Below are 115,343 nucleotides of genomic sequence, written 5' to 3'. Positions count from 1 at the left end.
GTGGGGGTGGCCAATGGTACCGTTTCGTGGCGTGTTCCGGTGTGTTCGGCCACCCGGGCAAAATAAAGGACTTCAATCAGCGCGCCATTCTCCACTCTTGCCTCCGGATTTGTGCAGCAGGCGGACCTGCTCGATCACCATGCCCTTGTCAGCCGCCTTGCACATGTCGTAGACCGTGAGGGCAGCCACCGTGCAGGCCGTCAGGGCTTCCATTTCGACGCCCGTGGTGTGCTCGCTGCGGCACGTGCTGCGAATGACCAGGGTGTGGCTGGCTTCATCGGATATGAAATCCACCCCGACGAAACTGAGCGGCAGGCCGTGGCACAGCGGGATGAGGCTGTCACAGCGCTTGGCGGCCAATATCCCCGCGATGCGCGCCGTATTGAGCACCTCGCCCTTGGCGTTGGCCTGTGCCAGGAGCAGCCCCCAGGCCCGCGGGCCGATGCGTATGCGTGCCTCGGCCGTTGCGCTGCGCTGCGTATTGGGCTTGTGGCCTACATCGACCATGCGCACGCGGCCCTCGTCATCCAGGTGGCTGAGGGTCGGCTGTGGTTCTGTGGTCATCATTGTTGCATCATAAACAAAAAATCCAGCCGGCTCGAATGGGTGCGGCTGCTATCATACTGCTTGGGCGCCTCTGGTTTGCGGGCGCCGTGGTCCCTTACTGTGCTCCGCATGGCGAAAACGATAGGCGCTTTCTTCTCCCTGTACCTGGCAACGCTTATCCTGCTGCTCAGTTCGGGCCTTTTCAATACCTATCTCGGCTTGCGCCTGACGGCGGCCTCGCAGTCGGAAGTCTGGGTCGGCGCTATCATCGCAGCCTATTACGTGGGCCTGGTGCTGGGTGCGCGCGTAGGCCATTATCTCATCATCCAGGTGGGGCATATCCGTGCATATGCCGCATGTGCGGCAGTGGTCACCGCCGACATCCTGGTGATGGCGCTCTTCGATGATCTCTGGTTCTGGCTGGCGCTGCGTTTCATCGCGGGTGTGGCCATGGTCTGCCTGTTCATTGCCATCGAAAGCTGGCTGAACGAACAGACTGAAAATGCATCGCGCGGTACCGTATTCGCCTTCTACATGGTGGCGTCCAGCCTGGGCACCGTGCTGGGGCAACTGTCGCTGGGCCTGTTTGCCGATCTGGGCAATCGGCCGCTGATCTTTGTAGCCATCTGCAGTGTGCTCAGCCTGATCCCGATCGCGCTCACCCGTCGCGTGCATCCGGCGTTGCAGGTGCCGGCCCCGTTGGCTTTGCGCTATTACGTGGCGCGCGTACCACTGTCGCTGACCACGCTGCTGATCGCCGGCATGCTTGGGGGCGCATTTTATGGCCTGGCGCCCGTGTATGGCCTGGGACAGCACATGGACAACGATCAGGTGGGGGTGTTTCTGGCCGTGGCCGTGGCCGCGGGCCTGATTGTCCAGTGGCCCCTGGGCTGGCTGGCGGATCGCATGAGCCGGGTGCGCCTGATCCAGGTCGGTGCGGTGGTGCTGTTCTTTCTCGGGGTGCCCCTGTGGGGCTGGCAGCAGTTCCCCTACTGGGCGCTGGTGGGTTTTTCGGCCATCATGGGCATCGTGCAGTTCACCCTGTATCCGGTGGGTGCGGCCTTTGCCAACGACAACGTCGACCCTGAACGCCGCGTGGGCCTGAGTGCATTGCTTTACATGGTGTATGGGCTGGGGGCCTGCATTGGCCCGTTGCTGGCGGGTGTGCTGATGCGCATGTTCGGGCCGGACGTGTATTTCATGTTCGTCTCCGCATGCGCCATCCTGTTGCTGGGTCTGGTGCGCGAGAAGCGGGTCAAGGGTACGCACATCAGTGAAGACGCACCGACCCAGTTCGTGCCCATGGCCGATACCTTGCAAAGCTCGCACGTCATGGCCGTGCTCGATCCGCGGGTCGACATCCAACGCGACATCTCGCATGACCCGGTGGTCGAGGTCGATTTGCCAGACGAAGCCACTTCGGCGCCGCGGCCGTAGCGCGCCGTATGGCGGCTGTCCCGGGCAACTTGCCGTGCCCATCATGCCCGACTCTGTCACGCCTGCCATGCCGTCAACGGCTTCAGCGTGGCAGCAGCAGGAAGACCGCTGCGAGCGCCAGCACGATGCCGAGCAGATTCACGCGGCTGGGGCGTTCGCCGAACAGGCCGGCACCCACCAGTATCCCGACTGAAATCACGCCGATGTTCATGGCGGCAAAAACCAGGGTCGGGTTTTCGGGGAAAGTCTGGTGCGCACGGATATAGAAGTAGATGTTCGAGAAGTTCAGGGCACCGAGAAGCACACCGCTCAGCAGGCTGCGCATGTGCCAGACGGCCCGTCGCAGCACCAGCCAGGCGAAGATGAGCAGTGCGGCCAGCATGAAGCTGAGCAGCAGCGTGCTCGAGAACCGGGCCCCCAGACGGGCCATGAGCTTGAAGAGCACATCGATGGTGCCATAGCCGGCCCACACGCCCAGCAGAATCCACAGGCCGTGCAGCTGCGTACCGCCGGCCTGCTTGCCCAGGCTTGCGCCATGAGGGGTCATCTTGCCTGCGCTCGTGCGCCAGACCAGGCACGCGAGCGCGGCAAACGCCACCACGATGCCGGTCGCTTTGGTGCTGGACAGCTGCTCGCCGAAGATCAGGAATGAGGCCAGAATGGGGACCAGCAGAGACAGGCGTTGGGCGGTGTCGCTCAGGACGATACCTGCCTGGCGTACGGCTGCGGCCATCACCATGAAGATGCCGGGCAGTAGGAAACCGAGGAGAATCAGCACCAGCCAGCCTTCGAGCGGTTGATCGAACAGGGTGTCGAGGGGTGGCCTCAACAGCAGCAGGCATGCGGCCAGGGCGGTCAGATAGTTGACAGCCACGGCTTGCTCGACCCGGATGTCGTGGCGGTAGGCGAGTTTGAGGAATATTGATACGGCAACGCTGAAGCTGATGCTCAAAAGCAGGGTGTACATGCAGGATTCCCGGGTCGATGACAGTTGCAGATCGGCGGCGTTGGGGCAGCCGTTCCGTGGAGGGTCTGTGGAAGCAAGCTGGATCGTAGGGCGGGCTTGCCAGGTTGGCAATAGGCAAAAATCTGTTTCTTGCTGTTAAAATCCTCTAAATACCACTAAAATGTATCCGAAATGGTTCAAAATACCGTTTTGATCATTTCTGGATGCGGTCCGTAGGTCACCACCTGACATTGAAAGAGGATGTTTCTTCAATGGTTCGAGCGACAGGTGCTTCCATGGCTTTGCAGGCGTCTTGCATCTCTGGTTTCAGCATGCTATATTCTCGTTTCTTCGGAAACGGAGACTTGGTTTTTGGGGGTATAGCTCAGCTGGGAGAGCGCTTGCATGGCATGCAAGAGGTCAGCGGTTCGATCCCGCTTACCTCCACCAAAGACGCCAGATGTCCTGTCCCCTTCGTCTAGAGGCCTAGGACACCACCCTTTCACGGTGGGTACAGGGGTTCGAATCCCCTAGGGGACGCCAGCATTCTGGTTTCGGAGCGGTAGTTCAGTTGGTTAGAATACCGGCCTGTCACGCCGGGGGTCGCGGGTTCGAGCCCCGTCCGCTCCGCCAATATTCAAAAGGCCTGGTCGCCCGAGTGGTTACCAGGCTTTTTTCGGCTCTTGGCGCCACAGCCAGAACAGGGCCATCATCACCAGCAGCAAGGCTGGCAATGAGCCCAGGTTCAGCCACGCCCAGCCGCGGGTGGTGGCCACCGCCCCCGAAGTGAACGAGGTCACCGCCATGGTCACGAATACCCAGAAGTTGATGGCGGCTTGGGCGCGGTCTTTTTCTTCGGGGCGATAGGCCCCCAGTGCCAGGGTGGTGCTGCCGGTGAAAAGAAAATTCCAGCCCACACCCAGCAAGGTCAGGGCGACCATGAACTCTGTCATGCCGGTGCCCGAAAGCGCCACGAATACACACAGCGCCAGCAGCAGCGTGCCAACGCCCATGACCTGCAGCACACCAAAGCGCCGGATCAGGTGACCCGTGATGAACCCGGGCGCATACATGCCGATCACATGCCATTGCAGCACCATGGCGATGCTGCCAAAGGCAAACTGATGCTGGTCCATGACCAGTGGCGTGGCGGCCATCAGCAGGTTCATGACGCCGTAGCCGATGGCCGCACTCAGCGTGGCCACGAAAAAGACGGGCTGGCGCATGATCTGCCCCATGGGCCGGCCCTGGCCCGTCTCGATATGGTGTGTGGGTTCAGCTGGGAATCGGATCAGGGCCATGAGGCCCATGGCCACCAGCGCCACCACTGCCAGGGCGATGTAGGCGCCCACAAAAGGGATGGGCAGGATGGCGCGTGTCCAGTTGGCCAGATTCGGGCCGATCACGGCGCCCAGAAGGCCCCCTGCCAGAACCAGTGACACGGCCTTCTCGTGCCAGGCAGGATGGGTCAGTTCCGCCGCCGCAAAACGATACAGCTGGCCGTTGGCATTGTAGTAACCGGCAATGACGGTTGCCAGAAGCAGCAGCCAGAACATCTGGTGCTGCGCAGCAACTGCCGCGAGCAGGGCGGAACCCAGCGCCACGATCAGGCCGATCTGAAATGAGCCCCGCCGACCGTGGCGCTCCTGGGTGCGTGCGACCAGGGGGGCAGCCAGTGCGCCGCCCACCACGTAACCCATGATGGGCAGGGTGGCCATCCAGGGGAAAGGAGCGAGTTCGAGACCCACCAGGCCATTGATCGCGATGAATGTGACATTGTTCACCAGGAACAAACCCTGGCAGACGGCCAGCAGGAAAAGGTTTCGATTCATCCGCTACATACCGCGAGCCCGCGGCCGCTCCGATTGTTGGCCAATCTGAATTTTACATGGGCGCATCGTGATCCTGTGGCCTGCAAACATTTTTGGTACCATTTCACAATGTGCAAAAACACAGGAACCCACGCCATGCCGCTCTTGCTTGAACGATCTCTTCGCCTTGGTGCCCTGCTGGCGGCCCTGGCGCCGGTGCCTGCGCTGGCGGCCGGAACGGCGGTGGTGACCGACCATTCATCGGGCGCGGGCGACACCATGACGCTGGCCTGGCTGGATGATGGCAGCTTGCGGATCAATGCCGATGCCGACAACCCGGACAACTACATGCTGATCCAGGGTGACAAGGTCTATGCCGTGAGCTTCGAAGCCGGGGCGCCGCTGGTAATGGAGGTCGGTGGCATGCTCAAGGCTCTTGGGGGCCTGGCCCAGGACGGCCAGGGCGTCGATCAGCCCCTGCCAGCCCGCATTGCATCGGTCGAACCGACCGGCAAGACAGAAACGGTGGCCGGCATCGAAGGGCGCGTATACCAGATCACGGCCGCGGATCAGGATGGCGCCCAGAAAACAGTAGAGGCTGTTCTCACCAACGATGCCCGCGCGGCTGAAATGACCCGCGTGTTCGTGACCGGGCTGTTGTCTGTTTTCGAGCAGGGTCGGGCCGATGATATCCTGACGGCCCTGCCTGCCGACGGCAAGGGCATGCTGCGCTATGGCAATGACTATGCATTGGCATCGATTTCAGACCGGGCGCCGGCCGCCGATCAATTCAAACTGCCGGCGCCGCCCATGGATCTGGCCAGCATGCTCAAGGGCATGCAGTAGGGCCATTCCGGGCAGCAGACGGGCCAATGCCCGGCGCATTGCATGAAGTTGCTGTTGCTGGGCAAGGATGGGCAGCTGGGTCTTGCGTTGCGGCAAACGCTGCCCGCACTGGGGGCCGTACGGGCGCTGGGGCGTACAGAACTGGATCTGGCCGCCGGCCCGAAGTCTGCCGTCGGGCATGCCAGGCACGACACACAAGGCGGCCTGCACCAGCTTGAGCGGTTCCTGCAGCAGGTCCGGCCGCAAATCATCGTCAATGCGGCGGCCTGTACCGCGGTCGATGATGCACAACATGATATCGAGCGGGCCTGGCAGGTGAACGTACAGGCGCCGTCCTGCATGGCGGCCTGGGCGCGGCGCTCGGACGCATTGCTGGTGCACTATTCGAGCGACTATGTGTTCGATGGCTGCAAGCGCAGCCCCTATCTGGAGTCCGACCGGGCCGCCCCCCTGAATGTCTATGGCCAGACCAAGCTCGCGGCCGATCAGGCCATCCTGGACAGCGGTTGTTCCTGCCTCATCTTCAGAACCAGCTGGGTATTTTCTGCGCAACCGGGCAACTTCGTACACACGGTGGTCATGCGTGCCCTCGGGTGTGACGCACTATCGGTCGTTGATGATCAAGTCGGTGCACCGACCCCGGCACGCCTGCTCGCGCAGGTGACCGTCCGGGCAATCGAGGCCTGGCAAAGGGGCGGGTTGACAGCTGGCCTGTATCACCTCACGGCTGCCGGTGCGACCAGCCGCCACGAGCTGGCCTGCCACATCGTCCGGCACATGCAGGCCCGTGGCGTTCGCACGCGGCTGCAGCCGCATTGCATTCGGGCCGTGGCCACGGCCGATGATCCCGGCCGGGCCGTCAGGCCAATGAATTCGCGCCTGGATGGTGCAGCCTTGCAGCAAGCCCTTGGGAGCGTGTGGCCGCATTGGTCCGGCCTGGTTGACGAGGTGGTGGACGAAATTCTGCAAAATCTGGGAATTGTCTGAATATCGTACCTGAATCAGATGAAACTCCCTTCATTTTCATCCAGAAAAAGATAATTGACGCCTATAGCACTTTTACAATGATCAGCGACGGTGGCCATGGCTGACCACTGCCCCGAGCGAAAGCCCAGCCTGTTCGGGCCGGGCACCGTATCCAAGGAGTCGCCGATGACGAAGTCTGCTGAAGAATTGCTGGAGATCGATCGCAAGTATTTCATGCACCCCTCCACCCACGCCCACGACCATGAGACGGGTGCCCTGCCAGGTCGTCTGGTGACTTCGGCGCGGGGCATACGCATACGGGATCATCGAGGCGAGACGTTCATCGATGGGTTTGCGGGTTTGTATTGCGTGAACATCGGATATGGCCGCACCGAAGTGGCCGAGGCCATGTACGAGCAGGCCAGACGCCTGGCGTATTACCACACCTATGTCGGCCATACCACGGATGTAGTGGCCGAACTGTCCAGGCGCATCATGGAATGGGCCCCCGAGGGTATGAAGAAGGTCTATTTTGGGCTTTCAGGTTCGGATGCCAATGAGACTCAGATCAAGATTGTCTGGTATTACAACAACATTCTCGGGCGCAGGAACAAGAAGAAAATCATATCCAGAGAGGGGGGCTATCATGGCTCGAGTATCGCAGCCGGCAGCCTGACTGGTTTGGCTTCGTTTCATCGGCACTTCGATCTGCCGCTCGAGCGCATGAAACATACCGTGCGGCCACACTGGTACCGCAATGCCCCGGAGGGCCTGGATGAGGCCGCCTTCAGCCGCTATTGTGCCGAACAGCTCGAAGCGCTGATCCTCTCCGAGGGGCCCGACACCGTGGCGGCCTTCATCGGCGAGCCGGTGCTTGGCACGGGTGGGATCGTACCGCCACCGAAAGGCTATTGGTCGGCGATCCAGGCAGTGCTGGACAAGTACGATATCCTGCTGATCGCCGACGAAGTGGTCTGTGGTTTCGGGCGTCTGGGCAGCCCCATGGGTTCACAGAAGTACGGCATTCGTCCCGATCTGATCACCATTGCCAAGGGGCTTACCAGCGCCTATGCGCCCCTGTCGGGGGTCATCGTTGGTGACAAGGTGTGGGATGTCATTGTCAGCGGCTCGCGTACGGAGGGCGCGATGGGTCATGGCTGGACCTACTCGGGTCACCCGGTCAGTGCGGCTGCGGCGCTGGCCAATCTGGACATCCTTGAATCCGAAAATATTCCGGCGCAGGCGGCCAGTGTCGGGGCGTATCTGCAGGCGTCGCTGCAGGCGGCATTTGCCGCTCATCCGCTCGTGGGCGAGGTGCGTGGCGCGGGCATGCTGGCTGCCCTTGAATTCATGGCCGATCCGGTACGGCGGGTGCCGTTCGACAAGGATGTGAAAGTTGGCTCCAGGGTTGCAGCCGCCTGCATGCAGCGCCATCTGATCGCCCGTGCCATGCCCGACCACGACGTGCTTGGCTTCGCTCCGCCGCTGGTGACGACACGCGAGGATGTGGATGAAATCGTGCGCATCACCAGAGAGGCAGTGGATGCCGTAGCCACTGAAATCACATGAATTTCTTGCGGGCGGGCTGGTTGGCTAGCCCGCAAGGCATGCAGGGTTATCTCCGGATAACCCTGCCGGAGTCCTGTGTTACCCTTTTTTATCCGCGTTTCCCGTGACTCTGCAAACCTTGGGGCATGTCTTCAAGTGGCATCAAGACCGCTGGTCCCGCAACGAAACAGGAGAAATCATGAAGTATTCCGTCAAAACCCGGCTATTGGGCTCTGCAGCCCTGTGCACCCTGGGCCTGGGGGCTGCTGCCACTCAGGCTGCCGATCTGGCCACCATACAGAAGAACGGCACGCTGCGGGTGGCCGTGGCCAACGAAATTCCTTATGGATACATGGACATCGATGGTCAGGCCAAAGGTGCGGGCCCTGATGTGGCCAAACATATTGCCAATGCCCTTGGCATCGCGAACATCGACTGGACCGTGACCAATTTCGGTTCGCTCATTCCGGGCCTGCAAGCTGATCGCTACGATATGGTGGCAGCCGAAATGGCCATTCTTCCGCAGCGCTGCAAGCAGATCATCTATTCCGAACCCAACAGTTCATATGGTGAAGGCCTGCTGGTCGCGAAGGGCAATCCCAAAGACATCCACAGCTTCGAAAGCTTTGCCACATCGGGTAACAAGATTGCAATCATGGCCGGGGCTGACCAGCTCGAAATGCTGCAGTTCATGAAGGTGCCCGATGAAAGCATGGTCACCATTTCCAGCAACTCCGATGCGATTTCCACTGTGGCCACCGGGCGGGCCGATGCCTATGCCGCCACCAGCCTGACGGTAGGTGAACTCGTGAGCAAGGCACAGGACAAGGTCGAGGCGGCCGCCAATTTCCAGGATCCGGTGGTTGATGGTGAAGTCGTGCGCAGTTGGGGGGGCTTTGCATTTGCCCCGGACTCCACCGATCTGCGTGATGCGGTCAATCAGGAACTGGCCAAATTCAAGAAGACAGATGCCTGGAAACAGATCCTGACCGGCTACGGGTTTTCCGACGAAGACGCATCACAATCCTTCGAACGCACGACAGCTCAATTGTGCGCTGACTGAACCAGCCCGTCATGGACTGGTCCATCTATCTCAAGCCTTTGTGGCTGGGGGTCGGGGTCACCATCGAGCTGACCCTGTACTCCACGCTGCTGGGGGCGCTGTTCGCGTTTCTGTTCGGCATTGGCCGGCTTTCGCATCAGCGCTCCGTGCGCTGGGCTTCGATCAGCATGATAGAGATCTTTCGAGGCACATCATTGCTGGTGCAGCTGTTCTGGCTGTTCTTTGCACTGCCTGTGCTGGGCAAGGCCCTGGGGGTGGATCTGCGCCTGCCGCCGGTGGTGGCCGGCACGCTGGCCCTGAGCCTGAACATTGGCGCGTACGGGGCCGAAGTGGTGCGTGGGGCCATACAGGCCGTACCCGCGAGCCAGTATGAAGCCGCCAAGGCGCTGGATTTCACGCCGTGCCAGGCGCTGTGGCGCATCGCCCTGCCACAGGCCATACCCGAGATGATGCCCAGCTTCAGCAATCTGGCTGTCCAGAATCTCAAGGATACGGCGCTGGTGTCACTGATCGGCCTGGGAGATATGGCCTTTCAGGCAGAGCGCATTCGCAATCTCACGCAAGAGAGCGTGCCCATCTACACGCTGCTCCTGTTCATGTATTTCGGCATGGCGCTGGTCATCACGATACTGATGCGCCTGCTCGAACTCTACGTCAGCCGCTGGCGTATGCGAAGGGGTTGAACATGCTGTTCGGCATTGAATGGGATACCGCCAATGACTGGGTGTTTGCATGGTCGATATTGCCCATTCTCATGCGCGGTCTGGTCGTCACGGTGCAGGCCACCTTGCTGGGCTTTGTGGTCGGGGCGATCCTGGGCCTGGTACTGGCGGCCCTCAAGGGCGCCCGCTTGCGGGTGATTTCATGGCCTGCGGCCGTGCTGACCGAATTCCTGCGGGACACCCCGCTGCTGGTGCAACTGTTCTTCCTGTATTACGTGCTGCCTGAGTACGGGCTGGTGTTGCCGGCATTCCTGACAGGCGCCCTGGCATTGGGAGTCCAGTACAGTGCCTACATGTCCGAAGTCTACCGGGCAGGCCTGGAATCCATCAGCCATGGGCAGACCGAGGCCGCGCGTGCGCTCGATATGGCACCATTGCGCACCTTTGCCGTCATCATTCTGCCGCAGGCCATCCCGCGCATCATTCCGGCGCTGGGCAATTACCTTGTGTCCATCATGAAGGATGTGCCCGTGCTCTCGGTGGTTTCCATCCTCGAACTGCTGAACGTTGCGCGCATCATTGGCGATCGCACCTTCAATTACATGGTTCCGCTGACCATGGTGGGCATCATCTATCTGATTCTGACCCTGATCGCATCTGCCGGCATCCGGTATCTGGATGATCGATTGCCCAGGCATGGCATTCCCCTGCGTTGAAGGTTCACCCTGCCGAGGATCCCCACGACGGAAATCAAACCATGCAAGAGATGAACAATCCCTCCGATCCAGCCACGCAGGCATCGAACCCCATGATCCTGATGGAGAAGGTGGTCAAGCGCTTTGGCGATGTCACCGTGCTCGATGCGCTTGATTTCGAAGTGGCGCGTGGCGAGAAAGTGACCATCATCGGCTCTTCAGGCTCGGGCAAGTCCACGGTATTGCGCATCCTGATGACGCTCGAGACGATCAACGAGGGTGTGATCTACATCGATGGCAAACCACTGTGGCACGAATATCGCGATGGTCGACTGATCCCGGCCAGTGAAGCCCATCTGCGCACCATGCGCAAAGAGATGGGCATGGTGTTTCAGCAGTTCAATCTGTTTCCGCACATGACGGTGCTGCGCAACGTGACCGAATCACCCATGCACGTACTGGGCCTAAGCAGGCAGAAGGCAATCAGACGGGCCCACAAGTATCTGGATCTCGTGGGCATGATGGATCATCTGGACAAGTTTCCCAGCCAACTCTCGGGGGGGCAGCAGCAGCGCGTTGCCATTGCGCGGGCGCTGGCCATGCATCCGAACATCATGTTGTTTGACGAGCCGACCTCCGCGCTGGATCCCGAACTGGTCGGAGAAGTCCTGACGGTCATCCGCCGCTTGTCCGAAGAGCACGACTTGACGATGCTGCTGGTGACGCACGAAATGGAATTTGCGCGCCAATTTTCCGATCGTGTGTGCTTTTTCGACAAGGGCGTGATTGTGGAGCAGGGGACACCGGAAGAACTGTTCACGGCACCGCAGAAGGAACGGACGCAGCAGTTCTTGAAAAGCGTCATGTAAAAAATGCGAGGCAATCTTGGCGAGCCATCTCTTTGCGAGTGACAATGCGTCCGGCGTAGCGCCGGAGGTCCTGCACTGGCTGACACGAGCCAGTCGCGACCATGTGTCCGGCTATGGCAGCGATCGCTGGACCCGACAGGCCGAGCAGGCGTTTGCCGAACATTTTGGAACCGAGGCCCGGGTGTTCATGGTCACCACCGGCACGGCGTGCAATGTCCTGGCCCTGCAGTCGGGCCTGTGCTCCACCGATGCCCTGTTCTGTTCCGATGTGGCGCATGTGCATGTGGATGAATGCGGCGCGCCCGAGCGCATGATCGGGTGCAAGTTGGTGTCCGTGGCCAGCGTCCAGGGCAAGCTTGATCTGCCGCAACTGCAGGCTGCCCTGATCTTTCAGAATGATCTGCCACATCGCAACCGTCCGGCCATGGTGTCGCTGTCCCAGGCGACCGAGTATGGCACGCTGTATTCGATCGATGAATTGCGCAGCCTGGTGCGCTGGGCCCATCGGCATGGTTTGAAGGTACATCTTGATGGTGCGCGGCTGGCCAATGCCGCGGTCGCCTTGAACGTGAGTCTGGCCGCGCTCTCGCGCGATGTCGGTGTCGATGTGCTGTCATTCGGTGGCACCAAGAATGGCCTGATGATGGCCGAGGCGGTCATATGTTTTGATGATGGACTGGCCACTTGTTTTGAGGGGATCCGTAAACAGGGCATGCAACTGGTGTCCAAGCACCGCTTTCTCGCTGCCCAGTTTCTCGCCTACTTCGAGAACGATCTGTGGCAGACTCATGCGCGACAAGCGAACGCCATGGCCCGGTTGCTGCGCGCACATCTGGCGCAATGCCCCCAGGTCCGGCTGACGGCACCGACTCAGGTGAACATGGTTTTTGTCGAGGTACCGGAAACCTGGGTTCAGCCGCTGCAGGCGTACTGCGCCTGCAATCGCTGGCTGCCCGGATCTTCCGAATTGCGGTTCGTCACCTCATTCGATACGACCGAAGCCGATATTGCTGCGCTGATCCAGCACATGCAGCGTTTGGCCAGTTGACGGGGGCACCCGCTGGCCTGCGGGTCAAGGGCATGGCTGCATGTCCGGCATGCCCTTGCCGGTGACGGACCTCGATTGCGCCTTCAGGGCAGGTCATGAACCTCGGCCGGCACGGCAGGCCGGGTCTTGATCGTCTTGGTCACGATATAGGTGACATAGCGATCGATCCCGATTTGCGCCTCGAGCAACTGGTCGATCAGGCATTGGTAATGGTCGATGTCGCGTGCCCGTACATGCAGGATGTAGTCCACGCCCCCGCCGGTGGCATGGCACTGCACGATGCCTGGCACTTCGGTCACGTGTTGTTCGAAGCGTTGCATGTCGTGGGCCGTATGACGGTCGAGGCTGACTTCCACGATCACGGTGCATCCTCCGAAGATTCTGTCCCAGGCGACATCGGCCTGGTAGCCGCGGATCAAGCCCTGATCTTCGAGGCGCTTGAGCCGTTCCCAGGTGGGCGACGCTGACAGGCAGACTTGCCTGGCGAGTTCGGATTTGGTCATGCGGCCCTGTTCGGACAGGATCTTGAGGATGCTCAAGTCATAGCGGTCCAGTTTGATCATGGGGCAAGTGGCTTCAGAGAGTCGGATTCTTGTGGCTGCTGGGGGTTGTCCGCCATGCTGGCGATCACTGCCAGGGTGTCGCCGGACTTGATCAGGCCCGGAAAATGCCGGGCCGCCAATATGCCATCACGCCCTGCATGGTAGCGTTTTTCCGGAACACCAGTGCGCGAGATATCGTAGACCCTGGCGATGAGTTCACCTTGTTGCACGATGTCGCCCAGATTCCTGACCATCTCGAGCAGGCCATCGTGCTCGCACAAGGTGTAGCAGGCACCATCGGGCATATCCAGCAGGGTCGTTTGTGGTGGCACCGTCTTGCGGCCACGGCACACCCCGGCATGTATCAGAAAGCGTCGTATGCCGGCATCGGCAATCGCGATGCTGTCCCGGGTGGCTGTGCCACCACCGCCCAGTTCGGTGGAGACGAATACTTTGCCCATGTGCTCTGCAGCCGTGTCCAGCATGCCGACGCTGTCGAGTTCGAGGATCTTCATGGAATAGGGGGCCCCGAAAGCCCGCATGGCGGCCTCGCAGGCGGCCTGCTGGACCTTGTCGTCGAGTAGATGAATGGCCGCGAAGGGCAGGAAGTCAAGGGTTTTGCCGCCCGAATGAAGATCGAGTACGTAATCGGCCATGGGCAGCAGATGGCGTTGGACGTAATCTGCGATTTTCTCGGTGACCGTGCCTTCCGGGTTGCCCGGAAACAGGCGGTTCAGATTGCCGGAATCGATCGGTGAAGTGCGCCGCGCTGCAACAAAAGCTGGATAATTGAGAAAAGGGATGATGATGACGCACCCGCGCACCTGATCCATCTTCAGGTTGCGGGCGAGTTTGACCAAGGCAACAGGCCCTTCGTATTCGTCGCCATGATTGCCGCCCGTAAGCAGGGCGGTTGGGCCCGGGCCATGGCGAACCACGGTGATCGGGATCATGATGGCACCCCAGGCCGAGTCATCGCGTGAATGTGGCAGCCGGAGAAAACCGTGCTGCACGCCGTCGAGTGAGAAGTCCACGGTCGGGTGGATGGGGGAATTCTGCATGCGCTCAATCTTTGACAAATAACTGGCGGGGCGTCTGGCACAGTGGTTCGGCACCGTCCGGCGTGATGAGAATGGCTTCCGTGATTTCCAGCCCCCATTGCGCTTCCCACAGGGCGGGCATGAAATGGAAGGTCATGCCCGGTTCCAGCACGGACCGGTCGCCGGCGCGCAGGCTCATGGTTCGCTCACCCCAGTCAGGCGGGTAGCTTGCACCGATCGAGTAGCCGCAGCGGCTGGATTTCTGGAATCCGCCGCCATGCAGCACCTTGAAGAAGGCCTCTGCGACGTCTTCACAGGTATTGCCTGGACGGGCCTTGTCCAGACTCGCGGCAATACCCTCGATCACGACCTGCTCGGCACGCAGAAGGTCGGCAGGAGGAGAACCCAGGTATACCGTACGCGACTGAGGGCAGTGGTAGCGCCGATAGCAGCCTGCGATTTCGAAGAACGTGACCGACTGTTCCGGGATGGGCGCATCGGTCCAGGTGAGATGGGGGGCTGTCGCGTCTCTGCCGGTGGGCACCATGGGCACGATGGCGGGGTAATCGCCACCATGTCCCTCGATGCCCAGCAGCCCTGCCTGGTATATATGGGCCACCAGCTCGTTCTTGCGCATGCCGGGTTCCACGACCTCGATGATGCGCCGGTGCATGGCCTCGACGATCTGTGCGGCGATACGCATGTATTCGATTTCGCGCGGCGATTTGATGGCTCGCCGCCAATTGACCAGACCCGTGGCATCGGCCCAATGGGCATCGGGCAGATGTTTTTGCAGGGCGGCAAAGGCGGCTGCACTGAAATAGTAGTTGTCCATTTCGACCCCGATCCGGGCCCGGGCCCAGTTGCGCGGGATCAGGATTTCGCGGCTCAGCCAGTCCATGGGGTGGCGATCGGTCGACTGCACATAGGTGTCCGGGTAGCCGAACAAATGGTCATCAGCCATCACGACGGTTCGCCGGGCACCGTTGCGGTCCATCTCGCGTCCGAACCAGAGGGGGGCGTCGTCGTGGCTCACGAGCACACACTGATGGACATAGAATGACCACCCGTCGTAGCCTGTGAGCCAGTGCATGTTGGTGGGGTCGCTGATGATCAGTACGTCCAGCCCTTGTTGGCGCATGGCCTCGCGTGTACGTTGCAGGCGGCGGCTGTACTCTGCGCGCTCGAACGGCAGTGTCGCAACCAGGCCTTGGTGGTCATCGGCGAGGTTCGTCATGGTCAGACTCCGGATGGCTGGCCAAAGGGGGGGCCAAGGCATCCTAGCACTTTTCATGGCGGTATCGTCAGTCGGGATGATCCCGGAGATCGACATCGTGCCCGAATCATGGTGCCGTGGCATCGTCATGTCACTGGGGGGCTGGCTGCGGATCAAGCCCGTACCCCGTCCTCGAGGAACTTGGGTAATATGGGCGCATTCCGTCATTGTGTCCTGTGCCTGCCATGTATGAGTCACGTAATGCGCCCTTGCTGCATCCACATCAATTCCGACGCCGCCTGCTGCTGCACGGCCTGTATGCACTGTTGCTGATTGTTGCGACCCTGCTGCTCGGGGTGCTGGGCCTGTGGCTGTTCAATGACTTCACCTGGCACGATGCCCTGATGAATGCCCTGTTCATCATCGGCGGGATCGGCACCTTCATCATGCCCACAACCACACTGGGCCGGCTGTTCTTTGCTGCCTACGGGTTTTTCGTCACGCTGGTCGTCATGGCCACCCTTGGGGTCATATTGGCACCGATCGCCCATCGCATCATGCACAAGTTTCATCTGGATGATGTCGATATGGGTGAAGATCCATCGTGATCGATCCGGCCCTGACGCTCGATCAGTTCGATTACGACCTGCCCGCCGAGCTGATTGCCCAGCATCCGGCTTCGCAGCGCAGTGCCAGCCGCCTGCTGCACCTGGATGCAGCAGGTGGCCTGCATGATCGCCGGTTCACCGATCTGCCCGATCTGCTGCGCGCGGGCGACCTGCTGGTCTTCAACAATACGCGCGTGATCAAGGCGCGTCTGCGTGGCCACAAGGCCAGTGGGGGCAAAGTCGAGGTGCTGATCGAACGCATTCTCGAGTCGCACCGGGCATTGGCGCACGTGCGGGCCAGCAAGGCGCCCGGGCCTGGCACCCATCTGCTGCTGGGCGACGGATCCATCGACGTGCAGGTACTGGGGCGCCAGGGCGAATGCTTCGAACTCCTGTTTCCCGCGCCGGTGCTGGACGTGCTGGATGTACACGGACAGGTGCCGCTGCCGCCGTACATCACCCACACCGCCGATGCGCACGATGAGGCCCGCTATCAGACAGTCTACGCCCGTCAGCCCGGCGCCGTGGCGGCGCCCACGGCCGGCCTGCATTTCGATCAGGCCATGCTGGATCGCCTTCAGGGCCTGGGCATCGAACAGGCCTTCGTCACCCTGCACGTGGGCGCCGGCACATTCCAGCCGGTGCGCGTGGCACAGCTGGGTGAGCATGTCATGCACGCCGAACGCTATGTCGTGCCGGTTGAAACGCTGCAGAAGATCCGCGCCACGCGCGCCCGTGGCAGGCGGGTCGTGGCGGTGGGCACGACCAGTGTGCGTGCCCTCGAGGCCGCCGCCTCGGGTGGCGATGGCGAGTCAGCCTGCGAAGGCGATACGCGCCTGTTCATCACCCCGGGCTATCGCTTCAGGCATGTGGATGCGCTGATCACCAATTTTCACCTGCCGCGATCCACCCTCATGATGCTGGTCTCGGCCATGGCCGGGCTGCCATCCATCCAGCGGGCCTATGCGCACGCCGTACAATCGCGCTACCGTTTCTTCAGCTACGGGGATGCCATGTTCATCGAGACGGCTGGTACGTCATGAGTCGACTGCAGTTCGAATGCCTGCACGTGCAGGGTCAGGCCCGGCGCGGGCGTCTGCGCCTGAACCATGGCATCGTCGAGACACCCATGTTCATGCCGGTGGGTACGTACGGCAGCGTCAAGGCCATGCTGCCCCATGAACTCGATGACCTCGGCGCGCGTATCGTGCTGGGCAACACCTTTCATCTCTGGCTGCGCCCCGGTACCGACATCATCGAGCGGCATGGCGGGCTGCACGGCTTCATGCAGTGGCACGGGCCCATACTGACCGACTCGGGCGGCTTTCAGGTGTTCAGCCTCGATGGCATGCGCAGGATCACCGAAGACGGCGTTCATTTTGCATCGCCCATCGACGGCGCCAGGCGGTTTCTGTCGCCCGAAGAATCCATGCGCATCCAGCACAGCCTCAATTCCGACATCGTCATGGTGCTCGATGAATGCACGCCGTACCGCATCGGTGAGCGCCCTGCGACCCACGCCGAAGCGGCCGCCTCGATGCGCATGTCGCTGCGCTGGGCACGCCGTTCGCGTGAGGCATTCGATGCGCTCGCCAATCCCAATGCCCTGTTCGGCATCGTGCAGGGCGGCATGTATGAAGATTTGCGCGATGAGTCGCTGGCCGGGCTGGTCGACATCGGCTTCGAAGGCTATGCCGTCGGTGGCCTGTCGGTGGGCGAGCCCAAGCCCGATATGCTGCGGGTGCTGGCGCATGTGGCGCCACGCATGCCGGCCGACGCACCCCGATACCTGATGGGTGTGGGCACCCCCGAGGACCTGGTCGAGGGGGTACGCTGCGGCGTGGATCTGTTCGATTGCGTCATGCCCACGCGCAATGCGCGCAACGGCTGGCTGTTCACGCGCCATGGTGATGTGAAAATCCGCAATGCCCGCTATCGCGACGATACCGGGCCGCTTGACCCAACGTGCACCTGTCACACCTGCCGGCATTTCTCGCGCGCCTATCTGCACCACCTGCAGCGTTGTGGTGAAATCACCGGAGCACGCCTGAACACACTGCACAACCTGCACTTCTATCTGCAGATCATGGCCGAGATGCGTGCTGCGATCGAAGCGGATCGGTTCGAAGTCTGGCGTGCGGGTTTTCTGCGTGATCGGGCGCAGGGGCCCCAATAGCAGTGTATTTGGTGATCGGGCGCCATATACCGCTACAATCAAGAGTTATTTTCTGCAACCTACAGGGGGCATGGCCCCCATTTCAGGAGCTTTCATGTCTTTCGTCGACACCCTGACCCTGATCCCGGCCCAGGCCGCCGGCGAGCCGAATGCGCTGATGAGCATGCTGCCCATCATCCTGATGTTCGTGATCCTGTACTTCCTCATGATCCGGCCGCAGATGAAACGCCAGAAGGATCACAAGAAAATGGTCCAGGCCCTGGCCAAGGGTGACGAGGTCATTCTGTCGGGCGGCCTGCTGGGCAAGATCGTGAAGGTCAGCGACAGCTACCTGACGCTCGAGATCTCCCAACTGGCCGACAAACCCGTCGAGACCATCGTTCAGCGCAGTGCCGTTACGGCCATCCTGCCCAAGGGCACCATCAAGTCGCTCTGAAACCTTCAGGTTGCTCGACCATGAACCGATACCCTCTCTGGAAATACCTCATCGTACTGGCCGCTCTGGTCATCGGCGTGCTGTACAGCGTGCCGAATCTTTATGGTGAATCGCCGGCCGTACAGATCGCGGGGGCAAAGACATCGGTCAAGGTCGATCACGAGACCCTGCTGCGTGCCGAGCAGGTGCTCGAGCAGAACAGCATCCAGCCCACGGCCGGCACGTTCGAAATGAATGGCCCGGTGGGCGCGGTGCGCCTGCGCTTCGACAGCACCGACACCCAGCTTGCCGCCAAGGATCTGCTCGAAAAGGCGCTCAATCCGGATCCGGCCAACCCGGACTACACCGTGGCACTGAACCTGATGTCAGCCACGCCGGCGTGGCTCACGGCGCTGGGGGCGAACCCCATGTACCTGGGGCTGGATCTGCGCGGCGGCGTGCATTTCCTGTTGCAGGTGGACATGCAGGGGGCGCTTGTCAGCCGCTACGATTCGGTGGCCAGCGAAACGCGCAGCACCCTGCGTGATTCAAAGATCAAGTTCGACGATGTCGAGCGGGCCGGGCAGTCGGTCCGTGCCAGTTTCGTGGCCGAGGCCGAACGTGATGCGGCGGTCGATCTCCTGCGCCGGTCGATGCCCGAAATGCAGTTCGTTACGGCACACTCGGGCGATCAGTGGCAGCTGACGGGCACGCTTACGCCATCGGCCATCACGCAGGTGCAGGACAACGCCCTCAAGCAGAATATCCAGACCCTGCACAACCGGATCAACGAACTGGGGGTGGCCGAGCCCATCATCCAGCAGCAGGGTGCAGACCGGATCGTGGTTCAGTTGCCAGGCGTGCAGGACGTCGCCAAGGCCAAGGAAATCCTCGGCCGCACGGCCACCCTTGAAATCCACATGGTCGATGAGTCGCCGGCCGCCCAGGCGGCCCTGTCGTCGGGCCGGGTGCCGTTCGGGCTGGTGCGCTACAACGACCGTGATGGCCGGCCCCTGCTGTTGCGCCGCCAGGTCATCCTGACGGGCGAGAACCTGCAGGACGCCCAGCCCGGTCGGGATCAGCAGACCCAGCAGCCCACTGTCAACCTGACGCTCGATGCCAAGGGGTCGCGGATCTTTCGCGACGTCACCCGTGACAACATCGGCCGGCGCATGGCCATCGTGCTGTTCGAGAACAACCAGGGCGAGGTGGTCACCGCGCCGGTGATCCGCTCCGAAATCCCGGGCGGGCACGTGCAGATCTCGGGCAGCATGACCGCCCAGGAGGCGGCGGACGTCTCGCTGCTGCTGCGTGCCGGGTCCCTTGCCGCACCCATGCAGATCATCGAAGAGCGAACCATAGGGCCCAGCCTCGGGGCCGCCAACATCAAGCAGGGTTTTGACTCCACCCTGTGGGGTTTTACGGCCATTGCCATCTTCATCATCGCGTATTACCACCTGTTCGGGGTGTTCTCCACGCTGGGCCTGAGCTTCAACGTGCTCTTGCTGCTCGCGGTACTGTCCATGCTGCAGGCCACGCTCACCCTGCCGGGCATCGCCGCCATTGCGCTCACCCTGGGCATGGCCATCGATGCCAACGTGCTGATCAACGAACGCATCCGTGAAGAATTGCGTGCCGGGCTGCCGCCCCAGCAGGCCATTCATCTGGGCTTTGACCGCGCCTGGGCGACCATTTTCGACTCCAACCTCACCAGCCTCATTGTGGGGATTGCGCTGCTGGCCTTCGGCACGGGCCCGGTGCGCGGTTTTGCGGTCGTCCACTGCATCGGCATTCTCACCTCGATGTTCTCATCGGTGGTCGGGGTGCGGGCGCTGGCCAATCTCTGGTATGGGCGCAAGCGCAAGCTCAAGACCATATCGATTGGCCAGGTCTGGAAACCCAGGCAAGACTGAAGGCGAGGCACACCATGGAATTCTTCCGTATCCACCGCACCATCCCGTTCATGCGGCATGCGCTGCTGCTGAACATCATCAGCCTGGTCACGTTCCTGCTGGCGGTCCTGTTCATCGTCACGCGGGGCTTCCATCTGTCCATCGAGTTCACCGGTGGTACCGTGATGGAGGTGCACTACAGCCAGTCGGCCCCGGTGGGCGATATCCGTCAGGCCATCGATGCACTGGGTTACACCGATTTTCAGGTGCAGAACTTCGGTACCTCCCAGGATGTCATGATCCGCCTGCCCGTCAGGCCCGGTGAAGACACCGCCTCCCAGAGCCGTACCGTACTGTCTGCCCTGCAGGCCCAGAGCCCCGACGTGCAGTTGCGCCGGGTCGAGTTCGTGGGGCCGCAGGTGGGCCAGGAACTGCTGCACAACGGTTTGATGGCGCTGCTGTTCGTGGTCGTGGGCATCATGATCTATCTGGCCATCCGTTTCGAATGGAAGCTGGCGGCCTCGTGTGCCATCGCCAATCTGCATGACGTGGTCATCATCCTGGGCTTTTTTGCGTTCTTCCAGTGGGAATTCTCGTTGTCGGTACTGGCGGGCGTGCTGGCGGTGCTCGGCTATTCAGTCAACGAGTCCGTCGTGGTCATGGACCGGATCCGCGAGAACTTCCGCAAGCAGCGCAAGGCCTCCGTACGCGAGATCATCAATGCCTCGATCACGCAGAACATCTCGCGTACCATCATCACGCATGGGTCCACGCAGATGATGGTGCTCTCCATGTTCTTCTTCGGCGGGCCCACCTTGCACAATTTTTCCCTGGCGCTCACCATAGGGATCTGGTTCGGGATCTATTCCTCGGTGTTCGTGGCCGCCGCCCTGGCCATGTGGATGGGCATCAAGCGTGAAGATCTGGTGCGACCCGTCAAGAAGGACGGTCCCGAAGTCGAATTGGGCTAGTACATGCAAGAATCCTCGATACGCCGCCCCGGCGTGGTGCCCCGCAAGACAGGCAACGGCCCTGCGGGGCCCCGGGGTACCGATCACGATGCCATTCACGCGCTGGTCGGGCAGTTGCCCCCGCCCGAGCCCGGCGCCCGGGTCCGCAAGCTGTACATTCGTACGTTCGGCTGCCAGATGAACGAGTACGACTCTGAGAAAATGGCTGATGTGCTGCGCGCCACACGGGGGGTCGAACTCACGCAAGTCCCGGAAGAAGCGGACATCATCCTCTTCAATACCTGTTCGGTGCGTGAAAAGGCCCAGGAAAAGGTGTTTTCCGATCTGGGCCGGGTGCAGCCACTCAAGCTGAAGAATCCCGATCTGATCATCGGGGTGGGGGGCTGCGTGGCCAGCCAGGAAGGGGCTGCCATTGTTGAGCGCGCACCGTATGTCGATCTGGTATTCGGCCCGCAGACCCTGCATCGTCTGCCGCAGATGATCGATCAGCGCCGGGCCTCGGGGCATGCGCAGGTCGATATCTCGTTTCCCCTGATCGAAAAATTCGATGCGCTGCCGCCGGCCCGGGTCGAGGGCCCCAGCGCCTTCGTCTCGATCATGGAAGGCTGCAGCAAATACTGCAGCTTCTGCGTCGTGCCCTATACGCGCGGGCCCGAGGTGTCGCGCCCGTTCGACGATGTGCTGGTCGAGATCGCCGGGCTGGCCGATCAGGGTGTGCGCGAAGTCACCTTGCTGGGCCAGAACGTGAATGCCTACCGGGGGCCCATGGGCGGGTCCGGCGAGATCGCCGATTTCGCCATGCTGCTCGATTACGTGCACGACATTCCCGGCATCGAACGGATCCGCTATGTCACGTCCCATCCCAAGGAAATGACGGCCCGCCTGATCCAGGCCCATGGCACCTTGCCCAGGCTGGTGCCGTTCCTGCACCTTCCGGTGCAGGCCGGCAGCGATCGGGTGCTGGCCGCCATGAAGCGTGGCTATTCCGTACTTGAATACCGGGCCATCATCCGCCGGCTGCGCAGGGTGCGCCCCGACATGACGCTGTCCTCGGATTTCATCGTCGGCTTTCCTGGCGAGACCGAAGAAGATTTTCAACATACGCTCGATCTGGTGCGCGACATCGGCTTTGATCAGTCATTCTCGTTCATCTACTCGAAGCGGCCCGGTACACCGGCGGCCGACCTGGCCGACGACACGCCGCACGAACAGAAACTCGAGCGGCTGCATCGGCTGCAGGCGCTGATCAACGAGCAGGCGCAGGCGTATGCGCAGGCCATGGTAGGTACGGTACAGCGTCTGCTGGTCGAAGGCCATTCGCGCAAGGATGCGGCCGATCTCAAAGGCCGCACCGAAAACAATCGCATCGTCAATTTCCCAGGACAAGCGCGCCTCATTGGCCAGATGGTCGATGTGCGCATCACGCAGAGTCTGGCCAACACCTTGCGGGGCGAAATCGTGACGTCTGATGCCTATCGGGTGGGTGCATGAGCGAACGTTCACTGACTGTCGAACTGGACGGCGACAACGCGCGTCTGGCTCAATTGTGCGGGCCGCTCGACGGTCATCTGCAGCAGATCGCCCAGGCCTACGGGGTCGAGATCCGGCGGCGTGGCAGCCGCTTCACCGTGCGGGGTGCCCTGGCAGAGCAGGCGGCAAAGGCCTTGCGCTGGTTTCATGAGCGTACGGCAGAGGGCGGCCTGACGCTCGAGGCCCTGCAACTGGGGCTGGTCGAGCTCGGGGCGCGGTTGGATGCGGCCGCGGGCGATGGCCCGTCCGAAATCCCGCCCGTGGACGACGCCAGCCTGAACCTGCGCACGCGCAAGTCCGACCTGCGTCCGCGCACGCCGCGTCAGCGTGATTATCTGAATGCCATCCTCAAGCATGATGTCACATTTGGCGTGGGTCCTGCCGGTACCGGCAAGACATGGCTCGCGGTGGCCTGCGCCATCGATGCGCTCGAGCGCGAGTCGGTGGCCCGCCTGGTGCTCACACGCCCGGCCGTAGAGGCCGGCGAGCGCCTGGGTTTTCTGCCGGGTGATCTGGTGCAGAAGGTCGACCCCTATCTTCGGCCGCTGTATGACGCGCTCTATGACCTGCTGGGGTTCGAGCGCACGCAGAAATTGTTCGAGAAACAGACCATCGAGATCGCGCCCCTGGCCTATATGCGCGGGCGCACGTTGAATCATGCATTCGTGATTCTCGATGAAGCCCAGAACACGACGCCGGAACAGATGAAGATGTTCCTGACCCGCATCGGCTTCGGCAGCAAGGCGGTCATCAACGGGGATCCGACCCAGGTCGATCTGCCCAGGGGGCAGCGCAGCGGCCTGCTGCACGCGCTCGAGGTCCTCGAGGCCGTGCCGGGCATTGCCTATACCCGCTTCACCAGCCACGATGTGGTGCGCCATCCGCTCGTAGCCCGCATCGTGGATGCCTACGAACGGGCGGGAGACCATGTATCCTGAACTCAGCCTCAGCGTGCAGTACGCCGTGCAGGCCCCCGACCTGCCACGCTGGCGGCTGCGGCGCTGGGTCGGGCGGGCGCTGCGGATGGCCCTGTGCCCGGCGGCCGATGCGCCCCCGCAGCCCGTGGCCCTGACGCTGCGCATCGTCGACGAGCCTGAAGGGCGCAGCCTGAACGCAGCCTGGCGGGGGCGGGATGCCGCCACCAACGTGCTGACCTTCGAATACGGCCGCGACCCCACAGGCTGCCTGCGCGCCGATATCGTGCTCTGTCTGCCGGTCATGGCGCGCGAGGCCGCCGGGCAGCACAAGCCGTTCCAGCACCATGCGGCGCATCTGGTCACCCATGGCGTGCTGCATGCCCTGGGCCATGATCATGTGCAGGATGACGAGGCGCGCGCGATGGAAGCGCTCGAAGTCCGTATTCTGGTCGCCCAGGGGATACCCGATCCGTATCGCGTACAGGATGATGCCTGAAATCGGCGCTTTATCGGTTATCCTACAGTCTTCATTACTCGTCCTTCGGACAATGCCAGACCCTTCCTCACCCGACCCCGAGCCCCGACCTGCGCGTGTCGCCACCGGATCCTTCCTTTCCCGTCTCCGGGCGCTGCTGCGGCCCGCGCCCCCCACCGACAGGAACGACATCCGGGCCGTGCTCGAAGCCGCTCACGACCATTCGGTATTGGATAGCGAATCGTACGCCATGATCTCGGGCGCGCTCGAAGTGGCCGACATGACCGTGGCCGACATCATGGTGTCGCGTTCGCGCATGGATCTGCTCGACATCCGCAGCCCCCTGTCCGAACTGCTGCCCATGATCACGGAAACCGGGCACTCCCGCTTTCCGGTCTACGAGGGCGATCGTGACAACATCATCGGGGTGTTGCTGGCCAAGGATCTGCTGCTCACCTGGTCTGATCAGACGCTCGACCTGCGCGCGCTGGTGCGCCCGCCGGTATTCATTCCCGAGACCAAGCGCCTGAATGAACTGCTGCAGGAATTCCGCGCCAGCCGCAATCATCTGGCCATTGTCATCGATGAGCATGGCGGCATCTCGGGCCTGGTCACCATGGAAGACGTGCTCGAGCAGATCGTGGGCGAAATCGAGGATGAATTCGACGAAGCCGCCGAAAAGACCATTTTTCGCACGGGCGAGAACAGTTGGCGCGCCATGGGCACGACCGAAATCGACGATTTCAACCATGCATTCGGCGTGCAACTGCCGGATGACGAGTGCGATACGCTGAATGGCTGGCTGGCCGCCGAACTGGGGCATATCCCGCGGCGTGGCGAGCGCTTCGAGTCACAGGGTCTGGCATTCACGGTGGTCGGGGCGGATGGCAAGCGCGCCCATTGGCTGCACGTGCAGCGGGCGCAACCCGAACCCACCCCGGAACATGCAGCCTGACGGTACGTCATCCCCGGTCGGCGCGCCATCCTTGGTCGGTACCTCATCACCGGTCGGTACTTCATCATTGGTCGACAGGCCATCCCCGGCTGATGGGCCATCCGCAGTCGAGCGGGGCACCAGCGGCGCCGCCGAAACCGCCCATGAACGGCCGCCGCTGCGTGCAGGCTCGGGCCTGCGGGGCACGCTGACGCTGTTGCTGGCCGGTGCGCTCCAGGCGCTCAGTTTTGCACCGGGGCCTTTGCCGGGCTGGATCCTGCCATTTGTACAGATTGCTTCGCTGGCCGTGCTGGTCTCTGCCACGCTGCGCGCGGCAGGCCCTCGTCAGGCCGCCGGGCGGGCATGGCTGTTTGGCGTCGCGCAGTTTGCCGTGGGCGTCTATTGGCTGGTCATCAGCATGCATCGCTATGGGGGCCTGTCCCTGGCCCTGTCCATGGGTGCCCTGCTCATATTCGCAGCCGCCATGGCCTTGTACGGGGCGCTGGCCTGCGCACTGGCCACGTCCCTGCTCACGGGGCGCATGCGGCCGCAACAGCATGCGCTGGCCCAGTGCCTGATTGCGGCCACATGGGCCTCGGCCTGGACGCTTTTTGAGTGGTTGCGCGGCACCCTGTTCACCGGCTTCACCTGGTTGCAGGGCGGCTATGCCCACGCCGAAGGGATGTTTGCGGCCTGGGTGCCCCTGTTGGGGGTATATGGGGCCGGCTGGCTGGCGGCCTTTGCTGCTGTCGCCGCCGTGCTCATGCTGCGTGCACGGAACCTGCCGCCCTGGGATCGCAGTGCGGCGGCCGTGTTGGGTGTGGCACTCGTCACCGGGCTGGCCGGCATTGCCCTGGGTTCCATCCAGTGGGGTGCGCCACACGGCGCGCCGGTGCTGCTCAGGCTCGTCCAGCCGGCTACGCCCCAGTCCGAAAAATTCGATCCGGCGCGCTTCTTTGACGAACAGGAGCGTCTGCAAGGCCTCGCGGCACGAGCACCGAAGTCGGATGATGACCGTCCGGCGCTGGTCCTGCTGCCGGAAACGTCGATCCCCATTTTTCAGGATCGGGTGCCACCCAGGGTGTGGGCAGGCTGGGAAAATACGGCCATGCGCCTGCGGGCGCCGATCGTCCTGGGGGTGCCACTGCATCGCCGGGATCGCGCCGGTGTACATGCTGCGCAATCCGCTGAGCAGACATCACGGCATACGAATTCCGCCTTCGCACTGACGGCCGAGGGCGGGGTCCTGGAGCAGGATGGTCGCGTCTGGCACTACGACAAGCGCCATCTGGTGCCCTTCGGTGAATTCATTCCGGCCGGGTTTCACTGGTTCGTGCGCGCCATGCACATCCCGCTGGGCGACTTCGATCGAGGGCATGCCGATCAGCCGGTGCTGCGTGTGGCAGGCCAGACGCTGGCATTCAATATTTGCTATGAAGATACGTTTGGCGAAGAGATCGCAGCCAGTGTGACCTCATCCGCAGAGAATCCGGAAGGGGCCAGCATCCTGGTCAACCTGGGCAATCTGGCCTGGTTCGGTGACAGCTGGGCCCTGCGCCAGCACTTGCAGATGGCCCGCCTGCGCACCCTGGAGACCGCCCGGCCCATGGTGCGTGCCACCAACACGGGGCTGACTGCGGCGATTGGCCCGCGGGGCCAGGTGTATGGCCGGCTGGACACCGGGCATCCGGGTGTACTCGATGTGGAAGTCCAGGGGTGGCAGGGCCTGACCCCCTATGTCCGTACGCGCAACCTGCCGATACTGGCATGGTCCATGGGCATTCTTTTGCTCGCGTTTGTGATAAAAAGGCGCGGCAGGCGCAGGGCACCCTGAAGGCGGTGCATGCCTCGAAGGCAGCACATGCCTCGAAGGCAGCGCGTGTCCCGAAGGCAGCCCGTCGTCCTGCAGGTTGTCTCAGATCGTTCCGTGGAGGCTTGGATGAAATTCTTGTGGCGCTGCGCCGGGATCTGGCTGTTTGCCGCCCTGATGTCAGCCAGTATGGCGCAGGGCCTGCCGGCCGAACTTCAAAAGGCCTGGAAGGCCACCCGGCTGCCTGACGCGGCCTTGTCGCTCGAGATTCGCGAGGCCGGCGGGCCGGTCATTGCGAGCCTGCACAATCAGGTGCCCCGCAATCCGGCGTCGGTCATGAAACTGGTCACCACCTGGGCCGCCCTGTCATCGTTGGGGCCCGACTACGTCTGGCGCACGCGCTTCCTGTCGGATGCGAAGGCGCGTCTGGATGCACAGGGCAGCTTGTCCGGGCCGCTGTACATACAGGCGGCGGGTGACCCCTGGCTCACGCTCGAAGATCTCTGGCATACCCTGCGCGAATTGCGCGTGCGGGGCGTCAAGAACCTGTCCGAGGTCGTGGTCGATCGCAGCCTGTTCGGCGAGGTGGCCATCGAGCCCGGTGATTTCGATGCCCAGCCCGATCGCGCCTATAACGCCAGCCCGGATGCCCTGCTGATCGATTTCGGGGCCACCCGCGTGGTGTTTCATCCTGACCTGGCGTCCCGGCAGTGGATCCCCATTGTGGATCCGCCCGTGCGCGGGGTGAATGTCCAGGGGCAGGTCGAATGGCTGGCGGGGGCCTGCAAGGCGCAGCCGGCTGTCGTCGCCCGGGTAACGCCACAGGCCGCGCAAACGGTGATTCAGGTATCGGGCAAGGCGAGTGGGGCCTGTGGCGAATTCAGCGTCTACCGGTTGATCAGCGCGCCCGTGGCACAATTCGAGGCGTTGTTCCGCTTGCTGTGGAAGGAACTGGGCGGCACGCTGGCGCGCGACATTCGTGCAGGGGCGGTGCCGCCGGATGCGCGTGAACTCGTGGCCCATGATTCTCCCACGCTGGCCAGCACGATCGGCCAGATCAACAAATACAGCAATAATGTCATGGCCAGGATGATCCTGCTCACGCTGGGCGCCGAGCTCGCAGGCGCGGGCGCCACGCCAGCCAGCAGTGCCCGTGCCATGGATCAGGTGCTGGTGGCGCAGGGGGTGGATACCAGTGGCTGGGTGCTGGACAATGGCTCGGGCCTGTCACGCGAGGCCCGTGTGACCGCGCGCGGCCTGGCGCAGATGCTGGATGTCGCCTGGCGCTCGCCTCTGATGCCCGAGTATGTGGCTTCGCTGGCCATCGCGGGGGTGGATGGCACCGTGCGCCGGCGTCTGAAAGACGCCCGTACCCGGGGGCAGGCCCATCTCAAGACCGGCACCCTGCGCGACGCCCGTGCGCTGGCGGGCTACGTGCGGGGCGCCAGTGGCAAATATTACATTCTGGTGAGCATGGTCAATGATGCGGGTGCCGCACAGGGTCGGGCCTTTGACGACGCGGTCGTGCGCTGGCTGGCCGAACGCTGATGGGCTGCATGCCGGCAGGCAGGGATGCGGCTGTGGGCAGCACCCCATGTTCTCGGGCTGTGAGCGGTTCTCGCCGACATGTCTCCGGCTCGGGTAAAATCGGGCATCACCCCGTGCCTCCTGCCGGCCTTGGTCGGCTGCGCCCTTGCCAGTCTGCCGCCATGCCCATACACGAAATCAAGCACCCCCTGATCCGACACAAGCTTGGCCTCATGCGGCGCGCTGACCTGAGCACCAAGAATTTCCGTGAAATGGCCCAGGAAATCGGCGCCTTGCTCACCTACGAAGCCACCAAGGACCTGCCGCTCGAGCCGGTGCGCATCCAGGGGTGGGCGGGCGAGCTCGATGTCGAAAAGCTGGCGGGCAAGAAGGTGACGGTGGTGCCTATCCTGCGCGCCGGTATCGGCATGCTCGACGGGGTGCTCATGCTGATCCCGGGCGCCAAGGTCAGCGCGGTGGGCATTGCCCGCAACGAAGAAACCCTGCAGGCACAAACCTATCTTGAAAAACTGGTGGGGCAGCTTGATCAGCGGCTCGCACTCATCGTCGACCCCATGCTGGCCACTGGCGGCTCGATGGTCGCCACCATCGACATGCTCAAGCAGGCGGGCAGTCGCAATATCCGCGCATTGGTTCTGGTGGCCGCCCCAGAAGGGATTGCCGCGGTGCAGCAGTCACACCCTGATGTGCATATCTACACGGCATCGATCGACAGTCATCTCAACGAGCATGGGTACATCATTCCCGGTCTGGGCGATGCGGGCGACCGCATTTTCGGCACGGGCCAGAAAACCGACTGAAACGGTCGGTTTCGCAAGACGCAGCGTCTGGATTGGGGTAGGATGAGCCATGCCATTCACAGGAGAGCCTCATGGCCAAACGTAAAAGCCTCGCCACCCAGTCCACCCCGGACGCCCTGATCGAAGATCTCAAGGCCAGCCTCGATCATGCCGAAGAGCTGCTGCGCCAGGCGGCAGATGCCACAGGCGAGAAAGCGGCTGATCTTCGTGTCCGGGCACTCGAAGCCCTGGATCAGGGGCGCGAAAAACTGCGTGAAACCCAGGCGGATCTCATCGAACAGGGCCGCAAGGTGGTGCACGAGACCGACCAATACGTGCAGGACAATCCCTGGAAAGCCGTGGGCATTGCCGGCGTCACCGGGCTGCTGCTGGGTGCCCTGCTCTCGCGGCGCTGAATACCGTGGTTGCCGTCGCGCGCGCTTTTGTCGATGTCGCCAGCCATCTGGCCGCATTGCTGGGCACGAGACTCGAACTCTTCGGCCTCGAAGCGCTCGAGGCGCGCGATCGCCTGTTGCTGCGGCTGGCCCTGCTGCTGGCCGCTGCGCTGTGCCTGTTTCTGGCATTGCTGGTCATCACTTTCACCCTGGCGCTGCTGTTCTGGCCCACGCCGTGGCGGTACTGGGCGCTGGGCCTGATGGCGCTGGCGTATGCCCTGGCGGGCCTGGCGCTTGCCCTGTGGCTGGTGCACAAGGTACGTCACGATGCGCCGCCTTTTGCCGTCACGGCTGCGGTCCTCGGCCAGGATACCCAGGCGTTGGCCGGGCTGCGCCGTCATCGTTCCGAGCCGGATCGGTCGGCTGGTGATCCCGGGGGTTCTTCCACATGAGCCCAGTCGTTCCACCCGCCCTCTCGGCTGCCGACAGAAAGATCCGCATCCAGGTGTTGCGCTTGCAGGCCGATTATGACCGCATCGCGCTGCAGCACAGCCTGGGCAGCCTGGCAGAGGGGCTGCAGCCCGGTGCGCTCGTGGCGACGGTGCGTGATCATCTCGGGGGGGCATCTTCAGGCTGGCTGGGCGCAGGCTGGCGCCTGGTGCGGCGCTACCCGGTGTCGCTGTCGATCCTCACCTCGCTGCTTTCCACACCGACGCGGCGCAGCCTGGCGTTGAAGTCTGCACTCATCGCAGGCCTGGTCTGGCTGGCCCGGCGCGATCATGCCGCGCGGGCACATGCGGTTTCCGGGGCCGCTCCTGACACAGCGTCCGGGATCGCGCCGCAGCCAGACCCTGATTGAACCGCTTCTTCGTGCGCCCGATCGGGCTTTCGGGCCTGGCCAAAAGCCCGGCTAAAGGCCGAGCTCAGCCCACATGGCATCGACCCGCTGCGTGACCTCGGTGGTCATGTGTATGGTGCGCCCCCATTCGCGCTGGGTTTCTCCGGGCCATTTGTGGGTTGCATCCAGGCCCATCTTCCCGCCCAGGCCGGATACCGGCGAGGCAAAATCCAGGTAGTCGATCGGGGTGTGGTCCACCAGTACCGTATCCCGGACGGGATCCATGCGGGTCGTCATGGCCCAGACCACTTCAGGCCACTGGCGGATGTCGATATCGTCGTCTACCACGATGATGAACTTGGTATACATGAATTGGCGCAGCACGCTCCAGAGCCCGAACAGGATGCGTTTTGCATGCCCCGGATACTGTTTGCGCACGGATACGACCGCCAGGCGATAGCTGCAGCCTTCCGGGGGCAAGTAAAAATCGGTTATTTCGGGAAATTGCCGCTGCAGCAGGGGCACGAAGACCTCGTTCAGCGCCACCCCCAGAATGGCCGGCTCATCGGGTGGCTTCCCGGTGTAGGTGCTGTGATAAACGGGATTCTGGCGATGGGTGATGCGATCCACAGTGAATACGGGAAACCAGTCCTGCTCGTTGTAATAGCCCGTGTGATCACCGAATGGCCCTTCGAGGGCCATCTCGTAGCCGGTCGCCGGGGGGGGCGTGGCCCCGGCAGGCACATCCGCAGATTGGGCCCGCGGGTCATCGGCCGCCAGGATATGGCCTTCGAGTATGATCTCGGCGTGCGCGGGCACCGACAGGCTGCCGTCGATCAGGGCGGGCGTCAGTTCGCTGCGTGAGCCCCGCAGCAAGCCTGCAAACTGGTATTCCGACAGGCTGTCGGGTATGGGCGTGACCGCGGCGAGCAGCGTGGCCGGATCCGCGCCCAGCGCCACGGCCAGCGGGAACGGTTTCCCCGGGTGAGCCAGTGCATGGTCGCGGAAGTCCAGCGCCCCGCCCCGATGTGACAGCCAGCGCATGATCAGCTTGTTGCGCCCCAGCAGTTGCTGGCGGTAGATGCCCAGGTTCTGGCGGCGCGCGCGTGGCCCGCGGGTGACGACCAGGCCCCAGGTGAGCAGGGGGGCCACGTCGCCCGGCCAGCAGTGCTGCAGGGGCCATCGATGTAGATCGACATCCGGCCCTTCGAGCACCACGTCTCGGCAGGGGGGGGTGCGAAGGGTGCGCGGGTTCATGTCCCAGAGTGCGGCCTTGAGCAGCCCGACCTTGCCCAGGGCCTCGCGCATGCCGTGGGGAGGGGCCGGTTCGCGCAGCTCAGCCAGCAGTTCTCCGGTGGCACGCAGGGCATTCACCGATTCGGCGCCCATGGCCCAGGCGACCCGTTGGGCGGTACCGAACAGATTGGTCAGTACCGGTGTGGCACAGGCCTGGCCGCCGTGCTGTACATTTTCAAACAGCAGGGCCGGCCCACCGCTGCGCAGCACCCGGTCAGAGATCTCGGTCATCTCCAGGTGGGTGGATACGCCCGCCTGGATGCGCTTGAGCTCGCCGCGCTGCTCGAGCAGGGTGATGTAATCACGCAGGTCTCGGTATTTCACAGAAAGGGCCAATCAGGTTACAGTGTCAGGTCTGCAAGATTACCATTCCCTTTGTCCAGACGGAGCCATTTCACCATGCCGGCGGCCGCAGCCCGACGATTGCGACGCGGGGCAGGTCAGGCCGTGTTGGTCCTGGGCGAGTTCATCCACGTCAGTGCCATCTATCTTGGGCTGGCGGTGCTCACTACCCTGGGTCTGAGCCTGGTATTGCCCTCCATGCGCGAACAATCCCAGCAGTTCCATGAAGCGGTGCTGGCCATGTTCCAGAACCCGCCCGCCAGTGATGTGCTGGAGCAGGCCGATGTGCCCGAATGGGCGCAATTCACCCGCCCCGATTTCGATGATGTCGCCAGCAGCCTGGCCGATGCCTTCGTCCAGCACAAGGGCGCCGATGATGATGGCGCCGCCGTGGCCGGCGGGTCTGCGTCGCTGGATGGTCTGGCCTCGGAGGGTCAGACCCGGTTTGCCCAGGCGTTGGCTGAAAGCCTGTCCGATGAACCGGTGCCCGGTATCAGCGCAGCCCAGCGCCATGGCCTGGGCAGTTATCTGGCGCGCAAATATCAGATTTCCCGCAGTGTGGCCGACGCGCTGTTGCGTACTGCGTTCATGCTGGGCGATGAGATGGGTCTGGATCCCCAGCTGATTCTGGCGGTGGCGGCGATCGAGTCGCGGTACAACCCGTTTGCCGAGAGCCCGGTGGGGGCGCAGGGGCTGATGCAGGTGATGACGCGGGTTCATCGCGACAAACTGCAGGCCGAGGGCGGGGTTGGCAGCGTCTTCGATCCAGGGGTCAACATGCGTGTGGGTGGGCGCATCCTGGCAGACTGCATGCGGCGCAGGGGGTCGGTGGCCGGCGGCCTGGCCTGTTACGTGGGCGCCACGGGCCCCAGTGATGGCGGCTATGGCGCCAAGGTGCTCGCCGAGCGGCGCCGCATGGCACTGGCCTCGGGGCTGGCGCCTGTTGACCGCATCCCGGGCCGTGATGTGGCCGGCAACGTAGGCTGAGGGTGCTGCATGGGGGGCTCAGTTCTGGGGTGCATCCGCAAGCCACGCCAGGAAGGGGGCCATCCGTTCGATCGCCTGCTGCAGGCGGCCCAGCCCGATGGCATACGAAAAACGTACGGTGTGCGCCGCGTGAGCCTGACCGAAATCCAGGCCGGGCACTGCTGCCACGCCGGCTTCATGCAGCAGTTGCTGGCAGAATGCAGTGCTGTCCAGGCCGAGGCGGCGGATATCGGCAAAAATGTAGAAGGCGCCATCGGGGCGTGCGGGTATGTCCAGGCCCAGGCCCGCAAAGGCGGGCAAGAGGAAGTCACGCCGTTGCTGGAAGGCTTGCCGACGCTGTTCGTAGATCTTCAGGGTATCGGGCTCGAAACAGGCCAGGGCGGCGTGCTGCGCCAGGGACGGCGCGCAGATGGCCAGGCTTGCGCCCAGGCGCTCGAGCGCAGGCAGCAGGGTGGGCGGCGCGATCAGCCACCCCAGGCGCCACCCGGTCATGTGGAAGTATTTTGAGAAGCTGTTGATGACCACGATGTCGTCGTCCAGCGTCAGCGCGCTGCCGGGCGCGTGATCGTAGGCCAGCCCCAGATAGATCTCGTCCATGATGATCCAGCCGCCACGTGCGCGAACGGCCGCGATCAGTGCCTGCAAGGCGCTGCGGCTCATGGATGTGCCGGTCGGATTGCCGGGTGAGGCAATCAGCACACCTCGGGTCTGCGGCCCCCAGTGCGTATGGATGTCATCCGCACAGAGCTGGAAATTCTGTGCGGCTTCGGTGGGGATCAGCCGTGTCTGGCCGCCTGCGGCCAGAATGAAGTTGCGGTTGGCCGGATAGCAGGGGTCTGGCATCAGGACTTCGTCGCCAGGGTTGATCAGGGCCATGGCGGCCAGCAACAAGGCGCCCGAGGCGCCCGAGGTGACCATCACGCGGGAGGCATCCAGTGTGGTGCCGAAATGCTGGTTGTAATAATGTGCCAGCGCCTCGCGCAGTGCAGGGATGCCCAACGCCTCGACATACCCGCCCAGGCCGGCATCCGTGGCCCGTGCAAGCGCATCGAGTACGGCGGGTGGCGCCCGAAAATCGGGTTCGCCCACCCCCAGGCTGATGATGTCCCGGCCTTGTGCCGCCAGCGCCTGGGCCTGTTTCAGGATTTCCATCGCATAAAATGGCACCGTGTGCCGGGTCCTGTCTGCTGGCCTGGGCATTGCCGCATCCTGCTGAATCATCGAATGCCGTATTGTAGCGGCTGACCTGGGAGACTTCTGTCATGCAGCCCACATCGCGACGCGCGTTCCTCACTGGCCAGCGGTCACAGCGCACACCCTGGGAGCACTTTCTGTCGCGCCTCAGGCGGGTCGTGGAAGGGTCGGTGTTCGATTTCGGTACCGCGGCGGGCGGTGCGCGCATGGTGCCGGCCGGCATGCAGGACGTCTTTCAGGTGCGCGCCCTGTGCCATGAATTCGGCATCACGCTGGCGCTCGATGGCATACCGTCCGGGGCCCGGCTCGATGGCGAGCCCGTGCTGTGGGTCGAACCCGGCGCGGCAATCGCCCGCTGCGAACGCCTGGGTGAATCCGACCCACGCTGGTTCGTGCAGCCAGGCTGCCTGCTGGGGGATCTGGAAGCGGTGGGCCTGCGCCAGTTCCGCGACCAGCCGGCCCATCTGACGGTGGCCGCGTGGCTGGCCGATCGCCGCTCGTGCGACTGGGATGCAGGGCACACCATCGACAGTGGCCTGGTGCATGCCCAGGTGCTTCTCGGCGACGGCACGCGCGCCAACCTGGGCGCGTTCGGTGTCGACAACCAGAAGCCGCTCGACAATGTCAGGGTGCAGTCCATGGTGCCGCGCCTGTTCGAACTGGCGGCGTCCATCGTCCAGGCGCCAGCGAGCGGCGCTGTCTGGGAGGGCGCCTATCGTCTCGACGCACTGTGCCCGGCGGATGGCCACAGCGTCAATCTGGCCCAGCTGCTGCTCGGTCATGGGGGTGAATTGGGCTGGGTCGAATGGCTGGTATTCGACGAGCGCCTGGGGCAGCCCGTGCGGCGCCCGTGGGGCGAGCGCTATGGCCAGCGCGTGGTGGCGCGTTCACAGTCTGCCGAGCGCGATGGGGCCATCAAACAGCTGTTCGACCCCGATGGCCTGTTTCCAGGGCAGGCCCAGTCCTTCGAAGTGCCGTCCTGAACGCAGGCCGGGGGATCATCTGCGGAAACAGTGGTCGCGCGGGCGTAGTCGTCGGGCTCGCGAGCGGCTAGAATGAAACATCTTCCACTGCCATGCTCGGGCCCTGCCCGGGCATGCTCACTTTGATAAGGCATGCCTTCATGGACGAATCCCTGCGTGCTGCGGCGCTCGAATATCACGAGCACGGCCGTCCTGGAAAGATCTCGGTCACCCCCACCAAACAGCTCTCCAATCAGCGCGATCTGGCGCTGGCGTACTCCCCCGGGGTCGCCGCGGCCTGCGACGAGATCGTCGCCGATCCCCACAATGCGTTCCGCTATACCGGTCGTGGCAACCTGGTGGGGGTGATCACCAACGGTACGGCCGTGCTGGGTCTGGGCAATATCGGTGCACTGGCCGCCAAGCCGGTCATGGAAGGCAAGGCGGTGCTGTTCAAGCGTTTTTCCGGTCTGGACGTCTTCGACATCGAAATCGGCGAACAGGATCCCGACCGCCTGGTGGACATCATTGCCGGGCTGGAACCCACGTTCGGGGGCATCAACCTCGAAGACATCAAGGCACCCGAGTGCTTCTACATCGAGAAGAAATTGCGTGAACGCATGAATATCCCGGTGTTCCACGACGACCAGCACGGCACTGCCATTTGCGTTACGGCTGCCTTCGTCAATGGTCTGCAGGTGGTGGGCAAGGACATCGCCCAGGTCAAGGTGGTGGTCTCGGGTGCCGGGGCCGCTGCCCTGGCCTGTTTGGATCTGATGATGGACATGGGGCTGCCGCTCGAGCATATCTGGGTTTCCGATATCGAGGGGGTGGTCTACGCGGGCCGCCGCGAACTGATGGACGAAAAGAAGGCCCGCTTCGCCCGGCAGACCGACGCGCGTACGCTCGATGACATCATTGGCGGGGCCGATGTTTTTCTGGGCCTGTCGGCAGGCGGGGTACTCAAGCAGGCCATGGTCGAGAAAATGGCTGAACGGCCGCTGATACTGGCGCTGGCCAACCCGAATCCGGAGATTCTGCCCGCCGACGCCCTGGCCGTGCGTCCAGACGCCGTGCTGGCCACCGGGCGCTCCGATTTCCCCAACCAGGTCAACAACGTGCTGTGCTTTCCGTACATCTTTCGTGGCGCGCTCGATGTCGGTGCCACCACGATCACGCGCGGCATGGAAATGGCCGCCGTGCAGGCCATCTGTGGCCTGGCGCGCGAAGAGCAGAACGAAGAGGTGGCGGCGGCCTACGGCCTCAGCGACGTCTCTTTCGGGCCGGACTACTTCATTCCCAAGCCGTTTGATTCACGCCTGATCACCCGCATTTCGCCGGCCGTCGCCAGGGCCGCCATGGACGAGGGGGTGGCGACCCGCCCCATTCTGGATTTCGAAAACTATACCGGCCAGCTCGAGCAGTTTGTCTACCACTCGGGCGCGTTCATGAAACCGCTGTTCTCGGCGGCGCGGTCGATGGTTCGAGAAGGGGGGCGCGCACGCATCGTCTTTGCCGAGGGCGAGGACGAGCGGGTGCTGCGCGCCATACAGATCGTGGTCGACGAACGGCTGGCCCGGCCCATACTGATCGGGCGCCCCTCGGTGCTGGCCACCCGCATTGAACGCCTGGGTCTGCGCATCCGCCTGGGGGTGGATGTCGAAGTCACCAATCCCGAGCATGATGAGCGTTTCCATCGGTATTGGACCACCTACTGGGAACTCATGTGCCGGCGGGGCATCACCCGTGAAATGGCGCGCGTCGAGATGCGCCGCCGGCTGACGCTGATCGGTGCGATGATGGTGCGTCTGGGCGACGCGGACGGCATGATCTGCGGCACCGTCGGTTCCTATGGCAATCACCTGCGATTCATCGATGAAGTCCTTGGCCTGCAGCCGGGGGCGTGCACCTACGGTGCCATGAACATCCTGCTGCTCGAAGAGCGTACGCTCGCGCTGGCCGACACCCACGTCAACGACAATCCGGACGCCGAGCAGGTGGCCGAGATCACGCTGATGGCGGCCGAGGAACTGCGCCGTCTCAACATGGAGCCCAAGGTGGCGTTGCTGTCACGCTCGAATTTCGGCACCGGCAGCTCATCTTCGGGCGAAAAAATGAAGGCGGCACTGGCGCTGATCCGGGCGCGGGATCCCGAACTTGAAGTCGATGGCGAAATGCACGGCGACTGTGCGCTCGACCCCGAACTGCGCAGCCGCATTCTCCCAGGCACGACGCTCAAGGGCGAGGCGAACCTGCTCATCTGCCCCAGCGTCGATGCCGGCAACATCGCCTACAACCTGCTCAAGACGGCGGCGGGCGGCAACGTGGCGGTGGGGCCGTTTCTGCTGGGTGCCAATGCGCCGGTGCATATCCTCACATCCAGCTCCACTGTGCGGCGCATCGTCAACATGACCGCACTGACCGTGGTCGATGCCAACAAACCGAGAACTCCCTGATCTGGCCGGACGGGGGCCCGGTGGCGGCGCCATTGGCCTCGTGCTCACCGGAGGGGGGGCTCGCGCAGCCTATCAGGCGGGGGTCCTGTCCGGGGTCATGCAATTGCTCGATCCCGGGCGCAGGCCCGGGATCGCCAACCCGTTCGACATCATCTGCGGCACATCGGCGGGTGCCATCAATGCAGCCGCGCTGGCCTGCCGGGCGCATCAGCCGCATCAGGCCATCGATCATCTGGTTACCCTGTGGCAATCGCTGCATACCGACAACATCTATTACGCCGATATTCCGCGTCTGGCGCATACGGGCCTGCAGTGGCTGGGCATGTTCGCACTGGGGTGGATCCGGCCCCAGCTGTCCCACCGGGCGCCGCATTCCCTGCTGAACAACCAGCCGCTTGCAGACCTGCTGGCGCGTACCCTGAATTTCCCGCTCCTGGAACGCAATTTGGCCAGCAGGCGTCTGGCGGCGCTGGCGGTGACGGCCACCGACTACACCTCGGGCGAGCATCTGACCTTCTACCAGGCGCGGCGGGCCATCGAGCCGTGGACGCGCACGTTGCGGCGCGCCGTGGCCTGCCCCATCGGGGTGGATCATCTCCTGGCATCCAGTGCCATTCCCTTCGTGTTTCCGGCCCGGGCCCTGCTCACACAGGGGCGTACCCTGTGGTGCGGTGACGGCTCCATGCGGCAATTGGCGCCCATCAGCCCGGCCATCCATCTGGGGGCGCAGCGGGTTTTCGTCATCGGCACCAACGATCAGGGCGGCATGGGGCCCGACAACCATGATCTCAGCCCGCCGTATCCCAGCATTGCGCAGATTGCCGGCCATACGCTGTCGAATATCTTCCTCGATGGCGTGGCGCTCGACATGGAGCGCATGCAGCGAATCAACGGCCTGCTTGCGCGAATCCCTGCAAATGGATTAAAAAGCGAGACACTGCGTCCCATCCATACCCTGATGATCGCACCCAGTCGCTCTCTGGACGAGATCGCACTGGAGCACCTCGACGAGCTGCCGCGGGCCGTGCGTACTTTGTTCCGGGTGCTGGGTGTTTCGCCGCGCAGGCTGGAGTCAGGGGGTGGGGCCTTGGTATCCTACCTGTTGTTCGAACCTGGCTACACCCGCAGCCTGATCGAACTGGGCAGGTCCGACAGCATGAATCACGCTGAAGAAGTGATCGCTTTTTTCAAGGAGTGGTCCGCATGAGTTCGGCCCAGACAAAAAATGCACCCATGCAAGGCAGGGTCGATGCTGAATCCGTCAGCGAGAGTGCTGCGCTGGCCGCGGCAGCCGAATCCGGCCTGACGGCGCTGGTCGTGGATTGCGACCGGGCGCGCAACCGTTCGGCCGTGCTGCGCGCAGTGGTCAAGGCGATCGATTATCCGGAGTTCTTCGGGGGCGATTTCGACGCCTTGTACGATGGCTTGTGCGATACCCTGCTCGACCAGAAGGAAGGCCTGTTTCTCTGGTTTCGGCACCTGCATTCCGGGGATCCGGCCCTGGCTGAAGACACGTTGGCCATACAGGCCGTATGCGATGATGTGGTCGAATTCGCGGCCAACAACGAGCGCCGCTTTGCGTACGCCATCCAGCACGCTGGTGCACACCCGGCGCCCGAACCCGGGGTCGACCCGACCCCGTATTCGGGGCGCGGCGACTGAATCCGTACGCGGGGCACGTCGGCTGAACAGCCCGTACCTGCGGCAATCCGGGTCGGGTGTACCCCGGCCTACCAGCCCAGCAGGGTCGTGCACGCCACGGCCAGTGCCATCCCGGCGGTTTCTGTGCGCAGGACACGGGGTCCGAAGCGTATGGGCAGCAGGCCGTGCTGTCGTGCAAGAGCGTGTTCCTGGTCGGACCAGCCGCCTTCGGGGCCGATCAGCAGGCCAAGGCGTGCCGGCGCGTCGGCAAGGGCCTGTGACAGGGCCTGCCCCCCTTCGGGGTCGCAGAACAATACCGTGCCGCGTGCCTGGGCCAGCGCGTCAGCCAGGCTGACAGGGGCGTGTACCCGCATCAGCCGATTGCGCCCGCATTGCGCGCTGGCAGACTGCACGATGGCCTGCCAGCGTGCCATGCGCTTGCCCAGCCGCTCGCCTGCCAGGCGCAGTACGCTGCGCTGGGCGGTGATGGGCTGCAGTTCGCTCACCCCGAGTTCCACCGCCTTTTCGACGATCCAGTCCATCTTGTCGCCGCTGGCCAGCCCCTGCAGCAGGACCAGTTGCCCGGTGAGCTCGCGCTCAACAGGATCATGCCCAGCCAGCTGGACATACAGCCCGGTGCCCGAGCTGTGCAGTACGCCAGGGTATTCGCCGCCGTGGCCATCAAACAGGACCACGTGCTGGCCTGGCCCGAGCCGCAGCACGTGCTGCGCATGGTGCGCCATGGGTTCCGGCAGCCCGGGCTGCGTCTGGCCGACCAGCGGCGCGGGGTAGAAGAATCGGGGCGTGCTCATGAAGGATCTCTGGTTCAGGGCATGAATAATAAATCACTTGCACCAAGCTGTTAAAATGAGGGGATTTGCCACTTGAAAACTGTCTGGCCGGGCCCCGTGGCCCTGGCTGGCCACCGAGCCCCCATGAGTGTTCTGTCTGCCCCCGACCCTTCCATGGCCCACGCCATTCGTATTCTGGCCATGGATGCCGTACAGCATGCCAATTCGGGACACCCGGGGGCACCCATGGGCATGGCCGACATCGCTCATGTGCTGTTCACCCGGCACCTGAATCACAACCCGTCGGATCCCGCCTGGGTGAACCGCGATCGTTTCGTGCTCTCGAATGGGCATGGTTCGATGCTCCTCTATGCCTTGCTGCATCTGACAGGATACAACCTGTCCATGTCCGAGCTGCGCAATTTCCGCCAGCTGGATTCACGCACGCCGGGGCACCCTGAAGTCGGGGTCACGCCGGGGGTCGAAACGACCACTGGGCCGCTCGGTCAGGGGCTTGCAAACGCGGTCGGCATGGCGCTTGCCGAGGCCCTGCTGGCGGCAGAATTCAACCGTCCGGGGCACGCCATCATCGACCACCTGACATGGGCGTTCGTGGGTGATGGCTGCCTGATGGAAGGGATCTCCCATGAGGCCTGCTCGCTTGCCGGCACCTTGGGGCTGTCGCGCCTGATCGTCTTCTACGATGACAACGGCATCTCCATCGATGGGCAGGTGCAGTCCTGGTTTGCCGACAAGACCCCGGATCGTTTCGAAGCCTATGGCTGGAATGTGCTGCGCAATGTCGACGGCCATGACATGGCCGCCATCGAAGCCGCCATCGGCCAGGCGCGCGCGCATGCCGAGGCCGATCACGGGCCCACCCTGATCTGCTGCCGTACCATCATTGGCAAGGGGGCGCCCAACAAGGCCGGTTCCGAGAAAATCCATGGTTCTCCTCTGGGGGCCGACGAAATCGCGGCCGCCCGCAAGGCGCTGGGCTGGACCCTGCCGCCATTCGAGATCCCCCGTGAAGTCTACGATTATTGGGATGCCCGACGCCGGGGTGCCGAACTGCAATCCGAGTGGCAGACGCGCTTTGATCAGTATGCGGCAGAACACCCCCGCCTGGCGGCCGAACTCTGCCGGCGCATGGCGGGCGAGCTGCCGGTCGATTTCGAGCGCCGCGCCGCCGACTGGGTCCGTGCCACGCAGGACCGGGCCGAGTCCATCGCCAGCCGCAAGGCATCGCAACAGTCGATTGCAGCCTTTGCAGGCATCCTGCCCGAGCTCCTCGGGGGCTCGGCCGACCTGACCGGGTCCAACTTCACTGACTGGCCCGGGGTGGTGCCGTTGCGACGCACGGATTCCGGCCTGCAACCAGGGCGCCACATCAATTATGGCGTACGCGAATTCGGCATGGCGGCCATCATGAACGGCATTGCCCTGCATGGCGGCTTTCTGCCTTTCGGGGGCACCTTTCTCACTTTTTCCGATTATTCCCGCAACGCCCTGCGCATGGCGGCGCTCATGAAGCAGCGGGTGGTGCATGTATTCACCCATGATTCGATCGGCGTGGGTGAAGATGGTCCGACCCACCAGCCGGTCGAGCAGGCAGCCAGTCTGCGCCTGATTCCCAACCTGCATGTCTGGCGGCCCTGCGACACCACCGAGACGGCCGTAGCCTGGCGCTGCGCGCTGGCTCGCCCGGCCAGCCTGGGCATGGCCGTGCACGATGGCGGGCCCACGGCCTTGCTGCTTTCGCGCCAGAACCTGCCTTTCGTGGCACGCGATGCGGACACCACGCAGGCCATTGCGCGCGGCGGCTATATCCTGCGCGACATGGCCGGGGCGCGTGCCGTGCTCATTGCGACGGGGTCCGAGGTCGAGCTGGCGCTGCAGGCGCAGGATCTCCTGGCCGAGCGGGGTACGGCCACGCGCGTGGTGTCCATGCCATGCACCCAGGCGTTCGATGTGCAGCCGGCGTCCTGGCGCACTGCCGTGCTGCCTGCCCATTTGCCCCGAGTTGCGATAGAAGCCGGTGTGACGGCAGGCTGGTACCGGTATGTGGGCACCAATGGGGCCGTCGTGGGTCTGGACACATTCGGCGAATCCGCACCTGCAGGGCAATTGTTCAAACATTTCGGGCTGACGGCCGAACACGTGGCGGCCACCACCGAGCAGCTTTTACAAGGAGATTTCTCATGACGATCCGCGTTGCCATCAATGGCTATGGCCGCATAGGCCGCAACATCCTGCGAGCACACTACGAAGACGGCAAGCAGCACGATATCCAGATCGTCGCCATCAATGACCTGGGCAATCCCGAAACCAATGCGCACCTGACACGCCACGATACGGCCCATGGCCGTTTCCCGGGCACGGTCGAGGTCGATGGCGACTGCATGGTCGTCAATGGTGATCGAATCCGTGTGCTGGCAGAGCGCAATCCGGCCCAGCTGCCCTGGGGGGAACTCGAGGTCGACGTGGTGCTCGAATGCACGGGGCTTTTCACTTCCAAGGAAAAAGCGTCAGCCCATCTGCAGGGTGGGGCCAAGAAAGTGATCATCTCGGCGCCTGGAGGCAAGGACGTCGATGCCACCATCGTCTACGGTGTGAACCATCAGGTGCTCAAGGCCTCCGATACGGTGATCTCGAACGCCTCCTGCACCACCAACTGCCTGGCACCGCTGGTGTATCCGCTGCATCAGAAACTGGGTGTGGTCACCGGCCTGATGACCACCGTGCACGCCTATACCAATGATCAGGTGCTCACCGATGTCTACCATTCGGATCTGCGCCGTGCGCGCTCGGCCACGCACAGCATGATTCCCACCAAGACGGGGGCGGCCTCGGCGGTGGGCCTGGTCCTGCCTGAGCTCAATGGCAAACTCGATGGCTACGCCATCCGTGTACCCACCATCAATGTATCCATTGTCGACCTGACCTTCGTGGCCAGTCGCGATACGTCGGTGGACGAGGTCAATGGTATTCTTGCTGACGCCGCCCGGGGGCCGCTCAAGGGCATTCTTGCCTACACCACCGAACCCCTGGTGTCGATCGACTTCAATCATGACCCCGCCTCCAGCACGGTGGACGCTGCCCTGACCAAGGTCTCCGGATCCCTGGTCAAGGTGTCCTCCTGGTACGACAACGAGTGGGGTTTTTCGAACCGCATGCTGGATACCACAGTGGCGCTCATGGCAGCCCGTTGAGCGATATCCCCGCGTCAGCGCGGCGCTGGCGCGTGTCTGTCGGGGCGGGGCGCAACCCGCCCCATTTTTCGTGCCACCAGGGGGCCCTTCCATGACGATTGCCTTGTTATCCGATCTGGCGCGCGGCACTGCCTTGCAGGGCAAGCGTGTCTTCATCCGCTCCGACCTCAATGTACCGCTGGATCAGGGGCGGATCCGTGACGACACGCGCATCCGGGCTTCGGTGCCAGCGATACGCCTGGCCCTGCAGGCGGGCGCGGCCGTCATGGTCACCTCGCACCTGGGGCGTCCCCAGGAAGGGCTGGTGCGCCCTGAAGACAGCCTGCAGCCGGTCGCGCAGCGCCTCGCCGAACTGCTGGGCCAGCCCGTGCCCCTCATGGTGGATTGGCTGGATGGGGTGCAGGTGGCCCCAGGCGAAGTCGTACTGCTCGAGAACTGCCGCTGCAACCGCGGCGAAAAGCGCAATGCCCCGGAACTCGTGCGTCGCATGGCCGCCCTGTGCGATGTCTATGTGAATGATGCATTTGGTGCGGCGCATCGGTCGGAAGCCACGACCGACGGCCTGGCACGCGCCGTGCCGCTGGCGTGTGCCGGGCCTCTGATGGCGGCCGAACTCGATGCCCTGGGCCGTGCCCTGGACAATCCCCGTCGGCCTCTGGTGGCCATTGTGGGCGGTTCGAAGGTATCCACCAAGCTGTCCATCCTGCAATCGCTTGCGGCCCGTGTCGACGAGCTCATCGTCGGTGGGGGGATTGCCAATACATTCATGCTCGCCGCGGGCCTGCCCATCGGCCGCTCGCTGGCCGAACCCGATCAGGTCGATCAGGCGCGCACCATCATGCAGGCCATGCAGGCGCGCGGGGTGCAGGTGCCGATTCCGGAAGACGTCGTGGTGGCACCCGAATTCGCAGCGCACGCGCCCGCGACGGTCAAGCCGGTGGCCGAGGTGGCTGCCGCTGACATGATCCTCGATATCGGCCCTCGCACGGCGGCGCGCCTGGCGGGTCAGCTGCGCTCGGCGGGCACCATCGTCTGGAATGGCCCGGTGGGGGTATTCGAATTCGAGGCCTTTTCCAGGGGTACCCAGGTGCTGGCCCACGCCATTGCGGAGTCCGCTGCGTTTTCGATTGCCGGTGGCGGCGATACGCTGGCTGCCATCGCGCATTTCGGCATCACAGATCGCATGAGCTATATTTCCACTGGTGGCGGGGCTTTTCTCGAGTTCCTCGAGGGGCGCACGCTGCCGGCCGTGGCTGCGCTCGAACGCTGATGCCGACGACGGGCTCCGTGCGTCGTACAGCCTGGCTGCACCAGACTCATCACAGGACAAGGACCAAATGGCACTCGATGTTGCAAGAATAAAAACCGTTGTAATGGACTCCTATTCCACCTTGCTGGATGTGGACAGCGCTGCAGAGCCGTTGCGCAGGAAGATCGGCAATGCCGATGAAGTCGCCCGCCTGTGGCGCGCCGAGTCGCTCATGTACGGCATGCTGTGCAATTTTTACAGGGTCTACGAAGACTTCTACGAATTGAACCGCAAGGCCTTGAAGTATGCGCTCAAGGTCCATGCAATCGAGCTGCCGGACAGCGAAGTCGATGACATTCTGGGTGTCTACCACGAGCTGAAGGTGTTCGATGATGTACGCACCGGGGTGCAGGCATTGCGGGGGCTCGGGTATCCCGTATACGTGCTCTCGAATGGCAGCCCGGACATGCTCAGGTCATTGGTCCGGATTGCGCGCATCGATGATCTGATCACTGATTTCATCAGTGTGGAAGAAGTGCATCAGTACAAGCCGGCCAGAGAACTGTACCTGCATGGTGCGCGACGCGCGAACACGGCGGCGGAACACATGGTGCACATCAGCGCGGGCTGGTTCGATGTGGCCGGTGCGCAGCAAGTCGGCATGCAGGGCATCTGGATGAACCGCAAGAACGAAGTGCCCAGATCATTTGGCCCGGCACCCGACCTGGTCGTTCAGGGGTTTGCCGAAGTGGTCGAATGTCTGGGCGGAAAATGAATTCCAGCAAGTGAATTCGTTGGGCTGCGCAGCAGGCGCAGCCCGTTGCCCACGACCAGCAGGCTGGCCCCCACATCCGCAAAGACCGCCATCCACATGGTCCCCAGGCCCATCATGGTCAGGACCAGAAAGACCAGCTTGATGCCCAGGGCCAGGGCAATGTTCTGCACCAGTATCGCGTGCGTGCGCCTGGACAGGCGCACGAACCACGGAATCTTGCGCAGGTCATCGTCCATCAGGGCCACATCTGCGGTCTCGAGCGCCGCGTCGGTGCCCATGCTGCCCATTGCAAAACCAATGTCGGCGCGCGCCAGGGCAGGCGCATCGTTGATGCCGTCGCCGGCCATGCCCACGACGGCTTTGGTGGCCGACAGGCGCGTCATGGCCTGCAGCTTGTCTTCGGGCAACTGATCGCCATGCGCCTCGGTGATGCCAGCCTGCCTGGCGATCGCGGCCACGGTATGGGGGTTGTCGCCCGACAGCATGAGGGTGCGCACGCCCAGTGCATGCAGCTGCCCGATGGCGGCCCGGCTGTCGGGCTTGATGGTATCCGCCACGGCATACAGTGCCAGCACCTGGGTGCCACTGGCCAGCATCACAACGGTCTTGCCCTGTTGCTCGAGTGCTTCGAGGCGTGCCTCGAGCGCCGGTGAGCACAGGCCCTGTTCGTGGATCAGCCGGTGATTGCCAAGCCACCAGGTCCGGCCCGCGATGTCGGCGCGCGAGCCTCGCCCCGGCAATGCCTGGAAGCTGCTCAAGGTGGGCGCTGCAGGGCCGGCGGCTGCTTCAGGCCGGCTGCGCAGGCCTGCGGCAATGGCTCGTGATACGGGGTGATCCGAGGCCTGCGCCATGGCCAGGGCGAATGCATGGGGATGCGGCACGGCAGCGTCGCCCAGGATGTCCAGATCGGTCAGTTCAGGGTGGCCATGCGTGATGGTCCCGGTCTTGTCGAGCGCGAGCCAGCGAAGATGGCGACCCTGTTCGAGATATCTGCCGCCCTTGATCAGCACGCCGTGGCGCGCCGCCGTCGCCAGGCCACTGACGATGGTCACCGGCGTTGAAATGACCAGCGCGCAGGGGCAGGCGATCACCAGCAGCACCAGGGCCTTGTAGATCCAGTCGTACCATCCCCCCAGGCCCAGTACCGGTGGCACGATGGCCACCCCGAACGCAAACAGCACGACCAGCGGCGTATAGACGCGCGCAAAACGGTCCACGAAGCGCTGGGTCGGGGCGCGGGCGGACTGTGCGCTTTCGATTGCCCGGATGATGCGTGCCAGTGTAGAGTCTTCGGCCAGACTGGTGGCGCGGTATTCGAGCGTGCCGCTGCCGTTGATCGTGCCCGCGTAGACGGGGTCTCCCGTGGCCTTCTCGACGGGCAGGCTCTCGCCGGTGATGGGGGATTGATCGATGGCCGATTGCCCCGCAATGACCTCACCATCGACGGCAATGCGTTCACCCGGCCGCACCCGGATCCGGTCGCCTGGCTGGACATCGGTGGCTGCGATCGCCAGCCACTGGCCGTCGGCCTGCTGAACGGCGGCATGATCGGGGCTGAGCTGCATCAGGCCCTGCACCGCCCGCCGGGCCCGGTCGAGCGACAGGGCTTCGATCCGTTCGGCCACCTCGTAGAGCACCATGACCATGGCGGCTTCGGCCCACTGCCCGAGGATCAGCGCGCCGGTGACCGCGATGCTCATCAGCGCATTGATGTTCATCTGGCCATGCCGCAGTGCAGTCCAGCCCTTGCGATAGGTGCCCACACCGCTGCCGGCCACGGCCAGTACCGCCAGCATGGCGGGCAGCCACCAGGGCGCCGCCAGCCAATGGGCGGCTTCTGCAGCCAGTGCCGCCACCCCGCTGGCGATGAGCGGCCACCATGGCCGGGGCCGTTCAGGTGCCAGGTGATCGCCCGATTGTTCTGGCGTGAAGCCCAGCGCCCGGATCGCCGCCAGGATATCGTCCAGTGCCTCGGGGCGATGACTTACGGTCAGTACGCGCGCCATCAGGTTGAACTCGAGCATCTGGACATCGCTGCGCGGTTCAAGGGCCTGGCGGATCAGGGCGGCCTCGGTCGGGCAGTCCATCTGGCGGATGCGCAACTGGGTGCGCAGCAGGGCGCCTTCCATTCGGGGGGCATCGAGCCTGATGGCTGGCGCGCCCGTCTCCGGGTTGCCGCAGCAGACGGTGTCAGTTGCCGCCTGAAGGGAGGCATGGCCATGCCCGGCATGATCATGCCGGTCTGTGTGTCCGTGGAGGTCTGTGTGGGGGCCGTGGGGGCCTGTGCAGGCAGGGGGCACGTCGTGCCCACACCCGGCCGTGCGCCTGGTGGCGTGCGCGTTCGCAGGCAACGGGTGGTGTGCGCGCTCGTGGATCATGATCACACCGGATCGAAGTGGGTCATGACGTCCAGCACGGGCAGATCGGCCATGACCCGCCGGCGGGCCTCGACGGCAATGGCGTGGCCGGCTTCTATGGTGAGCTGGCCATCCATTTCGATATCGACTTCGACCCAGATCATGTCGCCCATCTTGCGCGTACGCAGATCATGCACGCCCCGGACCCCTGGCGTGCCCAGGATGCATTCGCGAATGGCGTGCTGGGTATCTTCGTCGACCGCCCGGTCAACCAGGTCGTTGAAGGCCTGCCAGGCGAATTTCCAGCCCATGCGCAGAATCATCAGGCCAACGATCAGTGCGGCGAGCGGGTCGGCCAGTGGCAGGCCGGCCAGGTTGGCGCCGATGCCCAGTGCCACCACCAGGGATGACGCTGCATCGGAGCGGGCGTGCCAGGCATTGGCCACCAGCATGGTGGAACGCACGCGCCGGGCGACGTGCAACAGGTAGCGAAACAGCAGTTCCTTGGCCATCAGCGCCATGAGCGCGACATACAGCGCCACCTGATGCACGGTGGGGATGAGCTCGGGTGCCTGCAGCCGTTCGGCACTGCGCCACAGCATGCCGATGCCGACGACCGCCAGCAGCAGGCCCACGGCCAGCGTGGCTGCATTCTCGAAGCGCAGGTGACCGTAGGGATGATCGTCATCAGGGCCTTTGCCACTGTGCCGGTTGGCGATCAGCACGACCCCGTCGGATATGAGATCGGACAGCGAGTGGATGGCATCGGCAATCAGGGCCTGGGACTGGGCGAACACACCCACGACCATCTGGAACACCGTGAGCACGATGTTCACCCATACGCTGATCCAGGTGCTGCGGTGCGCTGCCCTCTGGCGCTCTTCGGGTTCGGGAAAAGGATATGGCGGACTGGACATGGAGACAGTATATAGGCCTCGTTGGCAGAATACTTACGTTACACTGGCTGGATTCTTGACTTTGATCCAGCCCGCCTGCACATGCGTACTGCCTTGATCAAAACCCGGGTATCCCATTGGCTGAAGGATTTCCCCTGGCATTGGCTGCTGGCCATTCTGGTGGCGCTGGCCGGGCATCTTTTCCTGCGGCCTTCCTGGGGCACGCTGCGCGGCCATGATCTGCTGGATGCCTTTGTGGCCAGCGATGGCGCGGCGGTCGCCCGGTACCTCCAGTCGGGCGGGGTCACCCACGTGACACGCGTGATGCTGGGTCTGGTGATCCAGCTGATGGCCATCGGTCTTCTGGCACGGGCGCGGATTGCGTGGGCGATGAGCGTCCTGCTGCTGCTGGCCATGGCCGCATTTTTGGTCAAGGTCGACACGGGGCCTGCCAGCCTGATCATCTTCACGATTCTCGTGGCCGGCATGCTGGTGGCCAAGTGGCATCATTTCGACCGCGCCAGCCTCGCCGCCGGCAGCCTGTTTGCCATTCTGGCCCTCAGCTGCCTGCTGGTGTATTCAGTGTTTGGCAGCCTGTATCTGGGGAACGAGTTTTCGCCGGCCATCGTTGATCCTGTCACTGCGTTCTATTTTTCCCTCGTATCCATGTCCACCGTCGGCTATGGCGACATCGTGCCCAAGGGTGAGGCTGCACGCATGTTCACGTTGTCGGTGGTGATGCTGGGGATCACGCTTTTTGCCACTTCGCTCAGCGTGGTTGTCGGGCCCCTGGTGGGGGGCAACATACGGCGATTATTGTATGGGCGCATTTCACATGTCATGAGAAAAGACCACACCGTATTGGCGGGCACGGGCCCGCTGGCGCTGAGCCTGTACCATGCCCTGATCCAGCGCGGGCACGAAGTCACCGTGATCCAGGCCCCGGGCGATCCGGGCGTTTTTCCGGCGCAGGCCGATATCCTGCAAGGGGACGCCAGCGACACCGAGCTGCTGCGCCGTGCCGGCGCCCATGAGGCCCGTTACGTGCTGGCGCTGCGCGCCGAAGATGCTGAAAATGCGTTCATCATCCTGGCTGCCCGTGAGGTCATCGGGCCCGATACCCGGCTGGTCGCGCTGGTGAACGCGCCGGCACACCTCGACAAGGTGCGGCACGTCAATCCCGACATCGTGATTTCCCTGCAGGCATTGGGGGCCGAAATATTGGCGCGCACGCTCAGTGGCGAACCGATCGACGATGCGCTCATCAAGCGTTTGCTGTTCGGCGAGAAAACCCCGGCCTGAGGCCATCCTCGGGGGCCATGGGCAGTGCCTAGCGCACCCGCAGCCCAGGTTCGGCGCCGGGCCAGGGTTCGAGCACGTACAGCCCCGGGTAGACGTTCTCGTCGGCATGGCTGGCGGCCAGCACCATGCCCTCGGATTCGCCGAAACGCATCTTGCGCGGTGCCAGGTTGGCCACCACGACCGTCATCCTGCCCACCAGATCCGCGGGTTCATACGCCGACCGTATGCCTGAAAAGACCTGCCGCAGGCGCCCCTCGCCCACATCCAGCATTAGGCGCAGCAGCTTGTCGGAGCCTTCCACATGACTGCATTCGACGATGCGGGCGAGGCGCAGGTCCACCCGTGCGAAATCCTGGATCGTGATGGTGTCGGCAATGGGTTCGCCGCCTGGCGCCACGAGTGGTTCGGCCGGGGGTTCGAAGAGGGCGTCGAGTTGGGCGGGATCGACGCGCTGCATCAGGTGCCTGAAAGGGTGGATGTAGCTCGGCAACTGGCCGGCATCGGCCCAGACAAAGTCGCGCTCGAGGCCGAAGAGTTCACGGGCCACACGGGCACTGAGGGCCGGCAGGACGGGGCTCAGCATCACGGTCAGTGTGTGGAAGCCCGCCAGGGCCCGTGAACAGATGTCCTGCAAAGCCTGTTTCCGGGTGTCATCGGCCTGGCTCAGGCCCTTGGCCAGGACCCAGGGCCGGGCGCTGTCGAATGCCTGGTTGATCTGATCGGCCTGGGCCATGATGCGGCGGATCGCACGACCATAATCCCGCTTGTCGAAATCAGCCTGTACCTGCCGCGCGCAGGCCCGCAGTTCGGCCTGGCAGGGCGCGACATCGCCCACGAAGCCCAGCTGCCCGTCGAAGTGGCGGCTGATGAATGACGCGGCCCGGCTGGCAATGTTGACGTATTTTCCGACCAGATCGCTGTTCACCCGGGCAATGAAATCATCCGGGTTGAAATCCAGATCTTCGACGTGCGCGTTGAGTTTGGCCGCGATGTAATAGCGCAGCCATTCGGCATCCATGCCGATATCCAGATAGCGCAGCGGTGAGATCCCTGTGCCACGGCTCTTGGACATTTTTTCGCCGCTCACCGTGATGAAGCCGTGCACGTGCAGCAGATCGGGTACTTTTCGCCCGGAAAAATGCAGCATGGCAGGCCAGAACAGGGCATGAAAGTAGACGATGTCCTTGCCGATGAAATGGACTTGCTCGATGGGGCTGTCGGGTGCGGTCAGCGCATCGAAATCCAGCCCCAGTTGCTGGCAGTGCGCCATGAGTGAGGCCAGATAGCCGATGGGGGCATCGAGCCAGACATAGAAGTATTTGCCGGGCGCGTCTGGAATGGGGATGCCGAAATAGGGTTCGTCGCGGGAAATATCCCAGTCGGCCAGACTGGCCTGCCCGTCACCGCCTTCGGTGCCCAGCCATTCGCGCGTCTTGGCGAGAACTTCGGGCTGCAGATGTGGGCTGCCGTCGCTGCGCTGCCCGGTGGTCCAACCCTGCAGAAAGGCCACGCAGCGCGGATCGGACAGGCGAAAGAAGAAATGCTCGGAGCGCCGCAATTCGGGCCTTGCATGGGTGAGCGTCGAATACGGTTCGATGAGTTCGGTCGGCTGGTACACCGCACCGCAGACCTCGCAGGAATCGCCATACTGATCCTTGGCGTGGCAGCGCGGGCACTCGCCCTTGATATAGCGATCGGGCAGGAACATGCCCTGAACCGGGTCGTAGAACTGCTCGATGTCACGGCTGTCGATCAGGTCCGCCTGACGAAGCGCCTTGTAGATGCCCTGCGACAGGGCCACGTTTTCGGGGGAGTCGGTGCTGTGCCAGTGGTCGAAGCGGATGTGGAAGCCGTCGAGATATCTGGGGCGTTCGGCCGCGTACCGGGCCACCAGGGCCTGGGGCGTGATGCCCTCGGCTTGCGCCTTGAGCATGATGGGGGCCCCATGGGCATCATCGGCACATACGAAATGGACGGTATGGCCCGCCATGCGCTGTGATCGCACCCAGATGTCGGCCTGGATGTACTCCATGATATGGCCGATATGGAACGAGCCATTGGCATAGGGCAGGGCGGCGGTGACGAAAAAAGTGCGTGACATGGAGTGCTTGCTCGGGGCAAAAGCACCATTTTAGGGGATTTCACGCATCTCGATGTCGACCACATCCGGCTTCTGGCCGGCCGGCTTGCGGGCTGCCCAGGGCGCGCTGCCCGACGACATGGGCGCACGCCTGCGCTCGGCCCAGTACGCCTTGACCCCGAAAGGGCGGCCCTGGAGACGGGCCACGATATACAGCACGCCGACCGCCAGCAGGGTGGAGATCATGAAGATCGCTGCCATGATCAGCCCAAAGAAGGCGAGGATCACGAACAGAATGGCGCGCAGGGTTTGTCGGATGAAGTTCATGCGGAAAGTCTCCGGCCTGGAAGAGTGTACGATGCTGTGTCAATATTGGGGGCAATCGCCGGATTGCCAGAGGAATCCGTTAAGCTTTCGGTTTCAGGAATTTTCAAGCGAGCCTCCATGAGCACCACGATACAGGATATTCGCCAGCTGTTGTCACGGGTGGCCAACCCCGATACCCACAAGACCCTTGCGGTCACCGAAGAGGCGCTGGAGATCCGGCCGCGGGGTGATGCATTTGATCTCACTGTAACCCTGGGCTATCCCGTATACAATGGCGAGGCCGCTTTGGCCCGGACATTGCGCGAGGCCCTCGAGGGGGCCGGCATCACTGTGGGTACGCTGGCGTTCCGCTCCCGGGTGGCCACGCACGCCGTTCAAAGGGGCCTGCGGCCGCTCGAAACCGTACGCAACATCATCGCCGTGGCCTCCGGCAAGGGTGGGGTGGGCAAGAGCACCACGGCCGTCAATCTCGCCCTGGCGCTGCACGCACAGGGGGCACGCACCGGCCTGCTCGATGCGGATATCTACGGCCCCAGCGTACCCATCATGCTGGGCCTGTCGGGCAAGCCCAAGAGTGTAGATGGCAAGAGCATGGAGCCCATGGTGGGTCATGGCCTGCAGTCCAATTCCATTGGCTTTCTCATGGAAGACGACGGGCCGGCCATCTGGCGCGGGCCCATGGTCACCCAGGCCCTGACGCAATTGCTGTCGCTTACAAAATGGAACGATCTGGATTACCTGATCGTGGACATGCCGCCAGGAACAGGCGATATTGCCCTGACCATGGCGCAGAAGGTTCCGTTGGCCGGTGCCATCATCGTCACCACGCCGCAGGACCTCGCCCTGGCCGATGCCCGCAAGGGCCTGGTCATGTTTCAGAAGGTGGATGTCCCCGTACTGGGTATCGTGGAAAATATGTCGATGCACGTGTGTTCGCAATGTGGTCACGTCGAGCCGATTTTTGGCCAGGATGGCGGCCGGCAACTGGCAGCGCGCTATCACCTGCCCTGGCTGGGCGCCCTGCCGCTGCAGCTCGATATCCGTGAACAGACCGATTCGGGGCGGCCCAGTGTCGTGGCGGCGCCCGATGGCGAGGCGGCCGCACTGTACCACGGCATAGCCCGGCAACTGGCCATTATCGTGGCCGGCCAGCCGCTCGATGACTCCGGCACCCGGCCCCGCGTGGTGGCCCGCAAGACTTGAAGCGGCCGGCAGCGTGGTGCAGCCTGCTGGGTCTGGGCTGTCTGTATGCGGGCTGGGCGCTGGGCGCGCAGCCGGTGGTCATCGTGGATCCCGGTGGCGCACCGCCCGAGGTGTTGCAATCCATTACCGAGTCGCTGGATGCGATCACGCGGCTCGCCGAAGACCAGGACGTCCGCGAGGTCGCGCGCCTGCGTCGGCGCGCCTGGGATGCCACGCAGGCGGCATTGCGCACGCAAGGCTATTTCGATGCCACGGTAGACCTCGAAGCCACCGAGGCGCAGGATGATCAGCCCGAGTACTGGGATATCACCATAGAGACCGGCGAGCGCACCCAGGTCCGTCAGGTGGGTCTGTCATTCAGTGGCGCGATCATGGCCGACCCGTGGTCGGCGCGGCGCGCCGATCTGCGTGCCGGCTGGGCGCTGCAACCCGGCATGCCGTTCATCAACGACGACTGGAGCAGCGCGAAGCTGAATCTGCTCGACCAGGTGGCGCATCAGGATTTCTACTATGCACGCTATGGTCAGACCCAGGCGCAGATTCACCCGGATGAGGCCCAGGCAGACCTGCTCCTCGAAGTCGACAGCGGGCCGCCGGTGCGCCTGGGCGAGTTGCAGGTGCTGGGCCTGAAGCGGGTCCCGGAAACCCTGGTACGCCGCTACGTGCGCTACGAGCCGGGTCAGGCCTACGATCAGGCCCTGCTCACCGAGTGGCAGCAGGCCTTGCAGGATACGCAGTTTTTCAGGGGGGCGTTCGTCACGCTCGATGATGGTACCCAGCCCGCCGGCGGCTCACCCGATGCGCCGTCGGACAATGGCAACGGCCTGCGCGTGCGGGTGGATGTACCGCGCCCCGAAGGCGATGCGCCCGTGACCTTGCCCGTGCGGGTCCAGGTCACCGAAGGGCTGGCACGCTGGTTCAAGGGGTCGCTGGGGGTGGACAGCGACCACGGTGCGCGTGCCGAGGCGCTGTACCACCAGAACGTGGTCTGGGGTTGGCCCGTCTGGATCGAGACGGGTGCCGGCGTCGACGCCGACCGGCAGAAGGCCTTCTTCGACCTGCATCTGCCACCGGGTGCCGATGGCGCCCGGGACAGCCTGGGCCTGCTCTATGATCATTCCGATGTCGAAGGCGTGGAGACGCATCTGGCGGGTCTGGGCTGGAAACGCAAGCAGCTGCGCAAGGCCGCGGGCAGCAGCCGCGTCGAGTACGAGGTCCTCTGGGGCGGCCAGTTGCTGCACGAAGAGAACCGCATATCGGGTTCCGATCGCTACGCCGTCTCGGCGGGCACCTTGAACTGGCAATGGCAGCGGCGCGACCTGAATTCCAAGTATGATCCGCGCGAAGGCAACCTGATCGAACTGGGGCTGGGCGTGGGGGCCACCCTGGATGGCGCCGAACCCTTCTATCGTGCACGGGTGCGCGCCCAGCAATGGTGGTCGGTGGGTGCGCGCGACGTACTCACCGTACGCGCTGAAGTGGGCAAGGTCTGGAGCCGGAGTGACAACGTGCCGCAGAGCTTCATGTGGCGCACCGGGGGTTCGCGCTCCATTCGTGGATACCGCTACGACAGCATCGGGGTGCGCCGCGGTGATGCAACGGCCGGCGCACCCGTGCTCGGGGTGCTGGGCGTCGAGTACACGCACTACTTTACCGACATGTGGGGCGCCAACGTATTCGTGGATGCGGGTGATGCCGCCGCATCATTCCAGGACTTCAAATGGCATCTGGGCTATGGCGCGGGGGCCGTGGCCAATACACCGGCGGGTCCGTTCAACGTGGCCCTGGCCTGGGCGCAGAACGATCGCCGCCTGCGGCTGGTGTTCGCGATGGGGATTGCCTTTTGATGCAGGTCCTGCGTCGTCTCGCCTTGTGGGTTCTGCCCCCCCTGGTTCTGGCCGTTGCCGCTGTCATGGGTTTTGCATGGTGGACCGTGTTCTCATCGGTGGGCACACGCTGGACGCTGCGCACGGCCGTCACCCTGCTCGATGGCCATGTGGAAGGCATCACCGGATCGATCTGGCGCGGTGTGTCGGTGCAAGACCTGTCGCTGGCCTTGCCCGACCTCCAGGTGTCGGTGCAGGGCTTCCGTCTCGAGGTGGCCTGGCGTGAACTGCTGCAGTACCGCCTGCATGTGCGCGATCTGTCGGCGCAGTCGGTGGCCGTGAACCTGCAGTCCGCACAGGATGCCGCCGGTGAGGCCGATCACGTTGACACGCCCTTTGAAATACCGGCCTTGCCGGTGGCTGTACAGATTGACCGGCTCGCCCTGGGGGGCTTGCATCTGGCCGAAGATGGCGTGGCCTGGCCGATCGATCTGCAGGCCCTCAGTGTGGGCCTCTCGCTCGAAGATCAGGTCGCCCGAGTGGATCTGCGGGCGCTCGATCTGAGCCACCAGGGCGTACAGGTGGGCATTTCGGGTCAGGCGCAGGCGCCCAGGCTCGAGGCACCCTGGCCTTTTTCGACGCAGCTGCTGATTCAGGCCCATGAATCGCCCTCCGGGCAGGCGGGTGGCGATGCAGATCCCGACGCGGCTGCGCTCTTGTGCCTGCGCGACTGGCTGCCCAGTGTCCCTTCCGAACTGCACGATACCGCGTGCGCCTGGCGGTTGGAACTGGCGGCCGAGGGCTCGCTGGAGGCCTTGCAGGGTCGCCTGCATGCCGTAGGTGAGGGCATGCGGCTGAATGCAGACGTTGCGCTGCGCCCGCTGCAGACCTTTCCGCTGGAAACCGCGCAGATCAGCCTGCGTTTGCCGGATGATGCCGGCCTGGACCTCAATCTGCACACGCAGGCAGACACGGATGGCTCACAGGCGGTCAATGCCCAGTGGCAGATCCATGCGCTGCCGTTGAACCCCTGGCTGCCCCGTGACGTGGGTGCCAGCCGTCTGGACATGCAGGGCGGCTTGCAGATCGGGCTGACGGCTGGGCAGGCCGTGCAGGACCTCGGCATGCAGATGCGCTTCGATGCGGGCAGCCAGTGGAATGGTCAGGCCCTGCAGGGCCACCTGAATCTGGACCGGCTGTCCCGGCACGGCGCGCCCCTGTACGATGGCCAAATGCCGGTGGGGGAGAACTGGACGCAATATCGTCTTGCCGGCCTCGATGCCGACCTGCGGCTGGGGCCCGATCATCTGCAATTGCGCGGTACCGTCTCGGCCGACCAGCTCGATGTGGATCTGCAGGCCAAACTGCCGCAACTGGCGGCCTTGTGGCCGGGGCTCACAGATGGCGCGCAACTGGCGCTTGAAACCCGGGGCACCCTCGCACAGCACCAGATCCGCCTGCAGGCGAGCCATGACCCCGACGGGGCCGAACGGCCGGCGCCCGGCCACGCCCCGTCCCACATACAGGCTGATCTGCAGGGGCGGTGGGCCGCCGAGGGCTGGCAGGCAGATTTCACTCGTCTGCAGGCCGACCATGCGGGCCTGAGCGTACGCAATCAGGGGGCTTTCCCGGTCGCTGTCGATGCGCAGGGCGCGTGGCGGGTCGGCGAGGCCCGTCTTGGCGTGTCGCTGAACGACGAATCGCTCATCGAGATCCAGAATCAGGCGTCTTCAGGGCAGGGCACCCAGTGGCAGACGCGTGGCAGGGTGGCTTCGCTGGTGGTGACGCCGGCACGCATCGAGCGCCTGCAGCGCTGGCTCGAACCACAAGCGCAGGCTGGCCAGGCGGGCGGTGTCCATACGGTGGATGCTGCCCTGGCCCAGGACAGCCGGCTCGATCTGTCCCTGGCGTGGGATCTGGCGTTCGATCAGTCCCTTGCGGGCGACGTGCAGCTTCGTCGTTTGGGGGGTGATCTGATCGTACCGGGCGATGTGCCGATCGCTCTGGGCCTGCAGGAAACGAGTCTGGACGTCAATCTGCGTGCGATGAAGCCGGGGCTGAGCCGGGTTCAGGCGGATCTGCAGGTCGACACCGAAAAAATGGGCCGCTTGCGGCTGCAGGCTGAAACGCCGCTGCATGCGTCCCCGGAGGGTGGCCTGGCGGTGCATCCGCAAGACGAGAAACGCATCCACCTGGTTGCCGATTCCGAGGACCTGGCCTGGGTGAATCTGTTGCTCGATGGGTCGGTTGAAGTCGGTGGCACGGTGCATGCGGATGTGCGTGGGTATAGCCGGCCCGACGAACGCTGGGTTTTCGAAGGTCCGTTCCGGGGTGAAGATCTGCGGGTGCTGCTGCCCGATCAGGGTGTGCGGCTGCTGGAAGGTACGCTGCAGGGGCATTTCGAGGGCGAGCGGGTGGTTCTCGAGCAGCTGCGCTTCCCGGCCTTGCGCCGGGTGGTTCCCAAAGAGTGGCGTACGGCCACCTGGATTGCCGAAGAGCCCGACGCCCAGAACGGCGACTTGAAGATCAGCGGCCAGTGGCACCTGGCCGATGAAACGGGTGAGGTGCAGATCGACTTTCATCGCTATCCGATCCTGCAGCGGGCCGACCGCTACGCCATGATCAGCGGCGCGCTGGGCATCCGGGTGCATCTGCCCGAGGTCGTGCTGCAGGGTACCTTGACGGCGGACGCCGGCTGGTTCGATCTCGACATGCTGAACAATGTGCCGTCACTCGATGGCGATGTCGTGATCCTGAAGCCTGGTGAACGTGTGGCGCCCCCAGCGGCCTCGCCGCCTGTCGACATCACCGCGGATCTGCACGTCGATCTGGGGCCACGCTTCTACATCACCGGGTATGGCGTCAATGCCGGCCTGATCGGGCAACTGGATCTGAGCCTGCACGATGATCAGCTCACGGCCATGGGGGCGCTGCGCACCCGGGGCGGCTCCATCGATGCGTACGGGCAGCATCTGCAGTTGCGCCGTGGCATCATCACGTTCCAGGGTGATCTCACCAATCCGGTATTGAATATCGAGGCCCTGCGCACCAACCAGATGGTGCAGGCCGGGGTGCGCGTGGTCGGTACGGCCCGCCAGCCACGGATCGACCTGGTATCCTATCCCGACGTGAGCGAGGCCGAGAAGCTTTCCTGGCTGCTCCTGGGGCGGGGGCCGGACGAGGCCGGAGGGGCGGACATGTCGCTGCTGCTTGCCGTAGGCAGTTCATTTCTCGCCGATGGCGAACCCTTCTATCGGCGCTTTGGCCTGGACGAACTGGGCTTGCGGCGTGGGCAACTGGGCAGCACGGGCAGCCTGCTGCCGCCACAGACCGTAGTCAGCAGCGGGTCGGCTGCCGGCGTGAGCGCGCTGGAGCAGCAGTTCGTTCTGGCTGGCAAGAATCTGGCTGCTGATGTCAAACTGAGCCTCGAGCAGGCGTTGTCGGATACCGGCACTGTAGCCCGTCTGGGATATCGCCTGGTGCGCGGCCTGCAGGCCGAGGTGACCGTGGGTACCGTCAATGGGCTGGCCCTGGTCTACACCTGGTTTTCGCGCGACTAGACCTGGCCTAAAATACAAGGTTGCGCCCATCTTTCGGGCGTCTCTTCGAGGGTGACATGAGCATCAAGAATGATCGCTGGATCCGCCAGGCCGCGCAGGCGGGCATGATAGAACCGTTCGAGCCCGGCCAGGTGCGCAGCATCGGGGGCCAGCGCATCGTCAGCTATGGCACCAGCAGCTATGGCTATGACGTGCGCTGTGCCGACGAATTCAAGATCTTTACCAACATCAACTCGAGCATCGTCGATCCCAAGGCCTTCGATGAGCGTTCATTCGTGGATTTCCAGGGGGACGTCTGCATCATTCCGCCCAATTCGTTTGCCCTGGCCCGCACGGTCGAATACTTTCGCATCCCGCGCAGCATTCTCACCATCTGTCTGGGCAAAAGCACCTACGCGCGCTGCGGCATCATCGTCAATGTCACGCCGCTGGAACCCGAATGGGAAGGCCACGTGACACTCGAATTTTCCAATACCACCCCCTTGCCGGCCAGGATCTATGCCGGCGAAGGGTGTGCCCAGATGCTGTTCCTGGAAAGCGACGAGGTCTGTGAGATCTCGTATGCCGACCGTGGGGGCAAGTATCAGGGCCAGAAAGGCGTGACCCTGCCGCGTACCTGACATGATGAAATTCCGCTTTCCCATCGTCATCATCGACGAAGACTATCGCGCCGAAAACACCTCGGGTTTCGGCATCCGCGCACTGGCCGAAGCCATCGAGGCCGAGGGCGTCGAGGTGCTGGGCGTCACCAGCTACGGCGACCTGAGCTCATTTGCCCAGCAACAGAGCCGTGCCAGCGCGTTCATTCTGTCCATAGACGACGAAGAGTTCGATGAAGATTCGCCCGAAGACGTCGCCAATGCGATCAAGAATCTGCGCACCTTCATCGGCGAATTGCGTTTTCGCAACGAAGACATCCCCATCTATCTGTACGGGGAGACCCGCACCTCGCAGCACATTCCCAACGACATTCTGCGCGAGCTGCATGGTTTCATCCACATGTTCGAGGACACGCCCGAGTTCGTGGCGCGCCATATCATCCGCGAAGCACGGGCCTATCTCGAGGGCCTGGCGCCGCCCTTCTTTCGCGAATTGCTCAAGTATGCGTCCGACGGCTCCTATTCCTGGCATTGCCCGGGGCATTCGGGGGGGGTGGCGTTTCTCAAGAGCCCGGTGGGGCAGATGTTCCATCAGTTCTTTGGCGAGAACATGCTGCGCGCGGACGTCTGCAACGCGGTCGATGAACTGGGCCAGCTGCTGGACCATACCGGTCCGGTCGCCGAATCCGAGCGCAATGCCGCGCGCATCTTCCATGCGGATCACTGCTTTTTCGTCACCAACGGGACCTCGACCTCGAACAAGATCGTGTGGCATGCCAACGTGGCCGCTGGCGATGTCGTGGTGGTCGACCGTAACTGCCACAAATCGATCCTGCACGCAATCACCATGACGGGGGCCATTCCGGTCTTTCTCAGGCCCACGCGCAACCACCTGGGCATCATCGGGCCGATTCCGCTCGAAGAGTTCGATCCCGAGAACATCCGCCGCAAGATCGCCGCCAATCCGTTCGCCCGGGCCGCCGCCAATCCGCGTCCGCGGATCCTGACGCTGACACAGAGCACGTACGATGGGGTCATCTACAACGTCGAGATGATCAAGGACAAGCTCGGCTCCGAGATCGACACCTTGCATTTCGACGAAGCCTGGCTGCCGCACGCCCCGTTCCATGGCTTCTACGAAGACATGCATGCCATAGGGCCCAACCGCCCGCGCAGCCCGGACACGATGATCTACGCCACGCATTCCACCCACAAGCTGCTGGCCGGGTTGTCGCAGGCTTCACAGATCGTGGTGCAGGACTCGGAATCCAGGCCGCTCGATCGCAACATCTTCAACGAAGCGTTCTTGATGCATACGTCGACCTCGCCGCAATACGCCATCATTGCGTCGTGTGACGTGGCCGCGGCGATGATGGAGCCGCCAGGGGGGACGGCGCTGGTCGAGGAATCCATACGCGAGGCCCTGGACTTTCGCCGGGCGATGCGCAAGGTCGAATCCGAATACGGCCGCAATGACTGGTGGTTCAAGGTCTGGGGGCCCAACCGGCTGGTGCCCGAAGGCATTGGCAACCGCGAAGACTGGCTGCTCAATTCGGGCGATGAATGGCATGGGTTTGGTGATCTGGCCGAGGGCTTCAACATGCTCGACCCGATCAAGGCCACCGTGATCACACCAGGGCTGGATATCTCGGGCACGTTTGCCGAATCGGGCATTCCCGCCGCACTGGTTTCGCGCTATCTGGCCGAACATGGGGTGGTCGTCGAAAAGACCGGCCTGTACTCGTTCTTCATCCTGTTCACCATCGGCATCACCAAGGGGCGCTGGAATACGCTGCTGACCGCCCTGCAGCAATTCAAGGATGACCATGATCGCAACCAGCCCCTGTGGCGGGTGCTGCCCGAGTTCGCACGCCAGCAGAAACGCTATGAACGCATGGGGCTGCGAGACCTGTGCCAGCAGATTCATGCCGCCTATCGCCAGTACGACTTCGCCCGCCTGACCACGCGGGTCTATCTGAGCGACATGGTCCCGGCCATGCGTCCGGCCGATGCCTATGCGCACATGGCGCACCGCGAAGTCGAGCGGGTGCCCGTCAAGGATCTCGAGGGGCGCGTCACCGGGGTCCTGCTCACGCCCTATCCACCCGGTATCCCGCTGCTCGTTCCGGGCGAGCGCTTCAATGCCGATATCGTCAATTATCTGATCTTCACACAAGAGTTCAATCAGCAGTTTCCGGGTTTCGAGACCGATGTCCACGGTCTGGGCCACGAAGTCGACCAAGCCGGCCGGCGGATGTACTACGTCGATTGCATCCGCGAATCGGCCATTGTTTCATCGCAGGACCTTGCCTGAGGCCGACATGCGTACAGATCCATCCCGCCCGACGGCGATCGAGCCGTCGGCACCCGCCACAGCCGGCGCGCCGCTGCCACTGGCAGGCGTGCGCGTACTCGAACTGGGCCAGTTGATTGCCGGCCCGTTTGCCACCCGGATGCTGGGTGAGTTCGGCGCCGAAGTGCTCAAGGTCGAACCGCCCGGGCAGGGGGACCCCTTGCGCAACTGGCGCCTGCTGCATCAGGGGACCTCGGTCTGGTGGCAGGTTCAGTCGCGCAACAAGAAGTCGCTCAGCCTGGATTTGCGCGAACCCGAAATCCAGGCGCTGGTGCGGCGCCTGGCAGGCGAGTGTGATGTCGTGGTCGAGAACTTCAAGCCTGGCACACTCGAAGCGTGGGGGCTGGGCTGGGACGATCTGCATGCGCTCTATCCGCGGCTCATCATGCTGCGTGTCTCGGGCTACGGCCAGACGGGGCCCTATCGTGACCGGCCGGGTTTCGGGGTGGTGGCCGAAGCGATGGGCGGCTTGCGCCACCTCAGTGGCGAGCCGGGGCGCCCGCCGGTACGGGTGGGCATCTCCATCGGTGATTCGCTGTCCGCCCTGCATGGCGTCATCGGCGTGCTGTTGGCCCTGCGGGCTCGCGAGCAACAGGGCGTGGGGCAGATGATCGACGTGGCCCTGTATGAATCCGTGTTCAACATGATGGAGAGCCTGCTGCCCGAATATGCCGTGTTCGGCGAGGTGCGCCAGCCCGCGGGCAGCAGCCTGCCGGGTATCGCACCCAGCAATGCCTATGCCTGCCGGGACGGCTACGTCCTGGTGGCTGGCAATGGCGACAGCATCTTCAGGCGGCTGATGGACCTCATCGAGCGCCCCGATCTGGGCGAAGACCCTGCTTTGGCTCACAATACGGGCCGGGTGGCCCGGGTCGACGAAATCGATGCCGCCATTGGCGCCTGGGCGGCGGCGCGCACCCAGGATGAGGCCCTCGAGGCTCTGAACCGTGCCCGCGTGCCGGCGGGGCGGATCTACGACATCGCCGATATCGCCGCGGATCCCCACTACCACGCCCGGCAGATGCTTCTCGAGGACACCCTGCCGGATGGGACGCCCTGTCAGGTGCCAGGCATCGTGCCCAAGCTGTCGGCCACCCCCGGCAGTATCCGCGCGGCCGCACCGGCGCTTGGGCAGCATACCGACGAGATCCTCACGGCGCTGGGCGTGGATGCCGCAACCCGTGAGCAATGGCGCAGCCAGGGCCTGATCTGAGTGCCCCCCATCCGCGTGCCTCCAATTCCCGGGCAGGATCGTGCCCCGAGCTTTTTTTGGGCAAGATCATGCCCGCGGCCTGCTTCTTCTGGGCAAGATCATGCCCGCAGGCCGCTTCTTCCGGGCAAGATTGTTCCCGCAGCCTGTTTCGGGGTATGCTGTGCCCTTGCTGTCACCCGATGCGGGTGGGAGAGAGTCGCTGGCTGTTCAGCAGTGGCCGCCGAAGGCGCAATTCGCCCGAAATCGCTCAGGCAATCCATACCATTCGCATGATGCCCCGTGCATCGCAGCATTCTGGAGAGACTTGCCCGGTCAGCCGGTGCAGGCGCCGAAGGGGCACCCTCCTCGTGGGGCAACTCTCAGGCAAAAGGACAGAAGGGCGGTGCCGGCATTCGTGCCCATTCCCTGATTTCCGGAGCCTTTGATGTCCGATTCTCTTCGCAAGACCCCTTTGCATGACACGCACGTGGCGCTGGGCGCCCGCATGGTCGATTTCGGCGGCTGGAGCATGCCGCTGGCCTATGGCTCGCAGATCGAGGAGCACCATGCCGTGCGCCGCAAGGCGGGCATGTTCGATGTCTCGCACATGCTCAATGTTGATATCGCGGGTGGGCGTGCGCCTGATTTCCTGCTGCACCTGCTGGCCAATGATGTCGGTCGCATCGCCGGTCAGCCCGGCCGCGCGCTGTATTCCTGCATGCTGCGGCCCGATGGCGGGGTGATCGATGACCTGATCGTGTATTTCTTCCGTTCGGATTGCTGGCGGGCGGTGGTCAATGCCGGCACGGCCGACAAGGACCTGGCGTGGATGAACGCGCAGGCCGCGGCGTTCGGGGTGACCATCACAGCGCGCCGCGACCTGGCCATGCTGGCAGTTCAGGGCCCCGAGGCGCGCGCGCTGGTCTGGGCCGTGCGGCCTGCCTGGAAAGCCGGCACCGAGGCCCTCAAGCCGTTCTGGGGCGTACATGTGGCCGATGAGATTCTGGTTGCGCGCACCGGATACACGGGCGAGGACGGCTTCGAAATCGTCCTGCCGGCCGATCAGGTGGCCGCACTGTGGGCCGATCTTGCCGCCGCCGGCGTGCAGGCCTGTGGCCTGGGTGCGCGCGACACACTGCGCCTCGAGGCCGGGCTCAACCTGTATGGCCAGGATATGGACGAGTCGGTGCATCCGCTCGAGTCCGGCCTGGGCTGGACCGTCTCCTTCAAGGACGCCGCACGTGATTTCATCGGCCGCGCTGCGCTCGAGCAGGCGGATCGCAGCCGTCAGCTGGTCGGTCTCAAATTGCTCGAGCGTGGTGTCATGCGAGCCCACATGAAGGTGCGCACAGCCCAGGGTGAAGGTGAACTCACCAGCGGCAGCATGGCACCCACGCTGGGTTTCTCGGTCGGCCTGGCCCGTGTGCCGGCCGGCAGCCAGCCAGGTGAGTCGGCAGAGGTCGAGATCCGCGGCAAATGGGTTCCAGCGCAAATCGTGCAAGCGCCTTTCGTACGTCAGGGCAAGGCCCTGGTCTGACACTTTTCTCTTTCACCTGAACATCCTTACGGGGTACCATCATGTCCATTCCCAACGACCGCAAATACACGGCCTCACACGAGTGGGTCAAGGCCGACGGCGATTCTTTCCTGGTCGGCATCACCGACGACGCCCAGGATCAGCTCGGTGATCTGGTGTTCGTGGGCGACGTCACCATCGGTGCCCGCCTGGCCGCAGGGGACACCGCTGCCGTGGTCGAATCCGTCAAGGCGGCGTCGGATATCTATGCCCCCATCGCGGGCGAGATCCTGGCCTTCAACGAGGCTCTGTCGGATGATCCCGCACTGATCAACGCCGCGGCCTGGGATCACTGGATCTTCCGTATTAAGGCGGATGATCCGGCGGCGGTGCAGGGCCTGCTCGATGCGGCGGGTTATCAGGCGCTGTCCTGACCAATCGCTTGCTGGAGACCTTGATGCAGCACGATGCCGCCATGCAGTCCGAATTCATTGCCCGACACATCGGGCCGTCCATTGATGACCAGCGCGCCATGCTGGCTGCGGTCGGGGTCGAGAGCCTCGATGCCCTGATCCATGAGGTGGCACCTGGAAACATCCTGTCCGGGCCGCCTTTCCTGGATCTGTCCGAACCGCGCTCGGAAGTGGCCGCCCTGGCCGAAATCCGCGCCATGGCCCGTCGCAACCAGGTGCTGCGCAGCTATATCGGCCAAGGCTATTACGGTACGCACGTGCCCCACGTGATCCTGCGCAACATTCTCGAGAATCCTGCCTGGTATACCGCCTATACGCCGTATCAGCCAGAGATTTCGCAGGGGCGCCTCGAAGCGCTGCTGATCTTTCAGACCATGGTCTGCGATCTCACGGGTCTCGATATCGCCAATGCGTCATTGCTCGACGAAGGCACTGCGGCGGCCGAGGCCATGACGCTGGCGCGCCGCGTGTCGCGCGCGAAAACCGAGGTCTTCTTCATCTCGCAGCACGTGCATCCGCAGACGATCGAAGTGATGCGCACGCGGGCTGCCGGGCTGGGCATCGTCCTGCAGGTGGGTGACGAGGCCGAAGGCCTGCCCGAATGCTTCGGGGTGCTGCTGCAATATCCGCACAGCCTGGGCGGGCTGGCCGACTATCGAAGCCTGGCGCAGCAGGCCCACGAGGCGGGTGCCATTGTGGCCGTAGCCACCGACCTGCTGGCCCTGGCGCTGCTCAGCCCGCCGGGCGAGTGGGGGGCCGACATTGCCGTGGGGTCGGCCCAGCGTTTCGGGGTCCCCATGGGCTACGGTGGGCCGCACGCCGGCTTCATGGCCTGCAAGGATGCCTGGAAGCGCAATCTGCCAGGGCGCCTGGTCGGCGTCTCCCAGGATGCCCGCGGCGAGCCCGCCCTGCGCCTGGCATTGCAGACGCGTGAGCAGCACATCCGCCGCGAGAAGGCCACTTCGAACATCTGTACGGCACAGGTTCTGCTGGCCGTGATGGCGGCCATGTACGCCGTCTGGCACGGGCCCCAGGGCATCACCCGCATTGCGCAGCGCGTGGCAACGCATACGGCGCGTCTGGCTGGCGCCCTGCGGGCGATGGGGCTCGAGCCGTGCAACGACAGCTATTTCGACACCCTGTGCGTGCGCACTGGGCAGGCCACCCGGGCGGTGTTGGCGGCGGCCGTGGATGCCGGCATCAACCTGCGCCGGGTGGATGAATCCTGCGTGGCCCTGTCGCTGGATGAGACCGTGCGCCCCGATGACCTCGAGATCCTGCTCGGCCTGTTCGCTAAAGCGACCGGCAGGGCAGCGCATGCCCCTGATTTCGCTGCGCAGGGCAATGGCGTGCCAGAGGCCCTGCGTCGGCAGGGCCCCATATTGGCGCATCCAGCCTTTTCGCGCGTGCGCTCCGAGACCGACATGCTGCGCTATCTGCGCCAGTTGTCCGACAAGGACCTGGCTCTGGACCGCACCATGATTCCGCTGGGGTCCTGCACCATGAAGCTCAATGCCACGGCCGAGATGATGCCCGTCACCTGGCCCGAATTCGGCGACATGCATCCCTTTGTGCCTGCTGAACAGGCGCAAGGCTACCATGACCTCATCAGCCGGCTGTCCGATGCGCTGTGTGAAATCACGGGCTATGACCGCATCAGCCTGCAGCCCAATTCGGGTGCCCAGGGCGAGTATGCCGGGCTCCTGGCCATACGCGGCTATCATCGGGCCAACGGTCAGCATCAGCGCAACGTGTGTCTGATTCCGGCCTCGGCGCATGGCACGAACCCGGCCTCCGCGCATTTGGCGGGCATGGATGTGGTCGTGGTGGCCTCCGATGCCCAGGGCAACATCGATATGGGCGATCTGCGCACCCGCATCGACCAGGTGGGTGATCGTCTCGCGGCATTGATGATCACCTACCCCTCCACGCATGGCGTATTCGAGACCACGGTCCGCGAGATCTGCGCCATGGTGCATGATGCAGGTGGGCAGGTCTATCTGGATGGTGCCAACATGAACGCCATGGTGGGTGTGGCCCGCCCCGGGCATTTTGGTTCGGATGTCTCGCACCTGAACCTGCACAAGACCTTCTGCATCCCCCATGGCGGCGGTGGCCCGGGGGTGGGCCCGGTAGCCGTGCGGGCCCATCTGGCTCCGTTCCTGCCGGGTCTGGTGGGTGAAGATGGCCGGCTGCCGGCCGGCCAGAGCGGGCCGGTGTCCGCCGCGCCCTACGGGTCGGCCAGCATTCTGCCCATCTCATTGATGTATATCCTGATGATGGGGGCCAGCGGGCTGCGCCAGGCAACCCAGGTGGCCATACTCAATGCCAATTACCTGGCAGCGCGTCTGGCGCCCCATTACCCGTTGCTCTACGCGGGGCCCAATGGCCGGGTGGCCCACGAGTGCATTCTCGATATCCGCCCCATCAAGGACAGCAGCGGGATCGGTGCCGAAGACATCGCCAAGCGACTCATGGATTATGGTTTTCATGCGCCCACCATGAGTTTCCCGGTGGCTGGCACGCTGATGGTCGAGCCGACCGAGTCCGAAGGCCTGGCCGAACTGGACCGCTTCGTGGACGCGATGATTGCCATCCGGGCAGAAATTGCAGCCGTCGAGCGCGGTGAGCAGCCGCTGGATGACAATGTGCTGGTCAATGCGCCGCATCCGGCCATCACCTTGCTGGCCGAAGACTGGCCGCATCCCTATACGCGCGCGCAGGCCGCGTATCCGCTGCCGGGGCTGGTACAGAACAAGTATTGGCCGCCCGTGGCGCGGGTCGACAACGCCTGGGGCGACCGGAACCTCACCTGTGCCTGCCCGCCCGTAGCGTCTTACGCCTGAAGGCAGCGCCGGGCCATGCCCTGTGGCATGGCCCGGCCCGTCGCCAGGTTTTCCGTCATCTCGATACGGAGTCCATCATGCCCTACGTCAATATCCGGGTCACGCGCGATGGCGTGACCGCCGAACAGAAAGCCCGCCTGATCGAAGGCACGACCCAGTTGCTGGTGGATGTGCTGGGCAAGAACCCGCAGACGACGTTCGTGGTCATCGACGAGGTCGATACCGACAACTGGGGGATTGGCGGGCAGACCGTCACGGCGCTGCGGGCCGCGGTGCGCTGATCACGGCCCGGTTTCGCAGGCCGGGGCCGGGATGCGGGCGTTGCCGCGCCCCGGCCCCGGCCTGCGAAGCCTGCAAGGCGGGCCTCATGTACTGCATGTTCCAGGCCCTACTGTATGTTCCGGGCCCGAAAGCGGGCCCGAGCGCCTTGACTGGCGTTGCTGGCACTGCGCTCAGGCGATGTCATCCAGCACATCAGCCACGGTGCCGAACAGCTCGTCGATCTGGGCCTCTTCGATGATCAGCGGGGGCGAGAACGCCAGGGTGTCGCCGGTATAGCGGACCAGTACCCCGCGGTCGAAGCAGCGCTCGAACACCTCGGTGGCCCGTGCCCCGGGGGCGTCGGTACGGGGCGCCAGCTCGATGCCGGCCACCAGGCCCAGATTGCGCACGTCGATCACGTGAGGCTTGCCGCGCAGGCTGTGGGCGGCCTCTTCGAAACGGGGCGCCAGTGCGGCAGCACGGGCAAACAGGCCATCCTTCTCGTAGACGTCCAGTGCCGCCACCATGGCCGCCGTGGCCATGGGATGGGCCGAATAAGTGTAGCCGTGGAAGAACTCGATCCCCGTGTCGCTGGCCCCCATGATGGCATCGTGGATGCCCCGCTGCACCGCCACGGCACCCGCCGGAATGGCGGCATTGCTGATGCCCTTGGCCATGGTGATCAGATCGGGCGTGACGCCCAGCAGGCCACTGGCCGTGGCGGCGCCCAGGCGCCCGAATGCGGTGATCACCTCGTCGAAAATCAGCACAATGCCGTGCCGGGCCGTGATTTCACGCAGCCGCTCGAGGTAGCCCACCGGCGGGACGAGCACGCCCGTGGAGCCCGCCAGGGGCTCGACGATGACTGCGGCGATGGTCGAGGCGTCATGCAGGGCAATGATGTTTTCCAGCGCATCGGCCAGATGGGCGCCCCATGCCGGCTGCCCACGGGACCAGGCGTTGTGCTCGGGCGCATGGGTGTGCGGGAGGTGATCCACGCCCGGCATCAGCACCCCCGAAAATGTCTTGCGGTTGGGTGAAATGCCGCCCACGGAGATGCCGCCAAACCCCACCCCGTGGTAACCGCGCTCGCGGCCGATGAAGCGGGTGCGTTGGCCTTCGCCACGCGCCCGGTGGTAGGCCAGGGCGATCTTCAGGGCGGTATCGACCGATTCGGAGCCCGAGTTGGTGAAGAAGATGCGGTCCAGGCCATCGGGCATCAGGGCGGCCACCCGGGTGGCGGCACGGAAGGAGTCTTCGTGGCCGATCTGGAAACTGGGTGCATAATCGAGGCGCCCCGCCTGGCGGGACAGGGCCTCGATGATCTCCGGCCGGGCATGGCCGGCATTGACGCACCACAGGCCGGCGGTGCCATCGAGCACGCGGTGGCCGTCGCGGGCCGTGTAATACATGCCCTGGGCACCCGCCAGAAGGCGCGGGTGCGACTTGAATTGCCGATTGGCCGTGAACGGCATCCACAGGTTGGACAGGTCGGGCAGGGCGTGGGGATCGCTGGGCATTGCAGTCTCATTGGAAAATGTATAAGGGTTGGGCAGTATTTTGCGTCAGTCTGTGTGGAATCTCAATCGGGTTCGGTGATTACGGGGTTCTGGGCCTAGCGGCGGGCTTTGCAAGCAGGGTCAGTACGCCCCCGCTGACAATCAGGACCGCACTGCTCGTGAAGGCTGGTGGCAGGCTTTCCTGGAACATGAGGGTGCTCAGACCGATACCCACGAATGGGGTTGCCATGAGGCATTGGCCCGCGATGGCTGCAGGAACCATATACAGGATCCGACTCCAGGCGACGATGGCGATAGCAGTCGGAACCACCCAGTTCCACAGCAGAATGGACACCAGCTGGATTGTCACATCGGCGTCGAGCGGGTATTCGAGGAGTAGGGCGCCAATACACAGCACCGCGCCGGACACGAGCAGCTGCCAGAGCGTCTGGCTGAGCAGTGACGCCGTCAGGAGGCGTCCGCGGTAGAGCACTGCGCCCAGACCCCACAATATGGCTGCTGCCATGACGAGCAGTGTGCCCAGTACTGCTCCGGGAGCACCCCAGTCGATGACAGACGGCTGAAGGAAGAGAATGATGCCGGCAAGGCTTACAAGGATGCCGATGTACTGAGTATGCCTGAGTCGGGTTTTCATGATCATGGCGTCCAGTAGCGCCGCCCAGAGAGGCATGGTGTAGATCGCGGTGACGGTTCGACCGGCCGGCAGGAACTGCAGCGCGACACTGGAGAACCCGACGACGCTGACGAACTGCATGATGCTGATGAGAGCCAATCGGATTCTTTCCGTTCTGGGAGGAAGAAGCTTGGGGGCTCGAGATGCCCATAGGAGAACCGCCACGAAGGTCGCACCACCGAGCAGGCGCAGTGCCGAGAAGGTGATCGGGCCGATGTCGTCGAGGGCCAGCTTGGTGAGTGGGTAGTTGACGCCCCAGGACACGATCACGATGCTGAAATACAGCACCAGCAGGGCTCGGTGCCTGAAGCTGATGGGGGCGGATTGGTGCGACATGTGGGCGTGCCGTAGGTGCGGATGTGAACTCGTCGGTGTGCAGGGACACGGCTGGCGAGGGCTCACATGGTTTCGTTGTTAGTGTGATCTCATGGCAATGAATCTAATACTAGGGAATTTCCTAATATTGAAAAAAAATCGCTGAAATTATAATTTCATTGAAAAATTTCCATGAATATTCATTTAAAGCCTATTTCAGCGATGTGTTCCATGGTTCCTCGGAGGATCTAGAAAATGGTCACCTACAAGTTTTGGGGCGCTCTGGCCCTGTCTGCAGCAACCCTGTGCGTGGGGCAGTCTGCGGTGGCTGCAACGGAATTGAATGCCAGTATCTGGTTTCCGGAAACGCAGCCACTGACCAAATATGGCTACATAGAGTGGGCCAAGAAGGTCGATGCTGCTTCAGGTGGTGATCTGAAAATAAAGGTCTTCACGGATACTACGTTGCTGCCGGTCATTGCTCATCTGAGTGGCCTGCGTGATGGGATAGCAGACATTACCTATCATGCAGGTACCTATACGCCAGCGGATCTGCCCGAGGACAATGTGTTGGCCATTCTGGCGATCGGGCTTGGTGATCCTGTGCTGACGACCTTCGCTGTGGCTGACTTCTACATGAACGATCCGGATATGCTGGCTCTCTGGGAACGGCAGAAGATCGTCTTTCTCGGCGCGTATGCCAGCGTGCCCTACAGTCTCATCTGCCGCAAGGACGTGGCTGATGTGGCTGATCTGAAAGGCATCAAGTTGCGCACGCCCGGACCTGTGTATGCAGAGTGGGCGAAATCCGTGGGTGCCGCGCCGGTCAACGTGCCGTCGAGCGAGATGTTCACGGGGCTGGACAAGGGCCAGATCGATTGTGCTGCAATGGGGCCTAACGAGTTGAAGACGCGCTCCTTGTGGGATGTGGCCAAATACGTCAACCTGGTCAATCTGGGGCCTTATTTCTCGGGTTGGGAATGGGCAATGAATGTCAATAGCTGGAAAGGTCTGACGCCTGAACAGCGGCGCATCTTGCTGGATACGATTGCCGAGTCGACAGTCGAAACTGAAGTGGCCTACGTTGCTTCCGGTGAAGAGGCCATTACCGAGTCGGCCGAACATGGGGTTACCGTGCATCAGCCAACGGCGGCCATGACTGAGTCGGCAACGAAATTCATGGCACGCGCACGCGAAATGGCCGTCGCCGAAGGAAAGGAGCGGTTCAATCTCAAGGATCCTGAAGCCTTGATCGAGCGCTTCGAGAATACCTTGAGGAAATGGGAAGGTCTGTTGAAGGACGTCGATCGGAAGGATGTGGAGGGTCTGAAGGCAGTGCTCAAGGACAATCTGTACAACAAGGTCGATGCAAACAGCTACGGGCTGTGATTGGTGGAATACGGGGTTTCAGTCATGCGCATAGGTGTGGAAGTCGGTGGGACGTTCACCGATCTCGTGGCAATAGACGACACGGGAAAAGTCAAGGTATTGAAGGTTCTGAGTACTCCTGTCAGACCCGATGAAGGGGCTCTCTCCGGTCTGGCAGCAAGTGGGGTTGATCTGGCGGCGGTCCGGGATCTGGCTCATGGTTCAACTGTAGCGACCAATGCGGTGCTGGAACGGAAAGGGTTTCTCACTGCATTTCTGACAACGGCTGGGTTCAGGGATATCCTGCTTCTGCAACGACATGGCAGAAGCAGGATCTATGACCTTGAATATGTGAAGCCGGACCCTGTCGTGTTGCGTTCTGATACCTATGAGGTCGCCGAACGCGTTCTGGCCGATGGCTCCGTGCTCAAGCCCCTCGATTGCGAGAAGATTCGAGCGCACCTCATTCCTGAGCTGAAGAGCAAGGACTACCAGGCGGTGGCCATCTGCCTCCTGAATGCGTACATCAATCCGGCGCATGAGCAAATGTTGCGAGAAATGATTGCGCAAGAATTGCCGGCGGTGCATGTCACGATTTCATCGGATATCACACGGGAATTTCGCGAATTTGAACGCGCTTCGACTACCTCGTTGTCGGCCTATGTTCAACCAGTCATGGATGACTATATCTCACGTTTCGTGACAAAGCTGGCTGATATGGGTTTCAAGGGGCAGTTCAGCGTAATGCAGTCCAACGGTGGCAAGCTGCCGGCGGAAGCTATGCGCGCGAATGCCGTCACGGCCCTGCTTTCAGGGCCAGCCGCAGGCGTCATGGGCGCTGCTCGACAGGCCGCACGGTCTGGGTTTGTAGATCTGGTAACCTTGGACATGGGTGGGACGTCCTCTGATGTCTGCATGGTCACTGAGGGCAAACCACGCCTGACGACTGAGTTCACGATTGATCGCCTGCCAGTGCGCATTCCCATACTGGACATCAATACCGTAGGCGCTGGGGGCGGCAGTATCATCTGGGTCGATGATGGCGGCATGCTGAGAGTAGGTCCCCGGTCTGCAGGTGCGGATCCCGGACCAGCCTGTTATGGGCGGGGCGGTACGGTTCCGACGATCACTGATGCTCATATCGTCAGAGGTACGATCCTGCCCGACTCGTTTCTTGGCGGACGCATGGAGATTTATCCAGAACGTTCTCGCGAGGTGCTCAGGCCGATTGCCGATCGTTTCGGAATGACGTTGGAAGAAGCAGCTGACAGTGCCATCCAGATTTCGAACGCGAACATTGTGCGCTCGATTCAGGTGATTTCCACGGAAAGGGGCCTTGATCCGCGCGATAGCGTCCTGGTGCCATTTGGTGGCGCAGGCCCTCTCCATGCAGCCCAGGTGGCCAAGGATCTGGGTATCACAACTATACTGGTGCCGCCCAATTCAGGCGTCATTTCGGCCTACGGGCTTCTCGCCAGTGATTTCGTGCAGTTTGACAGTCTCACCCGCCGGGGCCTCCTTGATGACGATGCTGTTGGCATCATTCAGCAGACTTACGCCGAGATGATGATCCGTGCGCACGGCAAGGCCATTGATATGGGCCTTGAAGGCGATCTGACGCCCAATCTGGTGGTCGATATGCGTTTTGTCGGGCAGGCCTTCGAAGTGCCAGTGGAGATTCCAGTCGATCAGATCGACACCTTGGACAGCGGCGTGCTGCGACGCTTGTTCGGAGTCATGCACCAGAAACAGTTCTTCTTTGGCGCAGATGATGACAAGCCTGTAGAGTTCGTGTCCTTTAGGCTCAGTTTGACCGCACAACCGGATTCGATACCTCTCCTGCAGGAACCTGCCGGTGCAGATCCTGACCGAAAGAGAATTTCTGTGTTTGACGATTCGCAGTGGCACGAGGCGACGTTGCTCAGCAGGGGTAGCATCGGGCCCGATGAGGTGCTGTCTGGTCCCTTGTTGATGGAAGATTCCACATCCACGTTGTTTGTGCCCGCAGGCTGGACCGTACGTCGTGATGCGAACGACAACATGATCCTGACGGCCAATGGAGAGAAGAATGTCTGAAAAATCAGCAGCCAGTGGATCGCAATCTATAGAGCTCAACCCCGTAGACTACGCTGTGATCTCGCAGGGTTTGATCGCTGGGGCACGTGAGATGGGGGTGAAGCTCATCCGTTCTGCCTATTCCACGATCATCCGTGAGGCATCGGATGCATCGGCAGCTCTATTCGACCGCGAAGGCAATGTAGTGGCCCAGGCCGAACTGATCCCCATCCAGCTTGGGCCCATGTCCGAGATTTTCAAATCATGCGCGGCAGTCGTGCCAATCAAGGACCTCAAGGATGGTGACTTCTATATCACCAACGATCCGTATTCAGGAGGGCAGCACCTGCAGGACGTTTTTATTTATTCGCCGATCTTCTATGAAGGTGAACTGATTGCGTTCGCGGGCACGGTGGCGCATCACCTGGATCTGGGGGGCGGCAATCCGGGCCTGACTACCGAGGCCGTGGACGTGCATGCAGAGGGGTTCATCTTCCCGCCATCCCGGTACAGCCGTGCTCATGATTGGGACGGGCGCGGGAACCTGAAGCGGCTTCTCGCTGCGAACATCCGGGTGCCGGGGCAGACAATCGGTGACTTTGATGCGCAATTCGCTGCCAATGCAGTTGGTGCAGAGCGGATCAGGCAGTTGTGCCAGAAATATGGTGTACAGAAGCTGCAGAGCGCCATGAATGGGTTGATTTCGTACTCCGAGACGCGTTTCAGAGCGGCTTTGGCCGAGTTGAAGAACGGCGTCTATCATGGTGAAGATGCCGTGGATGATGATGGCATTACAGATGAGCCCCTGGTTGTCAAGGCGACAGTCACGGTTCATGATGACGGGATCGACATTGATTTCACCGGCACTTGCGCGCAGGTTACCAGAAATCTGAACTCGCCTTTCTCGGCGTCTCTCTCTGCGACCTTGACGGCGATCAAGGCAGCCCTGACGAGCCCTGATATCCCGTTCAATGAAGGCTTGAAGCGACCTATCCGGGTTACGGCGCCGGAAGGTACCTTGGTGAATCCAAAATATCCGGCACCGGTACGGGCCCGAATGGAAGCCAGTTATCGCTGCTTCAATGCTGTCATGAAGGCACTCGCCCAGGCGGCGCCCCTGAAGGTGATTTCTGGTGGCAATGACTCGACTCTCGTGACATCCCTTTCAGATCAGTCCGATGGTAGATACAAGGTTTATCTGGAGGTATATGGTGGTGGATTCGGTGCCTCGGCGCGCAAGGATGGTTGCGATGCGGTGGATTCGCCCCTCTCCAATTGCACCAATACACCGATCGAGGCCACCGATATGGACTTTGATCATTTCCGGATCGTCGGCTATGGCCTCATTCAGGACTCAGGAGGGGCAGGACGGCACCGCGGTGGGTTGGGTTTCTACCGCAGCTTCGAGATCCTGAAGGACAACATCAATTTCGCGATGTATGCCGATCGCTTCCGTCTGGCACCATATGGTTTGTTTGGTGGTGAGGACGGGCGTTCTGGGTCTGGCGAATTATTGCGTGATGGCCAGGTCATCCCGCTCAAGAGCAAGGAAGGACGCATTCTGCAAAAGGGCGATATCGTTACGATCTACACCGCGGGGGGAGGTGGTTACGGTCCGGTGGCCGAACGAGACCCAGAAGCTGTGAAGGCTGATGTCGTGGAAGGTTACATCAGCGAAGAAGCTGCTCGCACGGGCTATAACCTCCAATGACACCATCCTCTGTACTCGGAAAGTTGATCCACCACTTGTCGTTCGTACTGATGCTCGTGGCGGGCATCAGCTTGTTGCTGATGATGATTCAGACTTGCGCCGATGTCATCCTGGATAATCTGTTCGGTGCGCCTATCGAAGGGAATTTGGAAGTCATCTCTGCCTATCACATGGTCTTGGTGGTATTCCTTCCGCTGGCCTATGTTGAGCTGAGGCACGAGCACATCAACGCTGATCTTCTCGTGCGCCTCATGCCGCACAGGGCTCAGAGAACCATCTATGTACTCGGTTGCCTGGTGTCCTGTTTCTTCTTTGGCATTCTGACCTGGCAGACCATGCTCGATGCCGTTGATTCCTACCGCATCAACGAAGTCATCATGGGATCGGTCTACGTGACCATCTGGCCCGCCAAACTGTCGTTGCCGCTGGGTTTTGCCGCAATCTTTCTGGCCATTCTCTACAACATGTGGCGCGCAGTTTCGGAAGTGGATTTCGACCCCTCCCCAGAAACACCGGACGTTGATATCGTCTGACGACCTGGGCAAAGACTGAAGCAGGAATATGGGCAACGTGACAATTGGCTTCATTGGGCTTGCTGTTGGACTGGCACTGGTTGGCTTGCGCATTCCCATTGGTGTTGCCTTGGGGGCGGTCTCGTTCGTGGGGATCGCCAAGATATTGAATCTGAATGCTGCCTGGGGGATGGTTACCGCCGTACCATTCAATTTTGTTGGAGACTGGAACCTCACGGCGATTCCGATGTTCCTGTTGATGGGATACGTGGCTGGTTCATCGAAACTCTCTGCAGGTCTGTTTCGGGCAGCTCGGATTTTCCTGTCGTGGTTGCCGGGTGGGTTGGCTGTGGCCAGCGTCGGTGCATGCGGCTTATTGTCAGCCGCCTCTGGTTCCAGCGTGGCGGTATCGGCCGCGTTTGCTCGGATTGCCACCCCAGAGATGCTGCGCTACAAATATGACCCGGGTTTGGCCAGTGGCGTGATCGCATCTGCCGGTACCCTGGGCTCGCTGATTCCACCCAGTATTCTGATGATTCTTTATGGCTATGTGGCAGAAATCTCGGTAGCCAAGGTCTTCATGGCCGGGTTTCTTCCAGGAGTCCTGTCTGCCGTGATGTTTGCAGCCATGATCATCATTCGGGTGAGGCTCAAGCCAGCCCTCGCACCGCCTGTTCAGGAAGCCTATTCGCGCCACGAGAAGTTGGAATCCCTGAAGCAGGTCTGGCCTCTGCCGGTTCTGATCATTGCGGTATTGCTCGGAATTTTTGTTGGGGTCTTTACGCCTACTCAGGCGGGCGCAGTCGGTGCGATGCTCACCATTGTCCTGGCTCTACTGCGCCGGTCGATGTCCTGGAAGATCCTGCTCGATTCGGTGATCCTGACATTGTCGGGAACCGCCAGCATTTTCATGGTCGTCATCGGCACGGTACTGCTTGGCAAGTTCATGGCACTCAGCGGTGTGCCGACCTATATTACCCAGTGGTTCATGGCGTTTGGCGGTAGCCAGATTTCGGTGATCCTGGCCATTATGGTTCTCTATCTCATTCTGGGCTGTTTTCTCGACTCGATTGGCCTTTTGCTCCTGACCATGCCCATCATTCTTCCTCTGGCGCGCAATACCGGTATGGACCTCATCTGGTTCGGGATCATTCTGGTCAAACTGCTTGAGCTTGGCTTGGTTACTCCGCCGGTGGGGCTCAATGTCTATGTGACCAAGAGTGCTCTCGGAAACCTGGTGAGCCTGACCACAATCTTCAGGGGCGTGGGCTGGTTCGTAGTGACTGATCTGATCACCCTGGCGATTCTCGTGGCATTTCCATCCATTTCCTTGATCATACCCATGATGATGAAATAATGATCAATATGTTTGTTTCTGATGATTCATGAGGCAGTTTGTGAGTACTGACGCAACTGAATTGGACATTCCCGAGCAGGCTGCCCAACCGTCGCAGCAGATGATCGCAACCGGCATCGGTAAGGTTCTCCGACGCCGAAGAAAAGTCAAACGTATGTCATTGCGCGAAGTCGCGACTCGCGCAGAAATTTCGATCGGGCTCCTGAGCCAGATCGAGCGCGGGATTTCATCGCCTTCGCTGAAGTCCTTGCTCCTCATCAGCGAAGCCCTTGAGATGCCTGTGTCCTGGTTGTTCAGTGGGAACCACAATGGTACTGACGTGCTGCCGCATGAACCCTATGTGGTGCGTGCTGCACAGCGACGACGCATGGATCTCGGAATCGGTGGCATGACCAAGGAAATCCTCTCACCTGACGAAATTCACCAGATCCAGTTCATGCGTTTTGTCATTCATCCTGGCGGGAAGTCGGGCGACAGCCCTGCACGGCACCCCACTGGAGCCAAATGCGGGCTTGTCATGTCCGGCTGCCTCGGGCTTGAAATCGATGGCCAGGAGCATGTAGTGAACAGAGGGGATTCGTTCGCCTTCCGGGCGAGTTCCCAGTACCGATTCTGGGCAATAGGTGAGTCCGACTGCGAAGTCTACTGGGTAACGACGCCAGCACTCTATTGACCTCGTTCAAGCCATTTCAGGATATGTCCATGGGCGCGCAGACCACCTCATCTTATACGGAAAAACCATGGCCACCTTCCTTGTGGAGGGCGACCACGAAGGAGCGGGCTGATTTTCCTGCTTTGGATCAGTCTTGCGAAACTCGCGTGATCATCGTGGGAGGTGGTTATACGGGCCTGTCGACTGCCCTGCACCTTGCAGAGCTAGGGGTGGATGTTGTTGTGCTCGAATCTGAACAACCCGGCTGGGGTGCCTCGGGGCGTAATGGTGGTCAGGTGATCCCCGGCCTGAAATATGATCCTGCCGAATTGCGTCGACGATATGGTCAAATGGGGGAAATGCTTGCTGAACAAGCGGGCAACGCCGCGGATATAGTCTTTGATCTGATTGAGAAATATCGGATTCAGTGTGATCCGGTGCGCAAGGGGTGGATGCAGACTGCTCACTCCGACAGGGCTTTACAGATCATTCGCAAGCGTCATGACGACTGGTCGAGGCGAGGGGCAGCTGTGGCTTTGCTCGATTCTGCCGACGTTGCTCGGCGTATCGGCTATGGAACATTTGCCGGTGGCTGGATCGACTATCGCGCGGGAAGCGTGCAACCTCTGGGCTACGCGCTTGGGCTGGCCCGTGCGGCCCGGTCCGTGGGTGCTCGGATTTTCAGCAATGCTCACGTCGTTTGCTTGCAGCGACATGGCCACGTGTGGCATGCCACGACACAAACTGGGCATGTGATTCAGGGTGCCAGGGTACTGATTGCCACTAATGCCTATTCCGATGATCTGTGGCCTGGCTTACGCAAAACGATACTGAATGCACAGAGCTTTGTGGTGGCAACACCACCCTTGCAGGGGGAAGCCACTCGGATTCTTGCTGGTGGAGAGGTCACCTCCGACTCCCGCCGGTTATTGATCTATTTAAAACGGGATGCTGATGGCCGGCTCGTACTTGGGGGGCGGGGTCACACGCATACGCCTGCCAGTACCTCTGAGTGGCGACACGTGGAACGTGCACTGGAACTCATGTTCCCGATTCTGAAAGGCATACGATACGAATATCGATGGCATGGCAGAATCGCAATTACGCCGGACTTTCTGCCACATGTCCACATCCCGGAGCCAGGATTGGCAATTGCCATAGGTTACAACGGCCGAGGTGTCGCAATGGCTACCCTCATGGGGAGACTCATGGCGACTTGGCTGGCTGCTGCCGATGAGGCTCGGATCGACTTTCCGGTCAGTTCCATGCGCACGATTCCGCTGCACGAATTGCAGCGTTTCTATATGGCTGCTGGTGTGACATGGTACAAACTGCTGGACAAATTGTCCGGGTAGTGTCAACCGCGGTGGTAGATTACAAAATCGTAGTGAACCCCGCTTTCGGGTCGTTGGGATTGGCGCCCGGTCTCCTTCCAGATGCCGTCGGGCAGCCGGGGAAACCAGGTGTCTGCCGGGTAGCTGGCGTGGATTTCGGTGGCGATGATTTCATCGGCAATCGGCAAGGCCAGTTCGAAGACACCCTGGCCGCCTATGATGGCCACTTGCGTGTCGTTCGCGCACTGTGCCAGTGCCTCATCCAGTGAGGCACAACATTGGGCGCCTGGCGCGCAGAAATCGGGATCCCGGCTCAGCACGAGGTTGCGCCGCCCCGGCAGCGGACGGCCCAGGCTCAGCCATGTCTTGCGGCCCATGATGATGGGGTGTCCGAGAGTGACGCGCTTGAAATGGGCCAGGTCGCCGGGCAGGTGCCAGGGCATGCCGCCCTTGAAGCCGATGGCACGATTCTGATCGTAGGCCACAACGAGGCGGATATGGGGATGTTGGCGCACATTCATGAAGGGTCCAGATTGTCGCGGGCCTGTTCCGGGCCGTTCTTCGGCGCGCCGTGGGCGCTGTGGCGGGGATTCGTGCGCCAGCGGCATTGCAGCCAGCGGGCGGATGCCCTGATCCGTGCATTGTGCCAGCAATGCAGCCAGCGAGCCCTGCGGCAGCATCAGATCCGGTGCCAGGTCCTGCAGCGGCTGCAGCACGAATGCGCGCTGGTGCATGCGTGGATGGGGCACGATCAGGTCAGGCGTGCAGATGCGGCGCCCGTCGTACCAGAGCAGATCCAGATCCAGGGTGCGTGGCGCGTTGCGCCACGGCCGCGTGCGGCCGTGCTGCTGCTCGATCCGTTGCAATTCGGCCAGCAGGGCGTGGGGTGCCAGTGTCGTCTCGATGTGCAGTACGGCATTGACATACTCGGGGCCCGAACTGTCCACGGGTGCCGTGACGTACAGGGGCGACAGGCGTGCGTGCCGCACCTGCGCATGCTGCCGCAAGGTGGCGGCTGCATCTGTCACGGCCTGGGCGGCAGCCCCCAGGTTGGCCCCCAGGCCGATGTAGGCACGTGCTGGCCGTGGCCTGTGCCTGGCGTGACCGGCGTTTGATGCAGCCATGTTTCAGTGCGGTGAACCATCCCGGGCGCCGGATGCATGCGCGGGCGAGGCGTCTTCTGCGGCTTGCGCCGCAGTGCCGGCCTTGCGCCGGCTGGGTCGCCGACGGCGGCGCGCACTGGTGCCGCTGCCGGCCTTGCGGCCGCCCGCATGCCCGGCTTGCCATGCTTCGATCATCTGGGTGCGCTGCTCATGGCTGCTGTTGGCCAAGTCCATCCACCACTGGGCCAATACGCTGTCGACCTCGCGTGCCTCGGCACGCAACTGCAGGAAATCGACGGCAGCACGGAATCTGGGCTGTTCGACCATGCGCCAGATGGTGCGCAGGGTGGCGCGCTCGAAGCGGGCCTGCATGAGCCAGATATCCCGCATGTCGGCCTGGTGGCGCCGCTGTATGGCCAGGGCCTGCAACTGCTCTTCCATGACGGCATCGGCGGCATTGATGAGCGCCTCGTTGCGTTGCACACCGTGGGCTACCTGTTCCTGCCAGCGCCTGTGTACGGGCCGCCACAGCAAGGCGGCGAACAGAAACCCCGGGCTGACTGCCTTGCCCGCGCGCACCCGTGCATCCGTGCGCGACAAGGCCATCTCGACAAAGGCGGCATCCCGGTCTTCGGCGAGCACCTGCTCGATGATCGGGATCAGGTTGCGGGTTAGGCCAGCCCGCTGCAACTCGCGCAGGCAGTCCATCGCATGCCCGCAACTGAGCAGTTTGAGGGTTTCGTCGAACAGGCGCGAGGCCGGTACGTGCGCTATGAGCGGCGCCAGACGGGTGATGGGCGCCTCGGTGGCGGGGTCGATGCGCGCGCCCAGCTTGGCCTTGAAGCGCATGGCCCGCAGCATGCGCACGGGATCTTCGCGATAGCGGGTTTCAGGGTCGCCAATGATGCGCACCACCCGGTTCTTGAGATCCGCCACGCCATGATGGAAGTCGATCACTTCTTCCTTGAGAGGATCGTAATACAGCGCATTGATGGTGAAATCGCGTCGTGCCGCGTCTTCTTCGTGGGTGCCGAATTCATTGTCGCGCAGGATCCGACCGTGTTCGTCCGTGGGCTGGCCCGTGGCTGAAGGCGCCCTGAATGTGGATGTTTCAATGATTTCCTGGCCGAAGACCACATGCACCAGCTGAAAGCGCCGCCCTATGATGCGTGCGCGCCGGAAGAGCGGCCGGATCTGCGCGGGCGTGGCATTGGTGGCGACGTCGAAATCCTTGGGCGCGAGCCCTATGATGAGATCCCGTACCGCGCCGCCCACTACGTAGGCGTCATAGCCCTGCTGTTGCAGGACTTCGCACACCTTGATGGCATGCCGCGAGACCAGGCGCCGGTCGATACCGTGCTGACTGTGTGACAGGCGCAGTGGCCCGGAGGGCTGACCGGCAAACAGGCGGGTCACGAGATGGCGTATGGTCTGCTGGAGCATGGCGCGTATTTTACCAGCCTGCACCATCAGTCCGCAGGGAAAGCCCGCTTCATTGGCTACGGGCGCCTGCTGCTGCGTTCCGGCTCACGATTTGTGGTCCTGCAGCTCGGAAAACAGGTCGAGTTCGCGCCAGCCGCGGGTCCGGGCGATTTCGCGCAGTGCGGGGCTGGGATTGGTGGCCACCGGGTGGCTGACGGCTTCCAGCAGGGGCAGGTCATTGATGGAATCACTGTAGAACCAGGTCTCGTCGAAATCGCTCAGCTGCCGATCGAGTTCGAGCAGCCACTGACGGACCCGGATGACCTTGCCTGCGCTGAAGCTGGGCGTACCATGGATGCGTCCGGTGTACCGGCCTTGCGCATCCTGTTGCGGAATGGTGCCGATCAGGTGCCGGATACCCAGGGCCTGCGCGATCGGGCTGGTGACAAACGTATTGGTGGCGGTGACGATGGCGCACAGGTCGCCGCGGGCCAGGTGTTCATCCACCAGCGCCCGCGCCTGCGGCAGCAGGCGCGGCTGCACCACCGTGTCCATGTATTCACGATGCCACGCGGCCAGTTCTTCGGCGCTGCCCAGGCGCAGCAGGCCCAGCATGAAATCGGCGGCCTCTTCGGCGCTCAGCGCGCCTTCGTTGTAGCGCCGCATCAGGTCGTCGTTGCGTGCCCGCGCGAGCGCTGGATCGCCAGCGCGTCCGGTACGGGCCAGAAATTCGGCCCATTGATAATCGCTGTCGAAGGGCAGCAGCGTGTGATCGAGATCGAAGAGCGCGAGATGATGGGTCATGGGTCTGATGCGGAATGCGCCAGCAACTCTTTGAGCAGTGGCAGGGTGATGGGTCTGTGGCGGGCCAGGGAATATCGGTCCAGGGCGTCCATGAGGGCCATCAGGCGCCCCATGTCCCTGTCATGGTGGGTCAGGATCCAGTGCAGCAGTTCGGGCGCAAGCGGTATGCCACGAGTGCGGGCCTGGTCCAGCAGTGCCTGGCCACGTTCATGGTCCGACAATTGCTCGAGGCGCATCACGTGCCCCCAGGCCAGCCGGGTGCGCAGGTCTTCGCGCAGGGCCAGCATGCGCGGCGCACAGTTGCCTGCACACAGTATGCTGAAGGCCGCGGGCGTGTCGATGGTGCTGCGCCAGCGGTTGATGAGGCCGAACAACGCACCCTGTGCGCTGGCTTCGAACTGCTGTACGTCATCGATGGCGATCAGCGGGGCAGGAATGGGCGTGTCCTCGTCAGCCAGGGATGGCAGCCGTTCACCGGCCTGCGTGGCTGGAACATACAGGCCGGCCGGCTGGCCGGATTGCGGGTCTGGCTGATGTGCCGCGGCCCGCAGCAGGTGGCTGCGCCCACTGCCGCGACCGCCCCACAGGTACAGGAGTGTCCCCGGCTGCAGTTCGCGCACGGCCTGCAGTATCGGGATGTTCGGCCCGGCAACAAACCCGGCCAGCGTAGGGTCGGGGGCCGGCAGGATGTCCAGGATCTGCTGTTGCAACATGAGGTCTGGCGCAGGCGGCGTGGATCCGCAGTCGGGTAAAATTGTGGGTGCTGTCGCCCATCGTGGGCGACATCGCTCGAATGCGGCATTCTGGCATATCCGGCCGTTTTCGTCAGATCGTATGCCGTTTTCCTGACCTCTGGTGCCTTTCATCATGACACAGCCCTCGAAACCTTCCTTCACCTACCGGGATGCGGGCGTCGATATCGACGCCGGTGACGCTCTGGTGGATCGCATCAAGCCCCTGGCCGCACGCACCATGCGCCCCGGCGTCATGGCCGGCATTGGTGGCTTCGGGGCCCTGTTTGCAGTGCCGCCCCATATGTGCGAGCCGGTGCTGGTGTCCGGCACGGATGGTGTAGGCACGAAACTGATGCTCGCGTTCGAGTGGCAGCGCCATGCAACCGTCGGCATCGACCTGGTCGCCATGAGCGTCAACGACATTCTCGTGCAGGGGGCCGAGCCACTGTATTTTCTTGACTATTTCGCCTGTGGCCGGTTGTCCCTCGACGTGGCCACCCAGGTGGTGGGGGGGGTTGCGCGCGGCTGCGAACTCGCAGGCTGCGCCCTCATCGGTGGCGAGACCGCCGAGATGCCCGGCATGTATCCGGATGGCGAGTACGATCTGGCGGGTTTTGCGGTCGGGGTGGTAGAGAAATCCGACCTGATCGATGGTCGCAGCATCGGGCCGGGTGATGTGGTCCTGGGCCTGGCCTCCAGCGGTGCCCACTCGAATGGGTATTCGCTGATCCGCAAGATTCTTCATCATGCAGGCGCACACCCGGGGCAGGATCTCGCAGGGCGCCCGCTGGCCGACGTCATCATGGCGCCTACGCGCATCTACGTACGGGCCGTTCTGGCCGCGCTGGCCGCCCATGGACGGGCCATCAAGGGCCTGGCGCACATCACTGGCGGGGGCCTGCTCGAGAACATCCCGCGCATCCTGCAGCCGGGGTTGCGCGCGCAGCTGCATGCCGATGCCTGGGCACGCCCCGCGCTGTTCCAGTGGCTGCAGGCTCAGGGGGGCGTGTCCGACCACGAGATGGCGCGTGTCTTCAACTGCGGCATCGGCATGGTGCTGGTGGTCGAGGCCGCATCAGCAGGCGCGGTGGCCGGCACTTTGCGCGCGCAGGGCGAAACGGTACACGTGCTGGGCGAAATCGTGGCGGCAGAACCAGGTACGGCACAGACCGTCATCCTTTGACCAGGCGCGGGGCAAACCACGCTCTTCAGCCTGTGGGGGGGTTCACACAGGGGTGGATGTCCAGACAGGTTCCGGCCCCGGGGCCTTGAGTGCCTGTGCCACCGCATCGACCACCTGGCGGGTTGCATCGGCGGCCAGGCCGTCGATCCGCTGCCGTTCGGACTGGGCGCGCAACCAGGTCAGCTGGCGCCTGGCCAGTTGGCGGGTGGCGGCGATCGCCTGCTCGCGGGCTTCGGGCAGGGGCATGCGGCCCTGCAGGTGCTCCCACAACTGCCGGTAGCCCACGCAGCGGATGGCGGGCAGCCCGGGGTGCAGATCGGGGCGGGCCATCAGTGATTCGACTTCTTCGAGCAGGCCTGCCTGCAGCATCGCATCGAAGCGCTGCGCAATACGCGCGTGCAGGGCATCACGTCGGCCCGGTTCGAGGCTGAGGGTGACGAACGACCTGCCCGGCAGCAACGGCCGGGCAGGCTGTGCCAGCCAGTGGCTCATGGGGCGGCCACTGGTATGGAAGATTTCCAGTGCGCGTTGCAGCCGCTGGCTGTCATGGGGAGCCAGGCGGGCTGCGGTGGCGGGATCCACGCGCGCCAGGTCCGCGTGCAGGGCAGGCCAGCCGTGGCGCCGTGCGCGTGCATCCAGTTCGGCCCGCAATTGTGGATCCGCCCCGGGCAGATCATGCAGGCCTTCACGCAGGGCTTTCCAGTAGAGCAGGGTGCCCCCGCACAGCAGAGGCCTATGGCCCCGGGCCTCGATTTCGGCGATCAAACGGGTGGCGTCTGTGGCGAATCGGGCTGCTGAGTAGTGCTGGGCCGGGTCCAGGATGTCGATCAGATGATGGCGCACCCGAGCCTGTTCAGCCCGATCCGGCTTGGCGGTGCCGATATCCATGCCGCGATACAGAGTGGCGGAGTCCATGACGATAATTTCGATGGGCCAGCGCTGCGCCAGGGCCAGCGCGGCAGCCGACTTGCCCGCGGCCGTGGGGCCCGTGAGGCAGAGGATGGGCGTGGCTGTGCGCTGGGTCATGCCTTACTGGCCCCGCATGAAGAGCTTGTCGAGATCACCCAGTGTCCAGTGAAACCAGGTGGGGCGGCCATGGTTGCACTGGTCAGCCCGTTCAGTGCGTTCCATCTGGCGCAGCAAGGCGTTCATTTCTTCCAGGGTGAGGCGCCTGTGGGCACGAACCGCACCGTGGCAGGCCATGGTGGCGAGCAGTTCATTGCGTTGTTCGGTCAGGCGGGCCGATTGACCGTAGCGTGCCAGATCGGCGAGCACTCCACGGGCCAGCGACTCGATATCGCCATCGGCCAGCAGGGCCGGTACGGCCCGCACAGCCAGGGATGCGGGCCCGGTGGCCGCCAGATGCAGGCCCAGATCCTCCAGGGTGCGGCGGTGTTCCTCAGCCAGTGCCACGGCGATTTCGTTCACGGCAATGACCACCGGAACGAGCAGTTCCTGTGCGGCCAGGGGCGCTTCATCGAGCTTGTGCTTCAAGGATTCATACACGATGCGTTCGTGCGCTGCATGCATGTCCACCACGATGAGGCCGTTGCGGTTCTGGGCGAGGATATAGATCCCATGCAGCTGCCCCAGCGCCATGCCCAGCGGCAGGTCGTCGGGCAGCCCGGTGGGCAGGCTGGAGGACGAGCTGGAAGATGGGCCTGTCGCGGGATCCTGACGCTCTTCGAGTGGCCGATAGAGGGCCTGCCAGCCCGCACCGGCCGGGGGCTCTTGCAGACCGATGGGTTGCTGGGCCGGCATGCGGCCCCAGGGGCCGGACGCCGTGCGGCTTGCGGATACTGCATGAGTCGAAGACGCAGGCACCCTGGAGACCGTTGCCGGGCGCCCCGGATCTGGGGCCCAGGCCTGGGCTCGGGACGGTGCCCCGGGATCCCCGGCTTCGCTGGCTGTTGCCGAGAAGGCGCCAGCCGGGTCGTCCATGGCCGGCCCCGACAGCGTGCCCAGGTCGTGCGCAGTGTGGCCGGCCTCTCCGGCTTCCCCGCCCGGGGTGGCCAGCGCGGTGCCCAGGCTCTGGGCCACGAAGCGATGCAGGGCGCCGCTTTCGCGAAAGCGCACTTCCTGTTTGGCCGGGTGCACGTTGACGTCGACCGCATTCGGATCCAGCGTGAGGAACAGCACCCAGGCGGGCTGCCGGTCGCCATGGAGCACGTCTGCGTACGCCTGGCGCACGGCGTGTGACACGGTTCGATCGCGCACGTGGCGGCCATTCACGTACAGATATTGGCGATCGGCGCGGTTGCGTGCAAACGTGGGGCGCGTGATGACGCCATCCAGCGCGACCAGGCCGTGTTCCGCCGTGATCGGTATCCCCTGCTGCATGAAATCCGCACCCAGTACATCGTGCAGGCGCCCTGGAAGATCCGTGGCGGGCCAGTGCCGCTGTGCCCGGTCATTGTGAAACACACGGATGGCCACTGCGGGGTGTGCCAGCGCCATGCGCTCGAGTACGTCCAGGCAGTGCGCGTATTCGGTGCCCTCGGCGCGCAGGAACTTGCGCCGCGCCGGGATCTGGTCGAACAGTTGCCGGACTTCGACGCGCGTGCCGATGGCGCCGGCAGCGGGCTCGGGCGCTGTCTGGCCGGGTGCCAACTGCCACGCATGGGGCGCCGTGGCCGTGCGTGAGGTGAGGGTCAACTGCGCCACCGAGGCGATCGAGGCGAGCGCTTCGCCACGAAACCCGAGGGTGGCGACCGATTCGAGCTCGTCCAGTGAGCTGATCTTGCTGGTCGCATGCTGCTGCAGGGCCAGGCTGAGCTGTTCGTGCGCAATGCCGCTGCCGTCATCGGTCACCATGATGCGCCGTATGCCGCCGCCGTCGAGCCGTACTTCGATGGCCTGCGCGCCGGCATCGAGCGCGTTGTCGAGCAGTTCACGCAGAACCGAGGCCGGCCGCTCGATGACTTCGCCAGCGGCGATCTGGTTGATCAGGGTATCGGGCAGGGGCGCAATGGGTCGTGACATGTCAGGCAAGGCATTCATTCCAGATAACGATTATAGTGAGCGGCGCAATTCATCCATCGACACAGGGCAGTTTGCTTCCATGGCCGAGTTCTTCCAGCTGATCTTGCACATCGACCAATCCCTGGGGGTCTGGGTGGTCGAGTACGGGGCCTGGATCTACCTGATCCTCGCGGGGATCATCTTTGGTGAAACGGGCCTGGTGGTCCTGCCCTTCCTGCCCGGCGACTCGCTGCTGTTCATTGCCGGGGCCTTCGGGGCTTCGGGGCTGCTCGATCCCGTGCTGCTGGGCGGTATCCTGATCGTGGCCGCCGTCCTGGGCAATACCGTGAATTATCATGTGGGCCACTATATCGGGCCCAAGGTGTTTGCGCGCGACTATCGCTTTCTCGATCGCAAGGCCTTGATCCGTACGCACACCTTTTATGAGCAGCACGGCGGCAAGACAATCGTGCTGTCACGTTTTCTGCCATTGTTCCGGACGTTTGCGCCGTTTGTGGCCGGTGTGGCCGGCATGCGCTGGTGGGTGTTCCAATTCTACAACGTCCTGGGGGCGGTGCTCTGGATTGCAGGTCTGATCACCCTGGGCTATTTCTTCGGCAACGTGCCCGTCATCAAGGATCACCTGAACACCATCGTGCTCGTGGGCGTGGCGGCGGCGGCAGTGCCGGCTGCGCTGGGGGTGCTCTGGAAGTTGCTGCGTACGCGTCACTTGTGACGCGCCAGCGGCATGGCCGGAGGGATTTTCAGGAGCGCGCCAGCGCGGCCGTGGAAGCGAAATAATCCTGCACGCCGCTGAGTACGGCGCTGGCGATGCGCTGTTGATGCGCCGGGCTGCGCAGCAGCTTTTCCTCGGCCGGGTTGCTGATGAAGGCCGTTTCGATCAGGATGGACGGAATGTCGGGCGCCTTGAGCACGGCAAACCCGGCGCGCTCGATGCGGTTCTTGTGCAGCGTGTTGATCTTGCCGATTTCATTGAGAACCTGGGTGCCGACGCGGATCGAATCATTGATCTGGGCCCCTGTGGACAGATCGAGCAGCACCTTGGCCACCTGGGCATTGTGCGCACCCAGATTCACGCCGCCGATCAGGTCGGCGTCATTTTCCTTTTGTGCCAGCCAGCGCGCCGAGGCACTGGTGGCCCCGTTCTGTGACAGGGCCCAGACCGAAGAGCCACGGGCCGTGGGTTTGATCCAGGCATCGGCATGGATCGAAATGAACAGGTCCGCCTTCACACGGCGAGCCTTCTGGACGCGCACATTGAGAGGCACGAAGTAATCCCGGTCGCGTGTCAGGTAGGCGCGCATATTGGGTTGTGCATCGATCAGTTTCTTGAGGCGCTGGGCGATCTGCAGGACGACGTCTTTTTCGCGGGTGCCGTGGCGGCCGATGGCGCCTGGATCTTCACCACCATGGCCTGGGTCCAGGGCGATGAGCAGCGGACGCGAGCGGGCGGCCACGCTGGGCGGCGCCAGGCGCGAGGGCGGGGGAGGGGGCTCGGCCCTGTGGCTCGCTGGCGGTGCGGGCAGGTCCTGGCCGTCAGCCAGCGGAATCGAGCCCTTGCCCGAACCCCGCTGCTGGGCAAGATCCTCGAGGATGCCGGCGAGCGGATCGTTCTCGGCGTCCTTGAGCAGGGCCATGAGCGGATCCTGGGCGACCTTTGGGTAGAGATCCAGCACCAGACGATACTGGTATTCACCGATGGGCTTGAGCGTGAACACCTGAGGCGCCACGTCCTGCTTGAGGTCGAACACCAGACGAACCACATCGGGGCGGTTCTGCCCCACGCGAACACTGGCGATATAGGGGTCGTTGGGCTTGATGCGCTTGACCAGATCGTTGATGGCGGCCTTGAGCTGCAGGCCATCGATATCCACCACCAGGCGATGCGGGTTGGTGAGCGTGAAGTGTTCGGCCTTGAGCTCGGTGTCCATTTCCAGGGTGACCCGGGTGTATTCGTCTGCTGGCCACGTACGCACAGCCACGATGGTGGCTGCATGCGCCATGCGTGGCAGCACGGGCAGCATCAGCAGGGTGCCCGCGCCGGCGATCAGCCTGCGCCGCAGCGGGGCGGCAGGCGGGATCATGCCTGTGGTGCGTTCAGATGCGTCAGCCATCCTTGTCCTTTGCTGCTGTGGGCACTGAGTGTGGCGTGGCGTCCGGGGTCTGCATATCGCAGGTGGATGTCCAGATCCGGGGGCGGTAGACGGGTGCCGGCCTGTTCGGGCCATTCGATCAGAATGATGGCCTGCTCGTCGAAGAGTTCGTCGAAGCCCGCGTCACGCCATTCGTGCGCATCGCTAAACCGATAAAAATCAAAGTGATGGAAGTATAAGTTAGAAACATTATAACTTTCAAGAAGGGCGTAGCTGGGGCTTTTGATGCGCCCTTGCACGCCCGCTGCACGCAGCAGCGCCCGTACCAGGGTGGTCTTGCCGGTGCCCAGATCACCGTGCAGGTGGATGCGACCGCCTGTCTGCGGGGCTTTCGGGTGTTGGCCGCACAGCAGCCCGGCCAGCTGGCGCGCCAGTTCTTCTGTGGCCGGTTCGTCGGGCAGGGGCCAGAGCAGGATGTTGTTCATTGGAGACATTGCGGCCGGTTTGGCCTGGGTGGATGCGTTGCATTTTATGCGATCTGGCGTTATAGGTCGTGTCTCTGGCCAGGTGCCGCGCCGCCGCGGGCAGGGGGCTGATCGGCGTGTTTCAGTCAGCCATGGCACAATTCTTGCGGTTGTACATCTGCAGTCCTGGTTCGCGCGGCTGTTGTCCGCAGCATGCACGCCACATTTTTCATCAGAGGATTTTTCATGAACCGTCAGGCTTTTATTTGTGATGCCATCCGAACGCCGTTCGGGCGCTACGGGGGCGCACTGTCCAGCGTGCGTACCGATGATCTGGCAGCGATCCCCGTGCGCGCACTCGTCGAGCGCAATCCGGGTGTCGACTGGGAGTGCGTGGATGACGTACTCATGGGGTGTGCCAATCAATCGGGTGAAGACAATCGCAATGTGGCGCGCATGGCCACTTTGCTTGCGGGGCTGCCCATCGCGGTGCCGGCCATGACCATCAACCGGCTGTGCGGCTCGGGGCTGGATGCCGTCGGCAGCGCGGCGCGCGCAATCCGCCTGGGCGAGACCGGGTTGGCCATCGCTGGCGGGGTCGAGAGCATGAGCCGGGCACCTTTCGTCATGCCCAAGGCTGAATCCGCCTATGCGCGCGCCAATGCCGTGTACGACACCACCATAGGCTGGCGTTTCGTCAACCCGTTGCTCAAGCAGCAATATGGGGTCGATTCAATGCCCGAAACGGCTGAAATCGTGGCCCGCGAATATGGCATCAGCCGCCACGACCAGGATCTCATGGCCCAGACCAGCCAGGAGCGGGCCCATGCGGCGCAGGCGGCCGGCCATCTGGCACGGGAAATCGTGGCGGTGCACGTACCGCGCAGAAAAGGCGATCCGCTGGTGGTGGATACGGACGAGCATCCACGATTGACCAGTCTGGAGGTCCTGGGGCGCCTGCGGGGTGTGGTGCACCCCGAGGGTACGGTGACCGCGGGCAACGCAAGCGGGGTCAATGACGGTGCATGTGCCCTGCTGCTGGCAGGCGAGGCCCAGGCCGCCCGCTTCGGCCTGCAGCCGCGTGCTCGCGTGGTCGGCATGGCGGTGGCGGGTGTGGCGCCACGGGTGATGGGCATCGGCCCTGTGCCTGCGTCCCGCAAAGTGCTGGCACAGACGGGTCTGTCACTCGAGCAGATGGATGTCATCGAACTGAATGAAGCCTTTGCGGCACAGGGGCTGGCGGTACTGCGCCAGCTGGGCATCGCCGACGACGATGCCCGGGTGAATGCCTGGGGTGGTGCCATTGCCCTGGGTCACCCACTGGGTGCCAGTGGCGCGCGTCTGGCCACCACGGCCATCAATCGCCTGCATCATGTCCAGGGGCGGTACGCGCTGGTGACCATGTGCATCGGGGTGGGCCAGGGGATTGCCGTGGTGCTCGAGCGCGTCTGACCGATTGGCTCAGGCCCGCTCATCGGGCTGGCTGGCCCGGTATGGCTGGCCAGCCAGCCTGACGGCTGCTCTCGGGCTGGTGCGTGACCGCAATGGCACGGGGCTTCACAGGGTGCCGGTCGGTCACATGGTGTCGGTCAGGGCGTGAGGCTGCCCAGCTCCGGGGCTTGCGGCGCCACTGTGGTGCTGCGCAAGGCGGGCGCGATGATCGAAGGCAGGGCAGGGATGGTCTTGCCACCCAGCTGCAGCGATCGGCTGAACGTATTGCGGGCGGCCCAATGTGGATCCTGCAGTGCTTCCTGCAGCGTCAGCACGATCGAGCAGCAGACGTCCATGCCCTCGAACGCCTGCATCCACTCGGCGGCATTCTTGCGCGCAATCACTTCTGCAACCGCTGCGCGTGTGGCCGCGGGGTCGCGATGGTCGTCCGCGAGTTCCGGTGGCAGCCCGAGCACGGCGACGAAATTGGCCCAGAAACGATCTTCCAGAGGGGCCGCGGCCAGGTGGCGGTTGTCGAGCGTGCGATAGATCTGATAGCGTGGCGTGCCCCCCGTCACCGTTTCACCACCCGCAACCGGCCAGCGATCCAGGGCGTTGGCATTGCCCAGGGCCCAGTACAGGAAAGGGAAAAGGTTTTCGCCCATGGCGACTTCGATCAGGCAGCCTTCGCCGGTCTGGTCGCGGCGCCGCAGAGCCAGCAGGATGTTGATCAGCGCTGGGTACGCGCCACCCGCGATGTCCGCTGCGAGAATCGGCGGCAGGATCGGTGCGCCCGTGCTGTCCACGCTCAACCCCAGTACGCCGGTCTCGGCCATGTAGTTGAGATCGTGTCCGGCCAGCGTGGCCTTGGGGCCGGTACTGCCCCAGCCATTGATGGAGCAGTAGATGATGTCGGGATTCAGGGCCCGGACATCGTCATGGGCGAGCCCAAGCCGGGCCATCACGCCGGGGCGGAACTGTTCGATGATGACGTCTGCCTGTTCCAGCAGCGGCCGCAGCCGGGCCATGGCATCGGCGTCCTTGATGTTCAGGCTCAGGCTTTCCTTGCCGCGGTTCAGCATGCCGAAATTGATTCCTTCGTTCTGCACGGACGGCTGGTACAGGCGCATTTCATCGCCGGTGGGTGGGCGCTCGATCTTGATCACCCGCGCGCCGGCATCGGCGAGGAACAGGGTGGCCATGGGGCCGGGCAGCAGGGTGCTGAAATCAAGGACGAGAATATCGTTCAGTGGCGACATATGGTGATCCGGTTGAGTGGTGGGTTGTTGTGTGCCAGGGCAGGCGCTTGCGTCTGCGGCGCTGGGTCGACGAAGGTATGTTCAGCTGGGTCCGGTATTTGGCCACGGTGCGGCGTGCGATCTGGATCCCTTCGCCTTGCAGCAGATCGACGATCGCGTCATCGGACAGCACCGATTCATGGCTTTCACCGGACACCAGGTCGCGGATGCGATGCCGGATGGCGCTTGCCGCGATGTCCTGTTCACCATTTGCAGCCTGCAGGCTGTCGGAGAAGAAGTGCCTGAAGGGCACCAGGCCTTGGGGGCACTGCATGTATTTATTGGCGATGCCACGGCTTATGGTGGATTCATGCAGCCCCAGCACGCGTGCGATGTCCTTCTGCAGCAGTGGCCTGAGATGGCCGTCGCCGTGCAATAGATAGTCCACCTGGTTGCGCACGATTTCGGTGGCGATGCGCAGGGTGGTCTGTATCCGTTGGTCGAGATGATGGATCAGGCTGTTGGCCTGGCGCAGGCACGTCTGCAGGAAATCCCGGTCGCAATCGGCCCGCAGGCTGGCGTCGAGCTCGGTGAAATACGTGCGGTCGATCAGCAGTCTCGGCATGAGCGCCGGATTGTACTCTACGGACACCCGGCCTCCGGGGCCCGTGCAGACCAGAATGTCCGGCAGGGCGGGCTGGATGGGTTCGAAATTGAAACGATTGCCGGGCCGGGGATCCAGGGTACGCAGGATCGCGATCAGATCGCTCAATTGCGCGACGGTCACCTCGCAGCGCCGCGCGAGCCGCTCGACATCGCCACGTTCGATGAGTTCGAGGTTGGCCAGCAGGGTTTGCAAGGCGGGTGACAACCGGCCCTGGTCCAGCAATTGCAAGGTCATGCATTCTGCCAGGCAGCGTGCCCCGACGCCCGCTGGATCGAGGGCCTGCACCAGGTGCAGGGCTCGATCGAAGCTTCCGGCAGGTAGATCCAGGAGGGCGGCCAGATCGTCCGGCGCACAGCGCAAATAGCCGTCGGGCTCGAGCGAGTCGATCAGATACCGCGCCAGCACGCATTGATCGTCCGGGATCCTGAGCAAGGCGAGCTGCAGGTGCAGATGGTCCCGCAAGGTGGTCCGGGCGCTGACGAACTCGGCCACGGATTGCAGATCGGCCGTGGCACCGCCCTGTCCTGGCAATCGATCGGCGTATGGGCGTGCCGGAGGCCGTGCGGGCAGTACATGCGCGCTCGTGCCTGTGGGTTCCGTCGAGTCCTGTTGCAGCAGAGGGTTGCCATCCAGCTGCTCCTGGAGGAACGCATCGAGTTCTTCCTGCCCGTATCCAAGGATTTCTATGGCCTGGATGGACTGCTGGGTGATGGCCAGTGATGGCCGGATCTGCTGGGCTGCCCCCAGTTCGATTTTCATGTTCGGTTGCCCTCCGTGGATGACACCTGGCTGCCGGACAACGATCAGGCCGCTTTGCCTGTATGGCTGCGGCCCGTTTACAGGACGGTTCGTCCGGCAGACCTGATTCTCCAATCATAGGCTGTACGCAATTTCCGTGCCAAACAGCATGGTTAGGTCCTTTTTGTATCGATTGCGTACGGTATTCGTTCATTTTGGTGGCTGAATTGACATGGTGTCCGCAAAAAAGACAAAATGCATCCATTGCGGGGGGCCTCCCGGCGGGCGACACGGGTACTTGCAGTTGACACGGGCGCTGCAGCTGGCATGTGAACGCTGCAGCTGGCATGTGGATGCTGCGGGGCCACTCCCAACAGGAGCAAAGCATGAGCATGGATTCATCTGCAGAAATGCAGCACGATGGCATCCTGGGGATTGCCGTCATCGATCCCGATGGCAGGCTTCAGAGCCATGCGGGTGTCGCATCGCAGGCGCGCCTGCGGGCATTGCTGCTCGATGCGGCATGGCTGCAAGAGGCCGTCCAGAGGCGCCTGCAGATCGTCACTTTCACCGACATACGCTATACGGCCATCGTGACCCGCTTCGCGCAGGGTGTGCTGGTGGTGTTTTTCGGGGATCAGGGCGAGACGGTCCTGCGCTTCCTGCTGGGGGTCCCGTTTGCTTTCGACATCATCGAGCACCTGCTGCTGGATCCGTTCGATGGCATGGCCATCATCGATGCCCATGAGCGCCTGGTGTTCGTATCCCCCATTCACGAAAAATTCTTCGGCTTGAAAGAAGGTGAAGGTGTAGGGAAAAAGGTCACCGATGTAATCGAAAACACGCGCCTGAACCACGTTGTGCGCACCGGGGTCGCCGAAGTGGGGCAGATTCAGCGCATGCGTGGCGGCGAGCGCGTCGTGTCGCGCCATCCCATCCGGCATCAAGGCAGGGTGGTCGGGGCGATCGGGCGGGTGATGTTCAAGGGTCCGCAACAGGTCGAGGCCCTGGCGCGGCGCATCAATGTGCTCGAAGAAGAGATCGAGACCTACCGCACCGAGGCACGCAAGAATCGCCAGAAAGAATCGTGCCTCGATGCGATCATCGGACACAGCCCAGCCATCATGCGGTTGCGCGACCAGATCCGCAAGATTGCGCCGCTGGACATCCCGGTGCTGATCCAGGGTGAAAGCGGGACAGGCAAGGAACTGGTCGCCCAGGCCCTGCACATGCTCAGTTCGCGCAGTCCAGAGCGCCTGGTCACGGTCAATGCCGCCGCCCTGCCGGCCCAGCTGGTCGAAAGTGAACTGTTCGGCTATGCCCCGGGTTCATTCACCGGGGCCGATCAAAAGGGCCGCGCCGGGAAATTCGAGCAGGCAGATCGGGGCACGTTGTTTCTCGATGAAATCGGCGATATGCCTCTCGAGGTTCAGGCCAAGCTGCTGCGCGTTCTGCAAGACCGCATCGTCGAACGCGTGGGCAGTGCCAGCCCGAGAAAGATCGATTTCCGGCTCTGCTCGGCGACCAACCGTGATCTTGAAGAGTTCGTCGAGCTTGGGCGCTTCCGCCTCGATCTGTTCTATCGCATCAGCCCGGTGATCATTCATGTCCCGGCGCTGTCTGAACGTCTCGAAGACATTCCGCAGTTGCTGAACCATTTTCTGTCTGAATTTGCGACACAATATGGTCGTGACATGCCCATCGTGGACACCGATGCGCTGGACCATCTCATGGGGCGTGCCTGGCCAGGCAATGTGCGCCAGTTGCGTCATGTGGTCGAACGCGCGTTTGTGTTCTGCGAGGATGGGCGCCTGGGCATCCGGAACTTCGAGGCCACGGCTTCGCAAGCCGATGGTCACGCAGGGCGTACGGCTGGCCTGGCCAGCCTGGGCGACATAGAGGAAGGTGGATTGCGAGACGCCCTGGATCGCTACGAGCGCGAGATCATGGACGAAGCCATGCTGCGATTCAAAGGCAACAAGAAAAGGGTGGCCGAATATCTCGGCATCTCGCGCACCTATCTGTACAAGAAAATGCAGGGCTGAGGCCTGCGGTTTTCAGCGGTTGTCATACGGCGCGTCTCATTCTGGCATGGATCTTGCGGGTACAAGGCTTGTGTCTGTCGGAGGAAGCAAGATGAATGACGCCAATGCCGCAAAGGCGCTGGAACCGGCCCGCCTGCCATGGCAGGACTTGCCGGTGCGGCCCGTGGGCGCGGGGTTTCAGATGTTGTCCGGGTTTGTCGTCCTGGACCTCACGACATCGATTGCCGGCCCGTACGCGACCATGCTGCTGTCGGATTTTGGAGCCGAAGTCATCAAGGTCGAGCGACCCAACGGCGATGACGCCCGCCATTGGGGGCCTCCATTCCTCGAAGGCCATTCCCTGTGGTTCACTGCGGTCAATCGCAACAAGAAGAGCGTGGTTCTGGATCTGGGCTGTGCCGAGGGGCAGGCGCAGTTCCGTGCCCTGTTGCAGCGGGCCGATGTGCTCGTGTGCAACCAGCCGCTGGATGTGCAGCGCAAACTGGGCATCGACCATGAAACGCTCAGGGCGTTGAAAAGCGATCTGGTCTTTGTGTCCATTACGGGGTTCGGCCTTGACGGCGAGCGGGCCGACCTGACCTGCTACGATCTGATCGCAGAAGGGTATTCCGGCATCATGGACATCACTGGCGAAGCCGATGGGCGCCCCCAGAAGATCGGCGCCCCGGCGGCCGACATGCTGGCGGGCCAGGACGCGGCCATGGCGGCCGTGGTGGCCTTGCTCGCGCGTGAGCGCACGGGCGAAGGCGCCAAGATCGACATCAGCCTGGCCGAAAGCATGACGCGGTTTCTGGCCTGCCGGATTTCCAGCTACCTGGGCTCGGGTGAAATTCCTGCGCGTTCGGGGGGTACGGACAGTGTCATTGCCATTTATCAGAGTTTCGAAACCGCCGATGGTCTGCTGTTGAATCTGGGGCTGGGTTCGGATGCCATCTGGAAACGCTTCTGGGCGGCGGTAGGCGACCCGCAGTATGCCGCCCGGCCTGAATTTTCCACGAATGCGAGGCGGCGTGCGCATCGCAGTGAAATCGTGGCCGACATCCAGGCGATCCTGCGCACCCGAACCCGTGCGCAGTGGCTCGAGATCTTCGCGAACAGTCGGGTTCCGGCCGGGCCGATCAACCGGGTCGATGAAACCGCACATGATCTCGCCTTTCAGCAGCGCGGCCTGTTTTTCACGCTGCAGGACGGCACGCAACAGGTGCCCCAGGTGGGCCTGGGGATCCGCATCGATGGCCAGTCGGCGACCCCGCGTGCAGCACCGCCGAGGCTGGGGGAACACACCGCGTCCATACTGGCCACGCTGGCGAAACGCAAGACCGCACAGGGTGAACCCTCATGACCATCCGCAGGCATTCGCACCGTACACGATCACCGATATTCATTGTCACCCGAGAGTCATCATGCGTCCTTTCCTGACCCTGCATGATCCGGCCACCAGCAGGGAATACTATGCGCGGGGCCTTTGGCAGCCTGATACGTTCTACATGCTGATGCGCAGGCATGCGGCGCGAGCGCCGTCGGCGCAAGCCTTGCGCGATGGCAGCAATCAGTTCGACTGGATCAGCCTGAAGGCCCGCGTGGATGCGCTGGCGGATGATTTTCTGGAACGCGGCCTGGTGGCGGGGGATCGCGTGTCGCTCTGGATGTCGAACCGGGTCGAGGCCGTCATTGCCTTTCTGGCCTGTTCGCGCATTGGCGCAGCGTGCAACCCGTCGTTGCATCGCAGCTACACTTGCGCCGAGATTGTCAGCCTGTTGACAGAACTCCAGTCCTCGGTGCTGATCACTGAAGATGGCTGGGGGGCCGATCGGGCCAGCCAGGACTTCGATGCCATGCTGGCGCGCCTGCCCTTCCTGAAAAAAGTGTATCGGCCACAGGTTTTTCCACTGCACATCACCGGTGTGCATGATCACATGCACGACAACCCGGATTCCGTGGCCTATCTGGCCTTCACTTCGGGCACCACGGGCAAGCCCAAATGTGTCATGCATTCCTCGAACACATTGCTGGCCAATGCACGTGGCCTGGCGCATGACTGGTCACTGTCCGAACACGATGTGATCCTGACGCTCAGCCCCCTTTCGCACCACATCGCCTGGGTCGCTGCGGGGCAGTGGCTGGTCAGTGGGGCCGCGCTGGTACTGGATGATCCGCCCCATGGCATGAGCCGCCTCGACTGGATCATCGAAACCGGAGCCACCTATGTGCTCGGGGTGCCCACCCATGCGATGGATATCCTGGCCGAACAAAAGACGCGCGGCCTGTCGGCCATGGGCGCCGTTCGCGTGTTCTACATGGCCGGCGCGCCCATCCCGGAGATCGTCGCCAGGGCATTTGCCGATCAGGGCATCACGCCGCAGAACATCTACGGGATGACAGAAAACTCCTCGCACCAGTATACGCATCCGGACGATCCCAGGGACGTCTGGATCTCCACCTGTGGGCGCGGGGGGCCGGCCTACGAGGTGCGGATCTGGGACCCGGACCATCCCGAGCACGAACTGCCGGTCGGCCAGACCGGTGAAATAGGGGGGCGGGGTGCGGCACTCATGCTGGGATATTTCGGCAACCAGGAGGCCACCGACCGGGCCTTCAACCGGCGAGGGTTCCTGATGTCGGGCGATCTGGGCTCGCTGGATGCGCAAGGCAATCTGCGCATCGAAGGGCGTGCCAAGGACCTGATCATTCGTGGCGGCCACAATATTTACCCATCGCGAATCGAATCGCTGGCGCTTGCCCATGGCGCGGTCGCCAAGGCGGCGGCCTTCCCGGTGCCCGATGAGCGTCTGGGCGAAAGGGTCTGCCTGGCCGTCATCGGGCAGGTGAGTGCCGAAGACATGCTGGCCCATCTGGCCCGCGAAGGCCTGTCGAAATTCGACATGCCCGAATGGTTCATCGCGCTCGAGTCCCTGCCACTCACGGCCAGCGGAAAAATCCTCAAGCGTACGCTCACCGAGCAGGTCAGGGCCGGGCGCCTTCGTCCCGAGCCTGTACGTTATGTTGTAGACAAAGGATGAACACCCATGGTGAATCTGAACATCATCGAAGAATTTGCCTGCCTGACGCTCGATCGCCCACAGGCCTTGAATGCGCTGTCATTTGCCATTCTGGGCGAGATCCGGGATGCGCTGGATGAGGTTGCCCGCATGTCGGATGTCCGGGCGCTGCTGATTACCGGCGCGGGCAGCAAGGCATTTTGTGCGGGTGCCGACATCAAAGAGCTGCGCCACCGTGATCTGGTGTCGCAGCGCCGGGGTGCCGAACTGGGTCAGGCGATCTTTGCCCGGCTCGATCGCCTGCCGGTGGCCTCGGTGGCCTTGGTGAATGGCTACGCGTTTGGTGGCGGTCTCGAACTGGCGCTGGCGTGCACTTTCCGCCTGTGCACGCCCAATGCGGTGTTCGGCCTGCCGGAAGTCAAGTTGGGCCTGATCCCCGGATATGGCGGTACCCAGCGCCTGCCGCGGCTGGTGGGTGAAGGCCGGGCGCTCGAAATGATCATGACGGGCCGCTCGGTGAAGGCCGATGAGGCCGAACGCATCGGCCTGGTGCAGCGCGTGGTCGATGCCGACGGTCTGCTGGCGGCCGGCATGGCCTACGCGCGCCACTTCACCTGTTACAGCCTGCCAGTACTCGAATTTGCCCGGCGGGCCGTGCAGCGCGGCATGGACCTGCCGATCGAACAAGGGCTGCAGCTCGAAGCCGAGCTGTCGACGCTGGCTTATCGTACCGAAGATGCCGAAGAAGGCATGCGGGCTTTTGAAGAAAAACGCTCACCGGAGTTCAAGGATGGCTGAAGGTTTGTTTATTGTGACGGGCGGGTCCAAGGGGATTGGCCAGGCGATTGCCGCCGAACTGGTCCAGCGGGGCCGGGACGTGGTCTGCCTCTCGCGCTCGGGTGCCGGGCCGGTTGGCCGGCATCTGACGTGCGACATGACCGATGAGGCGGCGGTGCGCGATGCCATTGCAGAAATTGCGGCACAGGGTCCGATTGCAGGCCTGGTCAACAATGCCGGGGTGCACGTGGGGGGTTCGGCGGACACGCTCACGGTTGCCGACTTCAACCGTGCGATGGCGCTGAATGCCACGGCGGTCATGGTGGCCGCCAGGGAAACTTTTCCGTTTCTGCGCGAACATGGCGGTACCATCGTCAATATCGGTTCATTCTTTGACCGCATGGGGGCGCCCGACAATCTGGCCTATTGCGCCTCGAAGGCAGCCGTCGCCGCGATGACCCGCGTCATGGCCGTCGAGTGGGCATGTCACGGCATTGCGGTGGTGAATGTGGCGCCGGGCTACATCGAAACCGACCTGAACCGGGATTTTCTTGCCCGGGAAAAGGTCCGGGCGTGGCTCAAGTCCAGGGTGCCGACCGGGGGGGCGGGCAAGCCCGAAGATGTGGCCCGCCTGGTGGCCGCCATCCTGACCGCAGCCATCCCGTTCCTGACGGGTGAAACCATTTATATCGATGGTGCACAGGGGATCAATCACTGATGAAGCTATTCGAACAACTGGCACGCAGCCGCCGCTGGGATCCCGAAGAGCGGCAAATTCTCGAGCAGGTGCAGCGTGTGGCCGATGAGGTGATCGCGCCAAATGCCGCAGACATCGATCGCACGGGCGAATTTCCCTGGGAAAACGTGCAGGCCCTCAACGAACTGGGCCTGAACATGCTCTTCGTGCCCGAGGCGTACGGGGGGCTGGGCATGTCCTATGCCCTGTACATAGAGGTCGTGTCCATCATTTCAGAAGCCTGCGCATCCACAGGCATCATCTATGCCACGACCTTCCATGGCATGAAGCCCCTGATCCAGTATGGCAGCGACGCGCAGCGTGCCCGGCTGCTGCCGCGCATCGCCGGGGGTGGCCTGGGCGCACTGGCGATCACCGAGCCGTCGGCCGGTTCGGATGCGACGGGCATGAAGACGCGCTTCACGCCCGACGGCGATGACATCATTGTCGATGGTTCGAAGATCTTCATCTCCAATGGCGATGTCGCCGATCTTTATCTGCTGTTCGGAAAATGGTCGACCATCGACGATCCCAGGCGGGCGATTTCGGTGCTGATCTTCGAGCAGGGCACGCCTGGCTTCGAGGTGGTGTCCAAAGAACGCAAGATGGGGCATAACGGTTCATCCACCTGCGGCCTGTCCTTCTCGGGCTGCCGGGTCCCGCGGGCCAATCTGCTCGGTGAGCCGGGTGATGGCCTGGCGATCCTGCTTGCGTCGCTGAACAAGTCCAGGCCGTCGGTGGCTGCCCATGCCCGCGGCATCGCGCGGGCAGCCTTCAAGGATATGGTGGCCTATGGCAACGAGCGCGTGCAAAGCGGCCGGTCCATACTGGGCTTCCAGGGCAATCAGTTCACCCTGGCCGATCTGGCCAGCGAGCTGCTGATGCTCGAGCGCTGGATCGATTACGTGGCCCAGCTGGTCGATGACGGGGTGGACGACATGGGGCTCGAGGCCTCCATCGCCAAGCTGCGGGCTTCCGATCTGGCCATGGCCATGGCATCCGAGTGCGTGCAGTTCCACGGCGGCTATGGCTATTGTCAGGACTATCGCGCCGAGCGCCTGATGCGCGATGCAAAGATCACCCAGATCTGGGAGGGCACCAACCAGATCCACCGGCAACTCATCGGACGGAGCTTTCTGAACAAATGACTGCAATCAAAAAAGTGGCTGTCTGCGGCGCAGGCGGCACCATGGGGGCAGGCATTGCGCTGGTCGCGGCGCGTGCCGGATATGAAACAATCTGTCATGACCAGTCGGCCGAAGGGCTGGCGCGGGCTCGGGTGGCGGCTGGCAAATTCTTCGACAAGGCGGTGCAGCGCGGCCGCCTGTCGTCCGAGGAGGCCGCAGCTGCCCTGGCACGCATGCACGACGAAACCCGGCTCGAGGCGCTGGCTGACTGCGACCTGGTCATCGAGGCCATCTTCGAGGATCTCGAGATCAAGAAACAGCTTCTCGCACAGCTGGATGCGCTGTGCAAGCCAGAGACCCTGTTCGCATCCAACACCTCGACGTTGTCGATTTCCGAAATCGCCGCTGGCTGTGCGCGCCAGGATCGGGTCGTGGGCATGCATTTCTGCCTGCCCGCCCAGGTCATGAAGCTGGTCGAGATGTCGCGTGGGATCCAGACTTCCGATGCGAGCTTCGAGGCTGCCTGGGCCTGGGTCGAGGCCGCCGGGCAGAACCCGGTGCAGACGCAGGACAAACCCGGCTTCATCCTGAACGCGCTGCTCGTGCCCTTCAATAACGATGTGCTGCGCCTGATCGATGAAGGCACGGCCACCCCGGCAGACATCGATACGGCCATCTGCTCGGGGCTGGGCTACAAGATGGGGCCCTGTACGCTGCTCGATCTGGTCGGCATGGATACGCAGCAGCGCCTGGGCGAGGCCTTCTATCCCATCACGCTGGACCCGCGTGCCGCAGTGCCGCCCCTGGTGCGGCGCATGGTGGCGGCCGGCAGGCTGGGCCAGAAATCGGGCCAGGGGCTGCTGGCAGGCACTACCACCGTGCGCGAGCCGGCGCGCGAAAGCCCCGGCTTTCGGGTGGTTCGGCAGGCCGACAGCCGTTCGTTTCCCGAGGGGGACGCCTTCCTCGACCGGGCCGCGTCCGGGCCTGCCGAGGTCACCCTGTGCCTGGGCGGGGCGTACGAGCCCGACCCCACCAGAACGGCGGTGCTGGTCGAGCTCACCACGGAATGCCTGGGCCATCATACTGGCGAGGATTCAGGGCGCGAGGGGTCCAATGTGCTGGGGTTCGCGCGCTACCGCAATGGCAGCGATGCGCCGTCCAGGCTGGTGGAAATCGTGCGCCAGCCGCATACGGATGGCCGGGCGCTCGAAGCGGCGCGCGCGCTGTTCGAAGCGGCCGGGCTGGACACTGTGGTGTGCGCCGATCGGCCGGGCCGGATCATCGACCGGCTGGTACGGCCCAAGTACAATGATGCCCTGCGCTTCCTGGACGAGGGCCTGGCCCTGGCCGAAGACATGGACAAGACCTGCCGCCTGGGGCTGGGCTACCCTGATGGGCCCATCGAGCGGGTCACCCGTGGGGGGCTGGCCTGGCACCACGACGTCAGCATCGCAATCTGGCGCATGACGGGCCAGGCGGCCTACAGGCCCGCACGCAGGGCTGTAGTGGCGCACGATCGCGCGTCGAAACAATCTTGACAGGAGAAAGACCTATGCGCAGCTATCGGGTTCACGCATTTGGCGAGCCCTCATCCATGGTGATCGACGAGCTCGATGATCTGGCACCGGGCAATGACGAGGTCCTGGTGGACGTCGAGGCGATCGGCCTGAATTTTCCCGACGTGCTGGTGGTGCGGGGCCAGTACCAGTTCCTGAAGCCGCTGCCCTTCACCCCGGGCAAGGATCTGGCAGGCGTGGTACGTGCGGTGGGCTCGGCCGTGCAGGGGATCCGGCCTGGCGATCGGGTGTTGAGTCATGTCGAATCAGGGGCGTATGCCGAACAGGCTCTCGCCCTGTCCGGGCAGACGTATGTCCTGCCGGATGACATGTCTTTTTCAGAAGCGGCGGCCATGGGGCTGGTCTATCAGACCGCGTACTTCGCCCTGGTCGAACGGGCCCGGCTGGCATCGGGGGAAACCGTGCTGGTGGGTGGTGCCGCGGGCGGGATCGGGCTGGCCGCGGTCCAGGTGGCCAAAGGCCTGGGGGCCACGGTGGTTGCAGGGGTGCGCGGCGACGAAGAGGCCGCCCTGGCGCGCGAATCGGGTGCCGACTACACGATTGATCTGTCGGGTGGCAACCTGCGCGACGGCATTCGTGACCAGATCCGCGCCCTGCCGCTCGAAAAGGGTGGGGTCGACATCGTGATCGATCCCCTCGGGGCTGATTTCTTTGCGGGCGCCATTCGTGCCCTGGCCTGGTGCGGCCGCCTGGTGGTGATTGGTTTTGCCGCCGGCGAGATCCCCACCATCAAGGTCAATTACCTGCTCGTCAAGAACATCGCTGTGCTCGGCATCCAATGGAGCGACTATCGCGACTACACGCCCGAGCGGGTCCACGAGGCCCAGCAAGCCCTGTTCGAATTGTGGCGTCAGGGCAAGGTGCGGCCGCACATCGCGCGCAGCGTGGGCTTCGAAGCCCTGCCCGAGGCACTATCGCTGGTCGGGCAGGGCAAGGTCCGTGGCAAGGCGGTGGTCACCGTGCGCCAGGCGTCCGCATGAGCGCGGCCGTGCAGGCGCTGGCCCGCGATGTGATCGTCGCAGTCGTGGGGGCCGGTACCATGGGGGCCGGCATTGCGCAGGTGGCCGCGGCCGCGGGCCACAGGGTGCGCCTTGCGGACGCCAGCCACGAGGCGGCGCAGGCCGCACACGCGCGCATTCGAGCGGCACTCGAATCCCGTGTGGCCCGTGGCAGGATGGACTCCAGCGCCTGCGTGGCGCTGCTCGAGCGTATCGAAGTCGCGCCTGGCATCGACCAGCTGGGCCGCGCCGGGCTGGTGATCGAGGCCATTTTCGAGGATCTGCAGGCCAAGCAGGCGCTGTTTCGCCAGCTCGAAGCGACCATGGCGCCAGAGGCCATTTTCGCGACCAATACCTCGTCGGTGTCGGTCACGGCCATCGCGTCCGTGCTCGAGCACCCGGAACGGCTGGTGGGCATGCATTTCTTCAACCCGGCCCCCGTGATGAAGCTGGTCGAGGTGATCAGCGGGTTGCAGACCGCGCCGTCGGTGGCCGACACCATCCATGCCACGGCGCTGTCCTGGCAAAAAAAGCCGGTGCACGCACGCTCCACGCCGGGTTTCATCGTCAATCGCGTGGCCCGGCCGTTTTATGCCGAAGCCCTGCGGGTGGTCGAAGAAGGGGCGGCGCGCCCCGAGCAGGTCGATGTCCTGCTGACCGCTGGTGCCGGTTTCAGAATGGGTCCGTTTCGCCTCATGGACCTGATTGGCAATGATGTCAATCTGGCCGTGACGCGTTCGACGTTCCAGGCCTATTTCAACGACCCGCGCTATCGGCCTTCGCTGCTGCAGGCTGAACTGGTGGCTGCGGGGCGCCTGGGCCGCAAGACCGGGCGCGGTTTCTATGACGACGCGCAGCCAGTGGCCAGCCCGCCGCCACTCGCACCGGCGCCTCTTCGTCAGCCGGTGCAGGTGTCGGGCAGGCTGGCGCCCATTGCCGGCCTGCTGGGGCGGATGACATCGCTGGGGATCGAATGCCACGTGAGCGAATCAGACGCGCCGGCCATTATCCGGTATGGCCGCGCGGCGCTTCAAATGACCCATGGCCTGCCAGCCAGCCTGCTGGATCGGGGCGCCGATCATGGCTGGGTCGTTTTCGATCTGGCCGATGACTACGGCACTGTCACGGATCTTGGCATTGCCATCCAGGATGGCGCGCCAGCCGCCGTCGCTGCAGATGCCCAGGCACTGCTGGCGGGCCTGGGCATCCGTGCGCACGTGCTGGATGATACGCCGGGCCTGGTGGTGGCGCGGACGCTGGCAATGCTGGCCAATGAGGCCGCCGAAGCCTGGCTGGCGGGGATCGCCACCGCGCAGGGCATCGACGATGCCATGCGGTTTGGCGTCAATTACCCGCGTGGCCCCTTCGAGTGGGCCGAGCGCATGGGGGCCCGTTACTTTGTCGACGTGCTCGATGGCTTGTGCGCCAGCTACGGCGATGCACGCTACCGGGTATCGGTCAAACTGCGGCGCATGGCCGCGTCTCGCGTCTAGGCACAGGGGGCGCCCATGAAACATCCCGACCTGCCGGTGCATGAGGTCCATGCCATCCGGTATGCGCGTCATGAGCGTACTGCTCGCGACAACTTCGTGGGTGGCGACCCGCATGAAAACCACGCCATGCCCATGGATTATTTCGTCTGGGTGGTGCGTGGCCCCGAGCGGGTCCTTGTGGTGGATACGGGCTTCAATGCCCGGGTGGCTGCAGCCCGCGGCCGCGAATTCCTGCGCTGCCCCGTGGCCTCGCTGGCGCTGCTGGGCATCGAGCCACAGACGGTCGAAGATGTGGTGATCACGCACTTGCATTATGACCACGTGGGCAATTTCGATCGCTTCCCCAGCGCGCGCTTTCACGTACAGGATCGCGAAGTCAGCTTTGCAACCGGGCGGCACATGCGTCATGCCAGCTTGCGGGCGGCATACGAGGCGCATGACGTAGCAGAATTCGTGTTGCGCGTCTTCGAGGAGCGCGTGGTCTTTCACGATGGCGACGAGACCCTGTACCCCGGTATTTCGCTGCACTGGGTCGGCGGCCACACGGCCGGCCTGCAGGTGGTGCGGGTGCATACCCGCAAGGGCTGGCTGGTGCTGGCTTCGGATGCCTCGCACTATTACGCCAACATGGAAGGCCGGCGCCCGTTTCCCATTGTCTACAACGTAGGCGAGATGCTCGAGGGCCACGAAAAGGTGTATCGCCTGGCTGATTCTGCCGATCTGGTGATTCCGGGGCATGACCCCGCCGTGATGGCACGGTTTCCCGCGGCATCTGCTGAACTGGCCGGCATCATCGCCCGGCTCGATTGATCGTCATTGCCACTTCATTACTCAAAGGAGCCAGTCGTATGGGCAAAGATGCAGAAAACGAACTCGAAAGCCTCTTTCAAAAGGGCCTGGACATGCGCCGTGAAGTTCTCGGCCCGGACTATGTCGACGGCTCGCTGCAAAAAGCCAATGATTTCATGATGAGTTTCCAGCACATCACCACCGAGTGGTGCTGGGGCTACGCCTGGAATCGTCCGGGGCTGGAGCGCAGGATCCGCAGCATGCTCAATCTGGCCATGCTCACGGCCCTGAACCGCCCCAATGAACTGCGCCTGCACGTCAAGGGGGCGTTGCGCAATGGCGTGACGGTCGATGAGATCCGTGAAGTGCTGCTGCAGGCAACCGTTTACTGCGGCATCCCGGCAGGGCTCGATGCGTTCAAGTCGGCCAACCAGGTCCTCGAAGAGGAAGGCGCGTTTGAAGCAGGGCAGGGCTGAGATCATGGTCCAGAAGACCTACGAGACCATCGGCTTCATCGGTACCGGGCACATGGGGGCGCCCATGGCCAGTTGCCTGCATCGGGCAGGCCATGCCCTGGTCCTGCTCGATGCCGATCGCCAGGCGGCGCAGCGGCTGGCTTGCGAACTGGGTGGGTCTGTCCGGGTGGCCACGACCGGTGCCGAACTGGCTGCCGATTGCGATCTGGTCATCACCATGCTGCCGACCAGCGCCATCGTGCGCGCCGTGCTGTCCGGAGACGAGGGCGTGCTGTCCGGCCTGCGCCCCGGCACGCCCGTGCTGGACATGACCTCTGGCATACCGCACGAAACCCAGCGCCTCTCGGGCGAGGTCGAACGTGCCGGGGGCATCCTGCTGGATGCGCCGGTATCGGGCGGCGTGGCGCGTGCCCGGGCCGGTGAACTCACCATCATGGTGGGCGGGGCTGCCGCCTGGGTCGAGGCGGTCCATCCCGTATTGGCGGCCATGGGTACGCAGGTCCTGCATGTCGGAGCCACAGGCTCGGGGCATGCCATGAAGGCCTTGAACAACCTGGTATCGGCGGGCGGCTTTCTGATCGGGATCGAGGCGCTCATGATAGGCCAGCGCTTCGGCCTGGATCCGGGTGCGATGGTGGATGTCCTCAATGCGTCCACCGGCATGAACAACTCGACGCAGAAGAAATTCAGGCAGTATGTGCTGTCCAGATCGTTTGCGTCCGGGTTTGGCCTGGACCTGATGGTCAAGGATCTCACCATTGCCCTGTCGATTGCGACGGCAGAAGGCACCCCGGCGCCATTCTCGGCCTTGTGCCGCGAGTTGTGGGCGAGTGGGGCCGGCATGTTGGGCCCCGGGCAGGATCACACGGCCATCGCCCGGCTGGTCGAGGCGCTGGCGCATACCGAACTCGGGGTGGCCAGCCAGGTCGACACATGAGCCCGCTGTAGCCCGGCGCATCGACACATGGGCCCGCCGTGGCCCGGCTGCCCGGGCTCAGGCGATGGAGCCCAGGGCCGATGCCTTGCCGCCGGATATTCTGTGGGCGATCATCTGCAGGGGCCGTTCGAGCGCCTGCACATGGGGTGATCTGCCCAGGCTCAGGCGCAGTGCATGCGGGACGGCGCCCTCGCCGATCAGGAAGTGCGATGCCGGCGAGACCTGGATGCCTTCGCGGTAGAGTTCGGCACTCAGGTCATCGGGCCGGATCTGGCCGGTATCGACCCATATGTGGTAGCTTGAGGTCTCGTCTGCCGTATGCAATGACGCGCCCAGGATGCGTCGTGCCAGGGCCATGCGCCGGCGAGCTTCATCCCGGTGCCGAACCACGCACTGCTGGGCCCGCCCGGACTCCACCAGCCGGGTGGCGAAACCCATCTGCAATGTGGGTGCGGTCCAGCCCAGATTGAACAGAGCATCACGCAGCCGTGGCATCCAGTGGCTACCAGCGGCCAGGTACCCAACGCGTAAGCCGGCCGCAATGGTCTTTGACAGGCTTGTGACCAGTATGGTCTGGTCAGGTGACTGCGTCATCAGCGGGGGTGGCGCGTCATCACCACCCAGCAACCCGTAGATGTCATCTTCGATGATCGGGAGATTGGCAGACTTCGCGACTCGGCAGAGCATGGCTCGATTGGCGGTGGAATAGGTGGCCGTCGTGGGGTTGTGCATGATGGGCGTACACACGATGGCCTTTGGCGCATGTGCCCGCAGCGCCTTGCGCAGATCGTCGAGGCACAGCCCTTCGCTGTCGAGACGGATCCCGATCAGGCGGATGCGCAGCATTTGGCTGATACGCCGCAGGCCGGTGTAATTCAATTGCTCGCACAGCACGGTGTCGCCTGGTTGGGTAAGTGCCGACAGGCATGCCAGCAGCGCCTCGTGGGCGCCCTGGGTGACCAGGATGTTGCCGGGCGCCACGGCCAGGCGGCGCAGTGCCAGCCACTGGCGGGCCGCCTGCCGATGGCGCTGGTCGCCAGGGATGGGATCGTAATCGAAGCAGTTCGCGTACCGGCCGTCTCGCGCCAGCTCATGGAGATTGTCGCGCAGGATGTCGTGCACCAGCGATGCAGGGGGGGCATTCAGGGATAGATCACGCGCAGAGTCGGCCAGTACGCCCGCGGCGCCTGGGCCGCCCTCTGCCGGCATGGCGGCTGGTATGTGGGCGATGAATGTGCCGCTGCCACGCTTGGTGTGGATCAGCCGCTGATGCGTAGCCCGTTCAATCGCCCTGGTGAGCGTGGCGATGGTGACCCCCAGGTAGCGCGCAATGTCGCGCTGTGGCGGCAGACGCAGGCCAGGAGGCAGGTCGCCCCCTGCCATCCCGTCACGGATGGCCTGGGTGATGGCGATATATTTTGGCGTGCCGTCCAATGCAAGGCGGGGTGCCCAAGTGCCAATGAGCGGTGGCCGTGGCGCATCGGGCGCGGCGGGTGATGATGCAGGGTACGTGCTCTGGTGCCTGGAATCGTTGCCTGTTGACGGCATGGTTGATCGCTTCAAATACTGGTTGATCATCTTGATAATACTATATAGCATCATTAATCAGACCAGTATGCTTTTAGGAGAATGAAATGGTGCAGCCCAGCCTGCAGGCTTTGATCGATGGAGAACTTTACGTGCCCGGGCTGTCAGCCGAGCATGTGGCGCAAGCCTACGGCATTCCAGTCGCCCAGATCGCCAAGCTGGGCTCGGCGGAAAACCCTCATGGGGCCTCGCCCATGGCACAGGCCGCGGTCAAGGCCGCACTGGGGCGCCTGTCCCTGTATCCCGACTGGACGGCACAAGACCTGCGTTTGGCCATCGCCCGAAAGTTCGGCTTCGACCCGGAGGGTGTCGTCTGTGGTTCGGGCGAAACTGAAGTGATTTCCATGGTCATACGGGCCTTTGCCGGCCCTGACGAGGCCGTGCTCATGCATGAACTGTGCTTTCCCCTGTACCGGATTTACACGGCCTGCGAGGGCCGGCGCCCGATTTATGCACCCATGGGCAAGGATTTCACCTTCGAGATGGACGCCTACGTCGCCCTGCTGCAGCGCGAGCGTCCACGGATCGCCTTCCTGACCACTCCCCACAATCCCTCGGGGCGCCTGTTGCCGGATACCGACATCCGGCGCGTGTGTGAATCAGCAGATCCCCGCACACTGGTCGTGCTGGACGAAGCCTACATCCACTACAGCGAAACACCGGGCAGCCTGCACCTGCTGCGCGACTACCCGAACCTGATCGTGCTGCGCACGTTCTCCAAGGCCTACGGTCTGGCCGGTCTGCGGATCGGTTTCGGGATTGCACACAACCCGGCACTGATCGAGCCGCTCAGGCGCATCAAGCCCACCTGGAACATGGGGCAACTACAGATTGCCGGTGGCGTGGCCGGTATCGAGGACAATGCGCACGTCGACCGTGCCGTACAGACCATTTCCACAAGCCGGTCGCACGTGCAGGCCCAGATGGCCTCGATGGACCGCTTCCGCATGGTGCCCGGCTCGCGTTCGAATTTCTTTCTCACCGAGATTCTCGATCCCGACCTGGGGGCCAGCGACGTATTCAACCAATTGCTCGAACATGGCGTCATTGTCAAGGATGGCAATGATATCCAGGGGCTGGGGGATCGATATCTGCGCGTGGATCTGAACCTGCAGGAGCACATGGATCACTTCCTTGGGGCACTGTCGCAAGTGCAGGCACCCAGCCGCGTCTGATGCCGGAGCGTGCGATGGAAAAGCAGGCCATGCTGATCGGCATCGACGTGGGCGGTACATTCACCGACGTGATTGCCTTGGTACCCGCCAACGGGCAGATCGTGGCAAGCTTCAAGGTGCCTTCCACGCCCGATGATCCGGCAGCGGCCGTGATCGACGCCCTGCAGCGCCTGGCGGGCATCCGTTCGTTGCAGGGCGCCACCGTATGCCACGGGACGACCGTGGGCACCAATACGCTGATCCAGCGAAAGGGCGCACGGGTTGGCCTGCTGACTACGGCCGGCTTTACCGACATCATTGAACTGCGGCGCCAGGACCGGCCAACCCTGTACCACCTGGCCGTTCGGGTGTCCGAGCCGCTGGTACCCCATGAGCGGCGTTTCGGGGCAGACGAACGGCTGGATGCGTGCGGCAGGGTCGTCCAGCCGCTGATGGGCGTCGACGCCTTGCTGGACCAGATCCGGTCCTCAGGGGCGGATGCGTTTGCCATCTCGTGCCTGCATGCCTATGCCAATCCCACGCATGAGGTCCGCCTTGCCGAGGCCCTGAAGCAGGCCTTCCCGGGTCGTTTCATTTCAGTGTCGCATGACGTCTGCCCCGAATTTCGCGAATACGAACGCACCAGCACCACGGTCGTCAACGCATACATCGGGCCCGCTGTGCAACGCTATGTGCGCCGATTGGATGAGGAAGCGCACCGAATGGGCATACGCAGCCTGATGGTCGTCAAGTCCAACGGCGGCCTGACCTCGCCGGACAATGCCCAGCGCTATCCAGTGCATCTCATCGAATCCGGTCCTGCAGCCGGCATGATCGCTACACAAGCCTATGCCCGTGCGACCAGGCGGCCCAATCTCATCGCATTCGACATGGGGGGGACGACGGCCAAGGCGGGGGTGATCCATGATTTTCAACCCCGGATCACGGATGAGTTTCGGGCCGATCGTCTCGAAGGCGGTCGCGATGTAGGCGGCTATCCCATTCGCAGCGCCGTGCTCGATATCGTCGAGGTGGGTGCCGGGGGCGGCAGTGTTGCCTGGATCGATCCGGGTGGGGTGCCCAAGGTCGGCCCGGACAGTGCGGGTGCAGATCCAGGGCCAGCCTGCTATGGCAGGGGCGGGGATCTGCCGACCGTGACGGATGCGCACGCGGTGATCGGCACGCTGACCAGCGAAACCTTCGCGGGCACCGGGATCCATTTTTCACGGGATGCGGCAGTCGATGCCATCGAGCGTCATATTGCCCGGCCCATGGGCTGGCCATTGGCCAGGGCGGCACATGCCATTATCGAGATCGCCGTGGCCAACATGACCGAAATGGTGCGCCTGGCCACGGTACGCCGCGGCTATGACCCCCGCGAATTCGCCATTCTGGCCTCGGGGGGCGCCGGTCCGCTGCATGCCGCCCTGGTGGGCGCCGAGGTGGGCGTCCGCGAAGTACTGGTGCCGCCACAGTCGGGGATTTTTTCAGCGCTGGGTGCCGTGCTGGGTGAGGTGCGTCACGATGTGTCAGCCACCCTGCTGACGCCACTCGAGGCGCTCGATCCACAGGCTGTGGCCGATGCCTTCGAGGGCCTGGCGACAAAAGCGGCCGGCTTGCTGGCGGCCGAGTCGGCCGATCCTGCGAATGCGCGTCAACAGCGTTTTGCGGATCTGCGTTTTGTCGGTCAGCTCTTCGAACTGCGCGTACCCCTCGGAGAGGTCGGTGATCCCATGCCATCGGTGGCCACGATCGAGGCGCGCTTTCGTACGGCGTACCGGGGTGCGTTTGGTTTCGATCTGGCGGGTTCGAGGGTTGAACTGGTGAATGTGCACCTGGTGGCCAGCCTGCCCCTGAAGATGCAAGGTGAGCGGCTGTTTGAACCGGCCGTGGCTGTGCCCGATGGCGCTGCGCCGCGCCAGTGCCCGTACATGGATCGTGACGGGCATGTGCAGCCAGTCGCCCTGTATCACGCCCAGGGCTGTGCAGGCCAGTCACTGCAAGGGCCTGCCCTGATCGATCATTCGGGCTCGACCATCTGGGTGCCGCAGGGCACGATCGCCCGGGTGCAGGTCGATGGCAGCGTCGTCTTCAGACTTTCCGCAGGACGAAAACATGGTCTTGAATGAACACACGCGGGCTCGCGGTGCCGAAGCGCCGGAGCCATCCTCGGTGGGTGATGCCGGCACCGAACCTGGTGTGCTGGAACAGGACCCGGTCACGTTCGAAGTGGTCAACAGCGCCCTGCATGCAATCTGTGCCGAAATGAAGAGCATTATCATGCGCACTTCATTCTCGCCGCTGCTCAGCTTGTCTGCTGACCTGTCCTGTGCCGTGCTGGACGTGCATTGCAACGTGATTGCACAGGGGGTCGACATCCCGGTGCACCTTGGCGCAGCTCGATATACAGGCCTGGCAGCCTTGAAATACTACCCTGCGGCATGCTGGCGGGATGGTGACGGCGTCTTGCTCAACGACCCGTACGAAGGGGGAACCCACTTGCCCGACATGTCGCTGCTGACGCCTGTTTTTGCGCACGGCACCCTGGTTGGGTTCGTTCTCAGCCGTATCCACTGGCCCGACATCGGCGGCATTGCCGCCGGAAGCTCGAGCGTATCCGATGAGATCATCAAGGAAGGCCTGCGCATTCCGCCCATCAGAATTCTCGAACAGGGGGTCGTACGTGAGGATGTCCTGCGGATGATCCTGGCCAATGTGCGGGTGCCCAGTGATCGCAAGGGGGATTTTCATGCGGCTCTGGCTGGCCACAGGCGAGCAACCGATCGTGTGCAGGACCTTTGCAGGCGATATGGTGCCGATGTCGTCACACAGGTCATGGCCGATACCCAGATCTACAGTCGGCGGCTGGTCGAAGCGCGGTTATGCAGGCTGCCGGATGCCGAAGTGGTTCGCGAAGAAACCCTGGACAGCGATGGCATTGGCGCGGATACCGCACCACGAATCCGGGTCCGGATCCGCAAGCAGGGTGTGCGCCTGGTCTTTGACTTCACCGGCTCTTCCCCGTGTGTGGCGGGGCCCATCAATGCGCCTCTGCCAGTGACGGCTTCGGCCGTGTTCTATACCGTGCTGAGTTTCCTGGGCGGTGACATTGCGCCCAATTCAGGGGTGTATTCGGGTGTGGAAATCATTGCGCCCGAGCGCTCCATCGTTCATGCGGCTTACCCTCATCCGGTTGTGGCGGCCAATACCGAAACGGCCAACCGATTGGCCGACATGCTGCTGGGTGCCCTGGGTGAAGCCTATCCCGAACTGGCCTGCGCCGGCAGCTATGGTTCGGCCTGCGTCTACACCATGGGCGGCGTGGCGCCTGGCAGCAACAGGCCCTTCGTCCATTATGAAACCATCGGTGGCGGCATGGGCGCCACTGCGGCAGGCCGAGGAATCAGCGGGCATCGGGTGCACATGGGCAACACCATGAATTTGCCGATCGAGGGCATCGAGGCCGGTATGCCCGTGCGTGTCATTGAATACGCCATCGTGCGCGGATCGGGTGGGGCCGGCCATCATCCTGGCGGTGATGGCGTGCGCAAGACCATCGAGGTACTGGTCGATGACGTGCAGGCATCGGTGCTCGGCGAGCGTACCAGAACGCCTGCCGCGGGCTGCGCGGGTGGTGCGCCCGGAGCCCTTGCGGGCTTTTTCATCCAGTCGGCCGATGGCCGCTGCCGCGAGCTCGTTGCCAAGAGCGGCCCCCACCGGCTGATGAATGGGGATCGTCTGGTCATGGTGACCGCAGGCGGCGGAGGCTGGGGGCAGGCCACGCCCTGAAGGGGGCCTGAAGAGGCGCCATCGGGGCGGCAGCGCGGTGTTGCCGGGCACGGGGCCTGGGCCGGCAGCGCGGGCCCCACAGCCCCGCAACAGCCTGGTTTCTGTACCGGCTTCCGAGAGTGAATGCCCCTTGATGAAGCCGTAGGTGGTGGCTGGCCTCAGGCGCTGGTGGCTGGCGCCTGTCTGGTTGCCCGGGCTCAGGCGCTGGTGGCCGGCCCCTGGCCGGCGCTGCGGCGCTGGCGCCAGTGCAGCCACTCGCCGACGATGCCGCGCCGGAATGCCAT

At 63.3% G+C, this 115,343-nt stretch carries 96 protein-coding genes, 3 tRNA genes, 2 pseudogenes and 2 riboswitches (1 of these 103 running past the window's edge); of the genes and pseudogenes, 73 read left to right on the top strand and 28 right to left on the bottom strand.

Features of this window, described 5'->3' with window-relative positions; all coding sequences use genetic code 11:
• Together WCY17_RS01535 and moaC are read right to left on the bottom strand one after the other, a co-directional pair.
• On the bottom strand, positions 1-95 hold the 5' end (the start) of the coding sequence (locus tag WCY17_RS01535; protein ID WP_372700404.1) for a MoaD/ThiS family protein. 160 nt of this gene lie to the left of the window's left edge; 95 of the gene's 255 nt are visible here — the first part of the coding sequence; it begins with the start codon at positions 93-95; its stop codon lies beyond the left edge, outside the window.
• A complete protein-coding gene (gene moaC / locus WCY17_RS01530; RefSeq protein ID WP_372700403.1) occupies positions 73-567 on the bottom strand; it encodes a cyclic pyranopterin monophosphate synthase MoaC in 495 nt (164 codons plus the stop codon). The genes WCY17_RS01535 and moaC overlap by 23 nt, the downstream gene beginning before the upstream one ends.
• A 108-nt stretch (positions 568-675) precedes the next feature.
• Between moaC and WCY17_RS01525 the strand changes: the two genes are divergently transcribed.
• Positions 676-1,983 carry an MFS transporter gene (locus tag WCY17_RS01525; protein ID WP_372700402.1) on the top strand — a complete coding sequence of 436 codons (1,308 nt, stop codon included), beginning with the start codon at positions 676-678 and terminating at the stop codon, positions 1,981-1,983.
• A gap of 82 nt (positions 1,984-2,065) precedes the next feature.
• Here the strand turns inward: WCY17_RS01525 and WCY17_RS01520 are convergent, their stop codons facing one another.
• The gene (locus tag WCY17_RS01520) at positions 2,066-2,950 is read right to left on the bottom strand and encodes an EamA/RhaT family transporter (RefSeq protein WP_372700401.1); all 885 of its coding nucleotides are present in this window, start codon (positions 2,948-2,950) and stop codon (positions 2,066-2,068) included.
• Between the two features lie 353 nt (positions 2,951-3,303).
• Here WCY17_RS01520 and WCY17_RS01515 point away from each other — a divergent pair.
• From WCY17_RS01515 to WCY17_RS01505, 3 genes are all read left to right on the top strand, one after another.
• Positions 3,304-3,379: transfer RNA gene (locus tag WCY17_RS01515), tRNA-Ala, on the top strand.
• Between the two features lie 17 nt (positions 3,380-3,396).
• Positions 3,397-3,472, top strand: a tRNA-Glu gene (locus WCY17_RS01510).
• 13 nt (positions 3,473-3,485) lie between these two features.
• A tRNA-Asp gene (locus WCY17_RS01505) sits at positions 3,486-3,562 on the top strand.
• 29 nt (positions 3,563-3,591) lie between these two features.
• On the opposite strand, the gene WCY17_RS01500 is transcribed toward WCY17_RS01505, so the two are convergent.
• The gene (locus WCY17_RS01500) at positions 3,592-4,761 is read right to left on the bottom strand and encodes an MFS transporter (RefSeq protein ID WP_372700400.1); all 1,170 of its coding nucleotides are present in this window, start codon (positions 4,759-4,761) and stop codon (positions 3,592-3,594) included.
• Positions 4,762-4,896: 135 nt separating this feature from the next.
• Here WCY17_RS01500 and WCY17_RS01495 point away from each other — a divergent pair, with 135 nt between their 5' ends.
• From WCY17_RS01495 to WCY17_RS01460, 8 genes are all read left to right on the top strand, one after another.
• Complete coding sequence (locus WCY17_RS01495) at positions 4,897-5,586, top strand: hypothetical protein (protein ID WP_372700399.1); 690 nt, start codon at positions 4,897-4,899, stop codon at positions 5,584-5,586.
• A gap of 42 nt (positions 5,587-5,628) precedes the next feature.
• Complete coding sequence (gene rfbD / locus WCY17_RS01490; protein ID WP_372700398.1) at positions 5,629-6,573, top strand: dTDP-4-dehydrorhamnose reductase; 945 nt, start codon at positions 5,629-5,631, stop codon at positions 6,571-6,573.
• A 165-nt stretch (positions 6,574-6,738) separates the two neighbouring features.
• Positions 6,739-8,121 (top strand): aminotransferase, encoded by a 1,383-nt coding sequence (locus WCY17_RS01485; RefSeq protein WP_372700397.1) that lies wholly within the window; start codon positions 6,739-6,741, stop codon positions 8,119-8,121.
• 178 nt (positions 8,122-8,299) lie between these two features.
• Complete coding sequence (ehuB, locus tag WCY17_RS01480; protein ID WP_372700396.1) at positions 8,300-9,163, top strand: ectoine/hydroxyectoine ABC transporter substrate-binding protein EhuB; 864 nt, start codon at positions 8,300-8,302, stop codon at positions 9,161-9,163.
• Positions 9,164-9,174: 11 nt separating this feature from the next.
• Positions 9,175-9,846, top strand: a complete 672-nt coding sequence (ehuC, locus tag WCY17_RS01475) for an ectoine/hydroxyectoine ABC transporter permease subunit EhuC (protein WP_372700395.1) — start codon at positions 9,175-9,177, stop codon at positions 9,844-9,846.
• Between the two features lie 2 nt (positions 9,847-9,848).
• A complete protein-coding gene (gene ehuD / locus WCY17_RS01470) occupies positions 9,849-10,541 on the top strand; it encodes an ectoine/hydroxyectoine ABC transporter permease subunit EhuD (RefSeq protein WP_372700394.1) in 693 nt (230 codons plus the stop codon).
• Between the two features lie 50 nt (positions 10,542-10,591).
• Entirely contained in the window at positions 10,592-11,389 is a 798-nt protein-coding gene (gene ehuA, locus WCY17_RS01465; protein WP_372700482.1) for an ectoine/hydroxyectoine ABC transporter ATP-binding protein EhuA, read from the top strand.
• A gap of 16 nt (positions 11,390-11,405) precedes the next feature.
• Positions 11,406-12,437: a low specificity L-threonine aldolase gene (locus tag WCY17_RS01460; protein WP_372700393.1), complete on the top strand. Its 1,032-nt coding sequence runs from the start codon at positions 11,406-11,408 to the stop codon at positions 12,435-12,437.
• An 83-nt stretch (positions 12,438-12,520) separates the two neighbouring features.
• Here the strand turns inward: WCY17_RS01460 and WCY17_RS01455 are convergent, their stop codons facing one another.
• The 3 genes from WCY17_RS01455 to doeA are packed head-to-tail and all read right to left on the bottom strand — an operon-like array spanning position 12,521 to position 15,256.
• On the bottom strand, positions 12,521-12,997 hold the full coding sequence (locus tag WCY17_RS01455) for an Lrp/AsnC family transcriptional regulator (protein WP_372700481.1): 477 nt from the start codon (positions 12,995-12,997) through the stop codon (positions 12,521-12,523).
• A complete protein-coding gene (gene doeB / locus WCY17_RS01450) occupies positions 12,997-14,040 on the bottom strand; it encodes a N(2)-acetyl-L-2,4-diaminobutanoate deacetylase DoeB (protein WP_372700392.1) in 1,044 nt (347 codons plus the stop codon). The genes WCY17_RS01455 and doeB overlap by 1 nt, the downstream gene beginning before the upstream one ends.
• Before the next feature lie 4 nt (positions 14,041-14,044).
• Complete coding sequence (gene doeA, locus WCY17_RS01445) at positions 14,045-15,256, bottom strand: ectoine hydrolase DoeA (protein WP_372700391.1); 1,212 nt, start codon at positions 15,254-15,256, stop codon at positions 14,045-14,047.
• A 224-nt stretch (positions 15,257-15,480) separates the two neighbouring features.
• Here doeA and WCY17_RS01440 point away from each other — a divergent pair, with 224 nt between their 5' ends.
• The 16 genes from WCY17_RS01440 to WCY17_RS01365 all read left to right on the top strand — a co-directional run bounded on the left by WCY17_RS01440 (position 15,481) and on the right by WCY17_RS01365 (position 30,544).
• On the top strand, positions 15,481-15,843 hold the full coding sequence (locus tag WCY17_RS01440) for a two pore domain potassium channel family protein (RefSeq protein ID WP_372700390.1): 363 nt from the start codon (positions 15,481-15,483) through the stop codon (positions 15,841-15,843).
• Positions 15,837-16,886, top strand: a complete 1,050-nt coding sequence (queA, locus tag WCY17_RS01435; RefSeq protein WP_372700480.1) for a tRNA preQ1(34) S-adenosylmethionine ribosyltransferase-isomerase QueA — start codon at positions 15,837-15,839, stop codon at positions 16,884-16,886. Before WCY17_RS01440 ends, queA begins: the two co-directional genes overlap by 7 nt.
• A complete protein-coding gene (tgt, locus tag WCY17_RS01430; RefSeq protein WP_372700389.1) occupies positions 16,883-18,019 on the top strand; it encodes a tRNA guanosine(34) transglycosylase Tgt in 1,137 nt (378 codons plus the stop codon). Before queA ends, tgt begins: the two co-directional genes overlap by 4 nt.
• Before the next feature lie 94 nt (positions 18,020-18,113).
• On the top strand, positions 18,114-18,455 hold the full coding sequence (gene yajC, locus WCY17_RS01425; RefSeq protein WP_372700388.1) for a preprotein translocase subunit YajC: 342 nt from the start codon (positions 18,114-18,116) through the stop codon (positions 18,453-18,455).
• Between the two features lie 20 nt (positions 18,456-18,475).
• Positions 18,476-20,347 carry a protein translocase subunit SecD gene (gene secD, locus WCY17_RS01420; RefSeq protein ID WP_372700387.1) on the top strand — a complete coding sequence of 624 codons (1,872 nt, stop codon included), beginning with the start codon at positions 18,476-18,478 and terminating at the stop codon, positions 20,345-20,347.
• 14 nt (positions 20,348-20,361) lie between these two features.
• A complete protein-coding gene (secF, locus tag WCY17_RS01415; RefSeq protein ID WP_372700386.1) occupies positions 20,362-21,297 on the top strand; it encodes a protein translocase subunit SecF in 936 nt (311 codons plus the stop codon).
• Positions 21,298-21,300: 3 nt separating this feature from the next.
• Entirely contained in the window at positions 21,301-22,788 is a 1,488-nt protein-coding gene (gene miaB, locus WCY17_RS01410) for a tRNA (N6-isopentenyl adenosine(37)-C2)-methylthiotransferase MiaB (RefSeq protein WP_372700385.1), read from the top strand.
• Complete coding sequence (locus tag WCY17_RS01405) at positions 22,785-23,765, top strand: PhoH family protein (RefSeq protein ID WP_372700384.1); 981 nt, start codon at positions 22,785-22,787, stop codon at positions 23,763-23,765. Before miaB ends, WCY17_RS01405 begins: the two co-directional genes overlap by 4 nt.
• Positions 23,755-24,240: an rRNA maturation RNase YbeY gene (ybeY, locus tag WCY17_RS01400; RefSeq protein ID WP_372700383.1), complete on the top strand. Its 486-nt coding sequence runs from the start codon at positions 23,755-23,757 to the stop codon at positions 24,238-24,240. The genes WCY17_RS01405 and ybeY overlap by 11 nt, the downstream gene beginning before the upstream one ends.
• 52 nt (positions 24,241-24,292) lie before the next feature.
• Positions 24,293-25,174, top strand: coding sequence for an HlyC/CorC family transporter (locus WCY17_RS01395; protein WP_372700382.1), 882 nt, complete (start codon positions 24,293-24,295; stop codon positions 25,172-25,174).
• A complete protein-coding gene (gene lnt, locus WCY17_RS01390) occupies positions 25,164-26,987 on the top strand; it encodes an apolipoprotein N-acyltransferase (protein WP_372700381.1) in 1,824 nt (607 codons plus the stop codon). The genes WCY17_RS01395 and lnt overlap by 11 nt, the downstream gene beginning before the upstream one ends.
• Before the next feature lie 105 nt (positions 26,988-27,092).
• Positions 27,093-28,511 carry a D-alanyl-D-alanine carboxypeptidase/D-alanyl-D-alanine-endopeptidase gene (dacB, locus tag WCY17_RS01385; RefSeq protein WP_372700380.1) on the top strand — a complete coding sequence of 473 codons (1,419 nt, stop codon included), beginning with the start codon at positions 27,093-27,095 and terminating at the stop codon, positions 28,509-28,511.
• 161 nt (positions 28,512-28,672) lie between these two features.
• Complete coding sequence (gene upp, locus WCY17_RS01380) at positions 28,673-29,311, top strand: uracil phosphoribosyltransferase (protein WP_372700379.1); 639 nt, start codon at positions 28,673-28,675, stop codon at positions 29,309-29,311.
• Between the two features lie 71 nt (positions 29,312-29,382).
• Positions 29,383-29,706, top strand: coding sequence for a YqjD family protein (locus WCY17_RS01375; RefSeq protein WP_372700378.1), 324 nt, complete (start codon positions 29,383-29,385; stop codon positions 29,704-29,706).
• 5 nt (positions 29,707-29,711) lie between these two features.
• Positions 29,712-30,137 (top strand): phage holin family protein, encoded by a 426-nt coding sequence (locus WCY17_RS01370; protein ID WP_372700377.1) that lies wholly within the window; start codon positions 29,712-29,714, stop codon positions 30,135-30,137.
• Positions 30,134-30,544: a hypothetical protein gene (locus WCY17_RS01365; protein WP_372700376.1), complete on the top strand. Its 411-nt coding sequence runs from the start codon at positions 30,134-30,136 to the stop codon at positions 30,542-30,544. Before WCY17_RS01370 ends, WCY17_RS01365 begins: the two co-directional genes overlap by 4 nt.
• A gap of 51 nt (positions 30,545-30,595) precedes the next feature.
• Here WCY17_RS01365 and WCY17_RS01360 read toward each other — a convergent pair whose 3' ends face one another.
• A complete protein-coding gene (locus tag WCY17_RS01360; protein ID WP_372700375.1) occupies positions 30,596-32,143 on the bottom strand; it encodes a UbiD family decarboxylase in 1,548 nt (515 codons plus the stop codon).
• A gap of 123 nt (positions 32,144-32,266) precedes the next feature.
• On the opposite strand from WCY17_RS01360, the gene WCY17_RS01355 reads away from it, so the two are divergent.
• On the top strand, positions 32,267-33,148 hold the full coding sequence (locus WCY17_RS01355) for a transglycosylase SLT domain-containing protein (protein WP_372700374.1): 882 nt from the start codon (positions 32,267-32,269) through the stop codon (positions 33,146-33,148).
• An 18-nt stretch (positions 33,149-33,166) separates the two neighbouring features.
• Here the strand turns inward: WCY17_RS01355 and WCY17_RS01350 are convergent, their stop codons facing one another.
• Complete coding sequence (locus WCY17_RS01350) at positions 33,167-34,348, bottom strand: pyridoxal phosphate-dependent aminotransferase (protein WP_372700373.1); 1,182 nt, start codon at positions 34,346-34,348, stop codon at positions 33,167-33,169.
• A gap of 62 nt (positions 34,349-34,410) precedes the next feature.
• Between WCY17_RS01350 and WCY17_RS01345 the strand changes: the two genes are divergently transcribed.
• From WCY17_RS01345 to WCY17_RS01330, 4 genes are all read left to right on the top strand, one after another.
• A complete protein-coding gene (locus tag WCY17_RS01345) occupies positions 34,411-35,325 on the top strand; it encodes a hypothetical protein (RefSeq protein WP_372700372.1) in 915 nt (304 codons plus the stop codon).
• Between the two features lie 140 nt (positions 35,326-35,465).
• Positions 35,466-37,760 carry an NADP-dependent malic enzyme gene (locus WCY17_RS01340; protein WP_372700371.1) on the top strand — a complete coding sequence of 765 codons (2,295 nt, stop codon included), beginning with the start codon at positions 35,466-35,468 and terminating at the stop codon, positions 37,758-37,760.
• The gene (locus WCY17_RS01335) at positions 37,735-38,967 is read left to right on the top strand and encodes a patatin-like phospholipase family protein (RefSeq protein WP_372700370.1); all 1,233 of its coding nucleotides are present in this window, start codon (positions 37,735-37,737) and stop codon (positions 38,965-38,967) included. The genes WCY17_RS01340 and WCY17_RS01335 overlap by 26 nt, the downstream gene beginning before the upstream one ends.
• Before the next feature lie 26 nt (positions 38,968-38,993).
• On the top strand, positions 38,994-39,422 hold the full coding sequence (locus WCY17_RS01330; RefSeq protein WP_372700369.1) for a barstar family protein: 429 nt from the start codon (positions 38,994-38,996) through the stop codon (positions 39,420-39,422).
• Positions 39,423-39,490: 68 nt separating this feature from the next.
• On the opposite strand, the gene WCY17_RS01325 is transcribed toward WCY17_RS01330, so the two are convergent.
• The gene (locus WCY17_RS01325) at positions 39,491-40,213 is read right to left on the bottom strand and encodes a 16S rRNA (uracil(1498)-N(3))-methyltransferase (RefSeq protein WP_372700368.1); all 723 of its coding nucleotides are present in this window, start codon (positions 40,211-40,213) and stop codon (positions 39,491-39,493) included.
• Positions 40,214-40,336: 123 nt separating this feature from the next.
• Here WCY17_RS01325 and tkt point away from each other — a divergent pair, with 123 nt between their 5' ends.
• From tkt to WCY17_RS01305, 4 genes are all read left to right on the top strand, one after another.
• Positions 40,337-42,397: a transketolase gene (tkt, locus tag WCY17_RS01320; protein ID WP_372700367.1), complete on the top strand. Its 2,061-nt coding sequence runs from the start codon at positions 40,337-40,339 to the stop codon at positions 42,395-42,397.
• Complete coding sequence (gap, locus tag WCY17_RS01315) at positions 42,394-43,404, top strand: type I glyceraldehyde-3-phosphate dehydrogenase (RefSeq protein ID WP_372700366.1); 1,011 nt, start codon at positions 42,394-42,396, stop codon at positions 43,402-43,404. The genes tkt and gap overlap by 4 nt, the downstream gene beginning before the upstream one ends.
• 91 nt (positions 43,405-43,495) lie before the next feature.
• Complete coding sequence (locus WCY17_RS01310; RefSeq protein WP_372700365.1) at positions 43,496-44,674, top strand: phosphoglycerate kinase; 1,179 nt, start codon at positions 43,496-43,498, stop codon at positions 44,672-44,674.
• Between the two features lie 67 nt (positions 44,675-44,741).
• Positions 44,742-45,428 (top strand): haloacid dehalogenase type II, encoded by a 687-nt coding sequence (locus tag WCY17_RS01305; protein ID WP_372700364.1) that lies wholly within the window; start codon positions 44,742-44,744, stop codon positions 45,426-45,428.
• Here the strand turns inward: WCY17_RS01305 and WCY17_RS01300 are convergent.
• Both WCY17_RS01300 and WCY17_RS01295 read right to left on the bottom strand, forming a co-directional pair.
• Positions 45,386-47,806: a heavy metal translocating P-type ATPase gene (locus WCY17_RS01300; protein WP_372700363.1), complete on the bottom strand. Its 2,421-nt coding sequence runs from the start codon at positions 47,804-47,806 to the stop codon at positions 45,386-45,388. The two genes, WCY17_RS01305 and WCY17_RS01300, sit on opposite strands and share 43 nt — an antisense overlap.
• Positions 47,807-47,808: 2 nt before the next feature.
• On the bottom strand, positions 47,809-48,702 hold the full coding sequence (locus WCY17_RS01295) for a cation diffusion facilitator family transporter (protein ID WP_372700362.1): 894 nt from the start codon (positions 48,700-48,702) through the stop codon (positions 47,809-47,811).
• Between the two features lie 93 nt (positions 48,703-48,795).
• On the opposite strand from WCY17_RS01295, the gene kch reads away from it, so the two are divergent.
• Positions 48,796-49,983 (top strand): voltage-gated potassium channel protein, encoded by a 1,188-nt coding sequence (kch, locus tag WCY17_RS01290; RefSeq protein WP_372700361.1) that lies wholly within the window; start codon positions 48,796-48,798, stop codon positions 49,981-49,983.
• Positions 49,984-50,011: 28 nt separating this feature from the next.
• On the opposite strand, the gene metG is transcribed toward kch, so the two are convergent.
• Together metG and WCY17_RS01280 are read right to left on the bottom strand one after the other, a co-directional pair.
• Positions 50,012-52,084: a methionine--tRNA ligase gene (metG, locus tag WCY17_RS01285; RefSeq protein ID WP_372700360.1), complete on the bottom strand. Its 2,073-nt coding sequence runs from the start codon at positions 52,082-52,084 to the stop codon at positions 50,012-50,014.
• Between the two features lie 30 nt (positions 52,085-52,114).
• Entirely contained in the window at positions 52,115-52,390 is a 276-nt protein-coding gene (locus tag WCY17_RS01280; RefSeq protein WP_372700359.1) for a hypothetical protein, read from the bottom strand.
• 117 nt (positions 52,391-52,507) lie between these two features.
• Here WCY17_RS01280 and apbC point away from each other — a divergent pair, with 117 nt between their 5' ends.
• The 10 genes from apbC (at position 52,508) to WCY17_RS01230 (ending at position 68,239) form a co-directional block, all read left to right on the top strand.
• The gene (gene apbC, locus WCY17_RS01275; protein ID WP_372700358.1) at positions 52,508-53,593 is read left to right on the top strand and encodes an iron-sulfur cluster carrier protein ApbC; all 1,086 of its coding nucleotides are present in this window, start codon (positions 52,508-52,510) and stop codon (positions 53,591-53,593) included.
• Positions 53,590-55,440, top strand: a complete 1,851-nt coding sequence (locus tag WCY17_RS01270) for an autotransporter assembly complex family protein (protein WP_372700357.1) — start codon at positions 53,590-53,592, stop codon at positions 55,438-55,440. Before apbC ends, WCY17_RS01270 begins: the two co-directional genes overlap by 4 nt.
• The gene (locus WCY17_RS01265) at positions 55,440-58,979 is read left to right on the top strand and encodes a translocation/assembly module TamB domain-containing protein (RefSeq protein WP_372700356.1); all 3,540 of its coding nucleotides are present in this window, start codon (positions 55,440-55,442) and stop codon (positions 58,977-58,979) included. The genes WCY17_RS01270 and WCY17_RS01265 overlap by 1 nt, the downstream gene beginning before the upstream one ends.
• Positions 58,980-59,035: 56 nt before the next feature.
• The gene (dcd, locus tag WCY17_RS01260) at positions 59,036-59,599 is read left to right on the top strand and encodes a dCTP deaminase (RefSeq protein WP_372700355.1); all 564 of its coding nucleotides are present in this window, start codon (positions 59,036-59,038) and stop codon (positions 59,597-59,599) included.
• A gap of 4 nt (positions 59,600-59,603) precedes the next feature.
• The gene (locus WCY17_RS01255; RefSeq protein WP_372700479.1) at positions 59,604-61,892 is read left to right on the top strand and encodes an Orn/Lys/Arg decarboxylase N-terminal domain-containing protein; all 2,289 of its coding nucleotides are present in this window, start codon (positions 59,604-59,606) and stop codon (positions 61,890-61,892) included.
• 7 nt (positions 61,893-61,899) lie between these two features.
• Positions 61,900-63,144 (top strand): CaiB/BaiF CoA transferase family protein, encoded by a 1,245-nt coding sequence (locus WCY17_RS01250; RefSeq protein ID WP_372700354.1) that lies wholly within the window; start codon positions 61,900-61,902, stop codon positions 63,142-63,144.
• A 176-nt stretch (positions 63,145-63,320) separates the two neighbouring features.
• Positions 63,321-63,418, top strand: a riboswitch (glycine riboswitch).
• Positions 63,419-63,428: 10 nt separating this feature from the next.
• Positions 63,429-63,529: riboswitch (glycine riboswitch) on the top strand.
• Between the two features lie 39 nt (positions 63,530-63,568).
• A complete protein-coding gene (gene gcvT / locus WCY17_RS01245) occupies positions 63,569-64,660 on the top strand; it encodes a glycine cleavage system aminomethyltransferase GcvT (protein WP_372700353.1) in 1,092 nt (363 codons plus the stop codon).
• A gap of 41 nt (positions 64,661-64,701) precedes the next feature.
• The gene (gene gcvH / locus WCY17_RS01240; protein ID WP_372700352.1) at positions 64,702-65,073 is read left to right on the top strand and encodes a glycine cleavage system protein GcvH; all 372 of its coding nucleotides are present in this window, start codon (positions 64,702-64,704) and stop codon (positions 65,071-65,073) included.
• Positions 65,074-65,096: 23 nt separating this feature from the next.
• Positions 65,097-67,958, top strand: coding sequence for an aminomethyl-transferring glycine dehydrogenase (gene gcvP / locus WCY17_RS01235; RefSeq protein ID WP_372700351.1), 2,862 nt, complete (start codon positions 65,097-65,099; stop codon positions 67,956-67,958).
• 77 nt (positions 67,959-68,035) lie between these two features.
• On the top strand, positions 68,036-68,239 hold the full coding sequence (locus WCY17_RS01230; RefSeq protein ID WP_372700350.1) for a 4-oxalocrotonate tautomerase family protein: 204 nt from the start codon (positions 68,036-68,038) through the stop codon (positions 68,237-68,239).
• 171 nt (positions 68,240-68,410) lie between these two features.
• Here WCY17_RS01230 and WCY17_RS01225 read toward each other — a convergent pair whose 3' ends face one another.
• Positions 68,411-69,739 (bottom strand): aspartate aminotransferase family protein, encoded by a 1,329-nt coding sequence (locus tag WCY17_RS01225; RefSeq protein WP_372700349.1) that lies wholly within the window; start codon positions 69,737-69,739, stop codon positions 68,411-68,413.
• 79 nt (positions 69,740-69,818) lie between these two features.
• A complete protein-coding gene (locus tag WCY17_RS01220) occupies positions 69,819-70,748 on the bottom strand; it encodes a DMT family transporter (protein WP_372700348.1) in 930 nt (309 codons plus the stop codon).
• 234 nt (positions 70,749-70,982) lie between these two features.
• On the opposite strand from WCY17_RS01220, the gene WCY17_RS01215 reads away from it, so the two are divergent.
• From WCY17_RS01215 to WCY17_RS01185, 7 genes are read left to right on the top strand one after another with little or no spacing between them, the layout of a single operon-like run.
• Complete coding sequence (locus WCY17_RS01215) at positions 70,983-72,116, top strand: C4-dicarboxylate TRAP transporter substrate-binding protein (protein ID WP_372700347.1); 1,134 nt, start codon at positions 70,983-70,985, stop codon at positions 72,114-72,116.
• A 24-nt stretch (positions 72,117-72,140) separates the two neighbouring features.
• Positions 72,141-74,171, top strand: coding sequence for a hydantoinase/oxoprolinase family protein (locus tag WCY17_RS01210; protein WP_372700346.1), 2,031 nt, complete (start codon positions 72,141-72,143; stop codon positions 74,169-74,171).
• Complete coding sequence (locus WCY17_RS01205; protein ID WP_372700345.1) at positions 74,164-75,861, top strand: hydantoinase B/oxoprolinase family protein; 1,698 nt, start codon at positions 74,164-74,166, stop codon at positions 75,859-75,861. The genes WCY17_RS01210 and WCY17_RS01205 overlap by 8 nt, the downstream gene beginning before the upstream one ends.
• 35 nt (positions 75,862-75,896) lie before the next feature.
• Entirely contained in the window at positions 75,897-76,394 is a 498-nt protein-coding gene (locus WCY17_RS01200) for a TRAP transporter small permease (protein WP_372700344.1), read from the top strand.
• Between the two features lie 28 nt (positions 76,395-76,422).
• Positions 76,423-77,730: a TRAP transporter large permease gene (locus WCY17_RS01195; protein WP_372700343.1), complete on the top strand. Its 1,308-nt coding sequence runs from the start codon at positions 76,423-76,425 to the stop codon at positions 77,728-77,730.
• Positions 77,731-77,758: 28 nt separating this feature from the next.
• Positions 77,759-78,403: a helix-turn-helix domain-containing protein gene (locus WCY17_RS01190; RefSeq protein ID WP_372700342.1), complete on the top strand. Its 645-nt coding sequence runs from the start codon at positions 77,759-77,761 to the stop codon at positions 78,401-78,403.
• Between the two features lie 29 nt (positions 78,404-78,432).
• Positions 78,433-79,737, top strand: coding sequence for an FAD-binding oxidoreductase (locus WCY17_RS01185; RefSeq protein WP_372700341.1), 1,305 nt, complete (start codon positions 78,433-78,435; stop codon positions 79,735-79,737).
• A gap of 2 nt (positions 79,738-79,739) precedes the next feature.
• Here the strand turns inward: WCY17_RS01185 and WCY17_RS01180 are convergent.
• From WCY17_RS01180 to hda, 5 genes and pseudogenes are all read right to left on the bottom strand, one after another.
• Positions 79,740-80,201: pseudogene (locus tag WCY17_RS01180) on the bottom strand (dihydrofolate reductase); the annotation flags it as partial.
• A 129-nt stretch (positions 80,202-80,330) separates the two neighbouring features.
• Positions 80,331-80,840: pseudogene (gene folK / locus WCY17_RS01175) on the bottom strand (2-amino-4-hydroxy-6-hydroxymethyldihydropteridine diphosphokinase); the annotation flags it as partial.
• Between the two features lie 3 nt (positions 80,841-80,843).
• Positions 80,844-82,262 (bottom strand): polynucleotide adenylyltransferase PcnB, encoded by a 1,419-nt coding sequence (pcnB, locus tag WCY17_RS01170; protein WP_372700340.1) that lies wholly within the window; start codon positions 82,260-82,262, stop codon positions 80,844-80,846.
• 84 nt (positions 82,263-82,346) lie between these two features.
• Positions 82,347-83,045: an HAD family hydrolase gene (locus tag WCY17_RS01165; RefSeq protein ID WP_372700339.1), complete on the bottom strand. Its 699-nt coding sequence runs from the start codon at positions 83,043-83,045 to the stop codon at positions 82,347-82,349.
• Positions 83,042-83,758, bottom strand: coding sequence for a DnaA regulatory inactivator Hda (gene hda, locus WCY17_RS01160; protein WP_372700338.1), 717 nt, complete (start codon positions 83,756-83,758; stop codon positions 83,042-83,044). The genes WCY17_RS01165 and hda overlap by 4 nt, the downstream gene beginning before the upstream one ends.
• Positions 83,759-83,912: 154 nt before the next feature.
• Here hda and purM point away from each other — a divergent pair, with 154 nt between their 5' ends.
• Positions 83,913-84,962 carry a phosphoribosylformylglycinamidine cyclo-ligase gene (gene purM / locus WCY17_RS01155; protein WP_372700337.1) on the top strand — a complete coding sequence of 350 codons (1,050 nt, stop codon included), beginning with the start codon at positions 83,913-83,915 and terminating at the stop codon, positions 84,960-84,962.
• Positions 84,963-85,004: 42 nt separating this feature from the next.
• On the opposite strand, the gene miaA is transcribed toward purM, so the two are convergent.
• Positions 85,005-85,988: a tRNA (adenosine(37)-N6)-dimethylallyltransferase MiaA gene (gene miaA / locus WCY17_RS01150; protein WP_372700336.1), complete on the bottom strand. Its 984-nt coding sequence runs from the start codon at positions 85,986-85,988 to the stop codon at positions 85,005-85,007.
• 3 nt (positions 85,989-85,991) lie between these two features.
• Complete coding sequence (mutL, locus tag WCY17_RS01145; protein ID WP_372700335.1) at positions 85,992-87,944, bottom strand: DNA mismatch repair endonuclease MutL; 1,953 nt, start codon at positions 87,942-87,944, stop codon at positions 85,992-85,994.
• 79 nt (positions 87,945-88,023) lie between these two features.
• Between mutL and WCY17_RS01140 the strand changes: the two genes are divergently transcribed.
• On the top strand, positions 88,024-88,659 hold the full coding sequence (locus WCY17_RS01140; protein WP_372700334.1) for a VTT domain-containing protein: 636 nt from the start codon (positions 88,024-88,026) through the stop codon (positions 88,657-88,659).
• Positions 88,660-88,687: 28 nt separating this feature from the next.
• Here the strand turns inward: WCY17_RS01140 and WCY17_RS01135 are convergent, their stop codons facing one another.
• Positions 88,688-90,058 (bottom strand): N-acetylmuramoyl-L-alanine amidase, encoded by a 1,371-nt coding sequence (locus tag WCY17_RS01135; protein ID WP_372700333.1) that lies wholly within the window; start codon positions 90,056-90,058, stop codon positions 88,688-88,690.
• On the bottom strand, positions 90,025-90,531 hold the full coding sequence (tsaE, locus tag WCY17_RS01130; protein WP_372700332.1) for a tRNA (adenosine(37)-N6)-threonylcarbamoyltransferase complex ATPase subunit type 1 TsaE: 507 nt from the start codon (positions 90,529-90,531) through the stop codon (positions 90,025-90,027). Before tsaE ends, WCY17_RS01135 begins: the two co-directional genes overlap by 34 nt.
• Before the next feature lie 216 nt (positions 90,532-90,747).
• On the opposite strand from tsaE, the gene pcaF reads away from it, so the two are divergent.
• Positions 90,748-91,953 (top strand): 3-oxoadipyl-CoA thiolase, encoded by a 1,206-nt coding sequence (pcaF, locus tag WCY17_RS01125; RefSeq protein ID WP_372700331.1) that lies wholly within the window; start codon positions 90,748-90,750, stop codon positions 91,951-91,953.
• Positions 91,954-92,090: 137 nt separating this feature from the next.
• Here pcaF and WCY17_RS01120 read toward each other — a convergent pair whose 3' ends face one another.
• Both WCY17_RS01120 and rpoN read right to left on the bottom strand, forming a co-directional pair.
• Entirely contained in the window at positions 92,091-93,191 is a 1,101-nt protein-coding gene (locus WCY17_RS01120) for a CaiB/BaiF CoA transferase family protein (protein ID WP_372700330.1), read from the bottom strand.
• Complete coding sequence (gene rpoN / locus WCY17_RS01115) at positions 93,160-94,596, bottom strand: RNA polymerase factor sigma-54 (protein WP_372700329.1); 1,437 nt, start codon at positions 94,594-94,596, stop codon at positions 93,160-93,162. Before rpoN ends, WCY17_RS01120 begins: the two co-directional genes overlap by 32 nt.
• A gap of 365 nt (positions 94,597-94,961) precedes the next feature.
• Here rpoN and WCY17_RS01110 point away from each other — a divergent pair, with 365 nt between their 5' ends.
• From WCY17_RS01110 to WCY17_RS01055, 12 genes are all read left to right on the top strand, one after another.
• A complete protein-coding gene (locus WCY17_RS01110) occupies positions 94,962-96,620 on the top strand; it encodes a sigma-54 interaction domain-containing protein (protein ID WP_372700328.1) in 1,659 nt (552 codons plus the stop codon).
• A 91-nt stretch (positions 96,621-96,711) separates the two neighbouring features.
• A complete protein-coding gene (locus tag WCY17_RS01105; RefSeq protein ID WP_372700327.1) occupies positions 96,712-97,962 on the top strand; it encodes a CaiB/BaiF CoA transferase family protein in 1,251 nt (416 codons plus the stop codon).
• 61 nt (positions 97,963-98,023) lie between these two features.
• On the top strand, positions 98,024-99,640 hold the full coding sequence (locus WCY17_RS01100; protein ID WP_372700326.1) for a class I adenylate-forming enzyme family protein: 1,617 nt from the start codon (positions 98,024-98,026) through the stop codon (positions 99,638-99,640).
• Between the two features lie 6 nt (positions 99,641-99,646).
• The gene (locus WCY17_RS01095) at positions 99,647-100,417 is read left to right on the top strand and encodes an enoyl-CoA hydratase/isomerase family protein (protein WP_372700325.1); all 771 of its coding nucleotides are present in this window, start codon (positions 99,647-99,649) and stop codon (positions 100,415-100,417) included.
• Positions 100,410-101,114: an SDR family NAD(P)-dependent oxidoreductase gene (locus WCY17_RS01090; RefSeq protein ID WP_372700324.1), complete on the top strand. Its 705-nt coding sequence runs from the start codon at positions 100,410-100,412 to the stop codon at positions 101,112-101,114. Before WCY17_RS01095 ends, WCY17_RS01090 begins: the two co-directional genes overlap by 8 nt.
• Positions 101,114-102,280: an acyl-CoA dehydrogenase family protein gene (locus WCY17_RS01085; RefSeq protein ID WP_372700323.1), complete on the top strand. Its 1,167-nt coding sequence runs from the start codon at positions 101,114-101,116 to the stop codon at positions 102,278-102,280. The genes WCY17_RS01090 and WCY17_RS01085 overlap by 1 nt, the downstream gene beginning before the upstream one ends.
• Positions 102,277-103,797: a 3-hydroxyacyl-CoA dehydrogenase NAD-binding domain-containing protein gene (locus WCY17_RS01080; protein WP_372700322.1), complete on the top strand. Its 1,521-nt coding sequence runs from the start codon at positions 102,277-102,279 to the stop codon at positions 103,795-103,797. The genes WCY17_RS01085 and WCY17_RS01080 overlap by 4 nt, the downstream gene beginning before the upstream one ends.
• A gap of 14 nt (positions 103,798-103,811) precedes the next feature.
• Positions 103,812-104,816, top strand: a complete 1,005-nt coding sequence (locus WCY17_RS01075) for an NADPH:quinone oxidoreductase family protein (protein ID WP_372700321.1) — start codon at positions 103,812-103,814, stop codon at positions 104,814-104,816.
• A complete protein-coding gene (locus tag WCY17_RS01070) occupies positions 104,813-106,327 on the top strand; it encodes a 3-hydroxyacyl-CoA dehydrogenase (protein ID WP_372700320.1) in 1,515 nt (504 codons plus the stop codon). The genes WCY17_RS01075 and WCY17_RS01070 overlap by 4 nt, the downstream gene beginning before the upstream one ends.
• A 15-nt stretch (positions 106,328-106,342) precedes the next feature.
• The gene (locus WCY17_RS01065) at positions 106,343-107,137 is read left to right on the top strand and encodes an N-acyl homoserine lactonase family protein (RefSeq protein ID WP_372700319.1); all 795 of its coding nucleotides are present in this window, start codon (positions 106,343-106,345) and stop codon (positions 107,135-107,137) included.
• A gap of 38 nt (positions 107,138-107,175) precedes the next feature.
• On the top strand, positions 107,176-107,592 hold the full coding sequence (locus WCY17_RS01060) for a carboxymuconolactone decarboxylase family protein (protein ID WP_372700318.1): 417 nt from the start codon (positions 107,176-107,178) through the stop codon (positions 107,590-107,592).
• Positions 107,593-107,596: 4 nt separating this feature from the next.
• Entirely contained in the window at positions 107,597-108,529 is a 933-nt protein-coding gene (locus WCY17_RS01055; protein ID WP_372700317.1) for an NAD(P)-dependent oxidoreductase, read from the top strand.
• Positions 108,530-108,586: 57 nt separating this feature from the next.
• Here the strand turns inward: WCY17_RS01055 and WCY17_RS01050 are convergent, their stop codons facing one another.
• Complete coding sequence (locus tag WCY17_RS01050) at positions 108,587-110,077, bottom strand: PLP-dependent aminotransferase family protein (protein ID WP_372700316.1); 1,491 nt, start codon at positions 110,075-110,077, stop codon at positions 108,587-108,589.
• Positions 110,078-110,163: 86 nt separating this feature from the next.
• On the opposite strand from WCY17_RS01050, the gene WCY17_RS01045 reads away from it, so the two are divergent.
• From WCY17_RS01045 to WCY17_RS01035, 3 genes are read left to right on the top strand one after another with little or no spacing between them, the layout of a single operon-like run.
• Complete coding sequence (locus tag WCY17_RS01045; protein ID WP_372700315.1) at positions 110,164-111,291, top strand: histidinol-phosphate transaminase; 1,128 nt, start codon at positions 110,164-110,166, stop codon at positions 111,289-111,291.
• 14 nt (positions 111,292-111,305) lie between these two features.
• Positions 111,306-113,399, top strand: a complete 2,094-nt coding sequence (locus WCY17_RS01040; protein ID WP_372700314.1) for a hydantoinase/oxoprolinase family protein — start codon at positions 111,306-111,308, stop codon at positions 113,397-113,399.
• Positions 113,392-115,059 carry a hydantoinase B/oxoprolinase family protein gene (locus WCY17_RS01035; RefSeq protein WP_372700313.1) on the top strand — a complete coding sequence of 556 codons (1,668 nt, stop codon included), beginning with the start codon at positions 113,392-113,394 and terminating at the stop codon, positions 115,057-115,059. The genes WCY17_RS01040 and WCY17_RS01035 overlap by 8 nt, the downstream gene beginning before the upstream one ends.
• Positions 115,060-115,343: the final 284 nt, after the last annotated feature.

The sequence above is a fragment of the Castellaniella sp. genome, from assembly GCF_041677825.1.
In the GTDB taxonomy this organism is placed as follows: Bacteria; Pseudomonadota; Gammaproteobacteria; order Burkholderiales; family Burkholderiaceae_B; genus Castellaniella.
The sequence above is the reverse complement of the archived record's forward strand: the minus strand, read 5'-3'. Positions and strand labels throughout refer to the sequence as shown.

Coding starts and splice junctions, on each gene's coding strand:
- moaC (WP_372700403.1), bottom strand. CDS start 567: ATGATGACCACAGAACCACAGCCGACCCTCAGCCACCTGGATGACGAG.
- WCY17_RS01525 (WP_372700402.1), top strand. CDS start 676: ATGGCGAAAACGATAGGCGCTTTCTTCTCCCTGTACCTGGCAACGCTT.
- WCY17_RS01520 (WP_372700401.1), bottom strand. CDS start 2,950: ATGTACACCCTGCTTTTGAGCATCAGCTTCAGCGTTGCCGTATCAATA.
- WCY17_RS01500 (WP_372700400.1), bottom strand. CDS start 4,761: ATGAATCGAAACCTTTTCCTGCTGGCCGTCTGCCAGGGTTTGTTCCTG.
- WCY17_RS01495 (WP_372700399.1), top strand. CDS start 4,897: ATGCCGCTCTTGCTTGAACGATCTCTTCGCCTTGGTGCCCTGCTGGCG.
- rfbD (WP_372700398.1), top strand. CDS start 5,629: ATGAAGTTGCTGTTGCTGGGCAAGGATGGGCAGCTGGGTCTTGCGTTG.
- WCY17_RS01485 (WP_372700397.1), top strand. CDS start 6,739: ATGACGAAGTCTGCTGAAGAATTGCTGGAGATCGATCGCAAGTATTTC.
- ehuB (WP_372700396.1), top strand. CDS start 8,300: ATGAAGTATTCCGTCAAAACCCGGCTATTGGGCTCTGCAGCCCTGTGC.
- ehuC (WP_372700395.1), top strand. CDS start 9,175: ATGGACTGGTCCATCTATCTCAAGCCTTTGTGGCTGGGGGTCGGGGTC.
- ehuD (WP_372700394.1), top strand. CDS start 9,849: ATGCTGTTCGGCATTGAATGGGATACCGCCAATGACTGGGTGTTTGCA.
- ehuA (WP_372700482.1), top strand. CDS start 10,592: ATGAACAATCCCTCCGATCCAGCCACGCAGGCATCGAACCCCATGATC.
- doeB (WP_372700392.1), bottom strand. CDS start 14,040: ATGCAGAATTCCCCCATCCACCCGACCGTGGACTTCTCACTCGACGGC.
- doeA (WP_372700391.1), bottom strand. CDS start 15,256: ATGACGAACCTCGCCGATGACCACCAAGGCCTGGTTGCGACACTGCCG.
- WCY17_RS01440 (WP_372700390.1), top strand. CDS start 15,481: ATGTATGAGTCACGTAATGCGCCCTTGCTGCATCCACATCAATTCCGA.
- tgt (WP_372700389.1), top strand. CDS start 16,883: ATGAGTCGACTGCAGTTCGAATGCCTGCACGTGCAGGGTCAGGCCCGG.
- yajC (WP_372700388.1), top strand. CDS start 18,114: ATGTCTTTCGTCGACACCCTGACCCTGATCCCGGCCCAGGCCGCCGGC.
- secD (WP_372700387.1), top strand. CDS start 18,476: ATGAACCGATACCCTCTCTGGAAATACCTCATCGTACTGGCCGCTCTG.
- secF (WP_372700386.1), top strand. CDS start 20,362: ATGGAATTCTTCCGTATCCACCGCACCATCCCGTTCATGCGGCATGCG.
- miaB (WP_372700385.1), top strand. CDS start 21,301: ATGCAAGAATCCTCGATACGCCGCCCCGGCGTGGTGCCCCGCAAGACA.
- WCY17_RS01405 (WP_372700384.1), top strand. CDS start 22,785: ATGAGCGAACGTTCACTGACTGTCGAACTGGACGGCGACAACGCGCGT.
- ybeY (WP_372700383.1), top strand. CDS start 23,755: ATGTATCCTGAACTCAGCCTCAGCGTGCAGTACGCCGTGCAGGCCCCC.
- WCY17_RS01395 (WP_372700382.1), top strand. CDS start 24,293: ATGCCAGACCCTTCCTCACCCGACCCCGAGCCCCGACCTGCGCGTGTC.
- lnt (WP_372700381.1), top strand. CDS start 25,164: ATGCAGCCTGACGGTACGTCATCCCCGGTCGGCGCGCCATCCTTGGTC.
- dacB (WP_372700380.1), top strand. CDS start 27,093: ATGAAATTCTTGTGGCGCTGCGCCGGGATCTGGCTGTTTGCCGCCCTG.
- upp (WP_372700379.1), top strand. CDS start 28,673: ATGCCCATACACGAAATCAAGCACCCCCTGATCCGACACAAGCTTGGC.
- WCY17_RS01375 (WP_372700378.1), top strand. CDS start 29,383: ATGGCCAAACGTAAAAGCCTCGCCACCCAGTCCACCCCGGACGCCCTG.
- WCY17_RS01365 (WP_372700376.1), top strand. CDS start 30,134: ATGAGCCCAGTCGTTCCACCCGCCCTCTCGGCTGCCGACAGAAAGATC.
- WCY17_RS01350 (WP_372700373.1), bottom strand. CDS start 34,348: ATGCCCAGGCCAGCAGACAGGACCCGGCACACGGTGCCATTTTATGCG.
- WCY17_RS01345 (WP_372700372.1), top strand. CDS start 34,411: ATGCAGCCCACATCGCGACGCGCGTTCCTCACTGGCCAGCGGTCACAG.
- WCY17_RS01340 (WP_372700371.1), top strand. CDS start 35,466: ATGGACGAATCCCTGCGTGCTGCGGCGCTCGAATATCACGAGCACGGC.
- WCY17_RS01335 (WP_372700370.1), top strand. CDS start 37,735: ATGCCAACAAACCGAGAACTCCCTGATCTGGCCGGACGGGGGCCCGGT.
- WCY17_RS01330 (WP_372700369.1), top strand. CDS start 38,994: ATGCAAGGCAGGGTCGATGCTGAATCCGTCAGCGAGAGTGCTGCGCTG.
- WCY17_RS01325 (WP_372700368.1), bottom strand. CDS start 40,213: ATGAGCACGCCCCGATTCTTCTACCCCGCGCCGCTGGTCGGCCAGACG.
- tkt (WP_372700367.1), top strand. CDS start 40,337: ATGAGTGTTCTGTCTGCCCCCGACCCTTCCATGGCCCACGCCATTCGT.
- gap (WP_372700366.1), top strand. CDS start 42,394: ATGACGATCCGCGTTGCCATCAATGGCTATGGCCGCATAGGCCGCAAC.
- WCY17_RS01310 (WP_372700365.1), top strand. CDS start 43,496: ATGACGATTGCCTTGTTATCCGATCTGGCGCGCGGCACTGCCTTGCAG.
- WCY17_RS01305 (WP_372700364.1), top strand. CDS start 44,742: ATGGCACTCGATGTTGCAAGAATAAAAACCGTTGTAATGGACTCCTAT.
- WCY17_RS01300 (WP_372700363.1), bottom strand. CDS start 47,806: ATGATCCACGAGCGCGCACACCACCCGTTGCCTGCGAACGCGCACGCC.
- WCY17_RS01295 (WP_372700362.1), bottom strand. CDS start 48,702: ATGTCCAGTCCGCCATATCCTTTTCCCGAACCCGAAGAGCGCCAGAGG.
- metG (WP_372700360.1), bottom strand. CDS start 52,084: ATGTCACGCACTTTTTTCGTCACCGCCGCCCTGCCCTATGCCAATGGC.
- WCY17_RS01280 (WP_372700359.1), bottom strand. CDS start 52,390: ATGAACTTCATCCGACAAACCCTGCGCGCCATTCTGTTCGTGATCCTC.
- apbC (WP_372700358.1), top strand. CDS start 52,508: ATGAGCACCACGATACAGGATATTCGCCAGCTGTTGTCACGGGTGGCC.
- WCY17_RS01265 (WP_372700356.1), top strand. CDS start 55,440: ATGCAGGTCCTGCGTCGTCTCGCCTTGTGGGTTCTGCCCCCCCTGGTT.
- dcd (WP_372700355.1), top strand. CDS start 59,036: ATGAGCATCAAGAATGATCGCTGGATCCGCCAGGCCGCGCAGGCGGGC.
- WCY17_RS01255 (WP_372700479.1), top strand. CDS start 59,604: ATGAAATTCCGCTTTCCCATCGTCATCATCGACGAAGACTATCGCGCC.
- WCY17_RS01250 (WP_372700354.1), top strand. CDS start 61,900: ATGCGTACAGATCCATCCCGCCCGACGGCGATCGAGCCGTCGGCACCC.
- gcvT (WP_372700353.1), top strand. CDS start 63,569: ATGTCCGATTCTCTTCGCAAGACCCCTTTGCATGACACGCACGTGGCG.
- gcvH (WP_372700352.1), top strand. CDS start 64,702: ATGTCCATTCCCAACGACCGCAAATACACGGCCTCACACGAGTGGGTC.
- gcvP (WP_372700351.1), top strand. CDS start 65,097: ATGCAGCACGATGCCGCCATGCAGTCCGAATTCATTGCCCGACACATC.
- WCY17_RS01230 (WP_372700350.1), top strand. CDS start 68,036: ATGCCCTACGTCAATATCCGGGTCACGCGCGATGGCGTGACCGCCGAA.
- WCY17_RS01225 (WP_372700349.1), bottom strand. CDS start 69,739: ATGCCCAGCGATCCCCACGCCCTGCCCGACCTGTCCAACCTGTGGATG.
- WCY17_RS01220 (WP_372700348.1), bottom strand. CDS start 70,748: ATGTCGCACCAATCCGCCCCCATCAGCTTCAGGCACCGAGCCCTGCTG.
- WCY17_RS01215 (WP_372700347.1), top strand. CDS start 70,983: ATGGTCACCTACAAGTTTTGGGGCGCTCTGGCCCTGTCTGCAGCAACC.
- WCY17_RS01210 (WP_372700346.1), top strand. CDS start 72,141: ATGCGCATAGGTGTGGAAGTCGGTGGGACGTTCACCGATCTCGTGGCA.
- WCY17_RS01205 (WP_372700345.1), top strand. CDS start 74,164: ATGTCTGAAAAATCAGCAGCCAGTGGATCGCAATCTATAGAGCTCAAC.
- WCY17_RS01195 (WP_372700343.1), top strand. CDS start 76,423: ATGGGCAACGTGACAATTGGCTTCATTGGGCTTGCTGTTGGACTGGCA.
- WCY17_RS01190 (WP_372700342.1), top strand. CDS start 77,759: ATGAGGCAGTTTGTGAGTACTGACGCAACTGAATTGGACATTCCCGAG.
- WCY17_RS01185 (WP_372700341.1), top strand. CDS start 78,433: ATGGGCGCGCAGACCACCTCATCTTATACGGAAAAACCATGGCCACCT.
- pcnB (WP_372700340.1), bottom strand. CDS start 82,262: ATGCTCCAGCAGACCATACGCCATCTCGTGACCCGCCTGTTTGCCGGT.
- WCY17_RS01165 (WP_372700339.1), bottom strand. CDS start 83,045: ATGACCCATCATCTCGCGCTCTTCGATCTCGATCACACGCTGCTGCCC.
- hda (WP_372700338.1), bottom strand. CDS start 83,758: ATGTTGCAACAGCAGATCCTGGACATCCTGCCGGCCCCCGACCCTACG.
- purM (WP_372700337.1), top strand. CDS start 83,913: ATGACACAGCCCTCGAAACCTTCCTTCACCTACCGGGATGCGGGCGTC.
- miaA (WP_372700336.1), bottom strand. CDS start 85,988: ATGACCCAGCGCACAGCCACGCCCATCCTCTGCCTCACGGGCCCCACG.
- mutL (WP_372700335.1), bottom strand. CDS start 87,944: ATGTCACGACCCATTGCGCCCCTGCCCGATACCCTGATCAACCAGATC.
- WCY17_RS01140 (WP_372700334.1), top strand. CDS start 88,024: ATGGCCGAGTTCTTCCAGCTGATCTTGCACATCGACCAATCCCTGGGG.
- WCY17_RS01135 (WP_372700333.1), bottom strand. CDS start 90,058: ATGGCTGACGCATCTGAACGCACCACAGGCATGATCCCGCCTGCCGCC.
- tsaE (WP_372700332.1), bottom strand. CDS start 90,531: ATGTCTCCAATGAACAACATCCTGCTCTGGCCCCTGCCCGACGAACCG.
- pcaF (WP_372700331.1), top strand. CDS start 90,748: ATGAACCGTCAGGCTTTTATTTGTGATGCCATCCGAACGCCGTTCGGG.
- WCY17_RS01120 (WP_372700330.1), bottom strand. CDS start 93,191: ATGTCGCCACTGAACGATATTCTCGTCCTTGATTTCAGCACCCTGCTG.
- rpoN (WP_372700329.1), bottom strand. CDS start 94,596: ATGAAAATCGAACTGGGGGCAGCCCAGCAGATCCGGCCATCACTGGCC.
- WCY17_RS01110 (WP_372700328.1), top strand. CDS start 94,962: ATGAGCATGGATTCATCTGCAGAAATGCAGCACGATGGCATCCTGGGG.
- WCY17_RS01105 (WP_372700327.1), top strand. CDS start 96,712: ATGAATGACGCCAATGCCGCAAAGGCGCTGGAACCGGCCCGCCTGCCA.
- WCY17_RS01100 (WP_372700326.1), top strand. CDS start 98,024: ATGCGTCCTTTCCTGACCCTGCATGATCCGGCCACCAGCAGGGAATAC.
- WCY17_RS01095 (WP_372700325.1), top strand. CDS start 99,647: ATGGTGAATCTGAACATCATCGAAGAATTTGCCTGCCTGACGCTCGAT.
- WCY17_RS01090 (WP_372700324.1), top strand. CDS start 100,410: ATGGCTGAAGGTTTGTTTATTGTGACGGGCGGGTCCAAGGGGATTGGC.
- WCY17_RS01085 (WP_372700323.1), top strand. CDS start 101,114: ATGAAGCTATTCGAACAACTGGCACGCAGCCGCCGCTGGGATCCCGAA.
- WCY17_RS01080 (WP_372700322.1), top strand. CDS start 102,277: ATGACTGCAATCAAAAAAGTGGCTGTCTGCGGCGCAGGCGGCACCATG.
- WCY17_RS01075 (WP_372700321.1), top strand. CDS start 103,812: ATGCGCAGCTATCGGGTTCACGCATTTGGCGAGCCCTCATCCATGGTG.
- WCY17_RS01070 (WP_372700320.1), top strand. CDS start 104,813: ATGAGCGCGGCCGTGCAGGCGCTGGCCCGCGATGTGATCGTCGCAGTC.
- WCY17_RS01065 (WP_372700319.1), top strand. CDS start 106,343: ATGAAACATCCCGACCTGCCGGTGCATGAGGTCCATGCCATCCGGTAT.
- WCY17_RS01060 (WP_372700318.1), top strand. CDS start 107,176: ATGGGCAAAGATGCAGAAAACGAACTCGAAAGCCTCTTTCAAAAGGGC.
- WCY17_RS01055 (WP_372700317.1), top strand. CDS start 107,597: ATGGTCCAGAAGACCTACGAGACCATCGGCTTCATCGGTACCGGGCAC.
- WCY17_RS01050 (WP_372700316.1), bottom strand. CDS start 110,077: ATGCCGTCAACAGGCAACGATTCCAGGCACCAGAGCACGTACCCTGCA.
- WCY17_RS01045 (WP_372700315.1), top strand. CDS start 110,164: ATGGTGCAGCCCAGCCTGCAGGCTTTGATCGATGGAGAACTTTACGTG.
- WCY17_RS01040 (WP_372700314.1), top strand. CDS start 111,306: ATGGAAAAGCAGGCCATGCTGATCGGCATCGACGTGGGCGGTACATTC.